The sequence below is a fragment of the Rhodococcus sp. 114MFTsu3.1 genome (assembly GCF_000383555.1).
In the GTDB taxonomy this organism is placed as follows: Bacteria; Actinomycetota; Actinomycetes; order Mycobacteriales; family Mycobacteriaceae; genus Rhodococcoides; species Rhodococcoides fascians_E.
Genome location: NZ_KB911551.1, coordinates 114,088 through 229,430, shown reverse-complemented (window position 1 = coordinate 229,430; position 115,343 = coordinate 114,088). Strand labels below are relative to the sequence as shown.

The following is a 115,343-nucleotide window of genomic DNA, read 5'->3' as shown; positions in this document are numbered from 1 at the left end:
ACGTCGCTGCCTCGAGAATCACGTCGACAGTATTGTCGTCGACCTCTGTGGACGCACCACCCATGACACCTGCAAGAGAAATCGCACCTGAATCGTCGGCAATCACGACGTCCTCGGCGTCGAGAGTGCGCTTCACGTCGTCGAGCGTGGTCAGCTTCTCCCCTGCCTCGGCCCGCCGGACGACGATTCCGCCGCTCAGCTTGTTCGCGTCGAACGCATGCAGCGGCTGACCCAACTCGTGCAGCACGTAGTTGGTGACGTCCACCGCAGCCGAGATCGGCCTGATGCCCGCCAGCAGCAGCCTGCGCTGCAACCACCACGGAGTCGTCGCGTTCGGATCGATGCCGCTGACCTTGCGCAGCGCGAATCGGGTCGCCCCGGAATCGGCCTCGACCGTAGTGGGCCACGTATCGGCCTCGTTGTTCTGTACCGGCCCAGCTGCTGGATCCGCGAACTCCAGATCGAAGCTGCTCGCGAGCTCCCGAGCCAGCCCTCGGACGGAGAAGGCGTATCCGCGGTCGGGTGTCACGTTCAACTCGATCACCGCGTCGTCGAGCCCCAGCACGGCCTTGGCGTCGTCACCGGGAGCTGCGGTGCCTTCCGGCAACACCAGGATTCCCGACGAGTCACGCCCCAACCCGAGTTCCGCCGTCGAACAGATCATGCCGTTGGACGTCTTGCCGTACGTCTTACGGGCCGCGATCGCGAATCCTCCGGGCAGCACACTTCCCGGCAGGGCTGCGACGATAAGGTCGCCTTCGGCGAAGTTCCGTGCACCGCAGACGATTTCCTGCAGTTCCTCGGCGCCGACGTCGACATGACAGAACCGAATCGGCTTCTTGAACTCCGTCAACTCCTCGATCGACGAGACACGACCGACCACGAGTGGACCGGTGACGTTGTCCAGCGATTCCAACTCCTCGACCTCGAAGCCGACGCGAACGAAGCCTTCGTCGAGTTCTTCGGGGGTCACCTTCCACTGCGGCGCGGTGCGCTGCAGAACCTCGGTCAGCCAGGATTGTGGAACTCGCACGTCTGCTCAGCTCTTTCTACGGATCGAAACTCGGTAAGGGCAGTTCTCGAGATCAGGCGTCGACGCCGAAGGGGATGGTGAAACGAATGTCACCCTCGACGATGTCCCGCATGTCGGGAATGTCGTTGCGGAACTGCAGCGTTCGCTCCAGACCCATACCGAAGGCGAAGCCCGAGTACACCTCCGGGTCGATACCGCTGGCCCGCAGCACCTTCGGGTTGACCATTCCGCAGCCGCCCCACTCGACCCAGCCCGGCCCGCCCTTCTTCTTCGGGAACCAGACATCGACCTCGGCGGACGGCTCGGTGAACGGAAAGTAGTTGGGCCGCATACGAGTACGAGTCTCCTCGCCGAACAGCGCCCGAGCGAAAGCATCGAGCGTGCCGCGTAGGTTCGCCATCGTCAGACCCTTGTCGATTGCGAGGCCCTCGACCTGATGGAACACCGGGGTATGCGTTGTGTCCAGTTCGTCGGTGCGGAACGTCCGCCCAGGGCAGACGACGTAGATGGGCACCTCACGCGACAACATCGACCGCACCTGCACCGGCGACGTATGCGTACGAAGAACCTGGCGCGACCCCTCCGGTGCGATGTGGAACGTGTCCTGCATCGTTCGAGCAGGATGGTCCGGCAAGAAGTTCAAGGCGTCGAAATTGAAATGCTCGGTCTCGACCTCCGGGCCTTCCTCGACCTCCCACCCCATCGCAACGAACACGTCGGCAACTTGATCGGCAATGATCGTGATCGGGTGCCGAGCACCGACCGGACGACGCGTCGACGGCAGGGTCACGTCGATGGTCTCGGCGACGAGGATCGCGGCATCGCGCTCGGCGAGCAGAACCTCGCGGCGAGCATCGAAAGCCTTCTGTACGCGATCGCGCGCGACCTTCACTCGCTTACCGGCATCGGCCTTCCGATCACCCGGGATCGATCCCAGAGCACGCTGCGCCAACGCGAGCGGCGCCCGGTTGCCGATGTGCTCGATCTTCACCTGCGTCAACTCGTCCAGATCACGAGCAGCGGCAAAAGCCTTCTCGGCCCCGTCGGCGGCGGCATCGAGCGCAGCCGGCTCGAGCACGCTCGGATCTACCGGCTGGGCGTTGTCGGCTTCTTTCTTCGCCACGAGTGCTGCAACTCCTTGATGGTGTGGATTGATGTCCCTGAAGGACGATTCTAGGCGAGCGACAAAGTCATTTATGCCCGGACCTGCGCTGAGCTCGCGCGCTAGCGTAGAGGCAGATCGCCGCCGCCGTCGCCAGGTTCAGGCTTTCGGCTCGGCCGTGAATCGGAATTCTGACGCGATGGTCCGCAGCCGCTGCAACCGCGGGTGCCAACCCGTGCGCTTCGTTGCCGAACAACCACGCCGTCGGTCGGCTCAGGAGCTCGTCCGCATCGTCGAGGTCCACATCACCGTCGGCTGCCGTCGCGAGAATCGTGACGCCGGCCGCACGCAGCGCATCGAGCCCGACGTTCACCGACCGCTCGCGAGCGATCGGGAGATGGAACACACTGCCCGCCGACGCACGAACGCACTTGCCGTTGTGCGGATCGACGGCATCTCCGAGCAGAATCACCGAGTCCGCACCCACTGCGTCGGCGACCCGTATGACAGTTCCGGCGTTGCCCGGTTCGGACACCTCCACAGGAACAGCCACCAGCTGCGGGGTTCCGGCGAGAGCCACCCGGACATCCACATCGACGGTGCGGCACACCGCAACCACCCCAGGCGGAGTCACCGTGTCCGACAGGCCCTTGGCGGCGCGTTCGGTGATCGCGTGAACCGGAACGCCCGTCGTGCGCGCGAGGTCGAGCACGACACCGTTGCGGTCTGCCGAGTCCTCGCGAAAGAACACCTCGCGCGCGACGCCGGCGTGCAACGCCTCGGCGACGGAGTTGGTGCCCTCGGCGAGGAAAAGACCCGTCTTCTTTCGCTCGGAGGCGCGAAGGAGCTTCACAGCCGAAACGACCCGTGGCGTTCGCTCGGTGAGCGTGTCCACGGGTCGTTTCGGATCGAGATCGTCGTGCGTCAACCTACTCAGGCTGCTTCTCCGGCAGGAGCGTTGACGTCGGCAGGCAGTGCAGCCTTGGCGATATCCACCAAGGAAGCGAATGCAGCAGCGTCCGAGACTGCGAGCTCGGCGAGGATCTTGCGATCGACCTCGACGCCTGCGGCCTTCAGACCCTGAACGAAGCGGTTGTACGTGATGTCGTTGGCGCGAGCTGCAGCGTTGATACGCGTGATCCACAGCTTGCGGAAGTCACCCTTGCGAGCCTTGCGGTCGCGGTATGCGTAGGTGAGCGAGTGGAGCTGCTGCTCCTTGGCCTTGGTGTACAGACGTGAGCGCTGTCCGCGGTAGCCCTTGGACGCTTCGAGAATCGAACGGCGCTTCTTCTGGGCGTTGACCGCCCTTTTTACGCGTGCCACTGGTAAATCCTGTCGATCTGGGGGCTAGTCACACAACCCCGAATGGTATGGGATGACGCCGGCGAAGTGCGCCGACTACGAAGTCCAGATCAGATGCCGAGCAGGCGCTTGATCCGCGGCTCGTCAGCCTTCGTGACGACTGCAACGCCGTCGAGACGGCGGGTCACCTTGGTGGCCTTGTGCTCCAGCAGGTGGCGACGGCCGGCCTTCTGACGCAGGATCTTGCCGCTGCCGGACACCTTGAATCGCTTCTTGGCGCCACTGTGGGTCTTCTGCTTGGGCATGGAGTCCTCAGTTCTGTGTTGCTCTTCGGTCTTGCTCGGCACGATCCGTGCCGGTGATCACCGGCACGGATCGTCTTACTGGTCGTGCTTGGTTCAGGAGCTCGGCGGCGTCGCCGCAGCCGGAGCATCTCCCGCTGCAGGCTCGGCAGGTGCGGGCTCGGCGGCCGGAGCCGGAGCTGCCGCACGCTGAGCCGGCGGAGCTGCCGCGCTCTCCTGCGCCTTGACGCGAGTCTTGGCACCCTTGTGAGGGGCAAGGACCATCGTCATGTTGCGTCCGTCCTGCTTCGCGGACGTTTCCACGAAGCCGAGATCAGCTACATCCGCTCCCAAACGCTGGAGCAGGCGGAAGCCGAGCTCGGGACGCGACTGCTCGCGTCCGCGGAACATGATGGTGACCTTGACCTTCGAGCCGGCTTCGAGGAAGCGAACGACGTTTCGCTTCTTGGTCTCGTAGTCGTGTGCGTCGATCTTCGGGCGGAGCTTCTGCTCCTTGATCACCGTCAGAGTCTGGTTCTTGCGCGATTCACGCGCCTTCTGTGCTGCCTCGTACTTGAACTTCCCGTAGTCCATGATCTTGCAGACCGGCGGACGAGCGTCGGGAGCCACTTCTACGAGATCGAGATCGGCTTCGAGAGCCAAGCGGAGTGCATCTTCAACACGCACGATGCCAACCTGTTCACCGCCCGGTCCGACTAGACGAACCTCGCGAACACGGATGTTGTCGTTAATGCGAGTCTCAGTGCTGATGGGGCCTCCTAGGTAGTGCGATGTGGGGTCGAGCCGACCGCCTGGCACAGCCCGCCTGCCCGCTTGTCCTACGACGACGGCGCCGCCGGGACGTCCATGCCTTGCGGCACTGACCCGTACAACGCAAAAACCCTGCTCAGCATTTCCGCTGAAGCAGGGCCCGAAGTCGACCGGCCGGACGAACACCGCACGCGATGCACATCCCCTCTCGCGAGGAAGCTCGGCACTGCGCCTCTACGGCGCCTGTCCGAGTGACCGGACCGGAATCAACCTGAGCTGAAAGCCGGTGGGAGTCGGGCTCCACTTGCTGCCTTCGAGTAACAATCCCCAGCTGGAGAACGCGTCGAAGACGGTCGTTGAAGAACTGTACCAGCCGACCAGGCTGTTCGCCGAATCGGCGCTGGCGGACGCTGTTCACCATCGCCGTGACATCCTCGTAGACATGAGCAACCCCGAACATGCCGACGAGCCGGACGTCCGCGAACTCGCCGACGTCCCCGCCGTCGAGGTGATCAGCCGCGCCGCCGTGATGCTGATGAGCTCCGCAGCCGAAAAACTCGGACTGTCCGAAGCCGACCCTTCCTCCAGCCCCCACCTCGACCTCGACGAAGCCCGACGAGTCATCACCGCCCTCGCAGGACTCGTCACCTCCTCGGTCGAATACCTCGGACCCCACGCAGGCCCCATCCGCGAAGGACTCCAGGCACTGCAGAAAGCCTTCCGCGAAAACTCCGCCTACCCCGACGAGCCCGGCAAGGGTCCCGGCGAGAAATACACGGGGCCGGTGTACTGATCACCCGCTCCCCTGTCGGACCGAACGTGCCGTCTGGTCACTTGAAGGGACTGAACGTGCCGTCTGGTCACTTGAAGGGACTGAACGTGCCGTCTGGTCACTTGGAGGGACCGAATGTGCCGTTCGGTCACTTGAAGTGACTGAACGGCACATTCGCTCCGGAAAGAGCGGGAAGAACCGGAGCGAATGTGACGTTCGGTGCAGAGACGGTCGGGGAGGTCAGACGGCTGCGGCTTTGCGGGGACGCCGCTTCTTGACCGGTGCCTTCTTGGTTTCCTTCACAGGCTCGCGGGTGAGAGCCTCCTGCAGGAACTTGCCGGTGTAGCTCTCCGGCACTGCAGCGACCTCTTCGGGGTTGCCCTGGGCCACGACGGTGCCTCCGCCGGAACCGCCTTCCGGACCCATGTCGATGATCCAGTCCGACACCTTGATGACGTCGAGATTGTGCTCGATGACGATGACGGTGTTGCCTTTGTCCACCAGTCCGTTGACGACGCCGAGCAGTTTGCGGATGTCCTCGAAATGCAGGCCGGTCGTCGGTTCGTCGAGAATGTAGACGGTCCGACCGGTGGAGCGTTTCTGCAGCTCGGACGCCAGCTTCACTCGCTGCGCTTCACCACCGGACAGCGTGGTCGCCGGCTGACCGAGCCGGACGTAACCGAGGCCGACCTCGACCAAGGTCTTGAGGTAACGGTGGATGGACGTGATGGGCTCGAAGAACTCGGCTGCCTCTTCGATCGGCATGTCCAGTACCTCGGAGATGGTCTTTCCCTTGTAGTGCACTTCGAGTGTCTCGCGGTTGTAGCGAGCTCCGTTGCACACCTCGCACGGGACGTACACGTCGGGAAGGAAGTTCATCTCGATCTTCAGCGTCCCGTCGCCCGAGCATGCCTCGCACCGACCGCCCTTGACGTTGAACGAGAATCGGCCTGGTTGGTACCCGCGCACCTTCGCCTCGGTAGTGGCCGCGAACAACGTTCGGATCTTGTCGAACACACCGGTGTACGTGGCCGCATTGGAGCGGGGCGTGCGCCCGATGGGCGACTGGTCGACTCGCACCAGCTTGTCCAGCTGGTCGAGTCCGTTGATTCGCGTGTGCCGTCCGGGGACCTGTCGAGCACCGTTGAGCTTGTTCGCCATGACCGTCGCGAGAATGTCGTTCACGAGCGTCGACTTTCCCGATCCCGATACGCCGGTGACCGAGGTGAGCACACCGAGCGGGAAACTGACGTCGATGCCCTTGAGGTTGTGCTCGCGAGCACCGACGACGGTGACCTGACGCTTCTTGTCCACCACACGCCGGAGGTCGGGCAGCGGGATCTCGAGGCGACCCGCGAGGTAGGCACCCGTCAGGGACTCCTCGTTCTTCAGCAGGTCCTGGTAGGACCCGCTGTGTACGACGCGTCCGCCGTGCTCGCCCGCCTGCGGTCCGATGTCGACGACCCAGTCGGACGTACGGATGGTGTCCTCGTCGTGCTCGACGACGATCAGGGTGTTCCCGAGATCTCGTAGTCGTGTGAGGGTGTCGATGAGTCGACGGTTGTCCCGTTGGTGCAGGCCGATGGACGGCTCGTCGAGGACGTACAGGACGCCGACGAGACCGGATCCGATCTGCGTGGCGAGCCTGATGCGTTGAGCCTCTCCGCCGGAGAGGGAACCGGCTGCGCGGGACAGCGAGAGGTATTCGAGGCCGACGTCGAGCAGGAACCCGAGCCTGGCCTGGACCTCCCGAAGGACCTGACCTGCAATGGCCTCTTCCTTGGCCCCGAGGGTGAGGCTGTTCAGGAAGTCGGCGGTGTCGGAAATGGACAGACGGCAGACGTCGGCGATGGACTTCGCCCCGAATCCCCCGGCCTCGATGGTGACCGAGAGGATTTCCGGCCGAAGACGATCGCCACCGCACGCCGGGCACGGGACGTCACGCATGTACCCGTCGTAGCGTTCCTTCATCTGCTCGGATTCTGTCTGTTCCAGCCGGCGATGCAGGAAGGGCATGACGCCCTCGAACTCCGCGTAGTAAGAACGGGTACGCCCGTACCGGTTCTTGTACTTGACGTGCACTTGGTGCTCGCTGCCCTCCAGGACAGCGCGCTTCACCTTCGCGGGCAGCTTGTTCCAGGGCGCGTCCAGGTCGAAGCCCATTGCGTCCGACAACCCGGACAGCAGCCGACCGAAGTACTCCGATGTCTGGCCCATCGACCACGGCGCAATGGCACCGTCGGCCAGGGACAGATCCGGGTCCGGTACCACCAGATCCGGGTCGACCTCTTTGCGCACACCGAGCCCGAGGCACTCCGAACACGCGCCGTAGGGCGAGTTGAACGAGAACGACCGGGGCTCGAGATCGTCGATCGACAGCGGATGCGCGTTGGGGCAGGCCAATTTCTCGGAGAAGCGACGCTCGCGATCGGGCGAGTTCTCGTCGATGTCGACGAAATCCAGGACGACGATCCCGTCGGCGAGGCGTAGCGCCGTCTCGACCGAGTCCGTCAACCGCTGCTTCGAACTGGCTTTCACCGTGAGGCGGTCGACCACGACCTCGATGTCGTGCTTTTCTTGCTTCTTGAGCTTGGGGGGATCGGTCAACTGGTGCACCACGCCGTCGACGCGGACTCGCGAGTAGCCCTGAGTGTTCAGCGACTCGAACAGGTCGACGAATTCGCCCTTGCGCGTACGGACAACCGGAGCGAGCACCTGGAACTTGATGCCCTCCTCCATCGCGAGCACCTGGTCCACGATTTGCTGAGGTGTCTGCTTGGCGATCTTCTCCCCACACACCGGGCAGTGAGCCGTGCCGGCGCGCGCGAAGAGCAGACGTAGATAGTCGTACACCTCGGTGATGGTGCCGACGGTCGAGCGCGGGTTGCGGTTGGTCGACTTCTGATCGATGGACACTGCGGGCGACAGACCCTCGATGAAATCGACGTCCGGCTTGTCCATCTGACCGAGGAACTGACGGGCATAGGCAGACAGCGATTCGACGTAGCGTCGCTGACCTTCCGCGAAAATGGTGTCGAACGCCAGCGACGACTTACCCGAACCCGAGAGCCCGGTGAAGACCACGAGACTGTTGCGCGGCAGGTCGATATCGACCCCCCGCAGGTTGTGTTCCCGCGCACCTCGAACGACCAGGCGATCCGCCACAATTTTCCCTTCTTTTCGGAAGTCTTCGAACATCGGACGCCGATACCGACGACTCTCGGGTACCACCGACCGAACCGATCCAACCGATGCTGTTGTGATGCACACGTGAAGATCCAGTTCACGCACGAGCAATGCTAGGCCGACCCACCGACACGTTTGCTCGGCGCCGCAGCACTCGGTGGCTACGCAAGGCCCAGGACTTACACAGGGTCGAACAGGCAACGTGCTCGCGCCGACGGTAGCCTCCTCGCAATGGACGAGCACCTCATGGTCATCGACGACCAGTACACCGGCGCGGTTTCCCCGGGATCGACGCCTCAGCGACGGCAGATCTCCGGCGGCACGATCACGAAGATGTCGGTCGGCCCGATGGACAACAACTCCTACCTCGTCGTTTGTTCCACCAGCGGCGAGTCGCTTCTCATCGACGCCGCCAACGAGGCCGAGCGCCTGTCACAGCTCATCGACGAGAACGCGCCGACCCTGAGCTTGATCGTCACGACTCACCAGCATGCGGATCACTGGCAGGCGCTCGAGGACATCGCAGGCGGAACGGCGTCGCCCACGGCTGCACACACCTTGGATGCGGAACCGCTGCCGGTCGCCCCGGACCGCCTGTTGGCCGACGGCGACACCATCGAGGTGGGCAGCCTCACACTGAAAGCGATTCACCTGCGTGGTCACACACCCGGGTCCATCGCGCTCGCTCTCACGGACGGCAAGTCCGGTGTCACGCATCTCTTCACCGGCGACTCGTTGTTCCCCGGCGGTGTCGGAAAGACCTCCACACCCGAGGATTTCACGCAGTTGCTCGACGACGTCTCGTCGAAACTGTTCGACGAGTACGGGGACGACACCGTCGTCTATCCAGGGCACGGCAAGGACACCACGCTCGGCGCCGAGCGTGGATCGCTGGACGAGTGGCGCTCGCGCGGCTGGTGATCTTCTCGGCGCGCTTGAGATGCCCGAACCCCGGGTATGGATACGGTGGAGCGGCGCAGGCACCTGTCCTCGGAGGGGTGTCCGCGTCGAACATCGACGTTCATCGACCCATCCAGGAGGCTGTCAATGCTGGTCCGCCGTATCGCTCGTCCGCTGATGTCGACCATCTTCATCGCCGGAGGGATCGACGCGCTGCGTAACCCCGCCGGAAAGGCGAAGGTTGCGGCACCCCTGATCGAGCAGGGGCAGGACACACTTCCTGACAGCGTCACATCGAACGTGCCGAGCGATCCCGAGACCCTCGTCCGCATCAACGGCGCGATTCAGGTCGGCGGTGGAATCCTCCTGGCGACGGGCAAGGCCCCGCGGATCGCGTCGCTCGCTCTGGCAGGCAGCCTCGTGCCCACCACTGTCGCGGGCCACGCCTTCTGGAACGAAACCGATCCCGCCGCGAAGGCCGCACAGCGCACCCAGTTCTTCAAGAACGTCAGCTTGCTCGGTGGTCTTCTGATCGCCGCCGTCGACACCGAGGGCAAGCCGTCTCTCGCATGGCGTGGACGTAGGGCTGCACGCAAGGCGCAGGAATCCGTCGTCTCGGCATTGCCGGGGACTCACGACACCGCCGACCACCTCGGTGCCGCCACCGGCCGCATCCGCGAGATCGCTTCGGTGGCTGCGAGCCGTAGCGCGGACCTCGCCGAGGCAGCACAGCCGGTCGTCTCGAAGTGGGCCGACGTCGCTGCCGAGAAGAGTTCCGATCTCGCCGAGGCAGCACAGCCCGTCGTGTCGCACTGGGCCGACGTCGCGGCGGACAAGGGATCCGACTTCGCCGACGCCGCCCAGCCGGTCATCTCACGATGGGCCCACAAGGCCGCAGACCGGGGCCACGACCTCGCCGAGGTCGCGCAGAAGCGCGGCTCGAAGCTCGCCGAGGAAGCAGCCGATCGTGGACAGGATCTGGCGAAGGTCGCGCAGAAGCGCGGTTCCAAGTGGGCCGAGACGGCCGCCGATCGCAGCGAGGAACTGACCGAACTCGCTCAGAAGCGTGGCTCGAAACTCGCGAAGAAGGCACAGAAGCGTGGTTCGCAGCTGGCCGAGGAAGCCGCGGACCGCGGCGCAGAGCTGGCCGAGCTGGCCCAGAAGCGCGGCTCCAAGTGGGCCGAGACCGCCGCCGATCGCGGTGCAGACCTCGTCGATGCCGCCCAGGACCGAAGCGGAAAATGGGCCGACGTGGCGTCGGCGCGTGCGGCGGAGTTCGCCGACGTCGCTCAGGAACGCGGAAGCAAACTGGCGGAGCTGGCTGCGGACCGCACGGAGACCCTGAGCAACCGCGCACGCAAGCGCGCGGAGAAGCAGAGCCGTGAGTTCGACAAGGCAACCGAGAAGGCTCGCGCGAAGCTGGACAAGAAGGTCGAGAAGGCACGCAAGGAGCTCGACAAGCGCGTGCAGAAGTACTCCAAGTAGGTCCAACCGACCCGAGAGCCCCATCCGCGAGCAGCAGTTCTGCGGTGGGGCTCTCGTTCGTCGTAGACTACTTGGGCGATTTTCGCGCATCTATTCGCCGAACTCCCGAGGAGAACCTTTGCCGGACGACGGCCTTTCGGTCACCAGCGATCAGCACATGACCGACCAGGATCGCGAGCAGTCCTACGTCACAATGCTCTACGACCAACTCGACGCCCTACGGAAGTACGCACAGAATCGGCTCAGCACCGTCCTGCTCGAAACCGGGGGCACACCGCAGGCGCGAAGTGAACGGGAATCGTTCACGCATCTCTACACCGACGACATCGCGAAGTACGACGCCGCCGAGAACGGCCTGTGCTTCGGACGGATCGACCTGTCCACCGACGGTGACGACTCGCCGGTCCGCTACGTCGGCCGCGTCGGGATTCTCGACGAGGCCAACGACTACGAAACCCTGCTGCTCGACTGGCGTGCGCCCATGGCCCGCCCGTTCTACCTCGCCACGCCTGCTGCGCCGGAGAACGTGCTTCGTCGGCGCCACATCCGCACGAGGAGTCGTCGGGTCACGTCTTTGGCCGACGAGTACCTCGATCTCGCCGCCGCGCAGGAAGTCGGCCTGAGTTCCGATTCCACCGGTGTCGCCGGCGAGAGCGCGTTGTTGTCGGCTCTGGACGCGGCCCGCACGGGGCAGATGAACGACATCGTCGAGACGATTCAGAGCGAACAGGACGCCATCATTCGCTCCGAGCACCGCAGTGTGCTGGTGGTGCAGGGAGGGCCCGGTACCGGTAAGACCGCCGTGGCACTTCACCGTGCCGCGTACTTGCTCTACACCTATCGTCAGCAGCTCGCCAAGAGCGGTGTGCTGATCATCGGGCCGAACGCCACATTCCTGGACTACATCGGCCAAGTACTCCCCTCGCTCGGCGAGACCGGAGTGCTGCTCTCCACCATCGGCAACCTCTACCCGGGGGTGCGGGCGACGCTCGAGGACTCCACACTCGCTGCACAGGTCAAGGGATCGACGTCGATGGTCGCGGTGCTCACCAAGGCGGTACGCGATCGCCAAGAGGTGCCGTCGGAACCGAAGCGACTGCGTTTCGACACCTACGACATCACCCTCGACCGCAAGATCGTCACCCGTGCTCGGGGCCGGGCCAGATCGTCTCGGCGGCCCCACAACCTGGCGCGGCCGCTGTTCGTGGCGTCCGTCGTGGACGGGCTCGCACAACAACTGGCGGCGAAGTTGGGTGAGAACGTGGTCGACGGTGGCAGCCTTCTCAGCCGGGACGACATCGCCGACATGCGGGACGAGATGAAGGAAGACGCCGACGTCATGGCGGCGATCGACGAGCTGTGGCCGGATCTCACTCCCCAGCAAGTACTCCGAGACCTGTTCGCTTCCCCGGACCGGATCGCGTCGGCTGCGCCGGACCTCACCCCCGCGGAGCGTGACGCATTGGTCCGACGCGGACGCGGATTCTCGTCCGCCGACGCACCGTTGCTGGACGAACTCGCCGAATTGCTCGGCATCGACGACAACGCGGAACGCGAACAAGCAAATCGTCAGTGGCGCAACCAAATCGCCGACGCGCAGGGAGCACTGGACATCCTCACGGGGTCCGCACCGCAGGATCTCGAAGACGAGCTCGACCCCGAAATTCTGATGGCATACGACCTGATCGACGCGAGTCAGCTCGCCAGCCGACAGGACTCCGGGGCACGTCTCACCACGGCCGAACGCGCCGCCGGTGACCGCACCTGGACGTACGGGCACGTCATCGTCGACGAGGCTCAGGAACTGTCCGACATGGCGTGGCGAATGGTCATGCGGCGCATACCGAATCGGTGGATGACCCTCGTCGGAGACGTAGCTCAGACCGGCGACCCCGCCGGTACCACGTCGTGGGCTCGAGTACTGGAACCGTATGTCGCACAGCGGTGGAAGAAGACGGAGCTGACGGTCAACTACCGAACGCCGTCGGAAATCATGACCGTCGCCCGTGACGTTCTCGCGGCCATCGACCCGGTTCAGTCGGTGCCACGATCGGTACGAGATTCCGGCAACGTGCCGTGGGCGCAGGAAGTCGCCGAGACCTCGTTGCCGCGCACCGTCGAACAGCGTCTTGCCGAGCACCCACGCCCAGGCATCAGCGTCGTGCTGGCACCCCACGACAGAGTCGACACGTTCGCGCATCTGAGATCGGACACCGTGACGGTGTCGACGGTCAAGGACGCGAAGGGACTGGAATTCGACTCGGTTCTCATCGTCGAGCCCTCGGACATCGTCGACGAATCCCCCATGGGCATGAGTGATCTCTACGTCGCTCTGACGCGCGCGACGCAGCGTCTGGGTGTCGTGCACAGCCGTCCGCTGCCCGTCGAACTCCGCTCGCTCGCACCGTTCGAGGCCCTCGTCCACTGACCCACGCAGTACCTGACCGCACGACTGTGGCCCGGCGGGCAGTCCGCCGGGCCACAGTGATCTCGTCTACCTGACGGTGTGAACGATGAGGACGTCGCTGGTGGACTTCCTCGCTGCGTCGGACGGGACGGAACCCAGCAACCGACCGGTCAGCGAATTGAGTCCGCGGTTTCCGACGACGAGCAGATCCCCCTTCACATCGTCGACCAGCTGAAGCAAGGACTCGACGGGGGCGCCGACGATCGCACGCTCGTCGATGTTCTTCGCGCCTGCCTTGACCGCATGCTCACGCGCTGTCCGGAGGATGTCGTGCGTCGGAGCGGAACCGGTGATCTGGTACGCATCCTCGCGCAACGCATCGGCTGCCTTGCCTGTGTCCTTGGGATCGGCCGGATAGTAAGCGCAGGCGATCACCAGCGTCGCGTCCGCGTCGCCGGCGATCGACGCAGCCTTCTCCACTGCGCGCAATGACGACTCGGACCCATCGGTTCCGACGACGACGGTGCGATAGGCACTCATTCATTCCTCCAGTTGTAGGTGTTCTGTCACACATTCGACGATGCTTCTACGGGTGCGGTCGTGGTCGATCACAAGCCGATCTGCCCGTCCCCGTACCCGTTTCGATGACCCTATCTGCATCCGCCGGATGTGAGGCGGAGTTCGCCGACAACACGACTCTCGCGCCTCACATACATTGGTTCACATGCACATCCCCCGGCCGCTTCGGTCGCCCGGAACCGCCGCGTTCGCCGTACTTCTCGTTGCGATCGTTCTGGCTGTCTCGATCTTCTTCGTATTCCGCTCCCCCGCCTCCCAGGATGCGGCGTCCACCCTCGACACGAGGATCACCGTACCGGAGGCCCTGGGCAGTGCCGAGACGATCGATCTGGATGCCCGCCTGTACGTGCCCGAGGTGACGCCCGCGCCTGCCGTGTTGCTGGCCCACGGATTCGGCGGCGACAAACTGTCGGTCGACGGCCAAGCTCGCTCGCTTGCCGCTGACGGTTTTCTCGTGCTCACCTACAGTGCACGCGGCTTCGGTGACAGCGGAGGAGCAATTTCCCTCAACGACCCGGACGGTGAAGTCGCGGACGGCCGCGCATTGATCGACTGGCTCGCCGAGCGGCCCGAAACTCTCCTCGATGGCCCCGGCGATCCACGTGTCGGTGTCGCGGGAGGCTCGTACGGTGGCGCGCTCGCCCTGAGTGTCGCCGGAACCGATCCACGCATCGACGCGGTCGCCGCAGCCATCACGTGGAACGACCTCGGCCAGGCCCTGTTCCCCAACTACGGCGTCACCAGCGACGAAGCACGCGCCTCACTGGCCGCGATCGACTCACCCGCCGGATCCGTGTACGGAGGACCCGGTGTCCTCAAACGAGGATGGGCGGGCGTGTTCTTCGGCGCCGGAAGCACGCCGCCGCCGGACACCAGCGGCGGCGCCGACGCGACCTCGACGGGCTGCGGCCGTTTCGCGCCCGAATTCTGTGCCGCGTACGCGCAGTCTGCGGTGACCGGAGAGCCGACACCCGAACTACTCGCTCTCCTCAGCGCGCACTCACCCACAGCCGTCGCGTCGAACATCACAGCCCCGACGCTTCTCGTGCAGGGTCTGCAGGACACGCTGTTCGGACTCGACCAGGCCGACACGACCGCCCGCCAGATTTCGGAGGCCGGCGGTGACGTGGAGGTCCGGTGGTTCGGCGGTGGGCACGACGGGGGCGGAACCAACGGCGGCTCCGACAACGCGATGAAGGACTTCCTCGACGCGAAGCTCCGCGGCACGGACGCCGCCGAGAGCAGCGAACAACCGTTCAACTATGCCGTACAAGGATCCGCCGTCGAACAGGAACGAGCGCGGAACCGCCGGATGACCGCCCCGGACTACCCAGGCCTCGCGGGCGACCCGAAGCCGTCGTCGGCACAATTCGTCGATGTCGATCTGTCCCCGAAATCCGCGGCCACCGCGGACGGCGCGCAGGAGGATCCTTCGGCGCAGGCCCCTCCTCCGGCCGAGCAGACCATCGTGAGGCCACCGGGCGCATCCCCGTCGGCGATCTCGTCCGTCCCCGGTCTCGGTTCGGCTCTGTCCGCCCTGACCGCTACTCCGGCGGGTGCTGCGCTGTCGGCCGACATTCCCGGTCAGTCGGCCACGTTCGAGGGCACGCCACTCGCCGAACCACTCAACATCACAGGCTCGTCGCGTGTGAATCTCCGCATCGGTGCATTCGCTCAGCCCCAGGAAGCAGTTGTCTTCGTCAAGCTCTACGACGTCGCGCCCGACGGTCGCCGCACGCTTCCCGGTGGCGGCGTCGCTGCCGTGAGACTGCCGAGTACCGCCACGGAAGGGTCGATCCCCGTCACCGTCACGCTGCCGGGCATCAGCTATGCAGTTCCACAGGGCCACCACATCGAGATCTCCGTGTCGACGACCGATCAGGCCTACGCGGTCCCGCTCGAGCCGGCCCAATTCGTCGTGTCCCTCGATGACCCGACCCTGTCGGTCCCGTCCGTCGAAGGCACGTCGACGAGCAGCAGTTCCGTGCCGACGGCTCCGCTCGTCGGTATCGGTGTGATCGCACTCGCGGTGGCCGCGCTGATCGGCGTCAACGTCGTTCGGGGACGCCGCAGGATCGTCGCCGAGGTCGACGAGTCACTCGTCGAGACACCTCTTGTCATCACCGGACTCGAGAAGACCTACTCCAACGGTTTCAAAGCCGTGAACGGCGTGGGCTTCGAGGTGAAGAAGGGCCAGGTGCTGGGTCTCCTCGGTCCGAACGGGGCAGGCAAGACGACGACACTGCGCATGCTCATGGGTCTCATTACTCCGACCGCGGGTGAAATCCGGGTGTTCGGACACAAGGTGTCACCAGGATCGCCGGTGTTGTCCCGCCTCGGATCCTTCGTCGAAGGATCCGGCTTCCTCCCACACCTCAGCGGCAAGGAGAACCTGCGGCTGTACTGGCAGGCGACCGGTAGACCGCCCGAGGACGCCCACCTGGAGGAGGCGTTGGAGATCGCCGATCTCGGCGCCGCCATCGAACGCAAGGTGAAGTCCTACAGCCAAGGCATGCGGCAACGTCTGGCCATCGCGCAGGCGATGCTGGGACTACCGGACCTGATGGTCCTCGACGAACCCACCAACGGTCTCGATCCGCCCCAGATCCGCACGATGCGTGACGTCCTGATCAACTACGCGAAGACAGGACGTACCGTGCTGGTTTCGAGCCACCTGCTGGCCGAGGTCGAACAGACATGCACCCACGTCGTGGTCATGAACCGCGGCTCGGTCATCAGCTCCGGCACCGTCCGCGAACTGACCGAAGCCAAAGGCCAGACCGAAGTGCGCGTCGACGACGCAGAGCGCGGCGCGCGCGTTCTCGAACGGCTCGACCTGCACCCAGCCGTCGTCGACGACACGACACTCCGAGTCGACCTCGGCGCGCTCGACCCTGCACGGGTCACCCGGGCGCTGTTCGACGACGGGCTGCAGCTTCGCAGCCTCTCGCAGTCGACGCGACTCGAAGACGTGTTCCTCGACCTCGTCCACAACGACGCCCTGCCCGCGGCGTCGACCAAGGAGACCCCATGAGCGCGCATTCGGATGGACGAGTGGACGGCTACTCGGCTGGAAAGACGCTCCCGTTCCGGACCGAACTGCGACGCCAGTTCGGGCGACGTCGGACACAGCTCTCGATCGGATTTCTCGCCCTGCTCCCGGTGATCCTGGCGATCGCGTTCGCGGTGGGCAGCAACTCGGCGGACTCCGATGCAGGCGGCCTCATCGAGCTCGGCACGCGCGGAGGCGTCAACTTCACCGTGTTCGCACTGTTCATGTCCGTCGGATTTCTGCTCATCGTCGTCGTCGCGCTGTTCTTCGGCGATTCGGTGGCCAGCGAGGCGTCCTGGTCGTCACTCCGATATCTGCTGGCGATCCCGGTTCCGCGCACACGCCTGCTGATGCAGAAAGCATTGGTGTCCGCAACGCTGTCCATCGCGGCGATCGTCACGCTGGTAGTGGTGTCCCTAGCCCTCGGCACGGTGCTGTACGGCGCCGAACCACTGGTGACACCGTTCGGCGACGGCTTGTCCTACACCGAGGCTCTGGGCCGCTTGGCGATTGCCGTGCTCTACATCTGCATCAACCTGTCGTGGGTCGCGGGCCTGGCGATGTTGCTCTCGGTCCTGACCGATGCACCGCTCGGAGCCGTCGGCGGCGCGGTGATGACCTCCATCCTGATGCAGATCCTCGACCAGATCACCGCCCTCGGCTCGCTGCGCAATTACCTGCCGGGTCATTACGCGAACACGTGGATCGACGCATTGTCGCCCACGATCGAATGGAACGACATGGTCGTCGGATCCTTCTCGGCCCTTGCCTACGCGGCGGTCTTCGGAGTTGCGGCCTGGCAGCGATTCTCGACGAAGGACATCACCAGCTGACCGACACCTGGCCTACTTCTTGTTGAACACACCGTTCGGGAACACGCCCTGATCGATGACCGTGTCCCGCCACGGTGTCGCGAGCTCTACGAGGCGCGCTGCGCCCTCCTCACCGAGAGCAGCCCAGGGCGCGAGGGCCAAGTCGTTGGTGATGTCCTCCACCAGCTCGCGGAGGTCGTTGCCGTGTTCGGTGAGCGCACCGTCCGCGTCTACGATCTCACGGTCCCGAAGAGAGTCCAGGCCGTCGTTCCACTGTTCGGTCGACCACCCGCGACGCTTCCGAGCGAATTCCTTCTCGAACCCCTTGCCCGTTGCAGTGTGCGTGATGAGCGCCTGAATTCCGCTCAACTCGGCTGTCTGCAGTGCCGCGATATGTCCGTCGCCCCGGTGCTCACGGAGAAGCGTCAACGCGTGCCAGAAACGAAGGTGGGGCACCTCGGGCCAGTCGAGCTCGGCGTACGCGGCGTACAGGGGACGTCCGTCGTCGCCGGGAATGTGGCTCGCCGCGATCGATGCCAACTCGGCGGCCTCGGCCATGGCATGTGACGACACCACGTCTTGCCCCAACAGACGGGTGTAGGCGTCACCGACAGCTCGGTAACGGATCTCGACGACTCGTTCCGGCGACACCGCTTTCCACGCCGCGGGTACCAACGGCTCGATCAGTTCACGATTGAAGTTGTAGAACGTTGCGGCCACCACGCCCGCACCGACAGCCCCCAGCGGAGCCGCACGACCGGCGAAGTACGGCGCACGCCCCTCCAGGCCTGCCCCCGACAAGGCGTCCTGGGTCTCCGGGACGAAATAGCTCAACGAGTGCAGAAGTTCGAGTGCGCGGGCACTCCGGCCGGCAGTGGAAGCATCCATGGGTTGAACCGTAGCGAAAGCCGGTTACTTCAACCCGGCCGCGTCCATTCCGCGCAGCTCCTTCTTCAGATCCTGGATCTCGTCGCGCAGTCGTCCGGCAAGCTCGAACTGCAACTCGCGGGCGGCGTTCATCATCTGATCGGTGAGATTCTGGACCAAGGCCGCAAGCTCTGCACGCGGCATCGACTTGACGTCCTGGCCCTCGTAGACACCCGAGCTGACGGCCCTGCCCTTCTCCCCCTGCGCACGGCGCCCACGACTCGCGTTACGCCCGGAGCCGCCGATCTCGACCGACTCCTCGGTGTCCTCGGCTTCCTCGTACACCTGATCCAGGATGTCGGCGATCTTCTTGCGCAGTGGCTGAGGATCGACACCCTTCTCGAGGTTGTACGCGATCTGCTTCTCACGTCGCCGCTCGGTCTCCTCGATGGCATACGTCATCGAGTCCGTCATCTTGTCCGCGTACATGTGGACTTCGCCCGAGACGTTACGTGCCGCACGACCGATGGTCTGGACCAAGCTGGTGCCGCTCCGCAGGAACCCTTCCTTGTCCGCGTCGAGAATCGCGACCAAGGACACCTCGGGAAGGTCGAGTCCCTCACGAAGCAAGTTGATTCCGATCAGAACGTCGTACTCGCCCAGGCGGAGCTGACGGAGAAGCTCGACGCGCCGGAGGGTGTCGATGTCCGAGTGGAGGTACCGGACGCGGATGCCGAGCTCGAGCAGATAATCCGTCAGGTCCTCGGCCATCTTCTTGGTCAACGTGGTGACGAGGATGCGCTCGTCCTTGTCCGCGCGCTCGCGGATCTCGTGAACCAAGTCGTCGATCTGCCCCTTGGTGGGCTTGACCACGACCTTGGGATCGACGAGACCGGTGGGCCTGATGACCTGCTCGACGAACTCTCCGCCCGTCTGCCCCAACTCGTATTTGCCGGGCGTCGCCGACAGATACACCGTCTGACCGATACGCTGCGTGAACTCTTCCCAGGTCAACGGTCGATTGTCCGTTGCCGAGGGAAGCCGGAACCCGAACTCCACCAAGTTGCGCTTCCTCGACATGTCGCCCTCGTACATCGCGCCGATCTGCGGCACCGTCACGTGGGACTCGTCGATGACGAGAAGAAAATCCTCCGGGAAGTAATCGATCAACGTCGCCGGAGCGGTACCCGGTCCGCGGCCGTCGATGTGACGCGAGTAGTTCTCGATGCCCGAACAGAACCCGACCTGCTTGATCATCTCCAGGTCGTACTGCGTGCGCATGCGAAGTCGCTGGGCCTCGAGCAATTTGCCCTTGTTCTCCAACTCGGCGAGGCGCTCCTCCAACTCCAATTCGATGTTCGCGACCGCCTTCTCCATCCGCTCCGGACCGGCAACGTAGTGCGTCGCCGGGAAAATACGGACGGAATCGACCTGGCGGACGGTGTCACCGGTCAACGGATGCAAGTAGTACAGCGCCTCGATCTCGTCCCCGAAGAACTCGATGCGAACCGCCAGCTCCTCGTAGGACGGGATGATCTCGACCGTATCGCCGCGCACCCGGAACGATCCGCGTGTGAACGCCATGTCGTTGCGCGTGTACTGAACATCCACGAGGAGCCTCAGCAGTGCGTCCCGGGGCACCTCGACGCCGACCTGCAATTCGATGGAGCGATCCACGTACGACTGCGGGGTACCGAGGCCGTAGATGCACGACACCGACGCGACCACGACGACGTCCCGCCTGGACAACAGGTTTGCCGTCGCGGAATGCCGCAGCCGCTCGACGTCGTCGTTGATCGACGAGTCCTTCTCGATGTAGGTGTCCGTCTGAGCGATGTACGCCTCGGGTTGGTAGTAGTCGTAGTAGGAGACGAAGTACTCGACCGCATTGTTCGGCAGCATGTCGCGAAGCTCGTTGGCCAGCTGCGCCGCCAACGTCTTGTTGGGCGCCATCACCAACGTCGGCCGCTGCAACTTCTCGATCAACCACGCCGTGGTCGCCGACTTACCCGTTCCGGTGGCACCGAGGAGGACCACGTCCTTCTCGTCGGCCTTGATCCTGCGTTCCAGCTCGGCGATAGCCGTCGGCTGGTCACCGGCAGGCTTGTGCTCACTGACAACCTCGAACGCCGGACCCGTCCGTTCGATCTCTCCGACCGGACGGTGTTCGGAATGAGCCACCACGGGATGTTCGGATGCAAACGCCATGAAACCAGGGTAGACGCGACCACCGACAGGTTCCTTTCGAGCCGCGTCCAGGTAATTTGTTCACCCATGGACGCACCCGCCGCGGCACCACACGTACACGTCCACCCACCGAAGGTCGAGTACTTCGACGTCGTCGGTCTCACCAACACCGACCCGAAGGGATTCGTGCGCCCGGTGGACGAGTACCGCGTCGAACCGTGGGGCCTCTACATGGCGCGGCCGTCCGACCACCCACAATTCGACTACCTGCAGTCCTGGCTACTGCCCAGCCTCGGGCTGCGCGCCTCGATCTTCCACTACACCCCAGGAAGCGAACGCGACCAGGACTACTACATCGACATCGGCGAGTTCACACCCGGCGTCGACGCCTGGACCTCCGTCGACCACTACCTCGACCTCAGCGTCCGCACCGGACGAGGATTCGACTACCTCGACGCCGACGAACTCCTCGAAGCCAGAGTCGAGGGCCACCTCGACACCGCAACCGCCGACCTCGCAGTCAACCGCTCCGTCCTCGCCGTCGCCGGCCTCGCCTCCCACGACTACGACCTCGACGCCTGGCTCGACTCCCTGGGCATGCCCACGACCTGGCGTCCACGCAACACTTGAGGTCACGCAGAAGTCGAGGTCTCACGTACGAGGGTTCGGTCCCCTACCGCTCGAACGGATCATCCACACGACTGGAGTGCTTCGGAGGTTCGCTCCAGCGCGGGACGCCATCGCTTGAAAGTTCCATTCATACGGTCTGCCGGCTTGCATGGTCCATTCATGCGGCAGCGGGGAACGAGCTCGCTCTCAGGCCTTCCAACCCGTGCGCTCCGCCCATTCCCAGGCGCGCACGTAGGCTCGGTCGAACCAGGGCTCCTTCACGCCGACGTAAGCCTCGATCGCGGACTGGTAATCGGACCGATCCTTGGCCGCGAAATCAGCGGCGCGCTTGATTTCCAGATACTCGGCGGTCGCGTCGACATCGGCGATCAGCCAGTCACGGAAGACGAGCGCGAACTGCTGCCCTGGCCACCCGTCGACGCGGATGTGGATGTTGGCCGTCCGGCCCGGGTCCGCCGAACCGTGGAAACGCTTGGTCCACAACGCAGGATCAGCCTCACCGCCGATTCCGTAGGCGGGCTTGGGGTTGTCCGCGGTGATGTTGGCGTTGCGGGGAAACCCTATCCGACGCAACGGTTCCGCGAGTGCATCCGCGTCGTCGAGACTCGCGACGGTGACCTGGATGTCGATGACGTCCTTGGCGTCGAGACCGGGCACCGCCGTCGAGCCGATGTGATCGATTCTCACAGCTGAACTTCCAGCCGCAACCGCGATGCGCGCCTTGATGCGCTCGGCCTGAGCTGCCCACCGAGGATCTGCCGGAACGAGTTCAGGATGTGTTCTGACGATCACGCCGTCTCTGATGTTCCTCTCGAACGGCACCAGGCGCTCGGTCCACAGATCACGCACCACGTCGTCGAGATCATCCGGAGCGCCGCTGTTGTCGATCCAGATATCCGCCGCCGCGCGGCGTTGTTCGTCCGTTGCCTGAGCAGCAATCCTGGCCCGCGCATCCGTCTCCGGCATCTTCCGCTGGCCTACAAGTCGTTCCACCCGCTCCTCGGCATCGGCGAACACGACAGCGACGAGTTGGAACAGCGCACCCATCTTGCCTTCCACCAGAAGTGGGATGTCCTGAATCACGACGGCATCGTCCGCGGCGCCCTCGATGATTTCGGCAGTACGCTTCCCGACGAGCGGATGGACGATCGAGTTCAACGTCGCGCGAGAGGCATCGTCACCGAATGCCTTGGCCGCCAACGCCGGCCGATCGAGCGAGCCATCGGCAGCCAGAATGTCGTCGCCGAACGCCTCCACCAACTCCTGCAGACCCACAGTCCCGGGCTCGACGACTTCCCGAGCGATCACGTCGGCGTCGACGAGCACCCCGCCCAACTCCGCCAGCCTCTTCGACACGGTCGACTTCCCTGCTCCGATGCCTCCGGTGAGGCCGAGTCTCAACATGTCCCCAGTCTCTCACCGAAACACGCCGAAGCACACCAGCCTCAAATGCACCAGGTTCGGCTCCGTGTCCGTTATCTTCGTCGTGCGAGATAAGTATTTGCCGACCCACTGCTAGCGAAAAGGACTTTCGATGCGAAGCAATCAGATCCAACCGGGTCGGCACCGTCTCGGCATGGAATCGGGAGTTCACGTCATTCTGATCCCCGAGGTTGCCCTGGCGTTGGCCGACCATCGGCGCAACTGGTTCACCAACCTGCTCAGCCCGGCTCGTCACAGCTTCGCGTCCATGCGCAAGCGGACAGGCGCCGTCGCTCAGTGGAGTCCCGCCGTCGCAGGCTGAGCCACCCCGTCGAAACGACGATGGACCCGTATTCCCTCGCGGAATCGGGTCCATTCTTGTTTTCCCGGATGCACCACCTCCCGCCCCTTCGGTGACCGAACGGAACATTCGGTCACTTCAAGTGACCGAACGGCACATTCGGTCTCGAAGGAGGTGGGGCGAACGACGAAGCCCCGGCCCTCGAAGGGAGGGCCGGGGCTGTGGTCACACCCCTAGGGGTGGACAGTGTCTATCAGGCGTTGCCCGACAGCTTCTCACGCAGTGCAGCGAGCTGTGCGTCGCTGGCGAGTGATCCGCCGGTCGATGCCGGAGCGGATGCTGCGGGAGCATCACCTTCGGCGTCGGCAACCTGACCCGACTCGGAGGAGTAGTTGGTGTTGGCGGCTTCGGCAGCTTCGTCCTTGGCCGTCTTCTCCATCTGAGCGGTGTGCATCTTGTGGCGACGCTCTGCCTCGGCGTAGCGGCCTTCCCACTCTTCACGCTGCTTTTCGTAGCCTTCGAGCCATTCGTTGGTCTCGGAGTCGAAGCCCTCGGGAAAGATGTAGTTGCCCTGCTCGTCGTACGAGTCGGCCATTCCGTACTTGGACGGGTCGAACTCTTCTGCGTAGTCCTCGTTGGCCTGCTTGAGGCTCAGCGAGATACGACGACGCTCGAGATCGATGTCGATGACCTTGACGAGTGCATCGTCGCCGACGCCGACGACCTGGTCCGGGACCTCCACGTGGCGCTCGGCCAGCTCGGAGATGTGCACGAGGCCCTCGATGCCCTCTTCGACGCGAACGAATGCGCCGAACGGAACGAGCTTGGTGACCTTGCCGGGCACGATCTGGCCGATCGCGTGGGTGCGAGCGAACTGGCGCCACGGATCTTCCTGCGTTGCCTTGAGCGACAGTGACACGCGCTCGCGGTCCAGGTCGACGTCGAGAACCTCGACGGTGACCTCGGTGCCGACCTCGACAACCTCGGAGGGGTGGTCGATGTGCTTCCAGGACAGTTCGGAGACGTGCACGAGTCCGTCGACGCCACCCAGGTCCACGAAGGCACCGAAGTTGACGATGGAGGACACGACGCCCTTGCGGACCTGGCCCTTCTGGAGCTGGTGCAGGAACTCGCTGCGAACCTCGGACTGGGTCTGCTCGAGCCATGCGCGGCGCGACAGGACCACGTTGTTGCGGTTCTTGTCGAGCTCGATGATCTTGGCCTCGATCTCCTTGCCGACGTACGGCTGGAGGTCGCGGACGCGACGCATCTCGACGAGCGAGGCGGGAAGGAAGCCACGGAGACCGATGTCGAGGATGAGTCCACCCTTGACGACCTCGATGACGGTGCCCTTGACGGCCTCGTCCTTCTCCTTGAGCTCTTCGATCGTGCCCCAGGCGCGCTCGTACTGCGCACGCTTCTTGGACAGGATCAGGCGGCCTTCCTTGTCCTCCTTGGTGAGGACGAGAGCTTCGACCTCATCGCCCACGGAGACGACCTCGTTGGGGTCGACGTCGTGCTTGATGGAGAGCTCACGGGAAGGGATGACGCCTTCGGTCTTGTAACCGATGTCGAGCAGAACCTCGTCGCGGTCGACCTTGACGATGGTGCCTTCGACGATGTCACCATCGTTGAAGTACTTGATCGTGGCGTCGATAGCGGCGAGAAAATCCTCTGCGGAGCCGATGTCGTTGACGGCTACCTGCGGTGAGGTTGTGGTTGAGGGCATGTGTTGAGTTGCTCCGGACGGGTTGGGTATCGGTTGATGGATGTTCGGTCGGACTGTAGAACGTAGTTCTGAACAGAACGAGAACCGTATGCGTCGAAAGACACCTACTGCTCGTGATGCAAGAACAGATCGAGAACGAAAATGTTCCCGCGCACCCTCGAACCTCGACGGATCAGGGGCAGCGTGAACACACTCGCGTCAGTAAGGGTACTCGACCAGGTCACAGGTGGGCAAACGCGACAGCACCACGCTCGAGCAATCCAGCTAACGTGTTTCCGGTGACCGACACCCCGCAGTCTCCCGCCGTCCCGGGCCGTGCGCGTATCGACTCCGAGGCAAGCGACCGAGCCAGCCGATCGTGGTGGGATTCCGACGCCGACGAGTACCACCGCACTCACGGGGAGTTTCTGGGTGTCGGGTCCGAACGTGGAGAGTTCGTCTGGTGCCCCGAAGGTCTTCACGAGGGCGACGTGCACCTGCTCGGCGACGTGTCCGGACGAGATGTCCTCGAAGTGGGCTGCGGGTCCGCGCCGTGTGCTCGGTGGCTCGGCGCCCAGGGGGCCCGCGCCGTCGGCCTGGATATTTCGGCAGGGATGCTGCGCACCGGCGTCGATGCCATGGCCGCCGCGGGCGATCACGTTCCGCTGGTGCAGGCGAGCGCCGAGGCGCTTCCGTTCCTCGATTCGAGTTTCGACATCGCATGCTCGGCTTTCGGTGCCGTGCCGTTCGTGGCGAACTCCGCCGGGGTGATGAAGGAAGTCGCGCGCGTACTTCGTCCCGGCGGAATCTGGGTGTTCGCGGTGAACCACCCGATGAGGTGGATCTTCCCCGACGATCCGGGACCGGTCGGACTGACAGCGACGATCCCCTACTTCGACCGAACTCCGTACGTCGAGTTCGATGCCGACGGCGTGCCGACGTACGTCGAGCACCATCGCACGATCGGAGACCGGGTCCGCGAGATCGTCGGCGCCGGACTCGAGGTCGTGGACATCGTCGAACCGGACTGGCCGGAGTGGCTGGACCGCGAGTGGGGTCAGTGGAGCCCACTCCGCGGTCAGCTCTTCCCCGGAACCGCGATCTTCAGCGCTCGGAAACCGAGCTAGAGCAGCTTCGACAGGAACGCCTGCGTCCGCTCGTGCTGCGGGTTGGACAGAACAGATCTCGGGTCGCCCGATTCGACGACGACGCCGCCGTCCATGAACACCAGTTGGTCCGCAACTTCACGGGCGAAGCCCATCTCGTGAGTCACCACGACCATGGTCATTCCGTCGCGCGCGAGTTCTTTCATGACTCCCAGGACTTCGCCGACCAGCTCGGGGTCGAGTGCGGACGTCGGCTCGTCGAACAACATGAGCTTGGGGTCCATCGCCAGTGCCCGCGCTATCGCTACCCGCTGTTGCTGGCCGCCGGACAGCTGGGCCGGGTAGGCGTCGGCCTTGTCCGCGAGACCCACCCGGTCGAGTAGTTCCTTCGCTCGGGCCGTCGCATCCTTTTTCTTGATGCCCTTGACCTGCGTCGGCGCCTCGACGATGTTGTCCAAAGCCGTTCGGTGCGGGAACAGGTTGAAGTGCTGGAAGACCATTCCGATGTCACGGCGCTGCTGTGCGGCCCTCTTCGGGTGCAGTTCGTAGAGCTTGCCGTTCTTCTCCTCGTACCCGACGAGCTCGTCGTCGACGTACAACCGGCCGGCATTGACCTGCTCGAGGTGATTGATGCACCGCAGGAACGTCGACTTGCCCGATCCCGACGGTCCGACCATGCACAGGACCTGGCCCTTGTCGACCTCGAGGGTGATCCCCTTGAGAACCTGCAGCGCGCCGAAGTTCTTGCACACCTGCTGCGCTTTGACCATCGGACTCACGACGGGCCGCCTTCGCTGGAGCGCTGCACGGGCAACGGCTTGCCACCCTGCGCATCGGCGAGGGCCTGCAACTGGCGACCGGTCAACTTACGAGACACACCTTTCGAGTAATAGCGTTCGAGGTAGAACTGCCCGACCATCAGGATGCTCGTCATCACCAGGTACCACGTGGACGCCACGAGCAGCAGCGGCACAGGCTCGAAGTTCACTCCCGAGATATCACGGGCGCGCCCGTACAGCTCACCCGTGAACGGCACAGCGATGACCAGCGAGGTGGTCTTCAGCATGCTGATCACTTCATTACCGGTGGGAGGAATGATCACCCTCATCGCCTGCGGCAACACCGTCCGACGCATCGTCTGGGACCAGGACATGCCGAGTGCCGTCGACGCCTCGACCTGACCTTCACCGACCGAGTTGATGCCGGCGCGCACGATCTCGGCCATGTAGGCGGCCTCGTTGAGGGCCAGCCCGATCACCGCGAACCAGAACGCCGAGTACAGCGACTGCAGATCGAACGTCGCCAACTGAACGGTGAACGGGATTCCGAGCGCCACCTCGCGGTAGATGACCGGAACCAGTCCCCAGAACGTGAGCTGGACGTAGATCGGGGTCCCGCGAAAGATCCAGAGGTAGATCCACGCGGCACTGCGCAGCACCGGGTTGGGAGACAATCGCATGACCGCGACGACGACGCCCAACACGATCGCGATGACCATCGAGTAGACCAACAGTTGCACGGTGATCCAGACACCGTTGCCGATCCGGCTGTCGAACAGGTAGCGCCCGTACGTGCCCCAACCATAGGCAGGGTTGGTTGCAGCCCCGTACACGAACAGCCCGAACAACACGATGACGATGACCGCGGTGATCCAGCGTCCCGGGTGGCGCAGCGGAATCGCCTTGATCGGCGCCGGATCCGTGCTCGAACCGTCCGAGGATCCGGAACGGCCGGCACCGGGCGAAGCCGAGGAGGTCACACTAAGTCCTTTCGACGAGTGAGTGCAGCAGACCGCGGATCAGTTGACCGCACCGTTGATCTGCGACTCCTCGATGACGCCCGCCTCGACGCCCCAGTTCTCTGCGATGGTCTGGTACTGACCGTTGTCGATCAGGTGCTGCACTGCCTGCTGCAGGGTTGCCGCCAACGGCGATCCCTTGGCGACCGGGTAACCGTACGGAGCGGAGTCGAACACGTCACCGGCCGCCTCCAGCTTGTCGCCGGTCTGCTTGATGGCGTACGCGGTGACCGGTGAATCGGCGGACATCGCGTCGACACGCCCGAGTACGAGTGCGTTGACGGCATCGTCCTGGCTGTCGTACTTCTCGATCTGGATGGCGGGCTTGCCTGCGGCGACACACGCTTCGCTCTTCGCAGGAACTTCCTCCTGATCCTGGATCGTGGTGGTCTGCACGGCGACCTTCAGCCCGCAGGCGTCCGTCGGGTCGACGCTTCCGCCCGTCTGCTGCGCCCACTGCGTACCCGCGTTGAAGTACGTGGCGAAGTCGACGGTCTGCTCACGCTCCCTGGTGTCGGTGAACGACGACATCCCGACGTCGTACGTACCGCCCTGGATCGACGGAATGATCCGATCGAAGTCGGCTTCCTCGTACTGTGCCGTCACGCCCAACACGCCTGCCACTGCATTCATCAGGTCCACGTCGAAACCGACGATCTTGCCCGAGGAATCCTTGAACTCGTTGGGCGAGTAGGGCACGTTGACACCGACGACGAGAGTCCCTGACGACACGTTCTTCTCCGGCAGGGTCGCCGCGATCTCGTCGACCTTGGTCACCTCGACAGCTGTCGTCTCGTCGGTTGCGGGTGAAGCACCTTCTTCGGTGTTCTGGGCGCAGCCCGAGAGCAACAGCGCCCCGGCGCCGCCCACTGCCAACAACATCCGAGCGGTCTTCGAGTACGAGCGATCAAACACGAGAAATCCTCCGAAATCCAAACACGATCCAACGCGACAGTCCTGCACGGCCGCACCACGTCGAGCGGTGAGCCGGACCTACGAACCCTAGGCGACGTTCGTCGCCCGTGCTGTCCGGGTAATCGAACAGTAACGCGGGCGCGTCGAACCTCAGGGCATTTTCGTACCTTCGGCGGCCTCGGCACGCGGGGCGCAGTCAGATCCGCAGCGCTCTCGCGAGAACGGTCTCGGTGAACTCACCGGTCGACGCGGTGCCGCCGAGGTCGGCTGTGGCCACTCCGGATTCGAGGGCACCGTCGACGGCGTGCCGGATCCGCCCGGCAGCGTGCGCGAGCCGCGTGTCGCCGTGTCGGGTCGCCAGGCATTCGAGAAGCATTGCGGCAGAGAGGAACAACGCCGTCGGATTGGCTCTGTTCGTTCCGGCGATATCCGGTGCGGATCCGTGCGCTGCCTGCGCCATCACCTTGTTCTCGGACGTGTTCACCGACGGTGCCATTCCCAGCGATCCGGACAGCTCACCCGCGAGGTCGGACAGAATGTCGCCGAACATGTTCTCCGCGACGATGACGTCGAAATCCTCTCCCCGTCGAACGAGGTGCGCAGTCAGAGCGTCGATGTGGTGCTCGTCGACGCTCACATCGGGGAAGCTCTCGGCCACGCCGCGACAGACGTCGCGGAACAACCCCGTGGTCAACGACAGGACGTTGGTCTTGTGCACGATGGTGACGTGCCGCGACCGCGTTCGTGCCAGCACGAATGCTTCTCGGGCGATCCGTTCGCACGCGGCTCGGGTGAACACGCCGACTGCCAGAGCGACGTCCGGCGTCGGCATGAATTCCCCGCTGCCGACGAACATGTTGCGGTCTGCGTAGAACCCTTCCGTGTTCTCGCGGACCACGACGAGGTCCATCCCGTTCGACACCGCCCGGACACCGGGATGAGCCTTGGCAGGGCGGATGTTCGCGTACAGATCGAATCGCTTGCGAATCACACCGCCCGGCGTCAACTGAGACCTGAAAGGCTCCGGATACGACGCGCTGTCGTGCGGGCCGAGTACCCAGGCATCGAGCGCATCGAGTTCCGCGAGCGTGGACTCCGGAACCGGCGTTCCGTGCGACTCGATCGCCGCGTGCCCCAGCGGCAACTCGACCCACTCCACGGCCAGGGCGTGCTCCGCCCCCACAGCGGCGTCGACGACGCGCTGGGTCGCCGGAACGATCTCGTGCCCGATGCCGTCGCCGAGCATCGAGCCGATTCTCACCTTCGTGACTCCGTCGTGTGCCATATCGGCAATCATGACTGACTATGGTTCAGTCTCTCGAATTGCTTCTCGACGAATCCCTCGATGCCGCGGTCCGGCGCGAGTGGCAGATCCTGCTCGACGCCGACCTGCCCAGCCAGGCGCGACACACCGGCGAGTCCAACAGGCCACATGTGACCCTGGCGGTCGCCGACGAAATGGAGGGGTTGGACGCGCGCATCGCGGACGAGTACCTCGCTGTGGAGTTCCCGATTCGGCTCGGGGCTTACGTGCTGTTCCGGGGCAAGCACATCACCCTCGCGCGTGCAGTCGTCCCCTCGAGGAAGCTGCTCGACCTGCACTCTCGAGCGGCAACGATTCTGGGGGACGCCGACGGCAACAGATCCCACACTCAGCCCGGTAAGTGGTCACCACACGTCACGCTTGCACGACGGATGACGCGGGTCGAGCTGGCCGAAGCGCTCGTGCGCCTGGACTCGGCACAACCGGACCTCGTCGGACACACGGTGGCACTGCGTCGATGGGACGGTGACGGCAAGCGTGAGTGGCTCGCGACGCGGCCCGGTCATCAGAACTTGTAGTCACCGAACTGAGTCACCTCGGCATGGGTGTCGGGGGCGTAACCGAGCATCGTCGCGAGGTACACCAGGCTGATCGTGGCCAGGAAAATCAGTGCGATGGTCATGGATGCAAGCCTGCTAGCAGGGGTTCCACACCAACAGTGGCAGATACGACACAGTTCCACGTTTTTCTGCCATACTTGCCGACATGTTGAAACGCGTCGTCGTTCCACTGCTGCCACTGACCGAGCAATTCGAGATGGGTGTCGCCTGCGAGGTGTTCGGCTTCGACAGGTCCGACGAGGGACTGCCCACCTACGACTTCTCTCTGATCGCAGGCGTGGCGGAACCCATCAGATCCCGGTTCGGCTACACCATAGACGTTCCGTACGACCTGTCCCAGCTGGACGACGCCGATCTCATCGTGATTCCGGCGGGAGGTACCCACCTGGCCTCCGACGGCTCCGCGCTGTGCAACTCGGAACTCGACGACACACTGGAACCCCTGCTCGGCAAGTTACGCGCCGCTGCTGCTCGGGGCGCCAAGGTCGCGAGCCTGTGCAACGGCGCTTTTCTTCTCGGCAAAGCAGGATTGCTCGACGGACGGCGATGCACGACGCACTGGCGACACTCGGACCGACTGGCCGCGGAATATCCTCTCGCCGAGGTCGACCGCAACGTGCTCTACGTCGACGACGGAAATGTCCTGACCAGCGCGGGAACGGCTGCCGGCATCGATCTGTGTCTTCATATCGTCCGCAAGGAGCAGGGAAGCGTCGTGGCGAACGGTATCGCGCGACGGATGGTCGTACCGCCGCATCGGGACGGCGGCCAGGCCCAGTTCGTGACCACGCCCCTCCCCGCCGTCGAGGTCGATACCCTTGCGCCACTGCTGGATTGGATGACGGAAAACCTGCATACCGAACTGTCGGTCCAGACATTATCCGCGAGGGTCAACATGTCCGCACGCACGTTCGCGCGCCGGTTCCAGGCCGAAACCGGGACCACGCCCGCCCGCTGGTTGAACGACCAGCGGGTACTGGCGGCGCAACAGCTACTGGAGAACTCGGACCTGTCGATGGATGTCATCGCCGAACGCGTGGGCTTCGGAAATGCCGCTGTGCTGCGGCAACACTTCGTCCGGCTGCGCTGTACGACGCCGAACTCGTACCGACGTACGTTCCGGGCGGCGCCGCAACCTGCATGACCCGGGATGATTTCGAGCCCGGGGCGCGTTGAGGGATCCAGAGAAGCAAACATCGACGAAAGGGCAGGCGTGGCAACACAGACTTTGACTCAGCAGAACTTCGACGAGATCGTCGGCGGCAACGACGTGGTGCTCGTGGACTTCTGGGCGTCGTGGTGTGGACCGTGCCGCCAGTTCGCGCCCACGTTCGAGAAGTCCTCGGAATCCCACCCGGATGTTGTGCACGCCAAGGTCGACACCGAGGCGGAGCAGGGATTGGCGGCCGCTGCCAACATCCAGTCGATCCCCACGATCATGGCGTTCCGTGAGGGCGTCCTGGTCTTCGCGCAGCCCGGCGCACTCCCCGCCGCGGCACTCGAGGATCTGGTGGGACAGGTCAAGGCACTCGACATGGACGAGGTGCGCAAGCAGATCGCCGAGCAGCCTGCCGCCGCTGACAGCGAATAATTCGGACGGCATTGCCGCGTTCAGGGCCGGTCGCAACTGCGACCGGCCCTGAACTGTGTGGTCGAGCGGTGTCCTTGTCGGACGGGGCCGGATAGCGCCTAGTGCGCGGCCTTGTCCCAACTACGCCCCGTACCGACCGACACTTCGAGCGGAACCGACAACGAAATGGCCGACGCCATCTTGTCGCGAACCAGTGCCTCGACCTCGTCGCGCTCGGATTCGACCACCTCGAGCACCAACTCGTCATGAACCTGAAGCAGCATGCGCGACTTCAGATTCGACGCGCTCAACGACTTGTGCACGTCGATCATCGCAACCTTGATGATGTCCGCAGCCGTGCCTTGGATGGGAGCGTTCAACGCGGCACGCTCGGCAACCTCACGCCGCTGACGGTTGTCGCTGTTGAGGTCCGGCAAGTAGCGTCGACGGCCGTACAACGTGGATGTGTATCCGACCTTCCTGGACTCCTCCACCGCGTTCCGCAGGTAATCACGCACGCCGCCGAAGCGAGCGAAGTACGCCTCCATCTGCTGCTTGGCTTCGTCCGTGGAGATCTTGAGTTGCGCAGCCAACCCGAAGGCGCTAAGCCCGTAGGCGAGCCCGTACGACATGGCCTTGACCCGACGACGCAGCTCCGGGGTGACCTCTTCGATGGGAACACCGAAGGCTCGCGCTCCGACGAAACTGTGCAGATCCTCGCCGGTGTTGAACGCCTCGATCAGACCTTCGTCGCCGGACAGGTGGGCCATGATGCGCATCTCGATCTGGCTGTAGTCGGCCGTCAGCAGCATGTCGTAGCCTTCGCCGACGACGAACCCGTCGCGGATGTGGCGCCCGGCCTCGTTACGAACCGGAATGTTCTGCAGGTTCGGCTCCGTCGAGGACAGGCGGCCCGTCGCTGCGACCGTCTGATTGAACGTCGTGTGGATACGCCCGTCGTCGGAGATGGACTTGAGCAACCCGTCGACGGTCACTTTCATGCGCGTCGCATCACGGTGGTCCAGCAGGAACTTCAGGAACGGATGCTCGGTCTTCTCGAACAAGCCCTGCAGTGCGTCTGCATCGGTGGTGTAACCGGTCTTGGTCTTCTTCGTCTTCGGCATGTCGAGTTCTTCGAACAGCACGACCTGCAGCTGCTTCGGCGAACCCAGGTTGATCTGCTTGCCGATCACCTCGTAGGCGGCATTGGCGGCGTCGGACACCTGCCCGGCGAAGCGGCTCTGGAGTTCCTCGAGGTGGGTGCGATCGACGGCGATGCCCGTCGCTTCGATGTCCGCGAGAACTCCGAGGAGCGGTAGCTCCATCTCGGACAGCAACGACGTCGATTCGATGTCGGTCAGTTCCGAGTCCAGTGCAGCCGCCAGATCGAGTATGGCCTGCGCTCGCAGGATCTCGCCCTCGGCCACCGCGGCTTCGGCGACGTCCTCGGTGTCCAGTAGGGACATCTGCCCTTCGACGGAGTCCTCGGCCCGAAGCTCACGCTTGAGGTAGCGCAGGCACAGATCGTCCAGGTTGAAGCTTCGCTGCCCCGGACGAACGAGGTATGCAGCGAGTGCGGTGTCGCTCGTCAACCCGCCCAGAGTCCATCCCCGACCGCGGAGTGCATGGATGGCCCACTTGGCCTCGTGAAGGGCTTTGGGCTGCGTTTCGTCGGCCAACCATGCCGCGAGCGCTGTCTCGTCCGACGGATCGAGTGAGCTCGTCGTGACGAATCCGCCCTCACCGTCGGACGCGGCGATCGCGATGGACACGGCATCACTGTCGAACGGGCGACGAGGACCGACGACCGACAGTCCGTGGCGCTCACCCGTCGACGCGTGAGCGGCAAGCCACGAGGCGAGCTCTCCGACGGGGACGGCGCCACCCTTGACGTCGAAGCCCTCCTCCGCCTCCGGTTCGGCCGAGGACAACGTGTCGAAAAGGCGGTCACGGAGAACCCTGAACTCCAGGTCGTCGAACAAGCCGTGGATCTTCTCGCGATCCCACGGTGCCAGTTCGAGTTGGTCCGGGGTGTACGGCAACGGCACGTCGCGCACCATTTCGGTGAGCTCGCGGTTGAGGACGACCGAGGACAGGTTGGCGCGCAGTGCGTCACCGACCTTGCCCTTCACCTTGTCGACGTTGTTGACCAGTTCTTCCAGAGAGCCGTACTGCACGATCCACTTGGTCGCCGTCTTCTCGCCGACGCCGGGGATTCCGGGCAGGTTGTCGCTCGGGTCGCCTCGCAGCGCCGCGAAGTCGGGGTACTGGGACGGCGACAACCCGTACTTCGTGGTCACTTCCTCCGGGGTGAACCGGGTGAGCTCCGAAACCCCCTTCTTGGGGTAGAGCACGGTCACGTTGTCGGTGACGAGCTGCAGCGAGTCGCGGTCACCGGTCACGACGAGAACGCGGTAGCCGAGCGCTTCGGCCTGAGTGACCAACGTGGCGATGATGTCGTCGGCCTCGAAACCCGGCTCGGCCATGACCGGGATACCCATTGCGCCCAGGACGTCCTTCGTGATGTCCACCTGGCCGGCGAACTCGTCGGGGGTCTTGCTGCGGTTGGCCTTGTAGTCCGGGAATCGCTCGGCGCGAAACGTCTGCCGAGAGACGTCGAAGGCTGCGGCGATGTGCGTCGGCTTCTCGTCCCGGAGGAGGTTGATCAGCATGGAGGTGAACCCGTAGACCGCGTTGGTCGACTGGCCGCTCGTGGTCTTGAAGTTCTCCACGGGCAGGGCGAAGAACGCGCGGAACGCGATCGAGTGACCGTCGATGAGCAACAGCGTCGGTTGCTGACCGTCGGCTGATTTGCCGGTCGAGGGTGCGGATGCGGCACTGGCGTCGGTTACGGGGCTCACGGTTGCCCAGTCTAGGTAGAGGGTCCGACAGCGGCGGGCGCGGATGGGAATCTGCTGCGATTTCGCCTGTTCACGTAGTTCGAAACACAAATGATACTTATCGGAAATTCGAGACGCCGATTTCGTGCGGTTCCAACGGTTAGAGTCCGACAATTGCAAGCAGCCGAGCCCGATCCTGGGCTCACCCCGACAACCGTCCGGAGGACGTGCGTGGCTCCAAATGTTCGATGGACCCGAAGGAAGATCCGAATTCGGTACACAGACCGACGTTCGTTCCGCCTTCTGAGACAGATCCTCATGTTGGCGATACTCGGATCCATAGCAGCAGTGACGTTCGGTGGCACTGCCGCAGCTCAAGAACCGACCCCTACTCCCCCGCCCACCGCGATCTCGGACGCACCGCCCGCCGACGCGGTCGCCGTGAGCGGAAGCCTCAACAACGGCGGTGAACGCCTTGCCGACGTCGATGTGAAGGCACTGGACTCCTCCGGTGACGAGGTGGTTCGCACCACCTCTCAGGACGGAGGCCGCTGGACACTCCAGTTGTCGCCCGGCACATACACATTCGAAGTCGACTCCGAAACCCTCCCGGACGGAGTCAGCGTCCAGGGCTCGGTGGAACGCGACGTGCAGGCCGGACGCGCCAACACCGTCATCTTCTCCTTCGGTGAAGCCAGAACGGCCACGGAAGTGCCGTTCTACGAGAAATTCATCAGGACCACCGTCGACGGCCTTCGCTTCGGTCTGGTCATCGCACTGGCAGCCGTCGGCCTCAGCCTGATCTTCGGCACCACGGGCCTGACCAACTTCGCGCACGGCGAGTTGGTGACGCTCGGCGCCGTGGCCGCGTGGGTCTTCAACGTCAGCATGGGCATACAGCTGATCTGGGCGACGATCCTGGCGATCATCGTCGGCATCGCGATCGGCTGGCTGAACAACACAGTGATCTGGCGCCCGTTGCGAAAACGGAAGACCGGCTTGATCGCTCAACTCGTGGTGTCGATCGGCTTGGCCATCGCACTGCGATACCTCATCCTGATCTTCTTCTCCGATCGCGCCGAACCGTTCGCCGACTACCAGGCGCAGACCCAGAACGAATGGGGACCGCTGGCGATCACCAATGTCAACCTCGCCTGCATCGTCATCAGCATCGTCGTCCTCGTCGGCGTCGCGGTGATGCTGCAGCGCACCCGAATCGGCAAGGCGATGCGCGCCGTTGCCGACAATCGTGACCTCGCCGCCTCGTCGGGAATCAATGTCGAGCGCGTCGTCACCTTCGTCTGGTGCATGGGTGGTGGCCTCGCCGCCCTGGGCGGCGTCCTGTTCGGGCTCTCCGAGCTCGGTGGCCGCGTTCAGTGGGAGATGGGCTTCAAGCTGCTGCTCCTGATGTTCGCAGGAATCACACTGGGCGGCTTGGGAACTGCGTACGGAGCCCTCCTCGGCTGCGTCATCGTCGGACTGCTGGTCCAGTGGTCGACGATGATCATCAATCCCGATCTCAAATACATCGGAGGACTGCTCGTCTTGATTCTCATCCTCGTCGTCAGACCCCAGGGCATACTCGGCTCGCGGCAAAGGATCGGGTGACAACGTGGATATTCTCGGAGCACTCCAGGTCTCGCTCGCCCAACTGGTCGGGCCGTCGGCAATTTTCTACGCACTGCTCGCAATCGGCTTGAATCTGCACTTCGGCTACGCCGGGCTGCTCAACTTCGGTCAGATCGGCTTCGCGCTGCTCGGCGGCTACGGCGTCGGCATTATGACGATCACCTACCAGCAGCCTCTGTGGCTGGGCATTCTCGTCGGCCTCGGCGCCGCAGGCTTGCTGGCACTCGTCCTCGGCATCCCGACGCTGCGGCTGCGCGCCGACTATCTCGCGATCGTCACGATCGCCGCATCGGAGATCCTCAGACTCGTGTTCAGATCGACGGCGTCCGATCCGATCACCAAGTCCACCAACGGTATTTTCGGCTTCGCCGACCCGTTCACCTCTCTCAGCCCGTTCGACTCCGGTAAGCAGTACGCGTTCCTCGGCGTGAAGTTCTACGGTGACGACCTGTGGGCCATGGTGGTCGGATGGTCGCTCGTACTGATCCTCTGCGGATTCATCTATCTGCTCACGCACAGCCCATGGGGCCGCGTTCTCAAGGCCGTCCGCGAGGACGAGGATGCAGCGCGATCGCTCGGCAAGAACGTCTTCGTCTACAAGATGCAGGCTCTGGTCCTCGGCGGCGTCATCGGAGGCATGGGCGGCGTGTTCAACGCCCTGCAGACCAAGTCCATCAACCCGGACTTCTACTCCACCGCGCAGACGTTCTTCGCCTTCGGTGCGTTGATTCTCGGCGGTGCCGCAACAGTGTTCGGCCCGGTACTCGGCGCCATGCTGTTCTGGTTCCTTCTCTCCATCCCCGACGCCATCCTGCGGCAAGCCATTTCGGGTCCCGATCCCCTGCTCAACCTGACCGAACAGCAGGTCGGCGCCACTCGATTCGTACTCCTCGGCATTCTGATCGCCGTGATGATGGTGTTCAGGCCGCAAGGCATTCTCGGCAACAAGCGAGAGGTACAGCTCAATGCCTGACAAGACAACAGCGGACGCACGGCGGCCACTGAGCGCTCAGGAAAGGTCATCGCTGTTCGCCGGAGTCCCCCAGACTCCCGGTGCGGCAAAACCGGATCCGACGCTCGTCGTCGACGGAGTGTCCCGAACCTTCGGCGGCCTGAAAGCAGTCGACGTCGCACACCTCGAGATCCAGCGAGGCTGCATCACCGGCCTCATCGGCCCCAACGGTGCCGGTAAAACCACCTTGTTCAACCTGCTCACCGGATTCGACCGCCCCGACACGGGCACCTGGTCGATGGACGGACAGTCACTGGGCCGGATGCACCCCCACCAGGTCGCGCGCAAGGGCGTCGTACGCACGTTCCAGTTGACCAAAGCATTGTCCAAACTCACTGTGCTGGACAACGTTCGTCTCGGCGCCACCGGCCAGCGCGGCGAACGGATCGTCAACACGCTGATGCCCTGGACGTGGAAGAAGCAGGAGAAGGAGATCACCGACCGGGCCTACCAACTGCTCGAGCGATTCAAGCTCGACGCGAAGGCCGACGACCTCGCCGGCTCCATGTCCGGCGGACAACGCAAACTACTCGAAATGGCGCGCGCCCTCATGACCGATCCGGCCGTGGTCATGCTCGACGAACCCATGGCAGGCGTCAATCCCGCACTGACACAGAGCCTTCTGGGCCACATCAAGTCGCTGCGCGACGACGGGATGACGGTGGTGTTCGTCGAACACGACATGGACGTCATTCGCGACATCAGCGACTGGGTCGTCGTGATGGCGCAGGGCAGCGTCATCGCCGAATCCACCCCGGAAGACCTGTCCAACAACGGTGCTGTCGTCGACGCCTACCTCGGAAGCCATCACGACCAGGCCCTCGAATTCGACGAGAACGGCAATCCCGTCGGCGCCACAGCCGAACTGGCCGAAGCGCTGGAACAGGCCGAAGCCGAAGAGCTCGAAGCAGGCGGCGACTTGTCCGAGCCCGAGTTCGTCGCGTCTGCCGACGTCGCAACCGGCAAGCACGCCAAGGAAGAAGACGGCAAATGAGCGAACCGAACACCGACAAACTGACCCCCGCCGAATTCGCCGCAACACCGGAAGAACACGCCCGGCTCGCCGAGGGGGCTCTCGTCCGCGCCGACAACCTCGTCGCCGGATACATCCCTGGCGTCAACATCCTCGAAGAGTGCAACTTCTTCCTGAAAGACGGCGAGATCGTCGGCATCATCGGCCCCAACGGCGCAGGAAAATCGACCCTGCTCAAAACACTGTTCGGGCTCATCCCCGTCCGCAAGGGCTCGGTCAGACTCCGCGGAGACAACATCACCTCCGCCGAAGCCCACGTACTGGTCACCAAAGGCGTCGGATACGTGCCGCAGACACAGAACGTCTTCCCGTCACTCACCATCGAGGAAAACCTCGAAATGGGAATCTATCTGCGGCCGAAGAAATTCGCGGAACGCTTCGACTTCGTCAGCGAACTCTTCCCACTCCTCGGCGAACGCAAGAAAGTCAAAGCAGGCGCACTCTCCGGCGGCGAACGACAAATGGTCGCTATGGGCCGTGCCCTGATGATGGAACCATCGGTCCTGCTGCTCGACGAACCGTCCGCAGGCCTCTCCCCCATGTTCCAGGACGAAGTCTTCATCCGCTGCAAGAAGATCAACGCAACAGGCGTCTCCATCATCATGGTGGAACAGAACGCACGCCGCTGCCTCCAGATCTGTGACCGCGGATACGTCCTCGACCAGGGCCGAAATGCCTACACCGACACCGGCACCAACCTCATGAACGATCCCAAGGTTATCGAGCTCTACCTCGGCACCCTGGCGGGAAGCAAAGAGAAGAAATAACTTCCGCACTCCGACAAGACCCGGGCTCACCCCACGAGCCCGGGTCTTGCTGCATTCCCAGGGGCCGTCCTCGTGCTCCCCAGCGCAGACGGGCTCGGGCACGCCCCGTTGCCCAAGGCGGAGCGAGCGTGGCGTTCGGTCAGTCTGACTGACCAAACCGTTCATTCGGTCCCAACGGCGGATGCCCAAGGCGGAGCGAACGTGGCGTTCGGTCACTTGGAGTGACCGAACGGTTCATTCGGTCCCAACGGATAACCGCACGGCATGGCCACCGACAGCACGGAACCCCGGTCCAGGTGGACCGGGGTTCCGTGTGTTCTGAGTCAGTACCGAGGACTGATCACTCTCCGACGACGATGTATCCGTCCGTCTTCAGGGTGTTGTCCGGGCCGAAGACCAGGTTGCCGTAGGAACCTGTGGCCGGCTCACCTGCGTCGCTGAAGTTCAGCGCACCGGTGACACCGTCGTAGTCGATGTCGGTTCCGGCCTGGACGAGGGGAAGGCACTGTGCGTAGGTGGTGCACTTCTCGCCGTCCTTGGTGACGCTGTTGATGTTGGCTGCGATGTCCGTGCCCGCCGTCGATTTTGCTTGCTCTGCTGCGAGGGCCGAGATGATGACTGCGTCGTAGGACTCGCCGGCGTAGTTGAAGTCCACCAGGGCGGGGTCGACGGTCTTGAGTCGATCCTGGAAGGCGGTGCCGACGTCGGTGAGCGGGGTGGTTCCGCGCATCGTGTCGAGCAGGCCCGGTGCGACGGATTCGCCGAGGGCGTTGCCCATGTTGCCGTCGACTCCGTAGACGAGAGTGCCGTCCGACGGTCCGATGCCGACCTCGTGCATACGCGTGATGATCTTCGCGGACTCCTCGAAGCCGACGATTGCGACGGCGTCGGGCGCGAAGTTGTTCACGTCGTCGACCTCGGCGTTGAACGACTGTGCGTTGGGGTCGTAGATGATCGACTGGATCTGATCCGACGGAATGCCCGCTGCTTCGAGGTTCTCCACGGTGTTGGCGGCGAGGCCGGTGCCGTAGGGGTCGTTGAGCGCCAGGATGGATACACGCTGCGCACCATCCTCCGCGATGAGCTGCGAAAGCGCTTGAGCCTGAAGTACATCGGTGGGTGCGGTACGGAAGTACTGGCCCTTGTCCGCGTAGCAGACGAACTGGTCCGAAGTGTTGGCCGGGGAGAACTGTACGACGCCGGCGCTGGCGATCTTGTCGATGACCTTCAGTGACACCGAGGACGATGCCGCACCGACGATGACGTCCGCTCCACCCGCGAGCAGACGGTCGACCGTGGTGTTCGCGGTGTCCGTCGTCGTGTCACCCGAGTCGCCGGGGATGAGCTGAACAGGCTGTCCGAGAACGCCGCCCGCAGCGTTGACCTCGTCGACCGCGAGGCGCACACCCGCGACCTCCGGCGGGCCGAGGAATGCGAGGCTGCCGGTTTCGGGAAGCAGCGTACCGACGACCAGTGGGGTCGTGACGGGGGTCGCCCCTGCCGTTGCCTGATCCGGCGTGCAGTCGGTCGACACCGTTGTCTCTTCTGCCGCCGAACTTCCACCGCTGGCAGAGCTGGAACTGTCCCCCGAGCTGGAATCGTCGCTCGAGGAACAGCCGAACAGTGCCAGTGAAGCAGCACCCAGCACCGCAGCCGTGCGGACATAGGTCCGTTTTGCCATCTAGGGTCTCCTTGGTCGATCCAAAAACGAAGCGCACGTGAGTCATGCGCCGCGTGTGTGGATCAGACGCTAGCTGTCCCCATCGGTTCGCGATGGGCGAGAAGACGGCTCGTGACCTGACTGTGACCTGAGGAGCCGAAGATTTACATCGCCGTAGCGTGCGGGCCCGAAATCAGGCCTCGGGCGGGGCGTCGAGCGTCTCGATGATGACGTCGGCGACGGCCTTCATCGTCGTCCGTCGATCCATCGCGGCGCGCTGAATCCACTTGAACGCCTGTGGCTCCGTGAGCGACTGGGATTCCATCAGCTTGCCCTTCGCCCGCTCGATGAGCTTGCGCGTCTCCAGCCGTTCCTGGAGATCCGCGATTTCGCTCTCGAGCGACGAGATCTCCGTGTACCGACTTGCCGCGAGTTCCACGGCAGGCATCAGGTCGGCTTTGGAGAACGGTTTGACCAGATACGCCATCGCTCCCGCGTCCCGCGCCTTCTCCACGAGTTCACGCTGACTGAACGCCGTCAGGATGACGACGGGAGCTATACGCTTCTCGGCGATTTCCGACGCTGCGTCGATTCCGTCCCGTCGTGGCATCTTGACGTCCATGATCACCAGATCGGGGCGAAGTTCCACGGCGAGGTCGACGGCCTGCTGACCGTCGGCCGCCTCACCGACCACCTCGTAGCCCTCTTCACGCAGCATCTCCACCAGATCGAGGCGAATGAGCGATTCGTCCTCGGCGACCACGACCCGTAGAGCGGGCTTTGCGCTCTCTTGCTGGGCAGGAGCATTCATCGTTTACCAGTCTCCTTAGACACGTCATCGACCAGCAGAAATCCTCGCATGCCCGGCACTGTGCCGCAGACCTCACCTGGTTCCACGAACCCTTCGAGGGTACCGGTGTACGGGGCCTGAAGCGCATCTTCTAAAGTAGTGAACCGCACGAAGACGCCAGCCCTCGTATCCCAATTGGCAGAGGAAACGGATTCAAAACCCGTCCAGTGTGAGTTCGAGTCTCACCGAGGGCACCACCCCCCAGCGTCACTGGTACACCGACCCGCACCGCTGGTCACACGGTGAAGCCGCTAGGCATACAGTGAAGCGATGTACATACCCAGCAATCTCCGATGCCACGACACCGGCGCCGGCACTTTGTGCGCTCAGCGTGTCAATCACCGGTTCGGAGATGCTGCGGACCGGTCGGAACCGAAGTGGGTGTACTTCCAGTGCAGTGCCGACAGCACCCATGTGACCGGATACGTCGATCGACCGGTGACCGCCTGAATTCATGTTCGTAGAGCGCGCATTCGTCGATCCGGTCGATCACGTCGACGACTGGCCCTTCACCGTTCCTGCCGTGGCGGACCTCGTCGGAGACGGACTCGAGTTCCATGCGCCCGTGACGATGCTCGTCGGTGACAACGGCTCGGGTAAGTCGACCATCGTCGAGGCTGTCGCGGAGGGTTTCGATCTCGATTCGCGTGGCGGCCGGGCGTCGAGACTGCCGCGTACGGACACCGTTCGGACCCCGCTGGGTGACGTCATCGAACTCGAGACGACGCCGCGAGGCGCACGGATGCTTCGCGGACCGCGGTTGCAGAAGAAAGGCTTCTTTCTCCGTGCCGAGACAGCTGTCGAACTGACCGAACGTTACTCGGGCGTGCCGGGTTACTGGGACGAGGACACCACCGAATTGAGCCATGGTGAGGGCTTTCTCGCGGTGTTTCGCGCAATGTTCCAGGACCCGGGCTTCTACGTGCTGGACGAACCGGAGTCGGCACTGTCCTTCACGGCCTGCCTTCGACTGGTGGCGTTGATGTCCGAACTCGCCGACGCCGGGGCCCAGGTCGTCTGCGCGACGCACTCGCCTGTGTTGGCGTCGGTGCCCGGAGCCGACATCGTCGAAGTCGGTGACCACGGTCTACGCAGAACCAGTTGGGAGGAACTGGAACTCGTCGCGCATTGGCCTCGGTACCTCGCCGATCCGTCGATGTATCTGCGTCACCTTCTGGACTGATGTCAGGGCACCGGTAGCTCTCGGCGACGGACGCTTCCCGGTGACTGCCCGACGAGCCTTTTGAATGCTCTCCCGAAGGCGGCTTCGGACTCGTAGCCGCTTCGACGTGCCAGTTCGGCGACAGTGCAGTCACCGGATTTCAGTGCGTCGTGAGCGCACTGCATCCTCCACCGAGCGAGGTAGCGCATGGGTGCTTCACCGACGAGTGTGGTGAAGCGTGCGGAGAAGGCCGACCTCGACATCGAGACTTCGGCGGCGAGGGTCGCCACGGTCCACGGCTTGTCCGGCGAGCGGTGAATCACCGCCAGCGCTGGGCCGATCCCTCGATCCTGCAGTGCACCGAGCCAACCGGATCCGGCCGCGGGATCGTTCTCGATCCACCACCGCAGCGCCTGGATGACGAGGATGTCCGACAACCGCGTGATGACGGCTTCTCCGCCGGGTCGGACTCGCTGGGCCTCGTCGGCGACGAGACCGAGTGTGCTGTGCATCCACGACAGCTGCGGTGTCGGTGCCGACTCGACGACGATCAGCGACGGCAGGCAGTCGAGCAGCTTTCCGACCGACGGGTGATCGAGCCGCACGGCTCCACAGATCATGGTCGTCGGGGATCCGGTGCCTCCGTGGCGGACGACGGCGTATCGATCGCTGATGTAGTCGTGGTGCAACTCGTGCGCGAGGGGCGCGGAGTCGGCGAAGGAGGCGTCGCTGGACAGGACATGTCCGGAACCGTCCGGCACCAGCGCGAATTCGCCCGGGGCGAGCCACCGAGGCTCGGCGCCGTCGACCTCGAGGAGGCATCGTCCGGCGACCACGACGTGAAACCACAGGCAGTCCTCCATCGGGGGCATCGCGAGTCCCCAGGGCTCGGCCAGCTCGGACCGACAGTAGAACGCACCGGTCATTCGGACGAAATGCAGGGCTTCGCCGAGCGGGTCGGATGTTCTCCATGGATCGTGGCCGCGCATCGACCGATCGTACGACGTCGTGGACGAACGAGCATGAAGTAGCGACGAACGAGCATGGATCGTCCAGCCACTCGGAGGCATGCTGGACGAACCGACAGAAGGGACACCGTCGTGCTCGAGAAGGTTGCATCCATCGCCACCACGACCTCTGCCGTCGGGTGCGGGCTGACAGCGGGGGTGCTGCTGGCGTTCTCGGTCGGCGTCATGCCCGCGCTGAGAACGCGACCCGCCGCCGACGCCGCTGCCACGATGCAGCAGATCAACAACGTGATCGTCTCACCTGTGTTCCTGACGGTCTTCCTCGGCGCCGCTGCTGCTGCAGTGGCCGCGGCCGTCACGAGCCTTGCGTCGGGCGGAGATTCGGGGACGCTCGTCGTTGCCGGCGCCGTGGTGTACGTGGTCGGGTGCGTAGCGGTGACGGTCGCAATCAACGTGCCGCTCAACGATTCTCTGGCCTCGGTCGACCCGTCCAGCAGCCACGGTGCTTCGGTGTGGGCGGACTACCTCACCCGCTGGACGCGGTGGAACCATGCCAGGACTGCGGCGGCCACTCTGGCGTGTGCTGTGTTGACCGCGGCGGCGCGGATCTAATCTGCTTGCGGTTGCTCGTGACGATGACGGATCTCGGCTTCGAACTTCTCGATCAGAGCATCCGCCTCGGCGAGCTCGGCGCCTTGCGCACCCTCGTCCATCGATTGGTCGCGGCCGCGCTTGAGCACAGCGAGTTCTGCGTCGAGTTCATGATTGTCGAGTACTCGTGGATCCAACATGGCTCCATTGTCGTCGACGACGCCGGTGCCCGCACGCGATTGGGCCTGACATGCTGGTGGGATGACCACGGTGCACAGCTTTCCGCCGATAGTCGACCGTTCGTCGCACACGTTGATCCTCGGCTCCATGCCCGGAGTGGCGTCATTGAGAGCGGCGCAGTACTACGCGCATCCTCGTAACGCGTTCTGGCCGATCATGGGTGCGTTGTTCGGTGCGGGCCCGGAGAAGTCCTACGACGAGCGAACAGCGATTCTGCTCGCGCGTGGAATCGCGGTGTGGGATGTGGTGAAGCTATGCACGCGGCGCGGGAGCCTCGACTCCGCGATCGTCGATTCGACTGTCGTGACGAACGACTTCGACTCCCTGCTCGGCGAATTTCCTTCCATCCGGCGCATCGTCTTCAACGGAGCCAAGGCGGAGACGAGTTTCGTTCGTCACGTCGCCCCGTCCGTACGCGATGTCGCTGTACGTCGGCTTCCGTCGACCAGTCCCGCTCACGCCTCTCTGTCCTTCGACCGAAAGCTCGACGCGTGGCGAACGATCGCGCAGCCTCGGCCGGCGATATCTGGGTCCTACGGTCGAGACGAGGGCCACCAGGAGAACGACGACGAACACGATCGGGTAGACCGACGTAACCGGAATCCACGCCCATGACGGGACGCCGAGCATGAATGTGCCGATGACGGCAGTGCCGCTGGGCGCCGTCCAGTACCAGGCGACGAACGGGGCCACGACGAGGGCCGGCACCGCCCAGCTCCAGGACCGAGCGGATCTCGCGGCCCAGTCCAGTACCACCACGACCAACGGCACGCACCACACCCAGTGATGCCCCCACGAGAACGGGGACACCATGGGTGTTGTCAGGCCGCAGATCGTCAACGACAACAATCGAGCGCCTCGTCGCTCGGCCGCCACCGCGCACCACAGTCCGATCGCGCCGACGACGAGAACACAGCCGAGCCACAGCACCATCGGCGGGGACCCGTCGGACCAGAGTCGAGCGAGCACACCGTGCACCGACTGATTCGCCGGCGACGGTAGCCACCCGATCCGATCGGACTGGAAGATCGCGCTGGTCCAGAAGGTGCGTGCGTCGTCGAACAACAGAATCGATCCCGCGAGGACGGTGGCGACGAACGTCGCGACGGCCACCGCCGCAGTCCGGAACTGTTTGACGGCAAGCGCGTACACGACGAAGAATGCCGGCGTCAGTTTCAACCCCGCAGCGAGGCCGACGCCGATTCCTCGTAGGCGACTGCCGTCGGGACGGCCGAGGTCCCACAGCACGAGGATCAGCAGTAGAAGGTTGATCTGCCCGAGCCACAGCGTCATTCGAACTGGTTCGAGCCAGGTGAACGCAATCGCCGACCCCAGGGAGACGACATGAGTGGGCACTCCGCGATATCCGAGAATCCGCCAACTCGACAGCACCGCGAGATAGAGAAGCAGGATGTTGACGATGCCCACGACCGCCGTCGTGGCCGAGATCGGTAGCACGGCAAGCGCAACGAACACCACAGCAGCGAACGGCGGGTAGGTGAACGGGAGCGCTGTGTCGAACAGCGAGAACGAATACAGGCCCTCACCGGTCAGCAACGTCCCGCCGCCGTGCCGGTACACGATGGCGTCGACCCCGTTTCCGAACAGTCCGTACAAGCCGGAGAATCCCAACGTCCACGCGTGTGCGACGAGCGCGACGGCTGCGGCGACAACTGCACACGTGACCCATCGCCCGTCGTGTCGTCGAAACGTGTCTGTTCCCGGCATGAATCGGAGAATATTGCGAATCCGCGAAATGTCACGGACGACACGGGTGAACTTTGTCGTTTCGACGCTGGATCGTTAGCAGAGGTCACGCCGATCCATGCCACCATCGATTGATGCGGATGTGGCAGAAGTTACTGATGTTGCGTTCCGTCGTCGTGATCGCGCTCGCTGCGAGTGTCCTCGCGATCGCCGGTCCCGCGTACGCCGGTCCCGCCGAAGCCGCCCGTGTGGTCGATGTGCGCGCCGTGTCCGCAACTCACTCGGTAGTCGACGTGTACTCGCCGTCCATGGACAAGGTGATCTCGAACGACGTCCTGCGGCCTTCCCACGGCGGCACTCTTCCCACCCTGTATCTCCTGAACGGTGCACTCGGGAACGAGGACGGCGTGGGATGGCTCGGAAACTCTTCGGTAGCGGAGTTCTTCGCCGACAAGAACGTCACCGTCGTCATGCCGGTCGGTGGGAGGTTCAGCTTCTACACCGACTGGCAGAACCCCGACCCGGTGCTCGGAAACTACAAGTGGCAGACGTATCTCACCCGCGAACTGCCCCAGGCGATCGACGGCCACTTCGGCTCGACCGGGAAGAACGGCATCGCCGGCCTGTCCATGAGCGGAGGCCCCGCGCTCGATCTTGCCATTCAGGCACCGGACGTGTTCGATGCCGCGGCGTCGTTCAGCGGCTGCCCTGCACCCTCGAATCCGTTTGCGATGGCGGGAATCTCGACGATGATCGCGGGTGGCCTGAACAATCCGTTCAACATGTGGGGATTGCCCGGCAACCCTGCGTGGCGCGAACACGACCCGGCCGTGAACGTCGAGAGACTGCGCGGCACATCGGTGTACGTCAGCGCATCGGAGGGGCAACCGGGGCCGGTGGACCGTATCCCTGTCGGCGCTTTCCCACCCGTCGGCGGAATCGTCGTCGAAGCGCTCGTCAACTACTGCACGTCACTGTTCGTCGACGCTCTGCACCGAACTGGAGTTCCGGCAACGATTTCCATGCGTGAGCGGGGCGCCCACACCTGGCCGCTCTTCGAAGACCAGCTACGCGAAGCCTGGACCACGACGATCGCGCCTGCCCTGGCCTGAGCGTCGAGCCCCCGAGTCAGGCCTTCCGTGGGAAGTGCCTGATCAGACCTTCCTGCACCACGGTCGCGAGAAGCAAGCCGTCCATCGAGAAGAACCTACCCGTGGCCAGGCCTCTGGACCCCGCCGCGACGGGAGACTCCGTCGCGTACAGCGCCCAGTCGTCGAACCGGAACGGTCGATGGAACCAGATGGAATGGTTCACCGTCGCCGCGACAATACGGTCGAACCCCCAGGACAGACCGTGAGTGGTGATGATCGAGTCGAGCACCGTCGTGTCCGACGCGTATCCCATCGTGGCGGCGTGGAAGATCGGGTCGTCGGGAAGGTCGCCGTCGGCTTTCATCCACACGCGGTTGTGGTTGAGTTTCTCCCCGGTCCCCTGCAGAATCCACGCCGGATCGTTCGCGTAGCGCATGTCGATCGGTTTGAGGGCATCGACGAACATCTGCAGCCTGTCCTCGTACCCGACGAAGTGGTCGCCGAGCGGCGGCAATGCGTCCGGGTACGGAACATCGGGCAGTTCGACGCTGTGCTCGAGCCCGGTGCCGAAATCCTGGAACGCGGCGAGCATCACGAAGATCTCGTTGCCGTCCTGATAAGCCGTGACCTGCCTGTTCGCGAATGCTCGACCGTCGCGGTGTCGATCGACGTGATACTCGATCGGCTTCTTCACATCACCGCCGCGGATGAAGTGCGCGTTGATCGCGTGGACGTCGCGGGTCGTTCCCGTGACCGTTCGGCCCGCCGCGATGAGCGCTTGCGCCACCAGCTGACCACCGAACGTGCGACTCCCGACCTGGCGAGGATGCACTCCCCGAAATTTGTCCTCGCCGAACTCCTCGAGCTGAAGCAGCTCGAGGAGTGTGTCCAGGTCGGTCGTCACATCACGATCACTGCTGGGCGCAGTAGCTGCGCCGGTTCCCCCCGCGTCGGTCACTTACCGGTCCTCTTCCCCAATTCGATGCACGTGGATCAAGTTGGTCGAGCCTACTGTGCCGGGAGGTGCTCCGGCGACGATCACGACCTGATCGCCCCTGTTGTAGCGGCCGAGCTCCAGGAGTGCCTTGTCCACTTCGAGAACCATCGCGTCGGTGGTCGCGACCTCAGGGACCAGGAACGTCTCGGTTCCCCAGCTCAGCGCCAACTGCGAGCGCACCTCGGGAATCGAGGTGAACGCCAGCAGTGGAAGCGACGTGTGCAGGCGCGCCAACCGTCGAACGGTGTCTCCGGACTGAGTGAACGCGACGAGCGCCTTGGCGTCGAGACGTTCGCCGATGTCCCGCGCAGCGTAGGAGATGACGCCTCGCTTGGTACGCGGAACGTGAGTCAGAGGAGGAACGGGATCGCCCTCGCTCTCGACCGTTTCGACGATGCGGGCCATGGTGCGGACGGTCTCCATCACGTACTTGCCGACGGAGGTCTCACCGGACAACATGACCGCGTCGGTGCCGTCGAGCACGGCGTTCGCGACGTCGGACGCCTCGGCCCTGGTAGGACGGGAGTTCTCGATCATCGACTCGAGCATCTGGGTGGCGACGATGACGGGCTTGGCGTTGGCGCGGGCGATCTGAATCGCGCGCTTCTGCACCAGGGGAACCTGCTCGAGAGGGAGCTCGACGCCGAGGTCGCCGCGGGCGACCATGACCGCGTCGAACGCGAGCACGATGGCTTCGAGGTTGTCCACGGCTTCGGGCTTCTCGAGCTTCGCGATGACCGGCACTCGGCGACCGACGCGATCCATGACCGCGTGCACGAGCTCGACGTCCGCGGGGGAACGAACGAACGACAGTGCGATGAAGTCGACTCCGAGCGACAAGGCGAACTCGAGATCGGCGATGTCCTTCTCGGACAACGCCGGAACGGACACGTCCATGCCAGGCAGGGACACACCCTTGTTGTTGCTGACCGGTCCGCCTTCGGTGACGCGGCACAGCACGTCGTTGCCTTCGACTCCGGTGACGACCAAGCCGACCTTGCCGTCGTCGACGAGGAGCCTGTCACCTTCCTTGGCGTCCTGCGCCAATTCCTTGTACGTGGTCGACACGCGATCGTGCGTGCCGTCGCACTCGTCGACGGTGATGCGTACCAATTCACCGGCGGCCCAGGTGGTCTTGCCTTCCGTGAACCGTCCGAGACGGATCTTGGGTCCCTGTAGGTCGGCAAGGATGCCGACGGCTTTGCCGGTGGCATTCGAGGCCGCACGGACCCACTCGTAGTTGGCCTGATGATCGGGGTGATCACCATGGCTGAAATTCAGTCGAGCGACATCCATTCCACTCTCGACGAGTTCGCGGATTCGCTCAGCGCTGGCGGTTGCAGGTCCAAGGGTGCAAACGATCTTCGTACGTCGGCTCACGACCACGAGCGTAGTCGGTGCCCCTCACCTTCTCTACGGCAGAGGTACCCGACGAAATACTACTGGCCGGTAGTAGTGAGTTGCCACAGGTGAACAGACCTGGATCGGTACAGACTACGACTTCACAACGGTGCTGATCACACCACTGCGAGAGGCAGAGCCGTCGGATGAACGGGCGACGGAAGGTCGGAGCGACCGGTCAGGAACGCGTCGACGCCATGCGCCGCGGACCGTCCCTCTGCAATGGCCCAGACCACCAAGGACGCGCCGCGATGAGCGTCGCCGCAGACGAACACGCCGGGAGCGGTGGTCTGCCAGTCGGGCCCACAGGAAAGCGAACCGCGACGAGTGAGCGACAGGCCGTAGTCGTCGAGAAGAGGACTGTGCTCGACACCGTCGAATCCGATCGCGAAGAGCGCGAGATCGCAGGGAAGCTCGACTTCCTCACCGATGGGGGTGATGATCCGTCGGCCGTCTGCGTCGCGCTGTACCTCGACCTCGGCGAGGACCATCGCTCGAACGCGGCCGTTCTCGTCGCCCAGAAAACGTTGGACGGCAACCTGATGCCGCACGACACCACCCTCGGCGTGGGCCGGTGAGGTGCGCAGAACGAGGGGCCACGACGGCCACGGCGACTTGGAGTCGTCCCGAGCATCCGGAAGCGCCTGGTTGTAATCCAGCTGCGTCACCGACGCGGCGCCCTGACGGTGCGCCGTGCCGAGACAGTCGGCTCCGGTGTCTCCGCCGCCGATGATGACGACGTGCTTGTCCTTGGCCGAGATGGACGTGGGGCCGTCGCCCTCGCATTCCTTGTTCGACGGCACCAAATGCTCCATGGCGAGGTGGATACCGCTCAGACCACGACCCTCGACCTCGGTGTTGTCCCGCGCCCGCAATGCACCGACAGCAAGAACCACAGCGTCGAACTTCGCCCGCAACTGTTCGACGGTGAAGTCGATTCCGACCTCGCAGTCGGTGACGAAATGGGTACCCTCCGCACGCATCTGCATGAGGCGCTGATCCAGAACCGACTTCTCCAATTTGAACTCGGGGATGCCGTACCGAAGCAGACCTCCGAGCCTGTCGTCCCGTTCGTACACGGTGACGTCGTGACCCGCGCGGGTCAGCTGCTGCGCGGCGGCGAGTCCGGCCGGGCCGGAGCCGACCACCGCGACGGTCTTACCCGTGCTGATCGTCGGCGGCTGCGGTACGACGCTGCCTTCGTCCCACGCAAGGTCCGCGATGGTCTGCTCGACGCGCTTGATCGTCACGCTTCCACCGGTCTCGCTCTCCGAGATCGAGAGCACGCACGCAGCTTCGCAGGGTGCAGGACACACACGGCCGGTGAACTCCGGGAAGTTGTTCGTCGCGTGCAGGCGATCGCTCGCAGCGTCCCAGCGGTCTCGACGCACCAGGTCGTTCCACTCCGGAATCAGGTTGCCGAGGGGGCAGCCCGCAGTTCCGGAGTGGCAGAACGGAATTCCACAATCCATGCACCGGCGTGCCTGATCGGAGACCTCGGCTGCTCGCTCGTCGGCAGGCTGGTGCGAGTAGACCTCTTTCCAGTCCTTGACCCGCTCACCGATCGGCCGCTTCGCTGCTTCCTGCTTGACGATGTTCAGAAATCCTCGTGGGTCAGCCACGTGCAGCCTCCATGATTGCTGAGTCGACGTCGCGCCCCTCGGCGCGCGCCATCGAGGTCGCCTCCAGCACACGCTGATAGTCGACGGGCATGATCTTGGTGAACAGAGCGGAACGGCGCGGCCAATCCGCGAGCAGCGACGACGCCACCGCGGATCCCGTCCACTTCCGGTGGTTCTCGACGGTGTCCCGCAGCCATGCGAGATCGTCGGGATCGGGCGTCTGCAGAGACACCATGGCCATGTTGACGTTGCTCTCGTCCAGCCCGAGGACGAAGGCGATACCTCCGGACATACCGGCGGCCATGTTGCGTCCGGTCGGTCCGAGGACAACGACACGGCCACCTGTCATGTACTCGAACGCGTGGTCGCCGACGCCTTCGTTGACCGCAGTCGCGCCGGAATTCCTGACCGCGAACCGCTCCCCCACCCGTCCGCGCAGGAAGACCTCACCCGCAGTGGCGCCGTAGAGAATGGTGTTGCCGGCGATGACGTTGTCCTCCGCGACGAAGGTGGCGTCGGATGACGGCCGGACGACGACGCGGCCGCCCGAAAGCCCCTTTCCGACATAGTCGTTGGCGTCACCGATCAGATCGAGGGTGATCCCGGTGGGGAGGAATGCACCGAGCGACTGACCTGCAGACCCTGTCAGTTCGACGCGCACCGTGTCGTCGGGAAGCCCCGCACCGCCGTACCGGCGCGTGACCTCCGCACCCAACAGAGTGCCGACGGTTCGGTTGACGTTGCGCACCGGCAGTTCCAGTTTCACGGGATGCGCATCCTCGAGTGCACCCTCGGCCAACTGGATCAGGGTTCGGTCGAGCGCGAGATCGAGTCCGTGGTCCTGACCGCGGAGGCGTCGACGCTGCGTCATCGGTGCGCCGTGCTGATCCTTCGGCATGGCGAAGATCGGCGTCAGGTCCAAGCCCTTGCTCTTCCAGTGCGCCACACCGGCGGCCGTCTCCAGAGCATCTGCGTGCCCGACGGCTTCGTCGATGCTGCGGAAACCGAGCTGCGCCAGATACTTGCGCACGTCCTCGGCCACGAACCGGAAGAAGTCCTCCAGGAACTCGGGCTTTCCGGTGAACCGTTTGCGTAGTTCCGGGTTCTGGGTCGCCACGCCCACCGGGCACGTGTCGAGATGACACACACGCATCATGATGCATCCCGACACGATGAGCGGAGCCGTCGAGAATCCGAACTCCTCGGCACCGAGCAGCGCCGCCACGATGACGTCCCTGCCGGTGCGGAGCCCACCGTCGCACTGCACCGTGATTCGGTCGCGGAGTCCGTTGAGTACCAGAGTCTGCTGAGCGTCGGCGAGACCGATCTCCCACGGAGCGCCCGCGTGCTTGAGCGACGTCAACGGCGCCGCACCCGTGCCGCCGTCGTAACCCGAGATCAGGACGACGTCGGCGTGCGCTTTGCTCACACCCGTTGCCACGGTGCCCACTCCGACCGAGCTGACGAGTTTGACGTGGACGCGTGCATTCTCGTTGGCGTTCTTGAGATCGTGGATCAGCTGCGCCAGGTCCTCGATGGAGTAGATGTCGTGATGCGGGGGCGGCGAGATGAGACCGACACCCGGCGTCGAGTGACGGGTCTTGGCGACCCACGGATACACCTTGTAGCCGGGCAGTTGACCACCCTCACCAGGTTTCGCGCCCTGCGCCATCTTGATCTGAATGTCGCTGGCATTGACCAGATAGTCGCTCGTGACCCCGAAGCGGCCGCTCGCCACCTGCTTGACCGCGCTGCGACGAGACTTGTCGTACAACCGATCCGTGTCCTCGCCGCCCTCACCGGAATTGGAGCGACCGCCGAGGTTGTTCATGGCGACGGCCATGGTCTCGTGCGCTTCGGCAGAGATCGACCCGTAGCTCATCGCACCGGTGTTGAACCTGGTGACGATCGACTCGGCCGACTCGACCTCGTCCAGCGGAACAGGGGCGCGCAGGCCTTCCTTGAACTCGAACAAACCGCGGAGCGCACCACCTTCCCGCGCCAGCCGGTCCACCTCGCTGCTGTACTTCTGGAACACGTCGTAACGCCCGGTGCGGGTCGCGTGCTGAAGCAGGAAGACGGTTTCCGGAGTGAACAGATGCAGCTCGCCCTCGCGACGGAACTGATATTCACCACCGATGTCGAGACGACGGTGGACCCGGTCGGTGGGGTTCTCCGGGTAGGCGCGACGATGCCGCAGCTTGACTTCCTCGGCGAGAACGTCCAAGCCGACACCGCCGAGGGTGCTGACCGTCCCCTTGAAGTACTCGCGGACGACCTCCTTGTCGAGACCGACGGCCTCGAAGACCTGCGCACCGGTGTAGGAGCCGACCGTGGAGATGCCCATCTTCGACATCACCTTGAGCACGCCCTTGCCCAGTCCGTACAGGTAGTTGCGGACCGCGACCGTGGACTCGACACCGGTGAGTTCACCCTCAGCGACGAGATCCTCGATGGACTCCATCGCCAGATACGGATTGACCGCCGCTGCACCGAAACCGATGAGCAGGGCGAGGTGGTGGACCTCGCGTGCGTCACCGGACTCGACGACGAGAGCGACCTTGGTGCGTTCCTTGGTGCGCACCAGGTGATGGTGGACTGCAGCCGTGGCCATCAGCGACGGAATCGGCGCGTACGTGTGGTCGGAGTCCCGATCGGAGATGATGAGCGTTCGGTATCCGGCGGCGATCGCATCACTGGCACGACGACGCAGATCCTCGAGGGCTTCGGCGAGACCCTCGCCGCCGCGCTCGACCTCGTACAGTGCCCGCAGCACAGTGGCCGACAAGCCAGGGTGATCGCCGTCGAAGTTGATGTGAATGATCTTGTTCAGTTCGTCGTTGTCCAACACCGGCCACGGCAGAACGATCTGACGGCACGACGCAGCGGACGGTTCGAGCAAGTTCTGCTCCGGGCCCATCACTCGCGTCAGCGACGTGACGATCTCCTCGCGAATGGAATCGAGCGGCGGGTTGGTGACCTGGGCGAACAGTTCGATGAAGTAGTCGTACAGCTGCTTCGACCGCTGCGAGAGCACAGCGGGTGGCGTGTCGGTTCCCATCGATCCCAACGGCTCACCGCCCGACGCGGCCATCGGCGTCAGCACGACGCGCAGGTCTTCCTCGGTGTACCCGAACGCAACCTGCCGACGAACCACCGAGTCGTGGTTGTACTGGATGTGCGCACGATCGGGCAGGCTCTTGATCTCGAGCAGGCCTGCATGCAGCCATTCCTGATAGGGGTGCTCCGACGCGAGCTGCAGTTTGATCTCCTCGTCGGGAACGAGACGGCCTGCCTCCGTGTCGATCAGGAACATCTTGCCGGGCTCGAGCCGTCCCTTGGCCACCACCTCGGACTGCGGCACGTCCAGCACACCGGCCTCGCTGGCGAGAATGACCCGACCGTCCTCGGTCTGCCACCACCTGCCCGGACGAAGACCGTTCCGGTCCAGCACGGCCCCGACGTACGCACCATCGGTGAACGTGACGCAGGCGGGCCCGTCCCACGCCTCCATGACCGACGCATGGAACTGATAGAACGCCCGCACCGCCGGATCCATGGTGCTGTGGTTCTCCCACGGCTCGGGGACCATCATCATGACCACGTGCGGCACACTGCGCCCGCCGAGATGCAGAAGTTCGAGGACCTCGTCGAGAGACACCGAATCCGAACCGTCCGGATTGCAGATCGGGTACAGACGCTCCAGATCACCGGGAATGAGACTCGACGCCAGCATCGCCTCACGGGCGCGCATACGGTTTCGGTTGCCCTTGACGGTGTTGATCTCACCGTTGTGCGCGACGTACCGATGCGGGTGCGCCAGCGGCCACGACGGAAACGTGTTGGTGGAGAATCGACTGTGCACAATGGCAATTGCGCTCATGCACAACGGGTCACGAAGATCCGGGAAGAACAGCGGCAACTGCATCGTCGTCAGCATGCCCTTGTAGACCATCGTCCGCGAGGACAGCGACGGGAAGAACAGCCCGGTGCCGGCAGCTTCGATCTCCGGTGTCACCCGCTCGGCCCGCTTCCTCAAGCCGTAGACCAGACGATCCAGTTCAACGCCCGACGGCCTGACGCCGTTCACCTCGGGAGCCGTCACGAACAGATACGTCATGTGCGGCATACAGCCCAGTGCCGTCACACCGATATCGGCCTTGTCCGGATCGACCTCGACCTCGCTCCACCCGAGAACCGATAGACCCTCCTCGGCGGCAATCGCTTCGACCCGAGCCACGGCGGCAGCCCGCTCACGTACTCCTTGCGGCAGAAAGCACATACCGGCGGCAAACGTGTTCGCGCCGTCGGCGGCGGCGTCGGGCAACGGGAAGTCGGCGAGGGAGGCCAACAGTTCGACCGGAAGCTGAATCAGAATGCCTGCGCCGTCACCACTGTTCGGCTCGGCGCCCGCAGCACCCCGATGCTCCAGATTCTCCAGGGCGAGAACGCCGTCGGCGACGATGCTGTGAGAGCGGCGACCCGCGATGTCCGCGATCATCGCGACGCCGCAGGAATCCTTTTCGCGAGACGGGTCGTACAGCCCCTGCTCCGCCGGCAACTGTGAGAACAGCAAATCCGCCACCTCCCTCTCGGCCAGGGAGGCACCGCAGAGCGAACGGCACTCGAAACATCACGGCGCCGTCTCGTTCTCCTCGGCAACTCCGCTAGCGATCAGCTCCGACACGATTCTAGGCTCGTGGGAGCTCTTGTTTCACTGAACGGGTCTACCGGGACAACTCTGGCCCGCGAAGGAATTCGGCCGTCTCAGCACCGAATGACTGGAGCTTACCGTAGCTCTTGACAAACACCGAAACCACCAGGCCGGCTTACCTCCACCGGCAGGCAGCCACCAGCGAACGATGCCGGCGGATTCAGTCCCGCAGCGGGCGTCCGTTCTGATCGCGCACGTTCCCGGTGAGCATCATGATCCCGTCGATCAACGGCCAGATTCCGCCGATACCGCACGTCAACCACGTCACCGCAATCTGTGCAACGGCCATCCCTGGCTGATTCAGGTAGAACCGTCCGGCACCGAACGGACCGAGGAGTATTCCGAGCACCCCGCCGGTCACCTTCGACTTGTCGGACAACGGCTCGCCCGTCACCGGATGACGGCCGTAGGGAGCGACGGGATCCACACCGTACGGTCCCACGGCATACGCGGGTGGCACGGGATACCCGGGCGGCGGACCGTAGCCATCCGGAGCACCGTAGCCCGGTTGCGGACCGTAACCCTGTGGACCGAAACCCCGTGGAGCACCGAAACCCTGCGGAGCACCGAAACCCTGCTGGGGACCGTAGCCCTGGGATCCGCCATAACCCTGCTGCGGACCGTAACCCTGTCCGTCGTACGGGCCCGGTTGCGGATAGTTCGGATCCGGCGGGCCGTACACGGGGCCGCCCGGTGCGCCGAATGCAGTCGTCGGTGAATCCGCTTGGTAAGGCGGGTAACCCTGAGAATCAGGGGCGTGCGCGGCCGTCGGATCACCGGCCGCGGACGCGCGCTTGCCCAGATCGACCGTCGGCTGCGGTGTGGTGTCCGGAGTGCTGGGCGGCGGGTAGCTGGGACTTTCACCCCAACCCGGACCGTTCCCGACCCCGGAGTGGACGTCCCAGCCTGGGCCGGACCCGGAACCGGAGCCGACGGCTCCCGTCACCGGGCCTGCCTCCGAGGTGGCAGGCGGCTCGGACAGCGACGCCTCGGCGGTTGCGTCGTAGTCGAACGACGAGGCGAACTCGGGCCGCGACTCGGTGCCGTCGGATGCGCTACCGGAACCGGATTCCTGATTCTTGTCGGACTCGCTCACCGGTCACTCCTTGTTCGAGGTGGACTGCGCATCGGTCCCCGGCGCCGCGTTGTCGCCGGACGGAACCTCGGCGGCATCGTCGCCGTCGGATAGTTCGTCCCCGGACCTGTCCTCGCCTTCGGACCTGTCGCCGGCCGCGGACCGGTCGTCGTCGAACCTGTCGTCGTCGGACCGGAGCGATGCCGGGTCCTCGCGGCCCTTGGTGGCGAGGACGAAGTACAGCACGGCAAGCACGAACACGATGGCCGACGTGAAGCTGTTGATGCGGATGCCTGCGATGTGGGTGGCGTAGTCGTCGCGCATGAGCTCGACCCAGAACCGACCTGCGCAGTACCCCGCAACATAGAGTGCGAACAGACGACCGTGGCCGATCGAGAACCTGCGGTCCACGACGACCAGCAGCGCCACGACGGCGAGACTCCACAGCAGTTCGTACAGGAACGTCGGATGGACGATCTTCTCCACGACGCCTGTCGACACTCCGGTGAGTTGATCGATGCGGCCCGAGTCGTTCACGCGCTCGTAGATCTCGAGTCCCCACGGCACCGTCGTGTGACGGCCGTACAGTTCCTGGTTGAAATAGTTACCGATGCGGCCGATGGCCTGAGCCAGCAGAATCGGAGGACCCACGGCGTCGCCGAACGCGGGCAACGGAATTCCTCGTCGCCTGCACGCGATCCAGGCGCCGACACCACCGAGAAGCACCGCGCCCCAGATTCCGAGGCCGCCCTCCCACACCTTGAGTGCCCGCACGGGATCGCCACCTGGACCGAAGTACGTGCTCCAGTCGGTCGCCACGTGATAGAGCCGCCCGCCCAGCAGACCGAACGGGACCGCCCACACGGCGACGTCGAGAACCGTGCCCTTCGTGCCTCCACGAGCAACCCACCGGCGATCGCCCCACACGATGGCAACGACGATCCCGACGATGATGAACAGTGCGTACGCACGCAGAGCCAGAGGCCCGACGTACCAGACTCCCTGAGGAGGACTGGGAATGTACGCGAGTACTGCGGACGACGCGGAGCTGCCGGACATCACGACGCCACGTTAGCGGATCGGACGCCTTCGGCGAGTTCCGACGTGAGCTCGGCGACCGCATCCAGGCCGCGGTCCACGGCGCTGACGAGCGCTGATCCGACGATGACCGCGTCGGCGAACTGCGCGATCTCGGCAGCTTGCGCACCCGACCGGACACCGAGGCCGACGCCCACCGGAATGTCCGAGTGGCGACGAATACGGGCCGTCAGTTCGGGCGCCGCCGAGGACACGGCATCGCGGGCGCCGGTGACACCCATCGTCGACGCGGCGTAGACGAACCCGCGGCTCGCCGCGACCGTGCTGGCGATACGCTCCTCCGTCGACGACGGCGCGACGAGGAAGATGCGGTCGAGGTCATGTCTGTCCGACGCTTCGATCCACTCCCCTGCCTCGTCGGGGATGAGATCGGGCGTGATGATGCCGAGCCCTCCTGCGGCCGCGAGATCACGAGCGAACGCGTCGATCCCGTAGCGCATGACCAAGTTCCAGTACGTCATCACCACGGCCTTGCCACCCGCCGCGGAAACCTTTTCCACGACGGTGAACACGTCGCGAACCCGTGCACCCGCTCGCAGGGCGGTGTCGGCCGCGGCCTGGATCGTCGGTCCGTCCATGACCGGATCCGAATACGGAATCCCGACCTCGACGATGTCGCAACCGGCCGAGACCATGGTCTGGAACACCTCGATCGACTCGGGCACCGTCGGGAATCCTGCAGGCAGATACCCGACGAGAGCAGCGCGATTCTCCGAGCGGCACTGTGCGAACGTGTCCGCGAGCCTCGAACGTCGTTCGGTCATGCTTTCTCGCCCTTCTCGCCGTCTACTTCTGCATCACCGTCACCGTCGACCAGGCCGAACCACTCCGCCGCGGTGTCGACGTCCTTGTCGCCGCGACCGGATAGGTTGACCAGGACGATGGCACCCTCACCGAGTTCCTTGCCCAGCTTCAACGCTCCGGCCACCGCGTGTGCGGACTCGATGGCAGGGATGATTCCTTCGGTACGACTCAGCAGCCGGAACGCGTTCATCGCCTCGGTGTCGGTGATGCCGCGGTACTCGGCACGGCCGATGTCGTTGAGGTACGAGTGCTCCGGACCGACACCCGGATAGTCCAGCCCGGCCGAGATGGAGTGCGATTCGATGGTCTGCCCGTCCTCGTCCTGCAGCAGGTACGAGTAGGTGCCGTGCAACGTACCGGGCGAACCACCACTGATCGTCGCGGCGTGCCTGCCTGTCTCCACGCCATCGCCCGCTGCTTCGAATCCGATCAGACGCACCGACGGATCGTCGATGAAGGCATGGAAGATTCCGATGGCGTTCGATCCGCCACCGACGCAGGCGGCGATGGCGTCGGGCAACCGCCCGGTGGACGCTTGAACCTGCTGCCGCGCTTCGAGTCCGATGATGCGCTGGAAATCGCGCACCATAGCCGGGAAGGGATGCGGCCCGGCGACGGTGCCGAAGCAGTAGTACGTGTTGTCCGCGTGGGCAACCCAATCCCGCAGCGCCTCGTTGATCGCATCCTTCAGGGTTCGCGAACCGGATTTCACCGCGACAACCGAGGATCCGAGCAACCGCATGCGGGCGACGTTCAGAGCCTGACGCTCGGTGTCGACCTCACCCATGTACACGACGCAGTCGAGACCGAGCAGAGCGCACGCGGTTGCTGTGGCGACACCGTGTTGTCCCGCACCGGTTTCCGCGATGACCCGCGTCTTACCCATACGCTTGGCCAGAAGAACCTGACCGAGCACATTGTTGATCTTGTGAGATCCGGTGTGGTTGAGGTCTTCTCGCTTGAGGAGAATGCGCGCACCGCCTGCGTGCTCGGACAGACGGGTCGCCTCGAACACAGGGGACGGCCGTCCGGTGTAATCACGCTGGAGTCGATCGAGCTCGCCGAGGAACTCGTTGTTTGAGCGAACCTTGTCGTACTCGGCGGTGACCTCTTCGATGACGCCCATGAGCGCCTCGGGCACGAACCGGCCACCGTAGACGCCGAAGTGCCCACCTACGTCGGGATCGTGTTGGCTACGGTCGGTCAACCCCAGACTGCTCTGAGGAAGATCGCCGCCCTTGAAACCGGGGTTCGTCTGCGCGCTGCTCACCCGAACAGTCTGCCCCAGCGGCCGCCGGCGGCGACCATCGGGGCAGGATCGATCGGACGGTGGACTTGCCTGTCAGCGAGCGGGGCGAGGGCAGGACGGGTGTGTGCCCGCAGTGACGAGATCCGACACGGCCGTGCGTGGATCACCGCTGGTGACCAAACCTTCTCCGACCAGTACGGCGTCCGCTCCTGCACCTGCGTAGGCCAGGAGATCTGCGGTTCCGCGTACACCGGACTCGGCAATGCGGATGACCTCGCTGGGCAGCCCGGGGGCGATGCGACCGAAGCTATCACGATCGATTTCCAGCGTCTTCAGGTTGCGGGCGTTGATTCCGATCACCCGGGCACCCGCTTCGAGCGCCCTGTCGGCCTCGGCTTCGGTGTGAACCTCGACGAGCGCGGTCATTCCGAGCGACTCCGTGCGATCGAGCAACGACACGAGCGCGTCCTGCTCCAGCGCCGCGACGATCAGCAGAATCACGTCGGCGCCGTGCGCCCGCGCCTCGTGAATCTGGTACGGACCGACGATGAAGTCCTTGCGCAACACCGGAATACTCACGGCCTTGCGTACGGCGTCCAAGTCTGCGAGCGAGCCGTGGAACCGACGTTCCTCCGTGAGCACACTGATGATGCGTGCACCGCCCTGCTCGTACGCCTGGGCGAGTGTGGCGGGATCACCGATCTCGGCGAGCGCGCCCTTCGACGGACTTGCCCGCTTGACCTCGGCGATGACACCGATTCCGTCCTCGTGCAGCGCTGCCGTCGCGTTCAGCGGTGCGGGTGCTTTTGCCGCTGCCGCCTTCACGGTCGCGAAGTCGACAACCGACTCCCGGGCAGCGACATCGGCTCGCACACCGTCCAGAATCGAATCGAGAACAGTCATGGTGACCCGAGTCCTTTCCCATCGATGACCTGATGTGAGAAAACTCATTTCAGGCCTGTCCTAGCGTAGTCGGCAGCTTCAGTCTTCTTTTCTCCGGGTGCCCGACGGGTCGGTGGGGTCCTCACCGGCGTCGAGTGCGTCCCACAGCATTCGTTCCGTCAAGTCTTCCCCCTCGTCGTTCGAAGCGGCCCGGTCCGTGGCCGACGATGCTGCCGCTGATGCTCGCCGTGCCACTTCCTCACGACGCGCAGCGGGTGCGTCGTACTTCGAAGACAGTACCTTCCGTGCGGTCGGTTTCCTAAGCAGCATGACGGCGGCGAGCGCCGCGCACAGTGCGCCCACCAGTGCGACGACCGCGGGCAACGTGAACGCCTCCGCGCCGACCACGTCCGCGCGCCCGGGAAGCTCGGCCAGATCCGCAGCCCTCGCCTCCGACACGTCCGAGACCAGAGCCTGCACTGCAGGAATCCCTGCCCCGACCGCCACGAGCCCCACGAGAACCGCGAGAACGCGAGAAGCCCACCCCCGCACCGCGAACGACGCGGCAACCGCCGCCACCAACGCCAGCGCCAACGGAGTCGATGCCGCTGCCCACGTGCTTCCGAGGAGATCCGTCGCGCGGTCCTCGCCGAGCCCGTCGGACGAGATCACGTGAACCCACGTCATCCGCGAACTCCCCCACAGACAGAGCGCCCCGACGAGCATCGCGACGACGGGGATCGCCGCAGCTCTCGATTTCGCCGGTCGCCCGGTGCCCGACGCCGGAGCTGCGGTCACTTCTCGTTCCCTCCCGCCGCATCGTTGCCGACGGCTCGGAGGGATTCGGCCGCGGCAACGGCGCCCAGAACCGCCATCGCCTTGTTCCGTGCCTCGGTGTCCTCGTACTCTGCGACCGAGTCGGCGACCACACCCGCTCCGGCCTGTACATAGGCCGTGCCGTCTTTCATCAGAGCCGTGCGAATCGCGATCGCAGTGTCGGCGTCACCGGAAAAGTCCAGGTATCCGACGATGCCGCCGTACACACCACGCCGCGTCGGTTCGAGTTCGTCGATCAACTCCATCGCGCGCACCTTCGGCGCACCGGACAGCGTTCCTGCCGGGAAGCACGCCTTGACTGCATCGAGTGCCTGCTTGTCTTCGGCCAGATGTCCCGAGACGACGGACACCAAATGCATGACGTGGCTGTATCGCTCGATGTGGCGATAGTCGTGCACCCGCACGGTGCCCGGCGTGCACACGCGCCCCAAGTCGTTGCGACCGAGATCGACCAGCATCAGGTGCTCGGCGTTCTCCTTCTCGTCCGCCAGGAGGTCCTTCTCGAGGAGGATGTCCTCCTCCTCGGACTCGCCTCGCCACCTCGTACCGGCGATCGGGTGAGTCGTGGCGACACCGTCGACGACGGTCACGAGAGCTTCGGGGCTGGATCCGACGATCGAGAACGCGGTCTCGCCGTCCTCGCCCGGCACGTGCAGCAGGTACATGTACGGGCTGGGATTCGACGCTCGAAGCATGCGATACACGTCGAGCGGCGTGGCGTCGGTGTCCATTTCGAATCGCTGCGACAGCACCACCTGGAAGGCTTCGCCCGCCTCGATTTCCTTCACGAGCCTGTCGACGTCCCGTCCGAATCCTTCGGACGTGCGCTGACGGCGGTAGTCCGGCTTGGGTCGGCTCACCGTCGACACGGTCGAGGGTGCGGGCGCCGCGAGATCCGCGCACATTCGGTCCAGTCTGCGAACTGCGTCGTCGTACGCCTCGTCGACACGATCGTCCGTGCCGTCCCAGTTCACCGCGTTGGCGATGAGAGTGATCGCGCCTTCGTGGTGATCGACGGCCGCGAGATCGGTTGCCAGCAGCATCACCATCTCCGGCACCTGCAGGTCGTCCTGAGCGTGCTCCGGCAGCTTCTCGATACGCCGAACAGCGTCGTACCCCATGTAGCCGACCATGCCGCCCGTCAACGGCGGCAGATCGGGAAGCCGTTCCGAGCGCAGTAGTTCGAGCGTCCTTCCCAGAACGTCCAGCGGGTTGCCGCCGGTCGGGACGCCCGCGGGGACGTTGCCGCGCCACACCGCCTCACCGTCGGCCGTCGTCAACGCTGCAGGTGTTCCTGCACCGATGAACGACCACCGTGACCAGGACCGGCCGTTCTCGGCGGACTCGAACAGAAACGTGCCCGGCCGGTCGCCACCGAGCTTGCGGTAGGCGGACAGTGGGGTCTCCGAGTCCGCGAGAACCTTGCGCACCACCGGCACCACTCGGTGCTCGGCTGCGAGCGCCCGAAAGACCTCGCGACTGGTTGTCGATTCCGCATCCGGATCGGAGTGGACGCCGGGCAGGGTGGTGGTCTCGCCATGCATGCGTCCATCCTCCCAGGTGCCCGACAGAAGGTGTGGTGCGCGGTGGTCTTCGAACTTACCGAGCGGTAGCGTCGCAGGAATGAAACCAGGAGATCGTGCAGAGAACTTCACGTTGCCGGACCAGAGCGGAACCCCGCAATCGCTCGACACGCTGCTGCAGAACGGGCCCGTGGTGCTGTTCTTCTACCCCGGCGCACTCACACCGGGCTGCACCGTCGAAGCCTGCCACTTCCGCGACCTCGCCGCCGAGTTCGCCGAGGCCGGTGCCACTCGCGTGGGAATCAGCACCGATGCAATTTCCAAGCAGGCCGAGTTCGCCGACGTGAAGTCCTTCGACTATCCGCTGCTGTCGGACGAGTCCGGCGCCGTCGCCACACAGTTCGGAGTGCGACGCGGCCTGCTCGGCAAGCTGTCCCCGGTCAAGCGGGCAACGTTCGTCATCGACACGGACCGGACCGTTCTCGACGTCTTCACCAGCGAATTCAGGTTCGAGGCGCACGCCGACCACGCGCTGGAGTTCGTTCGGAACCGCTCGAAGGCATAGCCACCGCACGGGGCGCTAACGTGAACCTTCAATCGAGTGAAACACTGTGTTGACTACAACCAACTGTTCGCTCGAAAGAAGGGTTGCCCCGCGATGGCCGAGTCGGTAGACCACTCCGAACCACGCTGGCTCACCGACAGCCAACAAGAGGCCTGGCGCTCCGTAGTCGCGATCATCACCCGACTCCCCGCGGCTCTGGACACGCAGCTCCAGCGCGACTCCTCGCTGACACACTTCGACTACTTCGTGTTGTCCGTGCTGTCCGAGGACCCGAACCGGCGAATCCAGCTGCGCGACCTCGCCAAATTCGCCAACGCATCGTTGTCGAGGTTGTCCCACGTGGTGACCAAGCTCGAGAAGATCGGCTGGGTACGCCGCGAGAGCATCGAAGGCTCACGTGGCAGCTACGCCGTCCTCACGGACGCAGGAATGGACAAAGTCGTCGAATCGGCACCAGGCCACGTCGCCACCGTCCAAGCCCTGCTGTTCGAAGGACTCGACGACGACCAGGTCACCGCACTCGGCCGACTCAGCTCCACCATCCTCACCCAACTCGACAAGGGCATTGCCGAAGGCACAGGCAAAGCCTGACTGCACTAGCTCAACAGCACGTCGGCATCGAAGCAGGTGTGGTCACCGGTGTGACAGGCGCCGCCTTCTTGATCGACGACGAGGAGAACGGTGTCTCCGTCGCAGTCGAGTCGAACCTCGTGGACGTACTGGGTGTGGCCGGACGTCTCGCCCTTCACCCAGTACTCCTGCCGCGAACGCGAATAGTAGGTTCCCTTGCGCGTTTCCAGCGTCCGAGCCAGGGCTTCGTCGTCCATCCAGGCGACCATCAGAACGTCACCGGACGACTTCTCCTGAGCTACGGCGCTGACGAGACCCGCCTCGTTGCGTTTGAGGCGTGCCGCGATAGCGGGGTCGAGACTCATGACAACCGTTATACCTCTCGAATCGACAGCGACACCCTCGGTACGACCGAGGGGCGCATCACCTGACGACGATGCCGTCGCTGCGCATTGCGTCCTTGACCTGGGAGATCGTGAGATCCCCGAAGTGGAAGACGCTGGCCGCGAGGACTGCGTCCGCGCCTGCCCTCACCGCCGGCGGGAAATGCTCGACCAGTCCTGCTCCGCCGCTGGCGATCACCGGCACGTGCACGGCTCGACGAACCTCTGCGATCATCGGCAGATCGAAACCCGCCTTGGTTCCGTCCGCGTCCATCGAGTTCAGCAGAATTTCGCCGACACCCAGTTCGGCACCACGAACCGCCCACTCGACAGCATCGATGCCCGTGCCGCGCTTTCCACCGTGCGTCGTCACTTCCCAACTCGACGGTGTGTCCTGCCCGCCGGTCGGCACGGTCCTCGCGTCCACCGACAGCACGATGCACTGTGATCCGAACCGTTCGCTCAGTTCGCGGAGAAGCTCCGGGCGCGCGATGGCGGCGGTGTTCACGCTCACCTTGTCCGCGCCTGCACGCAGCAGCCTGTCGACGTCCGCGACGGTGCGCACTCCCCCGCCGACGGTCAGCGGAATGAACACCTGCTCAGCAGTTCGGCTGACGACGTCGAGCATCGTTGCGCGGTCCGAAGTGGACGCGGTGACGTCCAGGAACGTCAATTCGTCGGCACCTTGGGCGTCGTAGGCCGCCGCGAGTTCCACGGGATCGCCTGCGTCCCGCAGGTTCTCGAAGTTCACGCCTTTCACGACGCGGCCTGCGTCGACATCGAGGCACGGGATGACACGTACGGCGACGCTCATCGCACTCGTCCTTCCAGGAAATCGGCGGGATCACCGAGGTCGGTGATGACCTTCAGCAGTTCGTCGTGTGCTCCGGGAGAGGCAGCGAGCACCGACGTCGAATCGACGGTCCACGGCTCACCCGCCAGGTCGGTGACCACGCCGCCTGCTGCCTGCACCAGCAGCGCGCCCGCCGCGTTGTCCCACGCACGGTGACCGAACACGACGCATCCGCCGAGCACTCCGCTCGCCGTGTAGGCGAGGTCGACGCCGGTGGCACCGTGCATACGCAAGCGGGAGGACACCTTCGACAGCTCTTCGAGGATTCGCACCCGGTACAGGCCTGGCGTGCGGCCTCGGCTGGCGATGTTGAACGCACCGAACCCGATCATCGAATCCGACAGTGCGCGACTGCCCAGTCTCGGCAATGCCTCACCGTTCAGGTGCACCTGCCCACCGGCTGCCGCCGTGAACCGGTGCCCGACGAGCGGGAGCCAGGTCAACCCGAGCACCGGCACGCCGTTGTGCAGCAACGCCAACAACGTTCCGGCCGAGGGCAATCCGGCCGAGTAATTGAACGTCCCGTCGATGGGGTCGAGGACCCACACCGTGCCCGTACTCAGATCCGGCCCGCCGAACTCTTCACCGTGAACCGCAATCCCGGTGTGCTCGACCAGTTCTGCGGACAACCGCTTCTCCAGTTCGAGATCGACCGCGGTCGCGAAGTCGTCCGGCCCCTTCTGCACCGCGCTCGGAGCACCGACGCCCGCGACGAAGCGGTCGTGGGTACCGTCGAGCAAACGACCGGCGATCTCCAGCAACCGTTGCGGGTCCTCGGGCAGGCTCATCGATGAAATGTCTCTCGTCTTCCGGTACTAGCGGGACACGGCCGCGAGGGCGTCGGGCAATGTGAATCGGCCCGCGTACAGCGCTTTACCGACGATCGAGCCTTCGACTCCCTCGGGTACCAGCGACGCGATCGCGCGGAGGTCCTCGATCGTGGAGACGCCTCCGGACGCGATGACCGGCTTGTCGGTCTTCTCGCACATCTGGCGAAGCAGGTCGAGATTCGGTCCGGTGAGTGTGCCGTCCTTCGTCACGTCGGTGACGACGTACCGGGAGCAACCGTCGCGCTCGAGCCGCTCGAGAACCTCCCACAGATCACCGCCGTCGCTGACCCACCCGCGGCCACGCAGACGGTTCTGCCCCTCGACGATCAGCACGTCCAGCCCGACGGCGACCCTGTCGCCGAACTCGCCGATCGCCCGCGAGCACCACTCCGGGTCCTCCAACGCAGCGGTTCCGAGATTGACACGCGCACAACCCGTCGCGAGCGCCGCACGAAGCGACTCGTCGTCGCGAATTCCGCCGGACAGTTCCACCTTCACGTCGAGTTCGCCGACGACCTCGGCCAGCAACTCACGGTTGGATCCACGACCGAACGCGGCGTCGAGGTCCACGAGATGGACCCATTCGGCACCGTCGTTCTGCCATGCGAGGGCGGCGTCACGAGGCGATCCGTACTTGGTTTCGCTCCCCGCCTCTCCCTGAACGAGACGGACAGCTTCGCCGCCTGCGACATCGACAGCAGGCAATAAGACCAGGCTCACGTGCGATTATGCTACTGCCATCGACGACGCCGTCAGCGCTCAGGGTCTCCGCTGCCGTCCTCGACCGAACCCTCTGCGCCCAGACCGCGGCGAGTCATGCGTGTGGACACCACACCCATCGCGGTGATCGCCGCAGCGATTCCGATGGCAACGATCAAGAGCCCGACTCCAGGCCCCGGTCGCACGACGGCGACGATCGCGGTGGTGACGACGAGAACCAGCGTCGCGCTCCCGAGGGAGGCGACGGCCAGACGCCCGAACGAGAACTCCCGGTCGCTCACCTAGGCCGTGCTCACAGCGAGTCGATCCAGTTCTTCAGCAGCGCGGCCCCCGCGTCACCGGACTTCTCCGGATGGAACTGCGTAGCGGACAACGGACCGTTCTCGACGGCGGCGAGGAAATCACCGCCGTGATCGGCCCACGTCAGCAGAGGTGCGGCAATGGTGTCGCCGACGTCCATCTCCCACTTCTGGGTTGCGTAGGAGTGCACGAAGTAGAACCGCGTATCGGCGTCGATACCGTCGAACAGAACGCTCTTCTCCGGTGCTCGGACGGTGTTCCAGCCCATGTGCGGCAGCACGTCCGCCTGCAGTCGTTCGACGGTCCCCGGCCACTCACCGCAACCAGCGGCCGACGTTCCGAATTCCACGCCACGGTCGAACATGATCTGCATTCCGACGCAGATGCCGAGGACGGGTCGACCACCGGCAAGACGTTGCCCGATGATCCGGTCTCCCTTGACTCCCAGGAGGCCCTCCATGCACGCAGCGAACGCGCCGACACCGGGCACCACCAACCCGTCGGCCGCGAGCGCGATCTTGGGATCGGCGGTGACAGTGACGTCTGCGCCCACCCGGTCGAGGGCCCGTTTCGCGGAATGCAGATTGCCCGAGCCGTAATCGAGCAGCGCGACAGACTTCATGCCGCCAGTCTATCCAGGCCTCCGCCACGTGTAGATCGCGACCACCGCGGCCATCGCGAGCGCCACCGACGCCGCCGTCGCGAATCCTGTGGCGTAGCCGACCGTCCCGACGATCACCCCGAGGGCCATGGCGCCTGCCCCGGTCCCCGCGTCGAACCCGATGTTCCAGGCGGCACTGGCCTGGCTGAATCTGTCCGGGCCGGCTGCACGGAACGTCATCACCAGGCTGTCGTTCTGGGTCGCTCCGTACCCGAGGCCGAACAGTACGGCCGCGGCGATGAACACAGCCGCGGGGTTGCGTTGTGCGACGGCGACAGCGAACAACGATCCCCCACTGAACACCAGCAGCAGCGCTGGTGCGAGAGAGCGCCCGATGCCGAGACGATCCGCCACTGCGCCCGCGCCGTAGCGTCCGATCAGCATCGAACCGCTGATCACGGCGAGGGAGACACCGATCATCGACTCCCGGCCGGGCTCGGCGATCGGCAGCAGACTGGACAACCCACCGAACGACGCAGATGCCGCCGCGACGGCGAGACACGGAATCACCAGCGCGCGTGCGGACGATCGTCCGTCGGACTTGTCCCGACGCGGCGGAGCCATCGGCCGTACCGGCGGCAGAGAAACGATCGCGAACAGCCCGCTCACCGAGACCAGCGCCCCGACGACGAACACTGCCGTCGGGGACACGGAGAACAGCACGAGGCCGAGCGGCAACGTCACCATCTGCGACAGCGCCACCGCGATGCCCTGTGCTCCAGTGGCCCGCCCCAGCAGAGCGGGCGGGGCCAACTCCGCCACCAATGCCGCACCGGCGACGGTCAACAGCCCGAAACCCACTCCGCGTACAGCGGATACAGCCAGCGCGGGCACCACAGCGGCCGACGCCACGAGGACGAGCGCGGGCACTCCGAGGAGGGTGCATCCCGCCGCGAGCACCGGCCGGTGACCGAAGCGAACTAGTAGCCGGGGAACGAAGAGCTGGGTGAGAACCGTCGTTGTCATGAACAAGGCCGTGGTTGCCCCGGCCACGGCCGCGGATCCGCCTCCGACCGACACTGCCAACGGAACGACGGGCAGGAGCAGTCCCCACCCACCGAACGCAGCCGCCCCCATGACCATCGCCGCGGGCAGCCCCTCGATCTTCAGGAGCCGAGAAGTCAAGCCGACGTCACAGACTGCCCTTGGTGGACGGAATTCCGGTGACCCGCGGGTCGTACTCGACCGCCTGCCGGAGTGCCCGTGCAACGGCCTTGAACTCGGCCTCGGTGATGTGATGCTGATCGCGTCCGTACAGAACCCGCACGTGCAGAGCGATTCTCGCGTTCATCGCCAGAGACTCGAACACGTGGCGGTTGATGACCGCGTGATACGGCACGCCCGGATAGCCACCGATGACCGAATGCACCATGTAGTCCGGCTCGCCGGTGTGCACGCAGTAAGGCCGGCCGGACACGTCGACCGACGCGTGGACCTGAGTCTCGTCCATCGGGATGAAGGCGTCACCGAAGCGAGTGATGCCGGACTTGTCCCCCAGTGCCTGACCGAGAGCTTGACCCAACACGATCGCGGTGTCCTCGACGGTGTGGTGAGCATCGATCTCCACGTCACCTTTGGCGTGCACCGTCAGATCGAATCGGCCGTGCGTGCCGAGTGCGGTCAACATGTGGTCGTAGAACGGCACACCGGTGGAGATGTCCACGATGCCCGTGCCGTCGAGGTCGATCTCGACGGTGATGTCCGATTCCTTCGTCGTGCGCTCGATGCGCGCGATCCTCGGTGCTCGCTCTGATGCGGTCATCGGTGTGCCTCTGCTCGGTCGGTGTTGTCCAGTTGTTCGTGCGCGAGTGCCGCGCTGACGTCGAGGAATCGATCGTTCTCGGCGTCGAGGCCGATCGTGGTACGTAGGTACCCGGCGATGCCGACGTCGCGAATCAACACTCCGTCGTCGAGATACCGCTTCCACGTCGCGCCCGCGTCGGAGAACCGGCCGAACAGAACGAAGTTCGCGTCGCTGGGAACGACGTCGAACCCGAGCTCGGTCAGCCGTGCCATCACCCGATCCCGCTCGGCGGACAACTGCGCCACACTCGCAAGGGTTTCCGGTGCATGCCGCAGCGCCGCCAGCGCGGCGGCCTGCGTGACGACCGACAAGTGGTACGGCAAGCGCACCAGGAACATCGCGTCGACGATGGCGGGTGCAGCGACGAGGTAACCGAGCCGCCCACCGGCGAATGCGAAGGCCTTGCTCATCGTTCGGCTCACGACGAGCTTGGACGGATACTCGTCGATCAGACCGATTCCGCTGGGCTGTGCGGAAAATTCCGCGTACGCCTCGTCGAGAATCACGATTCCGCGTGCCGCGTCGAGAATCCGACGCAGGTCCGCGGACGCGATACTGTGCCCGGTCGGGTTGTTGGGGCTGGTCACGAACACGACGTCCGGATCACGCTGGGCGATGGCGTCGACGGCACGATCGATGTCGAGCGAGAAGTCCTCGCTCCTGTTCATCTCGAGCCATTCCGTCTGGGTCCCGGACGAGATGATCGGATGCATGGAGTACGACGGCACGAACCCCAGCGATGTCCGGCCGGGTCCACCGAACGCCTGAAGAAGCTGCTGCAGAATCTCGTTGGAGCCGTTGGCGGCCCAGACGTTGCTGACGTCGACCTCGAAGCCGGTCTGACCGGTCAGGTAGGTGGCCAGTGCCGCGCGGAGTTCGACGGCATCGCGATCGGGATACCGATGTAGTTCGGCCGCGGCCACCCGGACGGACTCCGCGACGTCGTCGACGAGCGCCTGTGTCGGAGGGTGCGGATTCTCGTTCGTGTTGAGCTGCACCGGAACCGACAGTTGCGGCGCTCCGTATGCCGTCTTGCCTCGCAGGCTCTCCCGCAACGGCAACTCGTCCATCGAGACGCTCGATCCGACGACGCCGCTCACTTCGACAACCCTTCGAATCGCAACCGGACCGCCTCGCCGTGTGCCGGGAGATCCTCGGCGTTCGCGAGGGTGATCACGTGGCCTGCAACATCCTTCAATGCCGCCTCCGAGTAGTCAACGACGTGAATTCCGCGCAGGAACGTCTGCACGCTCAGACCCGACGAGTGACGCGCACAACCCGCGGTGGGCAGAACGTGATTGGACCCGGCGCAGTAGTCACCGAGACTGACCGGCGACCAGGCGCCGACGAACACTGCGCCTGCGCTGCGCACACGAGCGGCCACGGCCCGGCTGTCCGCTGTCTGGATCTCGAGGTGCTCGGCCGCGTACGTGTTCACCACGGCCAGCCCCTGATCGATGTCGTCGACGAGCACGATGCCGGATTGCTTACCGGACAGCGCCGTGGCGACGCGCTCTGCGTGCGTGGTGAACTCCAGCTGGGCGTCGAGCGCACGATCCACCGCATCGGCGAGTTCGGTGCTAGTGGTCACCAGCACGCTGGCCGCCATGACGTCGTGCTCGGCTTGGCTGATCATGTCCGCCGCGACGTGCACCGGATCGGCCGTGGAATCGGCCAGCACGGCGATTTCCGTGGGACCTGCCTCGGAATCGATGCCGATCAGAGAACGGCACAGGCGCTTGGCTGCCGTGACGTAGATGTTGCCGGGACCGGTGATCAGGTCGACCGGTTCCAGTGCGGTGCCGTCCACGTCCGTGCCGCCGTACGTGAGCAAGGCGATTCCCTGGCCGCCGCCCACTGCCCACACCTCTTCGACACCGAGTAGTTGCGCGGCAGCGAGGATCGTGGGGTGCGGTAACCCACCGAACTCTTTCTGCGGCGGGGACGCGACCACCAGCGAACCGACACCCGCGGTCTGAGCCGGAACGACGTTCATCACCACAGACGAGGGGTAGACCGCGTTTCCGCCGGGCACGTAGAGACCGACGCGCTCGACCGGGACCCACCGTTCGGTGACCGTTCCGCCTGGAACGACCTCGGTGACCGTGTCGGTGCGACGCTGATCCGCGTGCACGATCCGAGTGCGCTCGATGGCCACTTCCAGTGCTGCGCGAACCGCAGGGTCGAGCTCGGTCAGTGCCTTCTCCAGAGCCGCGGCGGGAACGCGCACACGCTCCGGACGAACACCGTCGAACTGTTCGGAGTACTCGAGCGCCGCCTCGACGCCGCGCTCCCGCACCGCCTCGACGACGGGACGAACCTGATGCAACACCGCATCGACATCCACTCCACCTCGTGGAAGCGCGCCGCGTAGTTCGGCGGTGGATGGAGTTCGGCCGCGTAGATCCACGCGGGCGAGCTCGATGCGGGCAGGCATAAGGACTCCTTGCGAAACGACGAGAAGTGACGGTTGTCGATCCTCAAGGATAGTGCCGGTGCCAATCGGTTATCCCCGCACGTCCTGCAGACGGTGACGAGGTGCTCGCGTCAGGTGTACTTGCGGGCAAGCTGTGCAAGCGTCGAACTGATGCCTTGCGCATTCTTCTGCGGCATCTTGAACACCTCGAGCAGCTTCGGAGCCTTCGCCGTGCTGTAGTCGAAGGACTCGGTCACGGCGGAACGACCCGGCTCGGTCTCCTCGAACTGCCAACGCCACGTGTGCCCCATCGGATGCTGCCACTCGATGACTTTCACGTCCGCATCGTCTCGAAAATCCGTGACGGTGCTGGTGATCCGATACGGAACTCCGAACTGCTTCATGCTTACGGAGAACTTGGCTCCGCGCGTCAGCCGGTTCGGCCCGCGGACCGTGTCCTTCACGGTGCCGGACCCGTCCAACTCGCCGTGCCGATGCGGATCCGCGACGAGAGCGAACAACTCGGACGCAGGAGCGTTCACGACGGTGCGACGAGCCACGACGCGGTCACCTTGATCGATCGTTTCGATGGAAGCCATACCGGTTCAGTACCCACGATCGCCGCAACCACTCCTGATGTTCAATAGTCCCATGAGCATGCACGTCTGGTTGGCGTTCCTCGGCGCGGCAGTAGTGATCAGCCTCTCGCCCGGCGCGGGCGCCATCGCCTCGATGTCCACCGGCCTCCGCTACGGACTGGGACGCGGTTACTGGAACATCGTCGGTCTGCAGATCGGGCTGCTGCTGCAGATCGGAATCGTCGCGGTCGGCCTCGGCGCCGTCCTCGCCGGGTCGGCGGTGGCGTTCTCGGCGATCAAGTGGTTCGGCGTCGCCTACCTCGTCTACCTCGGAATCAGGCAATGGCGGGCAGGTCCGACCGACATCGACAACGCCCCCGGCGTCGCCGACCGGGGCGTCGCCATGCTCGGACGAGGCTTCCTCGTCAACGCCTCGAACCCCAAGGCAGTGGTGTTCATGCTGGCCGTTCTCCCACAATTCCTCGACCCGGCACATCCACTTCTGCCGCAGTACATGATCATCGCTGCCACGATGGTTGCCGTGGACATGCTCGTGATGACCGGCTACACCTCACTCGCCTCGCGAGTGCTGAAGCTGATGCGCTCGCACCGTCAGCAGGTCGCTATGAACAGGACGTTCGCGGGCCTGTTCTTCGTCGCAGCCACGTTCCTGGCCACCATCCGCAGGGCAAACCCGATCTGAAGGCAGGAGTCAGCACCATGAGGAAATATCAAGTGCTCATGAAATCGCCCGACGGAGACACCGTCACGGCGCTCGGGACCTTCGACACCCTCCTCGAAGCCAACACCTGGATTCGAGACGAAGGTCACCGCGACGAACACGAACTCGGCACCTACGACGTCGCCGTGGTCGGCGAGTGAGCCCCACCTGCACCTGCCTCAGCGGCGACCTGTTCGACGCCTGCTGCGGACCGTTTCTCGCAGGAACCACGCACGCACCCACCGCAGAACGACTGATGCGGTCGCGGTACACCGCATTCGCAGTCCGCGACCCCGAGTACCTGCTCCGAACGTGGCACCCGGCGACCAGGCCAGACGAGCTCACCCTGGACGACGAGCAGCGCTGGTACCGGCTGGACATCGACGACACCAGCTCCGGTGGGCTGCTCGACTCCGACGGCGTCGTCGCGTTCAGTGCCTTCTACCGGCACCCCGACGGAAACGGAGTTCTACACGAGCGCAGCCGATTCGTTCGCGAACACGGACACTGGCTCTATCTCGACGGCGTCCTCAGCCCGTAATCAGGTCAGCGGAGCTTCCATACCTCTGGTCAGCGGAGCTTCTGTGCCTCTGGTCAGCGGAGCTTCTGCGGCCGATTGGAGGCCGCACGGCGCGCTTCTTCCTTCGCCTTGACGCGTTCGGCTTCGGCTCGCACTTCCTTCTGCAGCCGCTGTTCCTTCACGAGCCAGTCCGGCTTGTCGGCGAGCAACGTCTCGATCTGTTCCGACGTCAGCGCTTCGGTCACGCCCGACCTGCCGAGTCCCGCGATGGAAATCCCGAGCTTGCGCGCGATGACGTCCTTCGGGAACGGGCCGTGCTGCTGCAGGTCCGCCAACCACTGCGGCGGATTCTGCCTCAGTGCGTCGAGTTCGGAGCGGCTCACGGGAGTCGACTGAAACTCCTGCGGGGCCGCAGGAAGGTAGATGCCGAGCTTGTTCGCCGCGGTCAGGGGCTTCATGTTCTGCTGATTCTTCTCCGGGCTCACCCGCACAGCCTATCTTCCCCACGCAGTGCTCGATGCCACCGTCCGGGCTCTCGCCGGTTCTCGCATAGTGTTGACCACGTGAATTTCGACGTGCAGGTGCTCCGCTGGTACATCGCCGTGGCCGAGGAACTGCACTTCGCACGCGCGGCGAAGAAGCTGAACATCGCCAGGACGAAACTCAGCGCGGCTGTCATCGACATGGAAGCAGAACTCGGGTACCCACTGTTTCGTCCCGGCGTGAGCCCGACCCAGTTGTCCGCCGAAGGCCGGGAGTTTCTCGTGACCGCCCGGGCTCGCGTCGCCGAGGACGACACAAGACTCCGCGCCGAGGCCGCGCGCAAAGCCGCCGAAGTCGCCACCCTCACTGTCGGGTTCACCGAGGGCGTGACCCCGACGAAGTGGAGCCGGATCTGGGCCGAGCGATTCGAGGACATCACCCTCGAGCTGGTCCCCACCACAGTCGACACCCAGCTCGACTTGCTCAGAAGCGGTGCCGTCGACGCCGGCTTCGTTCGGCTGCCGGTCGATCGGAACGGGCTGAGTGTCGTTGCGCTGTACGAAGAAGTCCCCGTGGTCGTCGTGCCGAAGGATCACGCGGTAGCCGCGTTCGACCGGGTCGCGGTGACCGATCTCGCCGACGAGCACCTCCTGCAGTCACCCGAGGAGATACCGGAGTGGGCGGCAGTCGCCACCGAGATCGCCGACGGTACGGCCCTCCCGATCCCGGACATCGGTTCCAATTCGGAACTTGTCGAATACGTCGCTGCCGGTCTGGGGCTCGCCATCGTCCCTCAGTCCATCGCGCGGCTGCACGCTCGGAAGGATCTCGTGTATCGGCCGGTGGACGGGGTGGCCGGATCCACGGTCGCGCTCGCCTGGCCGAGCGACAAGAACACCGAGAACGTCGAGGAATTCTTCGGCATCGTCCGCGGCAGATCGGCGCGCAGCTCTCGAGGCAAGACAGCGGACCAGACCCGAAAGCCGAATCAGGTCAAGAAGCCCGCAGCGCCGAAAGGGAAGACGCAGAGCGGGAAAGCACCACGCAAGGCGGGGCCGCGTAAGCGTCCCAAGCGCTGACTCGGTCAGGCTCCGTGGTGGCGCTCGAGGTCCCGCATGCGATCGAGGTCGCGCAGCTTGTCGAGGTCGCGACGGTCCCGCTTGGTCGGCCTTCCGGCGCCCCGGTCACGTCGAGGCTGTGAGGCCAGAATTTCCTTCGCCGGCGGGGGCGGACTGCGGTCGATCATGCATTCCGCGGCTACCGGCGCTCCGACGCGTTTGGCGATCAGGCGGGTCACCACCACGATCTTCTCCAGTCCCTCCACGCGCAGTCTGACTTCGTCGTCGACGCCGATACGCAGACCGGGTTTCGCCGGGGTGCCGTTCACCCGAACATGACCCGCACGGCACGCGGCGGCCGCTGCCGAGCGGGTCTTGAACAGCCGGACCGCCCAGATCCAGCTGTCGAGGCGGACGCTCTGTATCTCTGACATCGGATTCGAATCTACAAGACGGCCACCGTCTACATGTCGAGCCCGAGATCCAGCACCGTCACCGAGTGCGTCAACCCCCCGACCGCGAGGAAATCCACTCCGGTCTTCGCGTAGTCGCGGGCGACGTCGATCGTCAGACCACCGGAGGACTCCAACTTGGTCTGCGGAGAAAGTGCGGCTCGGCGCTGGACGGCCATCTGCGTCTGCCACAGAGCGAAGTTGTCCAGCAGGACCAACTCGACGTTCTCGGCCAGTACCTGATCCAGTTGCTCCAGGCTGTCCACCTCCACCTCGCATTCGATGTCGGGTGCCGCGTCGCGGACGGCCTGCAACGCCGCGACGACCGATCCCGCTGCTGCGACGTGGTTGTCCTTGATCAACGCCGCGTCACCCAACCCCATTCGGTGATTCACTCCACCGCCTGCGCGTACCGCGTACTTCTGCAGCGTCCTTAAGCCGGGCAACGTCTTTCGGCTGTCTCTGATCTTCGCGTCGGTGTCGGCGACCTGGTCGACCCAGGCCGCAGTCGCGGTCGCGATTCCGGACAGGTGGCACACCAGGTTCAACATCGTGCGCTCGGCGGTCAGCAAACCTCTCGTCGGCGCTGTGACGGTCAGAACCGACTGTCCGGGAACAACTTCGGTGCCGTCGACGACTCGATCCTCGACCGTGTACCCGTCCACGCCCAACACCTCGTCGAGAACGAGAAGACCCACGTCGATTCCCGCGACGGTGCCCGCTTGCCGAGACACCACTGTCGCCGTTGCGCGCGCCTCCGCAGGAACCGTTGCAGTCGTGGTCACATCGGGCCCGTACCTGAGGTCCTCCGCCAACGCGGTGCGGACGATCGACCGGATCTCGTCGGGATCGAGTCCCTGTTCGATCAGCGCGTTCACTGTCAGCTCACCCCTGTCGTCACGTGCGAAAGGCAGGCCTCGAACGTCGATTCGAGCACACCCTCCTCGTTCCTGGAAATTCTGAAACTGCCCAGCAGATCGTCCCGGACTTCGGGATGGTCAGCCCGGGTGTGGCATCCCCGACTCTCGGCGCGCTGGCTCGCCGCGAGAACGAGAGCCGACGCCGCCGCTGTCAGCGCCGAATCCTCGAGCGCCGTCCCGTCGACCACGTCGCGGGTGGTGGATTCTCGGAGAACCTCCGCGGCGACGCGAAGACCACCCTCGTCACGCACCACACCGGCGCACTCGGTCATCGTCTTCTGCAATCGTTCTCGCGAAACCGCGGCGACGGTGGGCACGGACACGTCGACCTCGGGGGTCGGCGATCCGAGTCGTTCGACCGCTGCTTGCCCGACGCGCTCACCGACGACGAGACCTTCGAGCAGGCTGTTCGACGCGAGCCGATTGGCTCCGTGCAGCCCCGTCCGCGCCACCTCCCCGGCCGCGTACAAACCGGTCACCGACGTGCGCCCCCACACATCGGTGACAAGCCCTCCGCACGAGTAATGAGCTGCCGGTGCGACCGGAACGAGGTCGTGGGCCGGGTCGATTCCCGCGGCGAGGCACGAGGCGGTGACCGTCGGAAAACGAGTACGGAAGTCCCCAATCATCCTGGCGTCCAACAGAACATGGTCGGTACCGGTTGCGCGCAGCCGCTCGGCGATCGCACGCGACACGACGTCACGCGGCGCGAGATCGGCCATCGGGTGACTTCCGGCCATGAAGCGCACACCGTCCTGATCCACCAGAACAGCACCCTCGCCTCGCACGGCTTCGCTGACGAGCGGCCTGCGCCCGGTACTGCCCGCGGCGAACAGCACCGTCGGATGGAACTGAACGAACTCGAGATCCGCCGTGTCCGCGCCTGCATCGAGACCGAGCGCTATCCCGTCGGCCGTCGCCCCTGCCGGATTGGTGCTGCACGAGAACAGCTGCCCCAGACCGCCCGTCGCGAGCAGAACCGCAGGCGCATGGACGACTCCGTAACCTCGATCGGACAGCACGAGCGCCCCGACGACGTGCCGCGACGCCGTCAGAACCTCGACCACTCGTCCGGCCATCACGACGTGCCCGTCGGCCTGGCGACTCGACACCGTCAACGCTCGCTGGACCTCGGCTCCCGTCGCATCGCCCCCGGCGTGCACGATCCGCCGAACCGAGTGCCCACCCTCGCGCGTACGCGTAGGCAGACCGTCGGCACCGAAGTCGAACACGGCACCCCACTCCTGCAGCGTCGCGAGGGCATCACGACCGCTCGCGACGATCGACCTGACGGCCTCGACGTCACACAGTCCGCCGCCGGCCCCGCACGTGTCTCGCACGTGCGAGTCGATCGCGGCCTGCCCGCCCGATCCGGGAACAGCGATGCCGCCCTGCGCGTACTGAGTCGCGGTCCCGGGCGGTCCGTCCTTGGCGATCGTGAGCACGCGAAGCCCGCGTCTGCTCGCCGACAGTGCCGCACTCAGACCCGCGACGCCGCCTCCCACGACGACGAGGTCCGCCGACACCTCCCAGGACCCGATGTCGGCCGAGGCCTCCCGGGACCCGATGTCGGCCGAGGCCTCCCGTGCAGCCCCCGAGGGTGTCGTCACTCGCCGCCGCCCGGCGTGCCGATCTCGATCATCCGCTGGACGGACTTGCTCGCCACGTGCGCCGTGTCGAGGTCGACGTGCACCTCGTCCTTTCCTTCGACGAGGCAGCGCAGCAACGCGGCAGGAGTGATCATCTTCATGTAACCGCACGATGCCCGGTCGTTGACGGCCTGGAAGTCGACTTCCGGTGCGGCACGGCGCAGCTGATGCAGCATGCCGATCTCGGTGGCCACCAGAACCTGCTTGGCTCCCGTCGCACGGGCGGCATCCAGCATCCCTCCCGTGGACAGGATCTTGACCTTGTCCTCCGTGACGAAGCCCTCACCCGCGAGGTACAGAGCCGACGTGGCACAACCGCACTCGGGGTGAACGTACAACTCGGCGTCGGGGTGAGCCCTCGACTTCTCCGCCAGTTCGTCACCGTTGATGCCCGCGTGCACGTGGCACTCGCCTGCCCAGATGTGCAGGTTCTCGCGCTTGGTGACCCGCTTGACGTGGGCTCCGAGGAACTGATCGGGAAGGAACAGAATCTCGCGACTCGGATCGATGGACTCGACCACCTCGACAGCGTTCGATGACGTGCAGCAGATGTCGGTGAGTGCCTTGATCTCGGCCGTGGTGTTGACGTAGGACACGACGACGGCGTGCGGGTAATCGGCTTTCCACTCGCGGAGTTGGTCCGCGGTGATCGAGTCGGCCAGCGAGCATCCGGCACGCTGATCGGGAATGAGGACCGTCTTCGACGGGCTGAGAATCTTCGCGGTCTCGGCCATGAAGTGGACACCGCAGAAGATGATCTCCTCTTCGGGAACCTCGGCGGCCATCCGCGACAGCGCCAGGGAGTCACCGACGTGGTCCGCGACATCCTGGATGGCGGGAAGCTGGTAGTTGTGCGCAAGGATCGTCGCACCGCGACGGCGCGCCAGACGCTTCACCTCGGCCGCCCACTCCTCGGTCGGTTCCACCCCGCTGTAGCCGCCGGGGCCGTCGACTATGCCGGCCGCGCCCGCCCACAGAGCCGCAGTCGCGGCGGAATCCATCACGGCAGAATTGATCACTGCCGAACCACTGGCCCCGAGCCCGTTCGTCCTGCTCGCCATGGCGGTACTCCTTCATCGATCGTCCGGCCGAGGTAGTGCCGCCGGCGTTTCCGGCGAACGTGTCGGTCCGGCGTACTTCGTCCGGATTTACTTCCTTCAGGTTTTCGACTTACAATCGAAAACATGCAACATCGTAGCACCGTCCACGAAGTTCTCATCGCGGTATTCCAGGTTCGCAGCTTCGCCGCAGGCCAGGCGCCGGAACTGGCCGTGCTGCTGTGGCAACGTGCGCTCGATCCCCAGAAGGGTTCGTGGTCGCTTCCAGGCGGTGTACTGAGCGACGACGAAGACCTCCCCACCTCGGCGCGGCGACAACTCGCCGAGAAGGTCGACGTGCGCACGGTGGCGCACCTCGAACAGTTGTCGGTGTTCAGCGACCCCGAGCGCGTACCGGGCGACAGACGAATCGCATCCAACTTCCTCGGACTTGTCCCGATAGTGTCCGACCCCCGACTGCCACCCGACACAGCGTGGCACCCCGTGGCCCGCCTACCGGAGACGTCGTTCGACCACGGAACCGTAGTGCGACACGCGCGCAACCGTCTTGTCGCCAAGTTGTCCTACACGAACATCGGCTTCGCGCTGGCACCCGTCGAATTCGCGATGTCCACGCTGCGGGAAATCTACACCGCAGCACTCGGATACAGCGTGGACGCGACCAACCTCCAACGCGTGCTCGGCCGGCGCAAAGTGATCGAACCGACCGGTCGAACCTCGCCGTCGGGCCGGACCGGAGGTCGACCTCCCGCACTCTTCCGCTTTGCGGAATCGTCGATCAGAGTCACGGACGAATTCGCGGCCCTGCGGCCTCCGACCTGACCTCAGGCTCGGTCGCGCTCGAGAAAGAACTCGCCCTCCGGCGCGCCGGCGGGGTCGCCGCCGCCCTCGCCGCCGTCGGGGTCGCCGTCGTGACCCAGCGGAGTGAACCGCAGATTGTCGTGCGGGTTCATCGCAACCAACAGGAGCACCACCAGCGACGCCACGAGGGGCTGCACCACCAGCAGCAACGGCGATTCGAATCCCGGTGCGACTGCAACGACGGAGCCCGTCGCCGGATCGTCGGGCCTGGGATGAACCCACCGTGCGGCAGCGATACCGACGCCGAGCATCGCCCCGGATCCGAGTATCGAACCGATGAGGATACCCGCGAATTGCAGCGGACCCCGAACTGCCGTCCACGCCCAGACCGCAACGGGCAGAACAATTCCCGCAACAATCGCCGCACAGGCCGCCATCGCCAGCGCATCGAATCGATGCAGGCTCTCACCGGTCAGAGCGGCTCCACGCCCGGGGGCAACCACGACGAACCTCTCGGCCGGAGCGAGCAACGCCCAGACGATCCCGGCGAGAACACCGACGAGGACCGACACCGCGATCGGAACACCGAGCACCCGCCACCTCGCGGTCGTCGGCACGTCGAACTGCCCCGTCACGATCAACGCCTGCCCAGCAACGTCGAATCGGTGACTCCATGCCGGGAGCATTCCGCGGTCCATCCGTCGGGCACCACCTGGACCACCATTCGGCGGCCGCACTCCACACAGAATCGAGGAGGCTCGAGGCCCAGGGCAACCGCAGGCGAGAGCACCGGTGCGACACCTGGCACCACAGGCCGACCGGTGTAAGCGTCGAATAGCGCGGCACTGATCACCCCGTCCACCTTAGATGGTCGAGTTCAGTGCCTTGATCGGCATCTGCAGCGAACCGAGCAGGTCGAGGTCCTGTTCGGCCGGTCGACCGAGAGTGGTCAGGTAATTGCCCACGATGACCGCATTGATACCGCCGAGAATTCCCTGCTGTGCCCCCAGGTCGCCCAGAGTGATCTCGCGACCGCCGGCGAACCGCAGAATCGTCCTCGGCAGCGCCAGACGGAACGCGGCAACGGCACGCAGCGCCTCGGACGCAGGAAGCACATCGAGATGCCCGAACGGGGTGCCCGGACGCGGATTGAGGAAATTCAACGGCACCTCGTCGGGCTCCAACGCCGCGAGATCCGCAGTGAACTCCGCCCGCTGTTCCAGCGACTCCCCCATCCCGAGAATCCCGCCGCAGCAGACCTCCATCCCCGCGTCGCGCACCATTCGCAGTGTCTCCCAGCGCTCCTCCCACGTGTGCGTCGTCACCACGTTGGGGAAATACGACCGCGACGTCTCGAGATTGTGGTTGTAGCGGTGAACACCCATGCCTGCCAATCGATCGACCTGCTCCTGAGTGAGCATGCCGAGCGAACACGCGATGTCGATGTCGACCTCGTTCCTGATGGCCTCGATCCCCGCGGCAACCTGGGCAAGCAGCCTGTCGTCCGGCCCGCGGACCGCTGCGACGATGCAGAACTCGGTCGCGCCCGTCTTCGCGGTCTGCTTCGCCGCCTCGACCAGGCTCGGGATGTCCAGCCGTGCCGCGCGAACCGGAGACTCGAACAACCCGCTCTGCGAACAGAAGTGACAGTCCTCGGGGCAACCACCCGTCTTCAGGCTGATGATCCCCTCGACCTCGACCTCCGGCCCGCACCACTTCATGCGGACGTCGTGCGCAAGAGCGAGAAGGTCCTCCAACCGCGATTCCGGCAGCCGCAGGACCTCGAGCACCTGAGCTTGCCCCAACCCGATACCGTCCGCCAGCACCTGCACCCGTGCGGTCTCCAGAACGTCCGTCCTCCCGGACGGCTCCTGCAGGCTCGACCCCGTGCCTACCGATCCGTGCGTCATGAGCAACTCCTGAGGTTCGCCGACTGCGGCTCGAATTTAGCCTTGAACACTGTTCAAGTTGAACGGCGTTCAAGCTATACTCGGCGTCGATTACTGTCAAAGTCGAGCGGACCGACAAGGAGTGAAGAGTGCAACTGCGCAGAGCCGACGTCCTCGACGGTGCCATTGCGATCCTCGACGAATACGGCCTGGGCGATCTCACGATGCGCCGCCTCGCGACATCACTTCACGTGCAGCCGGGCGCGCTGTACTGGCACTTCAAGGACAAGCAGACTCTGCTCGGCGCCATCGCCGACACCCTGCTCGCCGACGTCGACGCCGCGACGGACGCCGGCGACTGGGACGACCAACTGCGAGAACTGGCCCATCGCCTACGCAATACGCTGCTCTCGCACCGCGACGGTGCGGAGTTGGTCGCCGCGACGTACGCGTCACGGTTGGTCACCAACCGCATCCGGGAACGTATTGCAGCGGTGTGCATACGGGCCGGATTGCGTCGGGCTGAATCCGAACTGGCCGCGGACACAGTGCTCTACTACGTGCTCGGCCAGACCGTCGACGAACAGGCACGCATGCAGATGGACTCGGCCGGAGCGCTCACCGAATCCGCATCGCCTCTGTTCGAAAGCCCGGACCCGACAAGCCGTTTCGATTTCGGACTGACCCTGTTCGTCGACGGCGTCCGAGCACGCCTGGGAGACCGAGCGCGACTGTCCTAACCGCCGAAGATCGGGCCGAGTCCCGCGCTGTTCGCAGTGTTGCCGGCGAACGGGTTGTCGTGAACCATGTAGGTCCACGTCGAGGACGGTCGGGCAAGTCCACTCTTGCCGAGATCGATGCCGTTCTCGGTGATCTCGGCCGACTCGAACGTCGCACGAGCATGCTCGATCGCCTTGTCGGACACCTCCCTGAACGCATCCACTGCGATCCGGTGATACTCGTCGAGCGGATTCTCGCGCCCGAGCGCGCGCAAATGGATACTTTCGCGCACGTCGGCGAGATGAGCAAGGTACTCGGACCACGACCGATCGAGATGGAAGAGCACGATGCGGCGTGCTGCAACCGTCAACACGTCCTCCGACACCGTCTCGCGTAGTTCGGCCGCTCGATCCGGCGCTGCGGATTCGAGAAGTTCGAGCGCCTCGCCGGTGGTCAGCAACGACGCTCGCCGACGATCCAGAATGTCGCGGTGCTGCGCCGTCAACTGGTTGTAACGCCATGTCCGAGAATGCACTTCGAGCATGGCCCCCTCGGCGATGCGTTGCGCATGGTCGATCTTCGCCGCCACACCGTTCGCCGTGACGAGTCCGGTGTCGTCGGTCTTCTTCGGCTGATCCTTCGGACCGAGGTTCGCCGTCACGACCTCGTCCTCCCAACTGGAGAAGAACACCGAGCGGCCGGGATCGCCTTGCCGCCCGGCTCGGCCCCGCAACTGGTTGTCGAGCCGTTCGGTCGTGTGTCGGCCGGTGCCGACCACCAGCAGACCACCGAGTTCGGCGACCTCGTCCTTTTCCTTCCCCCCGCCGGAGGGACCACCGAGCTTGATATCGGTTCCGCGCCCGGCGATCTGAGTGGACACCGTCACTGCCGACCGCTCACCGGCCCGCGCGACGACGGCCGCCTCCTCGGCGTCGTTCTTGGCGTTGAGCACGACGTGGGGTACACCCGCCCTGTCCAGCAGATCGGAGAAGACCTCGGACTCGGCGACGTCGTGCGTACCGATCAGAATCGGTTGGCCTGTCTCGTGGGCTTGTTCGACGAACGCGACGACGGCGGCATTGCGGTTCTCGGACGTGTCGTACACACGATCGGCTTCGTCGACACGAACGTTGGGTTCATTCGGCGGAACGACGGACACGCCGAGCGAATAGAACTTCTTGAGCTGCTCGCCCGCAGCAAGCGCGGTGCCGGTCATTCCGCACACCGTGGCGTATCGACCGATCAGGGCCTGGACGGTGATGGTGTCCAGAATCTCGCCGGTCTCGGTCGGTGTCAGGCCTTCCTTGATCTCCACGGCCGCCTGCAGACCGTCGGGCCACCGCTGCAACTCCGCGACACGTCCGCGAGATGCGTTGATCAGCTGCACCCGTCCGTCGCGCACGATGTAGTGCACGTCGCGCTTGACGAGAACCTGGGCATGAAGAGCAACGTTGACCGCGACGAGGGTGGATCCGACGTGGTTCTCCGCGTACAGGTCGATGTCGCCGAGTTCCTTCTCCAGTTTCTCCGCACCGGCATCGGTGAGGAAGACGTTGCGACCGTCGGCATCGGTATCGAAGTCGGTTCGACTCTGCAGAAGCTTCACGGCGTCGAAAACACGATCCGACGGAACGTCGCCCTTCACCGAACCGGCGAGCACGAGTGGAACCAGCGCCTCGTCGACCAACACCGAATCCGCCTCGTCGATCAGCGCGACGTCGGGTGCGGGCGTGACCAGATCGGCGGCGTCGTCCACGAGATGATCGCGAAGAACGTCGAAGCCGATCTCGTTGACCGACGCGTACGTGACGTCGCACGCGTATGCAGCTCGTCGCTCGGCCGCGGACGAGCCCTCGGAGATCCAACCGACGGTGAAGCCCAGTAATTCGTACAGCGGCCCCATCCACTCGGCGTCGCGTCGAGCCAGAAAATCGTTGATGGTCACGACGTGGACGCGGCGCCCGGCCATCACGTAGCCGATCGCAGCGAGGGCCCCGGACAAGGTCTTGCCTTCGCCCGTCGACATCTCCACCACATCGCCTGCGAGCATGCGCACCGCAGCCAGGAGTTGAACGTCGAACGGTTGCAGCTCCAGCGCGCGCGACGATGCCTCACGGACCAGTGCGAGGTAGCGCGGAACGTCGAGCTTGGCTGCGTCCGACACAGTTGCGTCGGCAGCCGCGGCCTTCAGATCTTCGTCCGACAGGCCCTTCGCCCACTCGGCGTGTCCGGCTGCGTTGTCGACGCTGGACCGTGACCGGGCCTGGCCCTTCTGCGCGGAGCGCCCCAGAACCTTCCAGAACCGATCAGTACCCGATGCCATCTTCGTTTCGTCCCTACTGCCGGATGCCGGTGGGCGTGAGCCCTTGCCGCGGCCAGCCTACTGAACACCCGACGTGGATACGGGCACCGGAATATCGACAGGTGAGCGTTGTTGACTCATGGTGTGGCCGTGGCGGCCGACGGTGACAGCAGGAAGGACACCGATGACACGTTCTTACGCCAAGGATTCCGAGCAGTTGAAGAATCTGACGGCCGAGCAATACCGAGTGACACAGCAGGAAGGCACCGAGCGAGCTTTCGACAACGAGTACTGGGACAACCACGAGCCGGGCCTCTACGTCGACGTCGTGACCGGGCAACCGTTGTTCTCCTCACTCGACAAGTTCGAGAGCCACTCGGGATGGCCGAGTTTCACCAAACCCGTCGACGCGACATCGGTAGTGCAGAAGCGCGACTTCAGCCATCTGATGGTCCGCACGGAAGTTCGTTCCTCCGGTGGCGACTCGCACCTTGGCCACCTGTTCAAGGACGGCCCGAAGGACCAGGGCGGCCTTCGCTACTGCATGAACTCCGCTGCCCTCCGGTTCGTGCCGGTGGATCGCCTCGAAGCCGAGGGCTACGGTGAATACCGCGCACAGTTCGACACGACGACACAGTCGGACAACACACAGTCGGACGACGCACAGTCGGACACAGTATCGACGCCAGACGAAGGAGCGCAGCAGTGACTACAACCACCGAGACCGCCATTCTCGCCGGAGGCTGCTTCTGGGGAGCCCAGGAACTTATCAGGCACCGACCGGGCGTTCTGTCGACTCGGGTCGGTTACTCCGGCGGCGACGTGGACAACGCGACGTACCGTAATCACGGCAAGCACGCCGAAGCCGTCGAGATCGTGTTCGATCCGAGTCTGATCTCGTACCGCGACCTGCTGGAGTTCTTCTTCCAGATACACGATCCGTCGACGAAGAACCGCCAGGGCAACGACGTCGGACTGAGCTACCGCTCGGCGATCTACTACACGTCCGACGAGCAGAAGCGAGTCGCGTTGGACACCATTGCGGACGTCGACGCTTCCGGCTTGTGGCCGGGCAAGGTCGTCACCGAGGTCGAGCCGGCAGGCCCGTTCTGGAAAGCAGAACCCGAGCACCAGGACTACCTGCAGAACTACCCGACGGGCTACACCTGCCACTTCGTTCGCCCGGGCTGGAAACTGCCGCATCGAGCGGACGCCGTCAGCTGAACGAAGGCCGAACGAACTGACCGTGGTCCCGAACGGCAGTGTTCTTGAACGGCAATGTTCCTGAACGTCAATGTTCCTGAACGGCAATGTTCCTGAACGTCAATGTTCCTGAACGGCAATGGTCCCGAGCGTTATGCTCGGGACCATTGCCGTCAGGGTGGGGCGTCGGATCAGATCCGAACCATCGAGCGCTGATGCTGCAGTCGGGTGGCCACCACGAGCACGACCACAGCGGCCACGGTGATGACCGCGCCCGCCCAGATCGGCGAGGTGTATCCCAGCCCTGCAGTGATCGTCACTCCGCCGATCCATGCACCGAGAGCATTCCCGAGATTGAAGGCCGCGATGTTGGCTCCCGACGCCATGGTCGGTGCGTCGTCGGCGAAGGCCATAACGCGCATCTGTAGGCCGGGGACCGTGGCGAAGCCGAACACGCCCATCAGGAACAGGGACACCACGGTTGCGATCTGGCTTTCCGCGGAGAACGCGAAGAACACCAGCACAGCGGTCAGCGCTGCGAGCAACGTCAGCAACGTCGCGGTGAGGTTACGATCCGCGGCCCTGCCACCGAGGTAGTTGCCGATGAACAGTCCGACGCCGAACAGAATCAGCAACCACGGCACCGAGCCGGAGGTGAACCCGCTGACCTCGGTGAGTGTGAAGGCGATGTACGTGAATGCCCCGAACATACCGCCGTAACCGAGGATCGTGATCGCGATCGAGAGCCACACCTGTAGGCGTCCGAACGCACGCAGCTCGGACCGCAGATGCCCTGGAGTCTCGGAGTCCGTCTTCGCCGGGACGAGAGTGATGGTGCCGACCAACGCCACAACCCCGATGACGGTGATGGCCCAGAATGTCGAACGCCAGCCGTAGGTCTGACCCAGCAGGGTTCCGAACGGTACTCCCAGAACGTTGGCTGCGGTCAGACCGGCGAACATCATCGCGATCGCGCCTGCCTTCTTCGCGGCCTCGACGAGACTTGCTGCGACCACGGCTCCGATTCCGAAGAATGCACCGTGACACAGTGCTGCCACGACACGGCCGAGCATCATGGCCTCGTACGATCCGGCGATCGCGGACAGAAGGTTGCCCGCGATGAACAGTCCCATCAATGCGACCAGAACGTTCTTGCGCGGAAACCGGGTGACGAGTGCCGTCACCACGAGGGCCCCCACGACGACGCTGAGCGCGTAGCCGGTGATGAGCCAGCCCGCCACGGCCTCGGTGACTCCGAAGTCCGCGGCGACTTCCGGCAGTAGCCCCATGATCACGAACTCGGTGAGTCCGATACCGAACCCTCCGATGGCGAGTGCGAGCAGTCCGAGCGGCATGCAGTTTCTCCTAGATCGATGCGTTCGCCGATAGCTAGCGCGTGCACTTAGTTGCAGACGCGTTATAAATAGTTGCACACGCCTTATAACTGCGCAAGCTGCTAAACTCCGACTGAACTTTCGACAGGCTTCGAGGAGGACACAGTGGGAATCGCCGACGATTCATCCCTCATCCGCGCCCAGGGATGGCGAACACTCGCAGCGCTCCACGCGCACATCGAGGCCGAACTCGAACGCGCACTGCAGGCCGAGCACATACTCTCGGTGGTCGAGTACGCAGTCCTCGACGCGCTCGGTCGGCAAGACGGGTGGCATATGCGGATGCAGCAACTGGCACGTGCAACGGCTTTGAGCAGCAGCGCCACCACTCGATTGGTCAATCGACTCGAAGATCGAGGCATCCTCACACGAGTGCTGTGCAAGGACGACCGTCGAGGCATCTACACGGAACTGACCACCGACGGCCGAGCGCTGTTGGAACGAGCACGCCCCACGCACGACGAGGTTCTGGAAAGCTCACTGTCGTCGGCCGAGCAGATTCCCGAGTTGGCACCACTCGTCGACGCGATCCACCGATTGCCCGCAGCCGCTGGCTGATTGTTCACCCGGGGTTCAGGCACAGTATCGTTTGCCTCGAGAACTGCACTGCGTCCCCGTATTCGTCGACCGTCGGAGCTTTCACCCTCTTATGCACGCCCAGTACCAACCTGCCGGCACTTCCGTGCCCGCTGCTCCCCCGGTTCGGGCGGCCGACGCACGACCGGCAGTGCGGCAGGATCTCAACGGTCTACGCGGCGTCGCGATCGCTCTGGTCGTCGTCTTCCACATCTGGATGGGACGCGTCTCCGGCGGTGTCGACGTCTTCCTGACCTTGACGGGCTTCTTCTTCACGGCCTCGCTGATTCGCACCGCCCGCGCGGGTGGATCGATCGATCCGTTCCGTCGAGTCGCCCGCATCCTGCGCAGGCTCGGCCCCCCGCTCGTGCTCGTCCTGACCGGTGTGGCCGTCGCAACGATCGTTCTGCTCCCGCGCACGCGATGGGTCGACATCGGAAATCAGCTGGTCTCGGGCGTCTTCTTCTTCGCCAACTGGGAGTTGGCGTGGACCTCACAGGACTACTTGGCGGCGGACCCGACGGTCAGCCCGGTCCAACACCTGTGGTCCGTTGCGGTCCAATTCCAGTTCTATCTGATCGCCATCGCCGTCGTCTTCGGGCTCTCCTGGATTCTTCGCAAGTCACGCGGAGCATCGCGACCCAGCCCCGATCCTCGTGTCTACCTGGTGCTGTTCGTCGGCGCGGCACTGCTGTCCTTCGTCTACGCCGCAGACGGTACGTCGCGGCTCCAATCCTGGAATTACTACGACACGGGCGCTCGACTGTGGGAGATCCTGCTGGGGGCGGCCGTCGCAGCGATGTACGCCGCGAAACCACCCGTCCACGACGGGGCCGATGCATCGTGGCCGTCGAAGACAGCCCGCACGGCACTGGCGGCGGCCGGGTTGACCGCGATCGTCGCGTGCGGATTCATCTTCGACGGTGTGCAGGAGTTCCCGGGCCCCTGGGCACTGTTTCCCGTACTCGCGACACTCGCGTTGGTGCTCGCGGGACCCGACACGCCTGTCGCAGCGCTGCTCAGCACGCGATTCGGGCTGTGGCTCGGCTCGATAGCCTTTCCTCTGTATCTCTGGCACTGGCCGATTCTGATCTTCACCCTCGCGTACACGGGCGAACAGACCGCGGACCTGCTCACCGGCGCGTGCATCATCGGAGCGTCCGTGCTTCTGGCGATGCTGACCGTTCGCCTCGTCGAGAAGCCGGTGCAGGCGCCCGCCCGATCCATTCCACGCCTCGCGGTGACGGGCACCGCTGCGGTCCTTGCCCTCGCACTCGTGGCCGGTTCCGCCGGATGGAACTACTACATCCAGAGATCGGTCGCGGACCTGCAGGCCAACGACACCGTCGACCCGATCACTCATCCGGGCGCTCTCGAACTCACCGACGGCATCGTCGCCGAGGACGCACCGGTCAGTCCCGCGCTGTTCTCGGCACCGGAAGATCTGCCGATCACCACCGTCGAAGGCTGCATCGCGGACTTCGAGACGCGTGATGCGATCAGCTGCGAGTACGGCGACACGACCGCGAACCGGACCATCGCACTTGCCGGTAGCTCCCACGCGGAGCACTGGATCACCGCACTGGATCTACTCGGCCGCGAACACGGGTTCCGCGTCGTGACCTATCTCAAGATGGGCTGCCCACTCACCCTCGGCACGATGCCCATGCTCGGCGACAGCGAATACCCCGACTGCCTGGACTGGACCGAGACGGTACTGTCCGATCTCGCGCAGATACGACCCGATTACGTGTTCACCACCGCGACGCGGCCGAGGGACGACGGCCCGGGCGACGTCACCCCCGACTGGTACGTGCAGGTATGGAACGAGCTGTCGGCCTACGGCATCCCCGTCCTCGGTATCCGCGACAATCCGTGGCTCGAACGTGACGGCATCGCGTACCGGGCCATCGATTGCCTGGCCGACGGCGGCAACGCGACATCGTGTGGCATGGAGCGAGGCAACGCACTCGGGCCGATCAACCCAGCTCTCGCGGCATCCTTCCGGCTTCCGACGGTGTACCCCCTGGATCTCTCGAACGCTCTGTGCGACGGTCCGGTCTGCCGTGTCATCGAGGGCAACGTACTGATCTACCGCGACGAACATCACCTCACCGCTACCTACGTACGCACTCTGACCAGCGAGTTGGGGCGGCAGATGGCGTCGGCGACGGGTTGGTGGTGAGCCGGTTCGATCCGGCCACAGTAGGGTTTCCTTCATGTCTGTCGAAGCACCCAACGAATCACCCGCGATCGAAGTCTGGCCCGGGTCCGCGTATCCGCTGGGAGCCACCTACGACGGTGTCGGTACCAATTTCGCGCTGTTCTCCGAGGTTGCCGAAGCCGTGGATCTGTGCCTCATCGCCGACGACGGCACCGAGACTCGTATCCGTTTCGAGGAGTCGGACGGCTACGTCTGGCACGCGTACCTTCCGTCGGTGATCCCCGGCCAGAAGTACGGTTACCGAGTACACGGTCCGTGGGATCCGGCGTCGGGTCATCGTTGTGATCCGAGCAAGCTGCTTCTGGACCCGTACGGCAAAGCGTTCGAGGGTGACTTCGACGGTGACCGTTCGCTGTTCTCCTACAGCCTCGACGTTCCCGAGCCCGAGGAGGCCGCGGCTCCGGACGAGAAGCCGTACGAGGACGACGCGGATCTGGCGGATCCGGACCTCGAGGTCGTCGAGCCGGATCCCATCGCGCACGACGAGGCACCACGCGACGATTTTCCGCAGCACGATTCCCTCGGCCACACGATGACCACGGTGGTCATCAATCCGTTCTTCGACTGGCAGAACGACCGCGCACCGCGTCGGCCGTATCACGAGACGGTGATCTACGAGGCGCACGTCAAGGGCATGACGATCACGCACCCCGACGTTCCGGAATCGTTGCGCGGAACCTACGCAGGGCTCGCCCACCCGGCGATCATCGACCACCTGCTGAATCTGGGCATCACCGCGATCGAACTGATGCCCGTGCACCAGTTCATGCAGGATCAGACACTGCTGGACAAGGGACTGCGGAACTACTGGGGATACAACACGTTCGGCTTCCTCGCGCCCCATGCCGACTACTCGTCGAACCCGACGGCGGGCGCGGCCGTGACCGAGTTCAAGGCGATGGTCCGTGCGTTCCACGCGGCCGGTATCGAAGTAATTCTCGATGTGGTCTACAACCACACCGCCGAGGGCAATCACATGGGCCCGACCATCAGCTTCCGGGGAATCGACAACGCTGCGTACTACCGCCTCGTCGACGGCGATTCGGCCCACTACATGGACTACACCGGCACGGGTAACAGTCTCAACGCCCGCCATCCGCACACGTTGCAACTCATCATGGACTCGCTGCGGTACTGGGTCACCGAGATGCACGTCGACGGCTTCCGCTTCGACCTGGCGTCGACGCTGGCTCGTGAACTGCACGACGTGGACCGGCTGAGCGCCTTCTTCGATCTGGTCCAACAGGATCCGGTCGTCAGCCAGGTCAAGCTGATCGCCGAGCCGTGGGACGTCGGCGAGGGCGGCTACCAGGTCGGTAACTTCCCCGGTCTGTGGACGGAGTGGAACGGCAAGTACCGCGACACCGTCCGTGACTACTGGCGCGGCGAGCCCGCCACACTCGGCGAGTTCGCATCACGACTCACCGGATCCTCCGACCTGTACGAGGCCACCGGTCGTCGCCCCGGTGCGAGTATCAACTTCGTGATCGCGCACGACGGGTTCACGTTGCACGACCTGGTGTCCTACAACGAGAAACACAACGACGCCAACGGCGAGGACAACAACGACGGCGAAAGCCACAATCGTTCGTGGAACTGCGGTGTCGAAGGCCCGACCGACGACCCCGAGATACTCGACCTGCGCGCCCGTCAGATCCGCAACATCATGGCGACTCTGCTGCTGAGTCAGGGCACGCCGATGATCGCGCACGGTGACGAACTAGGTCGAACCCAGCAGGGAAACAACAACGTCTACTGCCAGGATTCGGAACTGGCATGGATGGATTGGTCGCTCGCCGAGACCAACGCGGACTTGATCGAGTTCACCAAGAACGCGATCGCGCTGCGCAACGACCATCCGGTGTTCCGTCGCCGCAGGTTCTTCGAGGGCCGGCCGATTCGCACCGGCGAGCAGGCCCGCGACATCGCCTGGTTGACCCCGGCCGGTGAGGAGATGACACCCGAGGACTGGGACAGCGGATTCGGCAAGAGCCTGACCGTCTTCCTGAACGGCGAAGGCATTCCCGAGCCGAATCAGCGAGGCGAGCGCGTCGTCGACGACTCGTTCCTGTTGTGCTTCAACGCCCATCACGAAACCATCGAGTTCCTGACCCCCGACGGCGAGTACGCCAAGGAGTGGACGGTCGCACTGAACACGGCAATCCTCACCGGGGTGAGTGAAAATGTCATAGAAGCGGGTACACCGGTCGAGGTGGCCGCCCGGTCACTCCTCGTTCTACGAAAGACGGACTGACACCAGTGTCCCATCCCCCGCGGCCGATTCCCTCGAGTACGTATCGACTTCAACTGCGAGGGGACGGGTTCACCTTCGCCGACGCCCGCCGGATCGTCGACTACCTCGACGATCTCGGCGTGAGCCATGCATACCTGTCGCCGATCCTCGAAGCCACCGACGGCTCGACCCACGGGTACGACGTCATCGACCCCACCTCGGTGTCCGCACCGCTCGGTGGGCGCGAAGGCTTCGAAGCGCTGGTCGCTGAACTGCATTCGCGTGGCATGGGCGTGATCGTCGACATCGTGCCCAATCACGTGGGCGTCGACGATCCGCGGCAGAACGCGTGGTGGTGGGACGTGCTGTCCAAGGGGAAGGCCTCCGAGTACGCCTCGTACTTCGACATCGACTGGGCGTCGGAGAACGGAGCCGACGGAAAGATTGCGTTGCCCGTCCTCGGATCGGCCGACGACACCGCGGCCCTGACGATCGACCGGTCCGGAGACACGCCGTTGCTCGCGTACTACGAGCACCGATTCCCCATCGCCGCCGGAACCCTCTCCGACGGACCCGGCACCATCCCTGACGGAGTCGGCACCGAGGACGCCGAGGCAGTCCATGCCGCGCAGGCGTATCGCCTCGTCGACTGGAAGTCCGGTCTCGTCGGGTACCGGCGTTTCTTCTCCGTCAACGGCCTCGCCGGTCTTCGGCAGGAGGACTTCGACGTGTTCACCGCGTCGCACGTCCAGGTTGCCAGTTGGATCACCGACGAGCTGGTCGACGGTCTCCGCGTGGACCACCCCGACGGATTGGCCGATCCCGCCGGCTACCTCACCGAGCTCCGCGAACTCATCGGCCCCGATCGTTGGCTGGTGATCGAGAAGATATTGGCGCGCGGCGAGCCACTGGATCCCGCGTTGCCGGTGCATGGAACCACCGGATACGACGCTCTGGCCGATCTCGGCGGTGTCTTCGTCGATCCGTCGGGTGCCGAGGCTCTCACCGAGCTGTCTCGTTCGCGGGGCGGAGCGCCGGGGGACGCGCAGTGGTTGCATGCCGCGGAGCGCGACTTGAAAACTGCTGTCGCCGAGGGCGATCTGGCTCCGGAGGTCAGGCGGCTGGCGCGCGCTGTCGTGCGCGAGTCCGGTTCGGACGCACCGTTCGAGTCGATCACCGCGGCGATCGTGGCCGTGGTGGCCCGGATGCCGTACTACCGGTCGGACTACGGGCCGCTGGCCGGGACGGTCGGCCGAGTCGTCGGCGACGTCGGGGCCGCCGAACCCGCCCTGGTCGACGCACTGGATGCGGTGACCGCTGCGCTGATCGCCGACGGCGAATCGGCGGTGCGGTTCGAGCAGGTGTGCGGTGCGGTCACGGCGAAGGGTGTCGAGGACTGCTTGTTCTACCGCGCCGCTCGGTTGATCTCGCTGCAGGAGGTCGGCGGTGACCCGGCGGAGTTCGGGATCTCCCCCGCTCAGTTCCATCTTGCGAATGCGGAGCGAGCGGCTCGGTGGCCCGCGGCGATGACGACACTGTCCACTCACGACACCAAACGCGGCGAGGACGTGCGGGCCCGAATCGGGGTGCTGTCGCAGACACCGGAACTGTGGTCGCGGTGCATCTCGGATTGGGAGGAGGTCGCCCCGAGTCCGGACGGTGCGACCGGACTGTTCCTGTGGCAGAACCTGTTCGGAGTGTGGCCCGCCGACGGCGTCGTCTCCGCCGAACTACGCGAGCGAATCCACGCGTACGCGGAGAAGGCCATGCGTGAAGCCGGCACCCGTACGGGATGGACCGACGTCGACGAGGCGTTCGAGGCATCGGTGCATTCGTGGCTCGACTCCGTGATGAGCGGTTCGGTCGCCGACTCGGTGACCATGCTGGTCGCACGGCTCGACCCACACGGACGAAGTGACGCACTCGGCCAGAAACTGCTCCATCTGCTCGGACCGGGAGTGCCCGACGTGTACCAGGGCACCGAGCTCTGGGAGGACTCGCTCGTCGACCCGGATAACCGTCGGTTGATCGACTACGACGTTCGACGTCGGCATCTGTCCGCTCCGTCGTCGACGGTGGTGGACTCGTCCGGATCGGCCAAGTTCGCGGTCGTCCGCGAGTCCCTGCACCTGAGGCGTGAACGCCCGGACAGCTTCGTCGGCGGAACGTACGCGCCGGTGTACGCGCAAGGTTCGTCAGCAGCGCACATCGTGGGATTCGCCCGTGGCCCCGTTGCTGCAGCCGCGGACGTGATCGCCGTCGCCACCCGACATTCCCTCGGGCTCGATTCGGGCAGCTGGGGGTCGACGACGATTGCACTGCCGGCGGGCCGGTGGCGAGATCGTTTGACCGACAACGAGTACCACGGCGTAGTCAAGGCCGACACACTGCTGTCGTCCTTGCCCGTTGCTGTGCTCGTGCGTGAGATCACCGTGAGCGATACGTCAGGAGAACGTGACGCATGACCCATCGTTTCGAAGTTTGGGCTCCGACCCCCACCACGGTGCGCGTGGACGTGAACGGCACCGTCCATGCGATGACCAGAGGTGACGGCGGCTGGTGGCACGCCGACGTCGACGCCTCCCCCGATGCCCGGTACGGTTTCGTCCTCGACGACGATCCGGCGGTGATTCCCGATCCTCGGTCGCCGCGGCAGCCGGACGGCGTGCACGCGCCGTCTCAGCTGCACACGCTCGATCCGTCGGGCTGGACGGACTCGTCGTGGACCGGTCGTCAACTGCCGGGTGGGGTGATCTACGAACTGCACATCGGAACGTTCACGTCCGAGGGTACGTTCGACGCGGCGATCGAACGCCTCGACCACCTCGTGGACCTCGGCGTGACGTTCGTCGAGGTCATGCCGGTGAACGGATTCAACGGTACCCACAACTGGGGGTACGACGGTGTGCTCTGGTACACCGTTCACGAGGGATACGGCGGCCCCGACGGTCTGCAGCGCTTCGTCGACGCGTGCCATGCTCGCGGCCTCGCGGTGGTGCTGGACGTGGTGTACAACCACCTCGGTCCGTCCGGCAACTACCTGGAACGGTTCGGCCCGTACATGACGCAGGGCGCCAACACCTGGGGTCAATCCATCAACTACGCGGAAGCTCAGTCCGGTGTGGTGCGTCGGTACGCAATCGACAATGCTCTGCGCTGGTTCTCCGAGTTCCACATCGATGGATTACGGCTCGACGCGGTGCACGCCATCGTCGATCACACCGCCGTCCATCTCCTCGAGGAGTTGGCCGTCGACACCCGTCGGCTCTCGGCGCACCTCGGCCGACCGCTGACGCTGATCGCGGAGAGCGACCTGAACGATCCCACGCTGGTGACCGCGCGTTCCGGCGGCGGGTACGGGCTCGACGCGCAGTGGGACGACGACATCCACCACGCAATCCACGCTGCTGTCTCCGGTGAACGTCAGGGGTACTACGGCGACTTCGGATCGCTGAAGGGGCTCGCGAACACGTTGCGCCAGGGCTTCTTCCACGCCGGCACGTACTCGACGTTTCGGGGTCGAACCCACGGCAGGCCGCTCGACACGCGCCGAGTCCCGGCGAGCTCGTTCGTCACGTACACCACCACGCACGACCAGGTGGGTAACCGAGCCGTCGGTGACCGGCCCGGTTTCTACCTCAGCCCGGGTCAGCTGGCCGTGAAAGCCGCACTGGTTCTCACCTCTCCGTACACACCCATGTTGTTCATGGGCGAGGAATGGGGCGCGTCGACCCCGTTCCAGTTCTTCACCTCGCATCCGGAACCCGAGCTGGGCGAAGCGACGGCCGAGGGCCGCAAATCCGAGTTCGCCGAGCACGGCTGGGACAAAGAAGACATCCCGGATCCGCAGGACCCGGACACGTTCCTCCGGTCCAAGTTGGAGTGGACAGAACTGGGCACCGGAGATCATGCCCGGCTGTTGACCGTCTACCGGGATCTGTTGTCGCTGCGGCGTGCGCGGCCCGAACTCACCGATCCGTGGCTTCCGAATCTGAAGGTCGACTACGACGAGGACCAGCAGTGGATCGTGCTGCACCGTGGATCGCTCGCCGTCGTGTGCAACCTGTCCGATTCCACGGTGACCGTTCCGGTCGGGGGTCGCACCATGCTGTCGTGGGAGGAGCCGACGTCGAACGACACCGGCTCCGCCACACGCGTTCCAGGTCACTCGTTCGCGGTGCTCGAAACGTCCTGAGCAACGCGGCCGAGGCTCGGTTGTCACGTCCGGCGGAGCCGAGCTTGTTTCTACTTCCGGCGGAGCCGAGCTTGTTTCTACTTCCGGCGGAGCCGAAGGACGACGTAGACGGCGGTCGCTGCCATGACGGCGGCCGTCGCCACCGACGCCGTGTGCATGCCCTGAACGAACGCTGCATGCGCCGACTCGGTCAGGGCCGTTCCCAGCTCCGCCGGGAGGTCACGCGCGACTGCAGCCGCGCCGCCGAGTGTCTCTTGGGCGGACGCCGCGCGCTCGGAATCGAGGCCGGAGACGTCGAGCCCTCGGCGGAAGTAGGACATGACCACGGTGCCGAGAACGGCCACGCCCAGCGCGATCCCCAACTCGTATGCCGTTTCCGACACGGCGGACGCCGCACCGGCGCGTTCGGGACGGACGGAACTGACGACGAGGTCCGACGTCAACGTCAGTGCCGTGCCCGCGCCCGCGCCGACGAGAACGAAGCCGATGATGAACAGTGCCGGGCCGCTGTCGACGCGTAGCCCGAACAGCACGGCAGCACCGACAGCAGCAGCGGCAAGTCCTGCGCCGAGCACCGTTGCCGGAGACCAGATACGGACGAGGTACGCGGCCACCAGAGACGTCACGATGCTCGACGCCGTGCCTGGCAGCAGTAGCAAGCCCGCTTCCAGTGGGCTGTTGCCCAGCACGAGCTGAAGATACTGGGCGCCGAAGAAGAGCACGCCTGCCAGCGCGAACACCGACAGGAAGTTCGTGAACACCGCCGTCGAGAAGGCGGGGTTGGAGAACAGCCGTAGGTCGATCATCGGGTCGTCGAGCCGCCTCTGCCGCCGGACGAACAGAACGCCTGCACCGACACCGACCAGTGCCGCGCCGACGTTGACGGCGGATATGCCGTGGGCCGCGGTCTCTTTGACCGCGTAGACCAACGGAACCAGAGCGGCCATCGACAATCCCGAGCTGATCAGGTCGAACGTGCCGGGGTTCGGATCCTTCGATTCCGGTATCACGAGAGGACCGAATGCGATCAACGCGAGCATCACCGGGATGTTGATCAGGAACACCGAGCCCCACCAGAAGTGCTCGAGCAACCATCCGCCGACCAGTGGTCCGGCCGCTGCGCCGCCGCCTGCCATTGCGCCCCACACACCGATCGCCATGACACGTTGGCGGGGATCGGTGAAGATCGTCCTGATCAGACCGAGAGTGGCCGGCATCAAGGTCGCGCCCGAGACACCTTGCAGCACGCGAGCGGCAATCAACATTTCCGGGCTGGTGGCAAATGCCGCGACGACGGACGCGATTCCGAATCCGGCAGCACCGATGAGCAGGAGTTTCCGTCGTCCGATCCGGTCCCCGAGAGTGCCCATCGTGATGAGCAGCCCGGCCAGTACGAACGAGTAGACGTCGATGATCCACAGAAGTTGGTTGCTCGACGGTGACAGATCCGAGCTGATGAACGGTAGCGCCAGGTCCAGGACCGTACCGTCGACCGCGATCAAGAGAACCGCGAACGCCAGTACGACGAGACCGAGCCAGTCTTTCGGCGTCGCCCGCTGGGTCTGCGCCTGCGCGGCGGGTCCGACGCTGATGTCTTTCACTTCGTCACTCCTCGATGCTCTCACCCTCGACTGAACCGTCCAGCCGGTACAGCGACCGAGAGTAGCAGTGAACCGTCCAGCCGGTAAAGCGAAATTGGGTAGGGTGACGCACATGGCATCCGACACACGCGATCGCATTCTCGACGCCCTCGAAGAGATGCTCCTCGATCAAGGAGTCACGAAGGTCACCCTGGAAAGCGTCGCAGCCAAGGCAGACGTCTCCAAAGGCGGCCTTCTCTACCATTTCAAGACCAAGGACACGATGATCGCGGCCATGGTTCGACGCCTCGGCGAGCAGGCCGATCTACAACGTGCGGAGGCCGAGCGAGGCGGTACCACCGTCGCGCGGTGGTACCTGCAACCGCCCGAGGGCATCGCCGAGCACGAGGTGGCGCTGTACAGATCGACCCTCGCCGCCCTCCGCAGCGTCGACGGCAACCCCGGCGAGATCCATCAGGCGGTCATCGACATGATGCGACTGTGGGACGAGAGCCTGCGCACCGAGATACCCGACGAGGTGCACGCCGAGATCGTGCGCCTGGTCGGCGACGGAATCTACCTCGGCGCCCTGCTCGAACTTCCGCCCGTCGACGCCGACCTCCACCGGAAAGTGGTCGAGCGCCTGCTCGGGTCGGATCAGGTCAAGTAGCGATACGCGGGCGAACCCGGCTCGAGCTGCTCCACGGTCAACCCGGAGGCCCGCATCCGTTCGAGAAGCGCACTCAGGCCGCTGGCCACGCCCAGCTCGATGCCGACCAACGCAGCACCCGTCTCCCTGTTGTTCCGCTTCACGTACTCGAACAGAGTGATGTCGTCGTCGGGCCCCAGGACTTCGTCGAGAAAACGGCGCAAGGCACCGGGCTCCTGAGGAAAGTCGACGAGGAAGTAATGCTTCAGACCGAGGTGAACGAGTGACCGTTCGAGGATCTCGCCGTACCGCGAGACGTCGTTGTTGCCGCCCGATATCAGGCAGACGACGGTGCTCCCCGGCTCCACCGCGATCTGTGTCAACGCCGCCACACTGAGCGCCCCCGCCGGCTCGGCGATCACGCCCTCGTTCTGATAGAGCTCGAGCATCGCCGTGCAGATTGCACCCTCGTCGATCTGTGTCATCAGAAATGGGCCCGCGCCCTCATCGCGCGACGGGAACGTCGGCATCGCCACCAGCGGCAACGACGCGTGCGACACGACCTCGGCGCCGAGCGAACGCAGCGCTTCGAACGGGACGTCACCGATCCGGCGCACGGCAGCGCCGTCGACGAACGGGTCGATGTCGGACAACGTCACCGGACCCCCGGCCACCAACGCCGCCGTCATCGACGCCGCACCCGACGGCTCGACGCCGACGAGCGCCGTACCCGGTGCGCGTTCACGCAGATAGGTCGAGATTCCGGCAATGCATCCCCCGCCGCCGACCGGCATGACGACGGTGTCCGGTGCAGAACCCAGTTGCTCGACGATTTCCGCGGCGATCGTGCCCTGCCCGGCCACTGTCCGCTCGTCGTCGAAGGGAGGAACCATGGTCGCTCCGGTGCGCACGACATCCGCGGCGGCCGCTGCCGCGGCGGCGTCGAACGTGTCACCGGTGACGATCAACTCGACGAAATCCCCGCCGTGCACTCGAATGCGGTCCCGCTTCTGCTTGGGCGTGTTGGCGGGCACGTAGATTCGGCCGCGCACCTGCATCGCCCGGCACGCGAACGCGACACCCTGCGCGTGGTTGCCTGCACTCGCCGTCACGACACCGACTGCGAGCTCCTCGGGTGTGAGCTGGGCCATCAGGTTGTAGGCACCGCGGATCTTGTAGGACCGGACGATCTGCTGATCCTCGCGCTTGAGGTAGACGACGGCACCGGTCTCCCGGGACAGCCGCTCGCAGTACTGCAACGGCGTCGTGGCCACGACCTTCGCAATACGCTGCGCAGCGATGTCGATGTCATCCGCAGTCACTGCGAACGAACCGGTGCTGGGCGCGAAGACGTCAGGCGAGTTGGACACCCACCTATGCTGCCACCAGCGGCGGGTGCTCGACCAATCGGGACTAGCCTCGCGGCGAGAACTGAGACGGCAACGGCACGTTCCGGAGATTCGACTTCGCCATCTGCACGGCTTCCCCGACGCCTCCGTTCATCACCATCCTCGACATCGCGAGAGCGAACCCCTTGACCTGTTGGCCGGTGATGGTCGGGGGCAGAGACAACGCGTTCGGGTCGGTGACGATGTCCACCAGGGCGGGGCCGTCGTGTTCGAGCGCAGCGCGAAGGCCTGCTTCCAGATCACCCGGCTCGACGATCCTCTTGGAGAAGATCCCCAGCGCTGCCGCGACCGCTGCGTAGTCGACCGCAGGCACGTCGACGCCGAAGTCCGGGATACCGTCGACGAGCATCTCGAGCTTCACCATGCCGAGCGTCGAGTTGTCGAACACGACGATCTTGACCGGCAACTTGTACATCGCCACCGTCACCAGTTCGCCCAGCAACATCGACAATCCGCCGTCGCCCGACACCGACACGACCTGGCGCGTCGGGAACGCCACCTGCGCACCGATCGCGTGCGGTAGAGCGTTGGCCATCGATCCGTGCAACGCCGAAGAGATGAAGCGCCGCTGACCGTTCGGGTTCAGGTAGCGGGCGGTCCAGACGTTGCACATGCCGGTGTCGGCGGTGAAGATCGCGTCGGCCGCCGCGAGGTCGTCGAGGATGGACGCCGCGTATTCCGGGTGTATGGGAGTGCGTTGCCCCACCGGCTTGGTGTACGCGCCCACGACCTTCGTCATCAGCTTGCGGTGACGCTCGAGCGTACGGTCCAGGAACCCACGGTCGTCCTTGCGCTGCACCAGCGGAAGCAACGCGGCCAACGTGCTCTTCGCGTCGCCGTGCACGGCCAGATCCACGCTGGTTCGGCGTCCGAGGTTCTCGGCGGCGCTGTCGATCTGGGCGGTGCGTACCTCGTCCGGCAGGAACTGGTCGTACGGGAAGTCGGTGCCGATCAGGATCAGCAGATCCGCGTCGTGAATACCGTCGTGAGCGGCCCCGTACCCCAGAAGTCCGGTCATCCCGATGTCGAAGGGGTTGTCGTACTGAACGAACTCCTTACCGCGCAACGAGTGCCCCATCGGAGCACCCACCTTCTCGGCGAGTTCGAGCAACTCGGGCCGCGCGTCCCGGACACCCGCTCCGGCGAAGATCGCGACCGTGTCGGCTTCGTCGATGGCGCTGGCCAGCGCTCGAACATCCTCGTCCGCAGGCACCAGCGCTGGCCTGCCGGTGCGGACGTACGCGGGCGCCGAGCGCGCCGCAGGTTCGTCCGCGATGTCCCCGGGCAACGTCACCACCGCGACGCCCGACCTGCCGACGGCATGCTGCAGCGCCGAGTGGACCACTCGCGGAGCCTGTTCGGGCGTACTGACCAACTCCGCGTACACCGAACACTCCACGAACAACCGGTCCGGATGCGTCTCCTGGAAGAATCCGGAACCGATCTGCACGCTGGGAATGTGCGACGCGATGGCCAGCACCGGCGCGCCCGATCGGTTCGCGTCGTACAAGCCGTTGATGAGGTGCAGGTTGCCCGGCCCGCACGAACCGGCACAGACTGCGAGCTTGCCGGTCAACTGCGCCTCGGCGGCAGCGGCGAAGGCGGCGGCTTCCTCGTGGCGAACGTGAATCCAGTCGATGCCACCCGCCTTCGAACCGCCACTGCGTCGAACCGAGTCGACGATCGGGTTGAGACTGTCGCCGACAATTCCGTAGATGCGTTGGACACCGGCCTCGATCAGTTGGCCGACGATCTGATCGGCGACAGTCTCGGTACTCAATTTCTTCGGGCTCCTTCTATGCTCTCGACAGTACGAACACGGGAATCTCGCGGTCGGTCTTCGTCTGGTAATCCGCGTAATCGGGGTACGCCTGGACGGCGCGTTCCCACCACACGGCCTTCTCCTCCCCCGTCACTTCACGGGCGATGTAGTCGGCACGATCGGTTCCGTCCTGCAACTCCACGAGCGGCTCGGCCTTCACGTTGTAGTACCAGACCGGGTTCTTCGGCGCGCCGCCCAGCGAGGCGACGGCCGCGTACTCCCCGTTGTGCTCGACGCGCATCAGCGGCGTCTTTCTCAGCTTGCCGGACTTGTTGCCGCGCGTCGTCAGCAAGATGACTGGCATTCCGTTCATCGTGGTGCCCTCGGTACCGCCGGACCCTTCGAGCAGTTCGGCCTGCTCGCGTGCCCAATCGGATGTGCTGGGTTCGTACTCTCCTGTCAATGGCATGCACTCGAGTCAACACCTGTACCGCCCGGCGCGCCACCGACCGTGCACACGCACATCGAACAGAGAAGTTCGGTGGACCGAATCCTTCTGTGCGTATACCCTGACGTAGGAGAACAGCACTGCCGAAGGAGTCAGCGTCATGACCTACGCACTTCCCAGCACCACCCCGCGTCGGCGCACTCATGTCGGTACCGTCGACATCGCTGGGACCGCCTGGCCGGTCTACAAGGTCGAGGCGCTCGTGCTCGGAGCCCTCGTGTTTCTCGGCGCTCTGGCATTCACCACGTCGCTGCAGGTGGCAGTACTGACCGGTGCTGCGGCCACCGTCGTTACGTGGTGGACGCTGCTGTTCGCCGAACGCCGCGCGACCGTCCGCCGATAGCGTCCACGCATCAGCCTGCCAAGCAGCCTGGTCCGAGCAGCGCCTTCAAGTCACCCATCAAGGCCGACGTGGGCGTGACCCGCAGACTGTCGTCCAGCTTCATCGCCGTCACCTTGTCCCCACTGACCAGCCGGAGATGCACGTCGGACGTGCCCGGGTGGCTCTTCAGAATCCGCTTCAGTGCTCCGACCTTGTCGGCCGTGCACTGACGGGTCGGGAGGCTGACGGCGAGAGGCTTCGCGACACCGACCGCCGAGAGGTCCGGCACAGCAAGGTCGTTGGCGATCAGGGAGATTCGATCGTCACGTACCGACACGCGCCCCTTGACGAGAACCACCGAATCCTCGGTCACGTCGGCGCCGAACACCGAGTAGGACTGCGGGAAGAACAGAACCTCGATTCCGCCGACGAGGTCCTCGAGTTGAGCCGACGCCCACGTGAGACCGTTCTTGTTGATCCGGCGGTTCACCGACGCGAGGATGCCGCCGATGGTGACCTGCGTACCGTCCTTGACATCGCCTTCGAGAATGGCAGGAATGTTGGTGTCCGACTGGGCCGCGAGCATGTGCTCGACGCCGAGCAGCGGATGGCCGGACACGTACAGGCCGAGCATCTCGCGCTCGAGCGCCAATCGGTGCTTCGATTCCCACTCGTCCTCGGGGACACGAACATTGAACACCGCGGAAATCGACTCGTCGGCGTCCTCTCCGCCGAACAGATCGAACTGTCCGATTGCCTCGGCCTTCTTCGTGCCCATGACCGAATCGATGGCGTCGGCGTGAATGAGCATCAAGCCCTTGCGCGGATGATTCAGCGAATCGAACGCACCCGACTTGATGAGCGACTCGGTGACCTTCTTGCTGCAGGCCGTCGCATCGATCTTGTTCAGGTAGTCCGAGAAGTCGGTGTACTTGCTCTTCTCCTCGCGTGCCCTGATGATCGACGCCACCACGTTGGTGCCGACGTTGCGGACCGCGCCGAGACCGAACCGGATGTCCTTGCCCACGGACGCGAAGTTGAGTTCGGATTCGTTGACGTCCGGGGGTAGGACGGTGATCCCGAGCTTGCGGCAGTCCGCCAGGTAGATGGCGGACTTGTCCTTGTCGTCGGACACGCTGGTGAGCAGACCGGCCATGTATTCGCCGGGGTAGTTGGCCTTGAGATAGCCGGTCCAGTAGGACACCAGACCGTATCCGGCTGCGTGCGACTTGTTGAACGCGTATCCGGCGAACGGAAGAATGGTGTCCCACAGGGCCTTGATCGCGGGCTCGGAGAAGTCGTTGGCCAGCATTCCCTCACGGAATCCTGCGTACGCCTCTTCCAGCACCGACAGTTTCTTCTTACCCATGGCGCGGCGCAGAATGTCGGCCTGTCCGAGCGAATACCCGGCGACCTTCTGCGCGATCTGCATGATCTGCTCCTGGTACACGATGAGGCCGTACGTGTCCTTCAGGATCTCCGCGAGAGGCTCTTCCAACTCCGGGTGGATGGGCTTGACCTCTTGACGACCGTTCTTGCGGTCGGCGTAGTCGTTGTGGGCGTTCATGCCCATCGGTCCCGGCCGATACAGGGCCAGAACGGCGACGATGTCCTCGAAGCCGGTGGGCTGCATTCGTCGCAGAAGATCACGCATCGCGCTGCCGTCGAGCTGGAACACGCCGAGAGTGTCTCCGCGAGCAAGCAATTCGTACGTCGCGGGGTCATCGAGCCCCAGCGTGTCGAGGTCGAGTTCGATCCCGCGGTTGCTCTTGATGTTGTCGATGGCGTCACCGATGACGGTGAGGTTGCGTAGGCCGAGGAAGTCCATCTTGAGCAGGCCGATGGCCTCGCACGAGGGATAGTCCCAACCGGTGATGATCGCGCCGTCCTGCGCGCGCTTCCACACCGGGATCGCGTCGGTCAGCGGCTCCGAGGACATGATGACCGCGCAGGCATGGACGCCGGCATTACGGATCAGCCCTTCCAGGCCACGCGCGGTCTTGTAGATCGTCGCGACATCGGGATTGGAATCGATGAGCGCACGAACCTCGGTCGCTTCCTTGTACCGCTCGTGCGCCGGATCGGTGATGCCAGCGACCGAGATGTCCTTGGCCATGATCGGCGGCGGCAACGCCTTGGTGATCTGATCGGCGATCGCGAATCCGGGCTGCCCGAACTGAACACGAGCCGAGTCCTTGATGGCGGCCTTGGTCTTGATGGTGCCGAACGTGATGACCTGAGCGACGCGGTCGCTTCCCCACTTCTCCGTCGCGTACCGAACCATCTCACCGCGGCGACGATCGTCGAAGTCGATATCGATATCCGGCATCGACACACGTTCGGGATTGAGGAACCGCTCGAACAGCAGACCGTGCGGCAGCGGATCGATGTTGGTGATACCCATCGCGTACGCGACGAGAGAACCCGCGGCCGAGCCTCGGCCGGGACCGACGCGAATACCCACGTCGCGGGCGTGTGCGATGAGGTCACCGACGACGAGGAAGTACGCCGGGAAGCCCATCTCCAGAATCACGCTGATCTCGTACTTGGCACGATCGCGGTATTCCTGGGGCACACCGCCGGGGAACCGCCATTCCAGACCCTTGTCGACCTCTTTGGCCAACCACGTACCCTGCGTCTCGCCTTCCGGCACAGGGAAGATCGGCATCCTGTCACGGTGGGCCCACACATCGTCGTACGGCTGGACGCGCTCGGCGATGAGCAACGTACTGTCGCACGCACCCGGCACCTGATCGTCCCAGAGGGCCCGCATCTCGGCGGCGGATTTGAGGTAGTAACCGTCGCCGTCGAACTTGAAACGGGTGGGATCGCTGAGCGTCTTACCGGTCTGGATGCACAGCAACGCCTCGTGGTTCTCCGCGGCGTCCTTGGTCACGTAATGGCAGTCGTTGGTGGCGAGCGGCGGAATCTGCAGCTTCTTGCCGATCTCGAGCAAACCCTCACGGACCCGACGCTCGATCGACAGACCGTGATCCATGAGCTCGAGGAAGAAGTTCTCCGGACCCCAGATCTCACGCCACTTCGCTGCCGCTTCGAGCGCCTCACGGTCCTGACCGAGACGCAGACGCGTCTGCACCTCACCCGACGGGCACCCCGTCGTCGCGATGATCCCCTCCGCATGCGCGGCGATGATCTCCTCGTCCATCCGGGCCCACTTGCCCAACTGCCCTTCGATGGACGCCAGAGAGGACAGCTTGAACAGGTTGCGCACACCCGTCGCGTTCTCCGCGACCATCGTCATGTGCGTGTACGCGCCGCTACCGGACACATCGTCGGACTTCTGGCTGCGGTCACCCCACAGCACACGCTTCTTGTTGAACCGAGACTCCGGCGCGATGTACGCCTCGATACCGATGATCGGCTTGATGCCGGCCTTCTTCGCCTCGTTGTAGAACTCGCTCGCGCCGTACATGTTGCCGTGGTCGGTCATACCGACCGCCGTCATCTCCAACCGACTCGCCTCTGCGAACAACGGCGCAATCTTGGCCGCTCCGTCGAGCATCGAATACTCGGTGTGGTTGTGCAGATGTACGAACGAGTCAGTCACGAAGATGTCTCCTACTGGGTCGAGCTAGATCGAGCCGGGTCGTACGGGCCGAGATGTCCGCGCGCGAAGTGCACCTGATTCTAAGCGCTCGAACCGACAGAGCATTCCTGGCTCTCGGTGTGTCCGGCCCCCGCGCGTGTCGGCCCTGGCCCGGCGCGCCGACGGTCTCGCCGCGCCTGTAACCGCCGCCGAACGGGCGTACGTCACGGAGTAGGAACGGGCCCGTCGTCCGGCAGCGGGCCGACGACGTCCGCATAGTCGGGAAGTAGGGCGCGCACGGCGAATCGGCCTGCGATCGCGTCCGCGGGCAAGGCCTCGACCGCCCGAACCCCGTCCCCGGCGTCGACGGTTCCGAGTTGCTCCGAAGAGCCGCGGACGATCAGTCCGACGACACATTCGCACCCCTCGAGCAAGCGTGCGGAAGACACTGCATCGATCTGCGATTGGCGATCCCACTGCCCGGTCGAACCATGAAGTCTCGATCCCGCAACGGCCGCCGAGCCCAGCACCGACGCCTCGGTTCCCGGCACTCCGACGGAGATGACCTGGGTCTGGACGCGCTCTAAGGGAACTCGGAGCAGAACCTGCGCGATCCGTACGTCCTGCACCGCGTCGTACGCGCGCGCGGGTGCAACCTCGGCGTCGAACGACACCAACGCCCACTGCATCTCGGAATTGCTCCCCGCCGAGTCCTGGTCGGCGGAGTCCTCCGCGAGCGTCTCCTCCGCCCGCGCCAGGTACTCGGACACTGCTTCTCCGGTGTCCGGACCGAGGGTGTCGGTGTTCACCCCTGGCCGGGGCACCGGATTCGCGGTTCCGAGGGCGAACAGCAGAACCACCGCGGCCAGGACCGTCGCCGCGGCCGTTGCCGCACCCGACATCCGCGTCATGCCGCGCGCAGCACCTCGAGTGCGTGCTCGAGGTCAGCTGGATACTTGCTCTCGATCTCGACCCACCGACCGTCCGACGGATGCGCGAATCCGAGTGTCTTGGCGTGCAGCCATTGACGTTCCAGGCCGAGACGGTCGGCGAGCTTCGGGTCGGCGCCGTAGGTGAGGTCTCCGCAACACGGGTGCCGCAACGCGGAGAAGTGAACGCGAATCTGATGAGTCCGACCGGTTTCGAGGTGCACGTCGAGCAGGCTGGCCGCCTGGAACGCCTCGATGGTGTCGTAGTGCGTGATGCTCGCTTTACCGTCGGCCCGCACCGCGAACTTCCAGTCGTTGCTGCCGTGCCTACCGATCGGTGCGTCGATGGTGCCACTGCTCGGATCCGGATGGCCCTGCACGAGCGCGTGATAACGCTTCTCGATCGTGCGCTGCTTGAACGCCCGCTTCAACACCGTGTACGCGCGCTCGCTCGTGGCGACGACCATCACGCCCGACGTCCCGACGTCGAGGCGATGCACGATGCCCTGCCGCTCATGGGCACCGGACGTGGAAATCCGGAACCCCGCTGCAGCAAGCCCACCGATCACCGTCGGTCCCGTCCACCCGACGCTCGCGTGCGCCGCGACCCCGACCGGCTTGTCGACCGCGACGATGTCGTCGTCCGCATAGAGAATCTCCATGCCCTCGACCGGCTCCGCCTCGATGGTCAGCGCGCGAGCAGGTTCGGGAAGCAGCACCTCCAAGTACGCACCCGCCGACAACCGATCCGACTTCCCCAGTGCCGACCCGTCGACGGAGACGGACCCTTCCTCGGCGAGAGTCGCCGCGACCGTCCTGGACAGACCCAGCAGCCGCGAGACGCCGGCATCGACCCGCATGCCGTCCAAGCCGTCGGGAATCGGCATGGAACGCGATTCCCTCATTTCTGTCCCGCCGTTCCCGAGTCGGTGCTCGCTGCGGCATTCTTCTTCGACGTGGTGGCCCGCTCACCGTTCGGTTCGAATCCGAACAGGCTCAGCGCGACGAGGAGTATCGCCCCACAGACGATCGACGAGTCCGCGACGTTGAACACCGGCCACCATCCGATGGACACGAAATCGACCACGTGTCCCTGCAGCGGTCCGGGCGATCGGAAGAACCGGTCGATGAGATTTCCGAGAGCCCCGCCGAGCACGAGTCCGAGGCCGAGAGCCCACCACGGAGAGCGAAGGGTACGGCCGATCCGGATCACCCCGATGACGACGCATACCGCGACGATCGTCAGAAGCCAGGTCATGCCGGTGGCCATCGAGAACGCTGCGCCGGGATTACGCACCATCCGAAGTGTGACGACGTCGCCGATGATCTCCACCGGGTTGCCCGGCTTGATCCAGTGCACGGCCGCGATCTTGGTGATCAGGTCGAACGCGAGGACGACAACGGCGATCAGGACCAGCATCCTGGTACGCAGCGGCTTCGGTGCCACACCGGTGGCAGGGTCTGCGTCGGTGCCGGACACCACGGTGTCGTCGGGTTCGGCCTTCTGATCGCGGTGCGGGTCGGAGCTCGTCGAATCGGTCGGGCGGTCGTCACTCACCCCCCTATCATGTCGCATCGCCCCGGCACAGCCGAATCCCGGATCGACACCGAGGGGTCCGCGGGCGGGCCGCACGCGCACGGCTTCGCCGACGGTGTCCGGTGAAGTGGCCGGAGCGTGTCCGTAGCCTGGTCCCGTGATCTCGCCTTCCCGAAACCCGATTCGACGTATCCGAGTTCTCGCTGTGGCCGTCGCCGCCACCACACTGTTGGCGGGGTGCGGGTCGTCCGACGACGAGGCACCGTCGGAGACGGACACCTCCGCCACGACGTCGAGTGTGTCGCTGCCGGTGACTCCGGTGACGACCACCCTCGTCGACCCCGGCGCCGAGCCCAGGACCGCGGTGACGCGAAACATCTCCGGCGAACAGTCGGTACGGCTGACGACGCGGTCGACCGTCACCCAGCAGATCGACGACCAGGCAGTACAGGACTTCTCGACGCCGAATCTGACGGTCCCGCTGACGGCACGTGCGTCGGGGGCCAGCGGTGACGAGGTCGATCTCACGATCGGGGTCGCGACGTCGGCGGATCAGCGTCTGACGGACCAGCTCGCCGCGGCCGACGGTTCCGGCGCCGGGTTGACCGTGACCGACGGCGGGGCCGTCACCGCACTGTCCATCACGCCTGCGGACGCGGCACAGGACGCAGCACGTGCGGCAATAGAACAAGCGTTGAACCAAGCGGTGTACCGGTCGATTTCCTTTCCCGAGGAAGATCTGGGAATCGGCGCGGTCTGGACGGCTCAACAGCAAGTCATCAGCGGTCTGACGCTCAATCAGACGACCACCGCAACTCTGCGCGCGCGGGAGGGTGACGTGCTGACGATCGACCTGCGAATCGATCAGACGCCGGAATCCACGACCCTGGAACTGCCCGACGACGCCGGCCAACTCGCGATCGACAACTACACGATGTCCGGCACCGGAACTCTGCGCATCGACCTGACGAAACCACTTCCGGTATTGGGAGAGGTGACCGTCGGTGGCAGTCAGCAATACAGCGACACCGACGGCACGACGGTTCTGCGTCAGGACATCAGTGACACCCTGGAATGGGCGTCGGAGTGAGGTCCGCAGCTGGATCGGTACGTACTGCCGCAGTGTGCGCGGGGGCTCTTCTGGTCCTCGGCGCCTGCGGTGGGACGGACGACGCGGGTGCCGCCGGTGCCGACACCGACACTTCCCCGGCTGCTCCGGTCACGGTCGTCGACGCCCCTGACGTTCTCTCCGGGTCCGTCGTCACCGACTCCGTAGATCTGCAATCCCGCATGCTGACGCCCAGCGACCTTCCCGACGGGTATGCGGTGGTTCCGGATCCGGTGCGTGATCTCGGGCTGGACCCGGCTCCGGAGTACGACTCGCCTGATCGGTCCGGCACCGAGCCGCAGGAGTGCGCCGACGTTCTCGCGGCTGTGGGGACGCAGTCGGCGGGCGCATCGGCGGTGGCGGACGTCCGGTACTCGGGTCCGAATTTCTCGTCCATCGACGAGGACGCCGCCAGTTACGCAGGCGGCGAGGACGGTGCCGGAGGCGCTGGAGAGGCGTTCCGCACCGTGCAGGACACGCTCGTCGGCTGCGCCGAGTACACGGGCACGGACGCCGACGGGATCGACGTCGACTTCTCGCTGTCGGCTCGGGACCAGTCCCCGGTGGGTGACGCGTCGACGTCGTTTCGGCTCGCGACCACCAGCGAAGGGTTCACGCTGGTGTCCGACGTGGTGATCGCAGTAGTCGACCACACCGTGTTCCAGCTGTCCGTCACCAGTCAGGAAGGCGTCGACGCGGCATCGTTCACCGCACTCGCCGATGCAGCAGCCGAGCGTATTCGTGGTGACCTCGGGTCCTGACCGAGACGAAGGCACACGAAAGCCGGTGCCGCACTCCGAACGAGGAGTACGGCACCGGCTTCGAGGTACCGCGAAAAGCTAGGTGACTACGCGCACGCAGGCGAGGTCAGCTGCGCCAGCTGGACGAGACCACATGCGTTCTCCTTGGACAGCTTCCATGCGCCATCCTCGGCAACGAAGATGAAGTTGCCCGGGTTCGCCTGACCGTTGATGGTCAAGGTCGCGCCCGTGTTCAGGGTGCCGTCGCCGAGGTCGTCGACACTGGTGATCTCGACGGTGGCGCCGTTCTGCACAGCAGCGGCCGCGACCTGCTCGATGAGGCCCGGATCTTCCTCGGCGCCCTGGATGAGGGCCGCCTTCTCCTCGACCGGGACAGCCGGGTCGAGACCGCGAGCGAGTTCGGCGTTGAGCTCTTCAGCCGTGGGCACAGGTGGGTAATCGCCCGATGCCTCCGGTGCCGCCGACGCCGAGGACGTCGTGGAAGCTGCCGACGTCGTGGTCGTCGTGTCGCCACCGTCGTCCGAGCTACATGCGGTCATCGTCAGCGCAGCAGCGATCGCCACGCCGGCGACTACGGCCTTTCGGGTGTTACGGAGCTTCAAGTGCTTATCCCTTCGGTTGTACTGCTCAGTCGTTCACGTGAACCGGACATAGAGGCCGGTCTCGGCTGTTCCACTATGCCATTGGAGGCCTCGGGCGGAAAGAAGCGTCGCTACTCGCCGGTAGCCGAGAGCGTCATTTCAGGACGAGTCACTGTCATTTCAAACTGTCCAGTGGATCCGCCACAACGAGCTGCTCGTCCCCCTCTGCGAAAGTACGGGCTCGACCCGGTCCGGTGGACCGTGTCTCGAACCGAACCGTCACCACGGAGTGGCCTGCCCCTTGCACCCATCCGTGTCCGTGTTCAGGATGCCTCACGTCCATGCCCGGATGCCACCTCTGCTGCGGTTCTCTTACCGAAGGCACAATTTCGCCCGTGGTCGTGGTCGTGGGCGACGTGGACGTGTCCTCCGGTTCGTGATCGAGTTCGGGAAACAGCGACCCTTGCTGCACGGTGGACAGCCCGGCGAGGCCGACACCGACCAGCCGGATCGGACCGAGTTCCACCGGGTCCAGCACCTGACGCTGTGCCGTCGCGACGATGGTCTGCTTGTCCACGGTCGCGTACGGCAACGTCGCCGACCGAGTCACGATGCTCATGTCCGATTTCCGCAGCTTCAGCACCACCGTGCGTGCGCCGCGCCCGTCCTTCACCAGGCGTCGGTGCGCGGCTTCCGCGCTCCGTTCCACCGCAGACCTCAACTGCGCCAAGGTCACCAGATCGTGTGCGAACGTCGTCTCGGCGCTGACCTGCTTCGCTTCGGCGCGCTCGGCGACGGCTCGATCGTCGATCCCACGCGCCAGCCTGTGCAGCCCCGGACCCACCGTCGCACCGAGGATCGACGCCACTTCCGACTCCGGCGTCGCGACGAACTTACCGATCGTGTCGATGCCGAGCTTTCGAAGTTTCTCGTCGGCGACCGGCCCGATTCCCCACAACTTCCGCACCGGCAACGCAGCCATGAGAGCACTTTGTTCGGCCGGCGCGACCACAGTCACGCCGTCCGGCTTCGCCAGACCGGACGCGATCTTCGCGATCTGTTTACCGGAACCGGCGCCCAACGACGCCACGAGGCCCGTCCGTTCCATGACGAGTGCCCGCAGCATCTCGCAGAACTCCGCCACCTCGGCCGCGGTGGCGCCGACGAGTTCGACTGGCTCGCCGAACGCCTCGTCCATCGACAGCTGCTCGAGAACAGGCATCCTCGTGCGCAGACCGTCGAACACCGTCCGACTGACGCTCTGGTACAGCGCGCCGCGCGGCGGCAGCACGATCGCGCCGCCGCCCACCAATCTGCGAGCCTGATGCATCGGCATGGCGGAGCGCGCGCCGAAGACACGCGCCTCGTAGCTGCAGCCGGCGACGACACCGCGACCGCCTGCTCCGCCGACCAGAACGGGGCGTCCGCGCAAGGTGGGCCGGGTGAGCTGCTCGACCGACGCGAAGAACGCGTCCATGTCGAGATGCAGCACCCATCGCCTACTGCGAGCGTCGGTCACGACCGAAAGATACTCCGGAACGCAGACATCACAGTCCGTGCCTCATGGGATGCCGACACGACGGTCGAAGGCCATGTCACGACGCGTCGCCTCGGCCGGTACCGAGGTCGAAGCCGAGCGCTGCAGCCGCGTGCTCGGGCGTCGGATCGGCCCACAGATCCGCGTACACGTCGTTCGCGGACAGCGACCGCGTCACCGCTCTGTCGATGTACACCGTCCCGTCGAGGTGATCGGTCTCGTGCGCCACGATCCGCGCGGGCCATCCACCGAACTCCTCGTCGACCACGGCGCCGTGCAGGTCGGTGCACCGAAGCCGCACCGACGCCGCCCGAGGGACGACCGCCTGGTAGCCGGGCATGCTCAGGCATCCCTCGTAGAAGCTTCGCCGAGCCGACCCGACGTCGTCGTAGCGCGGGTTGACGATCACTCGGAACGGCAACGGCGTGCGCTCCCGCTGCGTCGCGACCTCCTCGGACACCGGGTACATGTCCTCGATCACCGCGATTCGCAGCGGGACGCCGATCTGCGGCGCAGCGAGACCGACACCGGGCGCGTCGTGCATCGTGGCCCGCATGACCTCGACGAGGTGTTCGAGCGTGCGCGGCTCGAGCTGATCGGTCAACGCGGCTGCCGCTGTGCGCAGCACCGGATCACCGACCGTGACGATCGGAAGGACGCCGTCGTGCGCGTGCGACAGCAGCTCACGGACGGCGCCTTCCATCACCGCGTCGCGGGTCATCGCGAACGGGTGACCGATACGCGGGTACCTTCCCCGAGTTCGACGGCGTCGTCGCCCGGATCACCGTCGATCAAGCTCAACGCCAGAACCTCGCCGGCGATCAACGAGCGGTGCGTGTCGAGCCATTCGCGGCGTTCGGCCGGAACCTCGATGACGATGTCGATCCGATCGGACACCTCGAGGCCCAGCGTTCGGCGGGCCTCCTGGAGCTCACGGATGCGGTCTTTCGCCCACCCCTCGGCCTCCAGCTCCGCGGTCACCTTGGAATCGAGCACGACCAGACCGGCGTTGCCCGGCAGAGCGGCAGTGGAGTCCGGCTCGGCCGCAACCAGCTTGCGGGTGTACTCCGTCGGGAGCAGTTCGATGCCCGCGGCACTGACCGTGCCCGATGCATCCTCGCTCCACTCCCCTGCTTTGACCGCCTTGATGACCTTCTGGACGTCCTTGCCGATCCGAGGACCTGCCGCACGCGCGTTGACGACCAGTTCGAAT

Annotated in this window: 104 protein-coding genes, 1 tRNA gene and 1 pseudogene (2 of these 106 only partly in view); 40 read left to right on the top strand and 66 right to left on the bottom strand. The window is 64.9% G+C overall.

Features of this window, described 5'->3' with window-relative positions; all coding sequences use genetic code 11:
• From pheT to infC, 6 genes are all read right to left on the bottom strand, one after another.
• On the bottom strand, positions 1-1,033 hold the start of the coding sequence (pheT, locus tag H292_RS0116055) for a phenylalanine--tRNA ligase subunit beta (protein ID WP_020112049.1). It extends 1,454 nt beyond the left edge of the window; only the first 1,033 of its 2,487 coding nucleotides appear in the window; the start codon lies at positions 1,031-1,033; its stop codon lies beyond the left edge, outside the window.
• A gap of 52 nt (positions 1,034-1,085) precedes the next feature.
• The gene (gene pheS / locus H292_RS0116050) at positions 1,086-2,156 is read right to left on the bottom strand and encodes a phenylalanine--tRNA ligase subunit alpha (protein ID WP_020112048.1); all 1,071 of its coding nucleotides are present in this window, start codon (positions 2,154-2,156) and stop codon (positions 1,086-1,088) included.
• 67 nt (positions 2,157-2,223) lie between these two features.
• A complete protein-coding gene (locus tag H292_RS0116045; protein WP_027498865.1) occupies positions 2,224-3,030 on the bottom strand; it encodes a TrmH family RNA methyltransferase in 807 nt (268 codons plus the stop codon).
• Between the two features lie 38 nt (positions 3,031-3,068).
• Complete coding sequence (gene rplT, locus H292_RS0116040) at positions 3,069-3,458, bottom strand: 50S ribosomal protein L20 (protein WP_020112046.1); 390 nt, start codon at positions 3,456-3,458, stop codon at positions 3,069-3,071.
• Between the two features lie 89 nt (positions 3,459-3,547).
• On the bottom strand, positions 3,548-3,742 hold the full coding sequence (gene rpmI / locus H292_RS0116035; RefSeq protein WP_019665809.1) for a 50S ribosomal protein L35: 195 nt from the start codon (positions 3,740-3,742) through the stop codon (positions 3,548-3,550).
• A 93-nt stretch (positions 3,743-3,835) separates the two neighbouring features.
• Positions 3,836-4,537 carry a translation initiation factor IF-3 gene (gene infC / locus H292_RS0116030; protein WP_020112045.1) on the bottom strand — a complete coding sequence of 234 codons (702 nt, stop codon included), beginning with the start codon at positions 4,535-4,537 and terminating at the stop codon, positions 3,836-3,838.
• 394 nt (positions 4,538-4,931) lie between these two features.
• Here infC and H292_RS0116025 point away from each other — a divergent pair, with 394 nt between their 5' ends.
• Positions 4,932-5,282 carry a DUF1844 domain-containing protein gene (locus H292_RS0116025; RefSeq protein WP_026347894.1) on the top strand — a complete coding sequence of 117 codons (351 nt, stop codon included), beginning with the start codon at positions 4,932-4,934 and terminating at the stop codon, positions 5,280-5,282.
• A gap of 219 nt (positions 5,283-5,501) precedes the next feature.
• On the opposite strand, the gene uvrA is transcribed toward H292_RS0116025, so the two are convergent.
• Positions 5,502-8,426 (bottom strand): excinuclease ABC subunit UvrA, encoded by a 2,925-nt coding sequence (gene uvrA / locus H292_RS0116020; RefSeq protein WP_019665812.1) that lies wholly within the window; start codon positions 8,424-8,426, stop codon positions 5,502-5,504.
• 252 nt (positions 8,427-8,678) lie between these two features.
• On the opposite strand from uvrA, the gene H292_RS0116015 reads away from it, so the two are divergent.
• From H292_RS0116015 to H292_RS0116005, 3 genes are all read left to right on the top strand, one after another.
• Entirely contained in the window at positions 8,679-9,368 is a 690-nt protein-coding gene (locus H292_RS0116015) for an MBL fold metallo-hydrolase (RefSeq protein ID WP_020112044.1), read from the top strand.
• 126 nt (positions 9,369-9,494) lie between these two features.
• Entirely contained in the window at positions 9,495-10,832 is a 1,338-nt protein-coding gene (locus H292_RS0116010; RefSeq protein ID WP_019665814.1) for a DoxX family protein, read from the top strand.
• 118 nt (positions 10,833-10,950) lie between these two features.
• Positions 10,951-13,260, top strand: a complete 2,310-nt coding sequence (locus H292_RS0116005; RefSeq protein WP_020112043.1) for a HelD family protein — start codon at positions 10,951-10,953, stop codon at positions 13,258-13,260.
• 66 nt (positions 13,261-13,326) lie between these two features.
• Here the strand turns inward: H292_RS0116005 and H292_RS0116000 are convergent, their stop codons facing one another.
• A complete protein-coding gene (locus H292_RS0116000; protein WP_020112042.1) occupies positions 13,327-13,779 on the bottom strand; it encodes a universal stress protein in 453 nt (150 codons plus the stop codon).
• Positions 13,780-13,963: 184 nt separating this feature from the next.
• Here H292_RS0116000 and H292_RS0115995 point away from each other — a divergent pair, with 184 nt between their 5' ends.
• Complete coding sequence (locus H292_RS0115995) at positions 13,964-16,852, top strand: alpha/beta fold hydrolase (RefSeq protein WP_020112041.1); 2,889 nt, start codon at positions 13,964-13,966, stop codon at positions 16,850-16,852.
• Positions 16,849-17,703 (top strand): ABC transporter permease, encoded by an 855-nt coding sequence (locus H292_RS0115990; RefSeq protein WP_020112040.1) that lies wholly within the window; start codon positions 16,849-16,851, stop codon positions 17,701-17,703. Before H292_RS0115995 ends, H292_RS0115990 begins: the two co-directional genes overlap by 4 nt.
• A 12-nt stretch (positions 17,704-17,715) precedes the next feature.
• Here the strand turns inward: H292_RS0115990 and H292_RS0115985 are convergent, their stop codons facing one another.
• Both H292_RS0115985 and uvrB read right to left on the bottom strand, forming a co-directional pair.
• A complete protein-coding gene (locus tag H292_RS0115985; RefSeq protein WP_020112039.1) occupies positions 17,716-18,570 on the bottom strand; it encodes an SCO6745 family protein in 855 nt (284 codons plus the stop codon).
• A 24-nt stretch (positions 18,571-18,594) separates the two neighbouring features.
• Positions 18,595-20,757 (bottom strand): excinuclease ABC subunit UvrB, encoded by a 2,163-nt coding sequence (gene uvrB / locus H292_RS0115980; protein ID WP_019665820.1) that lies wholly within the window; start codon positions 20,755-20,757, stop codon positions 18,595-18,597.
• Positions 20,758-20,823: 66 nt separating this feature from the next.
• On the opposite strand from uvrB, the gene H292_RS0115975 reads away from it, so the two are divergent.
• Entirely contained in the window at positions 20,824-21,366 is a 543-nt protein-coding gene (locus tag H292_RS0115975) for a DUF402 domain-containing protein (protein WP_020112038.1), read from the top strand.
• A 186-nt stretch (positions 21,367-21,552) separates the two neighbouring features.
• Here H292_RS0115975 and coaE read toward each other — a convergent pair whose 3' ends face one another.
• Positions 21,553-22,770 (bottom strand): dephospho-CoA kinase, encoded by a 1,218-nt coding sequence (gene coaE / locus H292_RS0115970; RefSeq protein WP_019665822.1) that lies wholly within the window; start codon positions 22,768-22,770, stop codon positions 21,553-21,555.
• 130 nt (positions 22,771-22,900) lie between these two features.
• Between coaE and H292_RS0115965 the strand changes: the two genes are divergently transcribed.
• The gene (locus H292_RS0115965) at positions 22,901-23,110 is read left to right on the top strand and encodes a hypothetical protein (protein WP_019665823.1); all 210 of its coding nucleotides are present in this window, start codon (positions 22,901-22,903) and stop codon (positions 23,108-23,110) included.
• Between the two features lie 232 nt (positions 23,111-23,342).
• Here H292_RS0115965 and rpsA read toward each other — a convergent pair whose 3' ends face one another.
• Complete coding sequence (gene rpsA / locus H292_RS0115960; RefSeq protein WP_019665824.1) at positions 23,343-24,818, bottom strand: 30S ribosomal protein S1; 1,476 nt, start codon at positions 24,816-24,818, stop codon at positions 23,343-23,345.
• Between the two features lie 269 nt (positions 24,819-25,087).
• Between rpsA and H292_RS0115950 the strand changes: the two genes are divergently transcribed.
• Entirely contained in the window at positions 25,088-25,924 is an 837-nt protein-coding gene (locus H292_RS0115950) for a class I SAM-dependent methyltransferase (protein ID WP_019665825.1), read from the top strand.
• Here H292_RS0115950 and H292_RS0115945 read toward each other — a convergent pair.
• The 4 genes from H292_RS0115945 to H292_RS0115930 all read right to left on the bottom strand — a co-directional run bounded on the left by H292_RS0115945 (position 25,921) and on the right by H292_RS0115930 (position 29,901).
• On the bottom strand, positions 25,921-26,673 hold the full coding sequence (locus H292_RS0115945; protein WP_019665826.1) for an amino acid ABC transporter ATP-binding protein: 753 nt from the start codon (positions 26,671-26,673) through the stop codon (positions 25,921-25,923). The genes H292_RS0115950 and H292_RS0115945 overlap by 4 nt on opposite strands.
• Before the next feature lie 5 nt (positions 26,674-26,678).
• Positions 26,679-27,662, bottom strand: a complete 984-nt coding sequence (locus H292_RS0115940; protein WP_020112037.1) for an amino acid ABC transporter permease — start codon at positions 27,660-27,662, stop codon at positions 26,679-26,681.
• Positions 27,663-27,701: 39 nt separating this feature from the next.
• On the bottom strand, positions 27,702-28,583 hold the full coding sequence (locus H292_RS0115935; protein WP_033188606.1) for an ABC transporter substrate-binding protein: 882 nt from the start codon (positions 28,581-28,583) through the stop codon (positions 27,702-27,704).
• Between the two features lie 229 nt (positions 28,584-28,812).
• Positions 28,813-29,901 (bottom strand): isocitrate/isopropylmalate dehydrogenase family protein, encoded by a 1,089-nt coding sequence (locus tag H292_RS0115930; protein ID WP_020112035.1) that lies wholly within the window; start codon positions 29,899-29,901, stop codon positions 28,813-28,815.
• Positions 29,902-29,921: 20 nt separating this feature from the next.
• On the opposite strand from H292_RS0115930, the gene H292_RS0115925 reads away from it, so the two are divergent.
• From H292_RS0115925 to trxA, 3 genes are all read left to right on the top strand, one after another.
• The gene (locus H292_RS0115925) at positions 29,922-30,458 is read left to right on the top strand and encodes a 2'-5' RNA ligase family protein (protein ID WP_020112034.1); all 537 of its coding nucleotides are present in this window, start codon (positions 29,922-29,924) and stop codon (positions 30,456-30,458) included.
• A 187-nt stretch (positions 30,459-30,645) separates the two neighbouring features.
• On the top strand, positions 30,646-31,644 hold the full coding sequence (locus H292_RS0115915) for a helix-turn-helix domain-containing protein (protein WP_020112033.1): 999 nt from the start codon (positions 30,646-30,648) through the stop codon (positions 31,642-31,644).
• Between the two features lie 69 nt (positions 31,645-31,713).
• A complete protein-coding gene (trxA, locus tag H292_RS0115910; RefSeq protein ID WP_019665833.1) occupies positions 31,714-32,091 on the top strand; it encodes a thioredoxin in 378 nt (125 codons plus the stop codon).
• A 98-nt stretch (positions 32,092-32,189) separates the two neighbouring features.
• On the opposite strand, the gene polA is transcribed toward trxA, so the two are convergent.
• Positions 32,190-34,931 (bottom strand): DNA polymerase I, encoded by a 2,742-nt coding sequence (polA, locus tag H292_RS0115905; protein ID WP_020112031.1) that lies wholly within the window; start codon positions 34,929-34,931, stop codon positions 32,190-32,192.
• A 297-nt stretch (positions 34,932-35,228) separates the two neighbouring features.
• On the opposite strand from polA, the gene H292_RS0115900 reads away from it, so the two are divergent.
• The 4 genes from H292_RS0115900 to H292_RS0115885 are packed head-to-tail and all read left to right on the top strand — an operon-like array spanning position 35,229 to position 39,351.
• Positions 35,229-36,518, top strand: a complete 1,290-nt coding sequence (locus H292_RS0115900) for a branched-chain amino acid ABC transporter permease (protein WP_019665835.1) — start codon at positions 35,229-35,231, stop codon at positions 36,516-36,518.
• Positions 36,519-36,522: 4 nt separating this feature from the next.
• A complete protein-coding gene (locus tag H292_RS0115895; protein WP_019665836.1) occupies positions 36,523-37,512 on the top strand; it encodes a branched-chain amino acid ABC transporter permease in 990 nt (329 codons plus the stop codon).
• Entirely contained in the window at positions 37,505-38,545 is a 1,041-nt protein-coding gene (locus tag H292_RS0115890) for an ABC transporter ATP-binding protein (protein ID WP_020112030.1), read from the top strand. The genes H292_RS0115895 and H292_RS0115890 overlap by 8 nt, the downstream gene beginning before the upstream one ends.
• Complete coding sequence (locus tag H292_RS0115885) at positions 38,542-39,351, top strand: ABC transporter ATP-binding protein (RefSeq protein WP_019665838.1); 810 nt, start codon at positions 38,542-38,544, stop codon at positions 39,349-39,351. The genes H292_RS0115890 and H292_RS0115885 overlap by 4 nt, the downstream gene beginning before the upstream one ends.
• A gap of 340 nt (positions 39,352-39,691) precedes the next feature.
• Here the strand turns inward: H292_RS0115885 and H292_RS0115880 are convergent, their stop codons facing one another.
• Positions 39,692-41,032 (bottom strand): ABC transporter substrate-binding protein, encoded by a 1,341-nt coding sequence (locus H292_RS0115880; RefSeq protein WP_020112029.1) that lies wholly within the window; start codon positions 41,030-41,032, stop codon positions 39,692-39,694.
• Between the two features lie 172 nt (positions 41,033-41,204).
• Entirely contained in the window at positions 41,205-41,822 is a 618-nt protein-coding gene (locus H292_RS0115875; RefSeq protein ID WP_019665841.1) for an ANTAR domain-containing response regulator, read from the bottom strand.
• Positions 41,823-41,981: 159 nt separating this feature from the next.
• Here H292_RS0115875 and H292_RS0115870 point away from each other — a divergent pair.
• Positions 41,982-42,058, top strand: a tRNA-Leu gene (locus H292_RS0115870).
• A gap of 257 nt (positions 42,059-42,315) precedes the next feature.
• Positions 42,316-43,044 carry an AAA family ATPase gene (locus H292_RS0115860; RefSeq protein WP_020112027.1) on the top strand — a complete coding sequence of 243 codons (729 nt, stop codon included), beginning with the start codon at positions 42,316-42,318 and terminating at the stop codon, positions 43,042-43,044.
• Positions 43,045-43,046: 2 nt separating this feature from the next.
• Here H292_RS0115860 and H292_RS0115855 read toward each other — a convergent pair whose 3' ends face one another.
• Positions 43,047-44,012, bottom strand: a complete 966-nt coding sequence (locus H292_RS0115855; protein WP_027498863.1) for an AraC family transcriptional regulator — start codon at positions 44,010-44,012, stop codon at positions 43,047-43,049.
• A 111-nt stretch (positions 44,013-44,123) separates the two neighbouring features.
• Between H292_RS0115855 and H292_RS0115850 the strand changes: the two genes are divergently transcribed.
• A complete protein-coding gene (locus tag H292_RS0115850; RefSeq protein WP_020112025.1) occupies positions 44,124-44,603 on the top strand; it encodes an anthrone oxygenase family protein in 480 nt (159 codons plus the stop codon).
• Here the strand turns inward: H292_RS0115850 and H292_RS28190 are convergent.
• Positions 44,600-44,782 (bottom strand): hypothetical protein, encoded by a 183-nt coding sequence (locus tag H292_RS28190; RefSeq protein WP_019665846.1) that lies wholly within the window; start codon positions 44,780-44,782, stop codon positions 44,600-44,602. The two genes, H292_RS0115850 and H292_RS28190, sit on opposite strands and share 4 nt — an antisense overlap.
• Before the next feature lie 61 nt (positions 44,783-44,843).
• Between H292_RS28190 and H292_RS27905 the strand changes: the two genes are divergently transcribed.
• Positions 44,844-45,437 carry a DNA-deoxyinosine glycosylase gene (locus tag H292_RS27905; protein ID WP_080733928.1) on the top strand — a complete coding sequence of 198 codons (594 nt, stop codon included), beginning with the start codon at positions 44,844-44,846 and terminating at the stop codon, positions 45,435-45,437.
• Between the two features lie 198 nt (positions 45,438-45,635).
• On the opposite strand, the pseudogene H292_RS0115840 reads toward H292_RS27905, so the two are convergent.
• A pseudogene (locus tag H292_RS0115840) lies at positions 45,636-46,550 on the bottom strand (glycosyltransferase 87 family protein); the annotation flags it as partial.
• Positions 46,551-46,669: 119 nt separating this feature from the next.
• Between H292_RS0115840 and H292_RS0115835 the strand changes: the two are divergent.
• Positions 46,670-47,641, top strand: a complete 972-nt coding sequence (locus tag H292_RS0115835) for an alpha/beta hydrolase (RefSeq protein ID WP_019665848.1) — start codon at positions 46,670-46,672, stop codon at positions 47,639-47,641.
• A gap of 16 nt (positions 47,642-47,657) precedes the next feature.
• Here the strand turns inward: H292_RS0115835 and H292_RS0115830 are convergent, their stop codons facing one another.
• The 11 genes from H292_RS0115830 to H292_RS0115780 all read right to left on the bottom strand — a co-directional run bounded on the left by H292_RS0115830 (position 47,658) and on the right by H292_RS0115780 (position 63,843).
• Complete coding sequence (locus H292_RS0115830) at positions 47,658-48,578, bottom strand: acyl-CoA thioesterase (protein WP_019665849.1); 921 nt, start codon at positions 48,576-48,578, stop codon at positions 47,658-47,660.
• Positions 48,579-49,997: a pyruvate kinase gene (gene pyk / locus H292_RS0115825; RefSeq protein ID WP_027498862.1), complete on the bottom strand. Its 1,419-nt coding sequence runs from the start codon at positions 49,995-49,997 to the stop codon at positions 48,579-48,581.
• A gap of 137 nt (positions 49,998-50,134) precedes the next feature.
• Complete coding sequence (locus H292_RS0115820; RefSeq protein ID WP_019665851.1) at positions 50,135-51,640, bottom strand: glutamate synthase subunit beta; 1,506 nt, start codon at positions 51,638-51,640, stop codon at positions 50,135-50,137.
• On the bottom strand, positions 51,633-56,216 hold the full coding sequence (gltB, locus tag H292_RS0115815) for a glutamate synthase large subunit (RefSeq protein ID WP_027498861.1): 4,584 nt from the start codon (positions 56,214-56,216) through the stop codon (positions 51,633-51,635). The genes H292_RS0115820 and gltB overlap by 8 nt, the downstream gene beginning before the upstream one ends.
• Before the next feature lie 298 nt (positions 56,217-56,514).
• Positions 56,515-57,450: a TM2 domain-containing protein gene (locus H292_RS0115810; protein ID WP_020112019.1), complete on the bottom strand. Its 936-nt coding sequence runs from the start codon at positions 57,448-57,450 to the stop codon at positions 56,515-56,517.
• A gap of 3 nt (positions 57,451-57,453) precedes the next feature.
• Positions 57,454-58,488 carry a prolipoprotein diacylglyceryl transferase gene (gene lgt / locus H292_RS0115805; RefSeq protein WP_020112018.1) on the bottom strand — a complete coding sequence of 345 codons (1,035 nt, stop codon included), beginning with the start codon at positions 58,486-58,488 and terminating at the stop codon, positions 57,454-57,456.
• Positions 58,488-59,291, bottom strand: a complete 804-nt coding sequence (gene trpA, locus H292_RS0115800; RefSeq protein WP_020112017.1) for a tryptophan synthase subunit alpha — start codon at positions 59,289-59,291, stop codon at positions 58,488-58,490. The genes lgt and trpA overlap by 1 nt, the downstream gene beginning before the upstream one ends.
• Positions 59,288-60,601, bottom strand: coding sequence for a tryptophan synthase subunit beta (gene trpB / locus H292_RS0115795; protein WP_020112016.1), 1,314 nt, complete (start codon positions 60,599-60,601; stop codon positions 59,288-59,290). The genes trpA and trpB overlap by 4 nt, the downstream gene beginning before the upstream one ends.
• 72 nt (positions 60,602-60,673) lie before the next feature.
• Positions 60,674-61,483: an indole-3-glycerol phosphate synthase TrpC gene (gene trpC / locus H292_RS0115790; RefSeq protein WP_020112015.1), complete on the bottom strand. Its 810-nt coding sequence runs from the start codon at positions 61,481-61,483 to the stop codon at positions 60,674-60,676.
• A 78-nt stretch (positions 61,484-61,561) separates the two neighbouring features.
• Positions 61,562-62,260, bottom strand: coding sequence for a TIGR02234 family membrane protein (locus H292_RS0115785; RefSeq protein WP_020112014.1), 699 nt, complete (start codon positions 62,258-62,260; stop codon positions 61,562-61,564).
• Positions 62,257-63,843, bottom strand: coding sequence for an anthranilate synthase component I (locus H292_RS0115780; protein WP_019665859.1), 1,587 nt, complete (start codon positions 63,841-63,843; stop codon positions 62,257-62,259). Before H292_RS0115780 ends, H292_RS0115785 begins: the two co-directional genes overlap by 4 nt.
• Before the next feature lie 79 nt (positions 63,844-63,922).
• Between H292_RS0115780 and H292_RS0115775 the strand changes: the two genes are divergently transcribed.
• Together H292_RS0115775 and H292_RS0115770 are read left to right on the top strand one after the other, a co-directional pair.
• Positions 63,923-64,387 (top strand): peroxiredoxin, encoded by a 465-nt coding sequence (locus H292_RS0115775; RefSeq protein ID WP_020112013.1) that lies wholly within the window; start codon positions 63,923-63,925, stop codon positions 64,385-64,387.
• A 93-nt stretch (positions 64,388-64,480) separates the two neighbouring features.
• Positions 64,481-64,978, top strand: a complete 498-nt coding sequence (locus H292_RS0115770; RefSeq protein WP_019665861.1) for a MarR family winged helix-turn-helix transcriptional regulator — start codon at positions 64,481-64,483, stop codon at positions 64,976-64,978.
• Between the two features lie 5 nt (positions 64,979-64,983).
• Here the strand turns inward: H292_RS0115770 and hisI are convergent, their stop codons facing one another.
• From hisI to H292_RS0115715, 11 genes are all read right to left on the bottom strand, one after another.
• Entirely contained in the window at positions 64,984-65,322 is a 339-nt protein-coding gene (hisI, locus tag H292_RS0115765) for a phosphoribosyl-AMP cyclohydrolase (protein WP_019665862.1), read from the bottom strand.
• A gap of 58 nt (positions 65,323-65,380) precedes the next feature.
• Entirely contained in the window at positions 65,381-66,154 is a 774-nt protein-coding gene (gene hisF / locus H292_RS0115760) for an imidazole glycerol phosphate synthase subunit HisF (RefSeq protein ID WP_020112012.1), read from the bottom strand.
• Entirely contained in the window at positions 66,151-66,981 is an 831-nt protein-coding gene (locus tag H292_RS0115755; protein ID WP_027498860.1) for an inositol monophosphatase family protein, read from the bottom strand. The genes hisF and H292_RS0115755 overlap by 4 nt, the downstream gene beginning before the upstream one ends.
• 27 nt (positions 66,982-67,008) lie before the next feature.
• Positions 67,009-67,743, bottom strand: a complete 735-nt coding sequence (gene priA / locus H292_RS0115750) for a bifunctional 1-(5-phosphoribosyl)-5-((5-phosphoribosylamino)methylideneamino)imidazole-4-carboxamide isomerase/phosphoribosylanthranilate isomerase PriA (protein ID WP_026347902.1) — start codon at positions 67,741-67,743, stop codon at positions 67,009-67,011.
• 32 nt (positions 67,744-67,775) lie between these two features.
• On the bottom strand, positions 67,776-68,024 hold the full coding sequence (locus H292_RS0115745; RefSeq protein ID WP_019665866.1) for a hypothetical protein: 249 nt from the start codon (positions 68,022-68,024) through the stop codon (positions 67,776-67,778).
• Positions 68,025-68,035: 11 nt separating this feature from the next.
• A complete protein-coding gene (gene hisH, locus H292_RS0115740; protein WP_019665867.1) occupies positions 68,036-68,665 on the bottom strand; it encodes an imidazole glycerol phosphate synthase subunit HisH in 630 nt (209 codons plus the stop codon).
• A 9-nt stretch (positions 68,666-68,674) separates the two neighbouring features.
• Entirely contained in the window at positions 68,675-69,787 is a 1,113-nt protein-coding gene (locus H292_RS0115735; protein WP_020112010.1) for an MFS transporter, read from the bottom strand.
• A gap of 49 nt (positions 69,788-69,836) precedes the next feature.
• Complete coding sequence (gene hisB / locus H292_RS0115730) at positions 69,837-70,466, bottom strand: imidazoleglycerol-phosphate dehydratase HisB (protein WP_020112009.1); 630 nt, start codon at positions 70,464-70,466, stop codon at positions 69,837-69,839.
• Complete coding sequence (locus H292_RS0115725) at positions 70,463-71,578, bottom strand: histidinol-phosphate transaminase (protein ID WP_371828574.1); 1,116 nt, start codon at positions 71,576-71,578, stop codon at positions 70,463-70,465. The genes hisB and H292_RS0115725 overlap by 4 nt, the downstream gene beginning before the upstream one ends.
• 26 nt (positions 71,579-71,604) lie before the next feature.
• Entirely contained in the window at positions 71,605-72,945 is a 1,341-nt protein-coding gene (gene hisD, locus H292_RS0115720) for a histidinol dehydrogenase (protein WP_020112008.1), read from the bottom strand.
• A 110-nt stretch (positions 72,946-73,055) separates the two neighbouring features.
• Positions 73,056-73,523, bottom strand: coding sequence for an SRPBCC family protein (locus H292_RS0115715; protein ID WP_020112007.1), 468 nt, complete (start codon positions 73,521-73,523; stop codon positions 73,056-73,058).
• Positions 73,524-73,575: 52 nt separating this feature from the next.
• On the opposite strand from H292_RS0115715, the gene H292_RS0115710 reads away from it, so the two are divergent.
• The 3 genes from H292_RS0115710 to H292_RS0115700 are packed head-to-tail and all read left to right on the top strand — an operon-like array spanning position 73,576 to position 74,764.
• Positions 73,576-74,205, top strand: a complete 630-nt coding sequence (locus tag H292_RS0115710; protein WP_019665873.1) for a LysE family transporter — start codon at positions 73,576-73,578, stop codon at positions 74,203-74,205.
• Between the two features lie 38 nt (positions 74,206-74,243).
• The gene (locus tag H292_RS28185) at positions 74,244-74,384 is read left to right on the top strand and encodes a hypothetical protein (protein ID WP_155291609.1); all 141 of its coding nucleotides are present in this window, start codon (positions 74,244-74,246) and stop codon (positions 74,382-74,384) included.
• Positions 74,381-74,764 carry a YchJ family protein gene (locus H292_RS0115700; protein WP_020112005.1) on the top strand — a complete coding sequence of 128 codons (384 nt, stop codon included), beginning with the start codon at positions 74,381-74,383 and terminating at the stop codon, positions 74,762-74,764. The genes H292_RS28185 and H292_RS0115700 overlap by 4 nt, the downstream gene beginning before the upstream one ends.
• Before the next feature lie 53 nt (positions 74,765-74,817).
• Here the strand turns inward: H292_RS0115700 and H292_RS0115695 are convergent, their stop codons facing one another.
• Complete coding sequence (locus H292_RS0115695) at positions 74,818-75,228, bottom strand: DUF5997 family protein (protein ID WP_019665876.1); 411 nt, start codon at positions 75,226-75,228, stop codon at positions 74,818-74,820.
• A gap of 78 nt (positions 75,229-75,306) precedes the next feature.
• Between H292_RS0115695 and H292_RS0115690 the strand changes: the two genes are divergently transcribed.
• Positions 75,307-76,305 carry a LysR family transcriptional regulator gene (locus H292_RS0115690; protein ID WP_020112004.1) on the top strand — a complete coding sequence of 333 codons (999 nt, stop codon included), beginning with the start codon at positions 75,307-75,309 and terminating at the stop codon, positions 76,303-76,305.
• A 5-nt stretch (positions 76,306-76,310) separates the two neighbouring features.
• On the opposite strand, the gene H292_RS0115685 is transcribed toward H292_RS0115690, so the two are convergent.
• The 4 genes from H292_RS0115685 to nadA are packed head-to-tail and all read right to left on the bottom strand — an operon-like array spanning position 76,311 to position 80,306.
• Entirely contained in the window at positions 76,311-76,718 is a 408-nt protein-coding gene (locus tag H292_RS0115685; RefSeq protein ID WP_020112003.1) for an RNA-binding S4 domain-containing protein, read from the bottom strand.
• Positions 76,719-76,747: 29 nt separating this feature from the next.
• Positions 76,748-77,614 (bottom strand): carboxylating nicotinate-nucleotide diphosphorylase, encoded by an 867-nt coding sequence (gene nadC / locus H292_RS0115680; RefSeq protein ID WP_020112002.1) that lies wholly within the window; start codon positions 77,612-77,614, stop codon positions 76,748-76,750.
• A 2-nt stretch (positions 77,615-77,616) separates the two neighbouring features.
• The gene (locus H292_RS0115675; protein ID WP_231383862.1) at positions 77,617-79,224 is read right to left on the bottom strand and encodes an L-aspartate oxidase; all 1,608 of its coding nucleotides are present in this window, start codon (positions 79,222-79,224) and stop codon (positions 77,617-77,619) included.
• A gap of 38 nt (positions 79,225-79,262) precedes the next feature.
• A complete protein-coding gene (gene nadA, locus H292_RS0115670) occupies positions 79,263-80,306 on the bottom strand; it encodes a quinolinate synthase NadA (protein WP_027498857.1) in 1,044 nt (347 codons plus the stop codon).
• Between the two features lie 183 nt (positions 80,307-80,489).
• Between nadA and H292_RS0115665 the strand changes: the two genes are divergently transcribed.
• Positions 80,490-81,185 carry an NUDIX hydrolase gene (locus H292_RS0115665; RefSeq protein ID WP_020111999.1) on the top strand — a complete coding sequence of 232 codons (696 nt, stop codon included), beginning with the start codon at positions 80,490-80,492 and terminating at the stop codon, positions 81,183-81,185.
• Between the two features lie 2 nt (positions 81,186-81,187).
• Here the strand turns inward: H292_RS0115665 and H292_RS0115660 are convergent, their stop codons facing one another.
• The 3 genes from H292_RS0115660 to bioB all read right to left on the bottom strand — a co-directional run bounded on the left by H292_RS0115660 (position 81,188) and on the right by bioB (position 83,074).
• Positions 81,188-81,862 carry a DUF2567 domain-containing protein gene (locus tag H292_RS0115660; protein WP_020111998.1) on the bottom strand — a complete coding sequence of 225 codons (675 nt, stop codon included), beginning with the start codon at positions 81,860-81,862 and terminating at the stop codon, positions 81,188-81,190.
• On the bottom strand, positions 81,802-81,954 hold the full coding sequence (bsaP, locus tag H292_RS28870) for a biotin synthase auxiliary protein BsaP (protein WP_442978568.1): 153 nt from the start codon (positions 81,952-81,954) through the stop codon (positions 81,802-81,804). The genes H292_RS0115660 and bsaP overlap by 61 nt, the downstream gene beginning before the upstream one ends.
• A gap of 73 nt (positions 81,955-82,027) precedes the next feature.
• Positions 82,028-83,074: a biotin synthase BioB gene (gene bioB / locus H292_RS0115655; protein WP_020111997.1), complete on the bottom strand. Its 1,047-nt coding sequence runs from the start codon at positions 83,072-83,074 to the stop codon at positions 82,028-82,030.
• Positions 83,075-83,202: 128 nt separating this feature from the next.
• On the opposite strand from bioB, the gene H292_RS0115650 reads away from it, so the two are divergent.
• Entirely contained in the window at positions 83,203-83,793 is a 591-nt protein-coding gene (locus H292_RS0115650) for a TetR/AcrR family transcriptional regulator C-terminal domain-containing protein (RefSeq protein WP_020111996.1), read from the top strand.
• On the opposite strand, the gene secA2 is transcribed toward H292_RS0115650, so the two are convergent.
• Positions 83,790-86,096, bottom strand: coding sequence for an accessory Sec system translocase SecA2 (secA2, locus tag H292_RS0115645; protein WP_020111995.1), 2,307 nt, complete (start codon positions 86,094-86,096; stop codon positions 83,790-83,792). The two genes, H292_RS0115650 and secA2, sit on opposite strands and share 4 nt — an antisense overlap.
• A gap of 163 nt (positions 86,097-86,259) precedes the next feature.
• Here secA2 and msrB point away from each other — a divergent pair, with 163 nt between their 5' ends.
• Both msrB and msrA read left to right on the top strand, forming a co-directional pair.
• On the top strand, positions 86,260-86,784 hold the full coding sequence (gene msrB / locus H292_RS0115640; RefSeq protein ID WP_033188578.1) for a peptide-methionine (R)-S-oxide reductase MsrB: 525 nt from the start codon (positions 86,260-86,262) through the stop codon (positions 86,782-86,784).
• Complete coding sequence (msrA, locus tag H292_RS0115635) at positions 86,781-87,299, top strand: peptide-methionine (S)-S-oxide reductase MsrA (RefSeq protein ID WP_020111993.1); 519 nt, start codon at positions 86,781-86,783, stop codon at positions 87,297-87,299. The genes msrB and msrA overlap by 4 nt, the downstream gene beginning before the upstream one ends.
• Positions 87,300-87,469: 170 nt before the next feature.
• Here msrA and H292_RS0115630 read toward each other — a convergent pair whose 3' ends face one another.
• A complete protein-coding gene (locus H292_RS0115630; RefSeq protein WP_020111992.1) occupies positions 87,470-88,633 on the bottom strand; it encodes an MFS transporter in 1,164 nt (387 codons plus the stop codon).
• Between the two features lie 144 nt (positions 88,634-88,777).
• On the opposite strand from H292_RS0115630, the gene H292_RS0115625 reads away from it, so the two are divergent.
• The 5 genes from H292_RS0115625 to treZ all read left to right on the top strand — a co-directional run bounded on the left by H292_RS0115625 (position 88,778) and on the right by treZ (position 97,900).
• Positions 88,778-89,230, top strand: a complete 453-nt coding sequence (locus tag H292_RS0115625) for a MarR family winged helix-turn-helix transcriptional regulator (RefSeq protein WP_020111991.1) — start codon at positions 88,778-88,780, stop codon at positions 89,228-89,230.
• Positions 89,231-89,321: 91 nt separating this feature from the next.
• Complete coding sequence (locus H292_RS0115620; protein ID WP_020111990.1) at positions 89,322-91,433, top strand: acyltransferase family protein; 2,112 nt, start codon at positions 89,322-89,324, stop codon at positions 91,431-91,433.
• 34 nt (positions 91,434-91,467) lie between these two features.
• Positions 91,468-93,726: a glycogen debranching protein GlgX gene (glgX, locus tag H292_RS0115615; RefSeq protein ID WP_019665892.1), complete on the top strand. Its 2,259-nt coding sequence runs from the start codon at positions 91,468-91,470 to the stop codon at positions 93,724-93,726.
• Between the two features lie 5 nt (positions 93,727-93,731).
• Positions 93,732-96,170 (top strand): malto-oligosyltrehalose synthase, encoded by a 2,439-nt coding sequence (treY, locus tag H292_RS0115610; protein ID WP_019665893.1) that lies wholly within the window; start codon positions 93,732-93,734, stop codon positions 96,168-96,170.
• On the top strand, positions 96,167-97,900 hold the full coding sequence (gene treZ, locus H292_RS0115605; protein WP_027498855.1) for a malto-oligosyltrehalose trehalohydrolase: 1,734 nt from the start codon (positions 96,167-96,169) through the stop codon (positions 97,898-97,900). Before treY ends, treZ begins: the two co-directional genes overlap by 4 nt.
• A gap of 77 nt (positions 97,901-97,977) precedes the next feature.
• Here the strand turns inward: treZ and H292_RS0115600 are convergent, their stop codons facing one another.
• Positions 97,978-99,501 carry an MFS transporter gene (locus H292_RS0115600; protein WP_019665895.1) on the bottom strand — a complete coding sequence of 508 codons (1,524 nt, stop codon included), beginning with the start codon at positions 99,499-99,501 and terminating at the stop codon, positions 97,978-97,980.
• Positions 99,502-99,613: 112 nt separating this feature from the next.
• Here H292_RS0115600 and H292_RS0115595 point away from each other — a divergent pair, with 112 nt between their 5' ends.
• Positions 99,614-100,150: a TetR/AcrR family transcriptional regulator gene (locus H292_RS0115595; protein ID WP_019665896.1), complete on the top strand. Its 537-nt coding sequence runs from the start codon at positions 99,614-99,616 to the stop codon at positions 100,148-100,150.
• Here the strand turns inward: H292_RS0115595 and ilvA are convergent.
• The 3 genes from ilvA to H292_RS0115580 are packed head-to-tail and all read right to left on the bottom strand — an operon-like array spanning position 100,138 to position 103,769.
• Positions 100,138-101,499 (bottom strand): threonine ammonia-lyase IlvA, encoded by a 1,362-nt coding sequence (ilvA, locus tag H292_RS0115590; RefSeq protein ID WP_020111988.1) that lies wholly within the window; start codon positions 101,497-101,499, stop codon positions 100,138-100,140. The genes H292_RS0115595 and ilvA overlap by 13 nt on opposite strands.
• 43 nt (positions 101,500-101,542) lie before the next feature.
• Positions 101,543-103,318 carry a pyruvate dehydrogenase gene (locus tag H292_RS0115585; RefSeq protein ID WP_020111987.1) on the bottom strand — a complete coding sequence of 592 codons (1,776 nt, stop codon included), beginning with the start codon at positions 103,316-103,318 and terminating at the stop codon, positions 101,543-101,545.
• Between the two features lie 16 nt (positions 103,319-103,334).
• Positions 103,335-103,769, bottom strand: coding sequence for a nitroreductase family deazaflavin-dependent oxidoreductase (locus H292_RS0115580; RefSeq protein WP_019665899.1), 435 nt, complete (start codon positions 103,767-103,769; stop codon positions 103,335-103,337).
• A gap of 139 nt (positions 103,770-103,908) precedes the next feature.
• Between H292_RS0115580 and H292_RS0115575 the strand changes: the two genes are divergently transcribed.
• On the top strand, positions 103,909-104,151 hold the full coding sequence (locus tag H292_RS0115575; protein ID WP_019665900.1) for a hypothetical protein: 243 nt from the start codon (positions 103,909-103,911) through the stop codon (positions 104,149-104,151).
• Between the two features lie 10 nt (positions 104,152-104,161).
• Here the strand turns inward: H292_RS0115575 and dnaE are convergent, their stop codons facing one another.
• The 4 genes from dnaE to lspA all read right to left on the bottom strand — a co-directional run bounded on the left by dnaE (position 104,162) and on the right by lspA (position 110,026).
• On the bottom strand, positions 104,162-107,698 hold the full coding sequence (gene dnaE / locus H292_RS0115570) for a DNA polymerase III subunit alpha (RefSeq protein WP_019665901.1): 3,537 nt from the start codon (positions 107,696-107,698) through the stop codon (positions 104,162-104,164).
• A 203-nt stretch (positions 107,699-107,901) separates the two neighbouring features.
• Positions 107,902-108,588: a hypothetical protein gene (locus H292_RS0115565; RefSeq protein ID WP_020111986.1), complete on the bottom strand. Its 687-nt coding sequence runs from the start codon at positions 108,586-108,588 to the stop codon at positions 107,902-107,904.
• Complete coding sequence (locus H292_RS0115560; RefSeq protein WP_020111985.1) at positions 108,585-109,511, bottom strand: RluA family pseudouridine synthase; 927 nt, start codon at positions 109,509-109,511, stop codon at positions 108,585-108,587. The genes H292_RS0115565 and H292_RS0115560 overlap by 4 nt, the downstream gene beginning before the upstream one ends.
• Positions 109,508-110,026, bottom strand: coding sequence for a signal peptidase II (gene lspA / locus H292_RS0115555; RefSeq protein WP_230594098.1), 519 nt, complete (start codon positions 110,024-110,026; stop codon positions 109,508-109,510). The genes H292_RS0115560 and lspA overlap by 4 nt, the downstream gene beginning before the upstream one ends.
• Positions 110,027-110,348: 322 nt before the next feature.
• On the opposite strand from lspA, the gene H292_RS0115545 reads away from it, so the two are divergent.
• Entirely contained in the window at positions 110,349-111,233 is an 885-nt protein-coding gene (locus H292_RS0115545) for a hypothetical protein (RefSeq protein ID WP_020111984.1), read from the top strand.
• Positions 111,230-112,012 carry a hypothetical protein gene (locus H292_RS0115540; protein WP_230620891.1) on the top strand — a complete coding sequence of 261 codons (783 nt, stop codon included), beginning with the start codon at positions 111,230-111,232 and terminating at the stop codon, positions 112,010-112,012. Before H292_RS0115545 ends, H292_RS0115540 begins: the two co-directional genes overlap by 4 nt.
• A gap of 86 nt (positions 112,013-112,098) precedes the next feature.
• Here H292_RS0115540 and H292_RS0115535 read toward each other — a convergent pair whose 3' ends face one another.
• From H292_RS0115535 to ileS, 4 genes are all read right to left on the bottom strand, one after another.
• Positions 112,099-112,614 carry a hypothetical protein gene (locus H292_RS0115535; RefSeq protein WP_019665908.1) on the bottom strand — a complete coding sequence of 172 codons (516 nt, stop codon included), beginning with the start codon at positions 112,612-112,614 and terminating at the stop codon, positions 112,099-112,101.
• A 154-nt stretch (positions 112,615-112,768) separates the two neighbouring features.
• Positions 112,769-114,070 carry a DNA polymerase IV gene (locus H292_RS0115530; protein WP_442978567.1) on the bottom strand — a complete coding sequence of 434 codons (1,302 nt, stop codon included), beginning with the start codon at positions 114,068-114,070 and terminating at the stop codon, positions 112,769-112,771.
• A gap of 118 nt (positions 114,071-114,188) precedes the next feature.
• Positions 114,189-114,851: a peptide deformylase gene (locus H292_RS0115525; RefSeq protein ID WP_019665910.1), complete on the bottom strand. Its 663-nt coding sequence runs from the start codon at positions 114,849-114,851 to the stop codon at positions 114,189-114,191.
• Positions 114,848-115,343, bottom strand: the 3' portion of a protein-coding gene (gene ileS, locus H292_RS0115520) for an isoleucine--tRNA ligase (protein ID WP_020111981.1). The gene runs 2,690 nt beyond the window's last position; the window shows 496 of its 3,186 coding nt (coding positions 2,691-3,186); its start codon lies beyond the right edge, outside the window — the gene reads right to left on this strand; its stop codon occupies positions 114,848-114,850. The genes H292_RS0115525 and ileS overlap by 4 nt, the downstream gene beginning before the upstream one ends.

Coding starts and splice junctions, on each gene's coding strand:
- H292_RS0115835 (WP_019665848.1), top strand. CDS start 46,670: ATGTGGCAGAAGTTACTGATGTTGCGTTCCGTCGTCGTGATCGCGCTC.
- H292_RS27905 (WP_080733928.1), top strand. CDS start 44,844: ATGACCACGGTGCACAGCTTTCCGCCGATAGTCGACCGTTCGTCGCAC.
- H292_RS0115945 (WP_019665826.1), bottom strand. CDS start 26,673: ATGGTCAAAGCGCAGCAGGTGTGCAAGAACTTCGGCGCGCTGCAGGTT.
- hisH (WP_019665867.1), bottom strand. CDS start 68,665: ATGAAGTCTGTCGCGCTGCTCGATTACGGCTCGGGCAATCTGCATTCC.
- H292_RS0115685 (WP_020112003.1), bottom strand. CDS start 76,718: ATGTCAGAGATACAGAGCGTCCGCCTCGACAGCTGGATCTGGGCGGTC.
- H292_RS0116010 (WP_019665814.1), top strand. CDS start 9,495: ATGCTGGTCCGCCGTATCGCTCGTCCGCTGATGTCGACCATCTTCATC.
- H292_RS0115775 (WP_020112013.1), top strand. CDS start 63,923: ATGAAACCAGGAGATCGTGCAGAGAACTTCACGTTGCCGGACCAGAGC.
- H292_RS0115990 (WP_020112040.1), top strand. CDS start 16,849: ATGAGCGCGCATTCGGATGGACGAGTGGACGGCTACTCGGCTGGAAAG.
- H292_RS0115560 (WP_020111985.1), bottom strand. CDS start 109,511: ATGAGGGAATCGCGTTCCATGCCGATTCCCGACGGCTTGGACGGCATG.
- H292_RS0115875 (WP_019665841.1), bottom strand. CDS start 41,822: ATGAATGCTCCTGCCCAGCAAGAGAGCGCAAAGCCCGCTCTACGGGTC.
- uvrB (WP_019665820.1), bottom strand. CDS start 20,757: ATGGCGTTTGCATCCGAACATCCCGTGGTGGCTCATTCCGAACACCGT.
- H292_RS0115770 (WP_019665861.1), top strand. CDS start 64,481: ATGGCCGAGTCGGTAGACCACTCCGAACCACGCTGGCTCACCGACAGC.
- hisI (WP_019665862.1), bottom strand. CDS start 65,322: ATGAGTCTCGACCCCGCTATCGCGGCACGCCTCAAACGCAACGAGGCG.
- trpC (WP_020112015.1), bottom strand. CDS start 61,483: ATGACTGTTCTCGATTCGATTCTGGACGGTGTGCGAGCCGATGTCGCT.
- rpsA (WP_019665824.1), bottom strand. CDS start 24,818: ATGCCCTCAACCACAACCTCACCGCAGGTAGCCGTCAACGACATCGGC.
- H292_RS28185 (WP_155291609.1), top strand. CDS start 74,244: ATGAAATCGCCCGACGGAGACACCGTCACGGCGCTCGGGACCTTCGAC.
- H292_RS0115780 (WP_019665859.1), bottom strand. CDS start 63,843: ATGCATGGCGAGACCACCACCCTGCCCGGCGTCCACTCCGATCCGGAT.
- H292_RS0115575 (WP_019665900.1), top strand. CDS start 103,909: ATGACCTACGCACTTCCCAGCACCACCCCGCGTCGGCGCACTCATGTC.
- H292_RS0115565 (WP_020111986.1), bottom strand. CDS start 108,588: ATGACGCGGATGTCGGGTGCGGCAACGGCCGCGGCGACGGTCCTGGCC.
- H292_RS0115925 (WP_020112034.1), top strand. CDS start 29,922: ATGGTTCAGTCTCTCGAATTGCTTCTCGACGAATCCCTCGATGCCGCG.
- H292_RS0115880 (WP_020112029.1), bottom strand. CDS start 41,032: ATGGCAAAACGGACCTATGTCCGCACGGCTGCGGTGCTGGGTGCTGCT.
- H292_RS0115580 (WP_019665899.1), bottom strand. CDS start 103,769: ATGCCATTGACAGGAGAGTACGAACCCAGCACATCCGATTGGGCACGC.
- H292_RS0115930 (WP_020112035.1), bottom strand. CDS start 29,901: ATGGCACACGACGGAGTCACGAAGGTGAGAATCGGCTCGATGCTCGGC.
- H292_RS0115530 (WP_442978567.1), bottom strand. CDS start 114,070: ATGGACGCGTTCTTCGCGTCGGTCGAGCAGCTCACCCGGCCCACCTTG.
- H292_RS0115985 (WP_020112039.1), bottom strand. CDS start 18,570: ATGGATGCTTCCACTGCCGGCCGGAGTGCCCGCGCACTCGAACTTCTG.
- H292_RS0115620 (WP_020111990.1), top strand. CDS start 89,322: ATGCACGCCCAGTACCAACCTGCCGGCACTTCCGTGCCCGCTGCTCCC.
- treZ (WP_027498855.1), top strand. CDS start 96,167: ATGACCCATCGTTTCGAAGTTTGGGCTCCGACCCCCACCACGGTGCGC.
- H292_RS0115915 (WP_020112033.1), top strand. CDS start 30,646: ATGTTGAAACGCGTCGTCGTTCCACTGCTGCCACTGACCGAGCAATTC.
- H292_RS0115595 (WP_019665896.1), top strand. CDS start 99,614: ATGGCATCCGACACACGCGATCGCATTCTCGACGCCCTCGAAGAGATG.
- secA2 (WP_020111995.1), bottom strand. CDS start 86,096: ATGGCATCGGGTACTGATCGGTTCTGGAAGGTTCTGGGGCGCTCCGCG.
- trpA (WP_020112017.1), bottom strand. CDS start 59,291: ATGACCGAACGACGTTCGAGGCTCGCGGACACGTTCGCACAGTGCCGC.
- H292_RS0115725 (WP_371828574.1), bottom strand. CDS start 71,578: ATGGACGAGTTGCCGTTGCGGGAGAGCCTGCGAGGCAAGACGGCATAC.
- H292_RS0115710 (WP_019665873.1), top strand. CDS start 73,576: ATGAGCATGCACGTCTGGTTGGCGTTCCTCGGCGCGGCAGTAGTGATC.
- glgX (WP_019665892.1), top strand. CDS start 91,468: ATGTCTGTCGAAGCACCCAACGAATCACCCGCGATCGAAGTCTGGCCC.
- H292_RS0116015 (WP_020112044.1), top strand. CDS start 8,679: ATGGACGAGCACCTCATGGTCATCGACGACCAGTACACCGGCGCGGTT.
- H292_RS0115900 (WP_019665835.1), top strand. CDS start 35,229: ATGTTGGCGATACTCGGATCCATAGCAGCAGTGACGTTCGGTGGCACT.
- H292_RS0115525 (WP_019665910.1), bottom strand. CDS start 114,851: ATGACCCGCGACGCGGTGATGGAAGGCGCCGTCCGTGAGCTGCTGTCG.
- H292_RS0115890 (WP_020112030.1), top strand. CDS start 37,505: ATGCCTGACAAGACAACAGCGGACGCACGGCGGCCACTGAGCGCTCAG.
- H292_RS0115660 (WP_020111998.1), bottom strand. CDS start 81,862: ATGGACCGCGGAATGCTCCCGGCATGGAGTCACCGATTCGACGTTGCT.
- H292_RS0115885 (WP_019665838.1), top strand. CDS start 38,542: ATGAGCGAACCGAACACCGACAAACTGACCCCCGCCGAATTCGCCGCA.
- H292_RS28190 (WP_019665846.1), bottom strand. CDS start 44,782: ATGTTGGATCCACGAGTACTCGACAATCATGAACTCGACGCAGAACTC.
- H292_RS0115665 (WP_020111999.1), top strand. CDS start 80,490: ATGCAACATCGTAGCACCGTCCACGAAGTTCTCATCGCGGTATTCCAG.
- H292_RS0115715 (WP_020112007.1), bottom strand. CDS start 73,523: ATGGCTTCCATCGAAACGATCGATCAAGGTGACCGCGTCGTGGCTCGT.
- H292_RS0115995 (WP_020112041.1), top strand. CDS start 13,964: ATGCACATCCCCCGGCCGCTTCGGTCGCCCGGAACCGCCGCGTTCGCC.
- lgt (WP_020112018.1), bottom strand. CDS start 58,488: ATGTCCGGCAGCTCCGCGTCGTCCGCAGTACTCGCGTACATTCCCAGT.
- H292_RS0115855 (WP_027498863.1), bottom strand. CDS start 44,012: ATGCGCGGCCACGATCCATGGAGAACATCCGACCCGCTCGGCGAAGCC.
- nadA (WP_027498857.1), bottom strand. CDS start 80,306: ATGGATTCCGCCGCGACTGCGGCTCTGTGGGCGGGCGCGGCCGGCATA.
- H292_RS0115860 (WP_020112027.1), top strand. CDS start 42,316: ATGTTCGTAGAGCGCGCATTCGTCGATCCGGTCGATCACGTCGACGAC.
- msrB (WP_033188578.1), top strand. CDS start 86,260: ATGACACGTTCTTACGCCAAGGATTCCGAGCAGTTGAAGAATCTGACG.
- H292_RS0116025 (WP_026347894.1), top strand. CDS start 4,932: ATGAGCAACCCCGAACATGCCGACGAGCCGGACGTCCGCGAACTCGCC.
- H292_RS0115735 (WP_020112010.1), bottom strand. CDS start 69,787: ATGGTCATGGGGGCGGCTGCGTTCGGTGGGTGGGGACTGCTCCTGCCC.
- H292_RS0115975 (WP_020112038.1), top strand. CDS start 20,824: ATGGACGCACCCGCCGCGGCACCACACGTACACGTCCACCCACCGAAG.
- H292_RS0115935 (WP_033188606.1), bottom strand. CDS start 28,583: ATGTTGTTGGCAGTGGGCGGCGCCGGGGCGCTGTTGCTCTCGGGCTGC.
- hisF (WP_020112012.1), bottom strand. CDS start 66,154: ATGAGCGTCGCCGTACGTGTCATCCCGTGCCTCGATGTCGACGCAGGC.
- H292_RS0115755 (WP_027498860.1), bottom strand. CDS start 66,981: ATGAGCCTGCCCGAGGACCCGCAACGGTTGCTGGAGATCGCCGGTCGT.
- coaE (WP_019665822.1), bottom strand. CDS start 22,770: ATGTTGAGACTCGGCCTCACCGGAGGCATCGGAGCAGGGAAGTCGACC.
- lspA (WP_230594098.1), bottom strand. CDS start 110,026: ATGCTGGTCCTGATCGCCGTTGTCGTCCTCGCGTTCGACCTGATCACC.
- rpmI (WP_019665809.1), bottom strand. CDS start 3,742: ATGCCCAAGCAGAAGACCCACAGTGGCGCCAAGAAGCGATTCAAGGTG.
- hisB (WP_020112009.1), bottom strand. CDS start 70,466: ATGACCGCATCAGAGCGAGCACCGAGGATCGCGCGCATCGAGCGCACG.
- hisD (WP_020112008.1), bottom strand. CDS start 72,945: ATGCCTGCCCGCATCGAGCTCGCCCGCGTGGATCTACGCGGCCGAACT.
- bioB (WP_020111997.1), bottom strand. CDS start 83,074: ATGACGCACGGATCGGTAGGCACGGGGTCGAGCCTGCAGGAGCCGTCC.
- H292_RS0115630 (WP_020111992.1), bottom strand. CDS start 88,633: ATGCCGCTCGGACTGCTCGCACTCGCCATCGGAGGGTTCGGTATCGGA.
- H292_RS0116000 (WP_020112042.1), bottom strand. CDS start 13,779: ATGAGTGCCTATCGCACCGTCGTCGTCGGAACCGATGGGTCCGAGTCG.
- H292_RS0115965 (WP_019665823.1), top strand. CDS start 22,901: ATGCGAAGCAATCAGATCCAACCGGGTCGGCACCGTCTCGGCATGGAA.